This is a genomic window from Pseudomonas canadensis (genome assembly GCF_000503215.1).
GTDB lineage: Bacteria > Pseudomonadota > Gammaproteobacteria > Pseudomonadales > Pseudomonadaceae > Aquipseudomonas > Aquipseudomonas canadensis.
Map to the genome: position 1 here is coordinate 942675 of NZ_KI628539.1, position 115343 is coordinate 1058017.

Below are 115343 nucleotides of genomic sequence, written 5' to 3' on the forward strand. Positions count from 1 at the left end.
TGATTTGCTGCCGCCGCCGTGGTTGGCCGAGGTGCAGTTGAACGCGTCCACCGACCCGGCCTGGGCGCTGGCGACCCTGTGCCGCAGCGTGTACGACCCGCGCCGGGATGATGCGGACTTCCGGCGGAGCCTGGTAGGAACGGTGGAAGAACAGCGCAGGGCGTTTGACCTGCTGCGCAAGAACTACCCGGAGCGCCGTGAGATTGATGGCTTGAAGGTGCGCATCAACGGTGAATCGGCGGTGCTATCGAACATCGTCGGCGCATTGGGCGCTGTGAGCGTTTAGACCGCAGTAAAAAACCCGGCCACCTGGGCCGGGTTTGCAAGAGCGTCGGCGCTTCAGCCTTGCTGGGCAGGCTTGACCAGTTTTTCGTCCAGTTCGCGGCAGGCTTGCTGGATCATCTCTTCGGTAATCTGCACTTCGCGGCCTTTGGCGTCGATGTACGAGCAAGGCAACTGCTGCGGTTGGCGGATCACTTCAATCTTGGCATCGCTGCTGTTCTGCAAGGTCATGGCCTGTCTCCTCATCAGGTTGTTTACCTAGTTTGCTTCTTTACTCTAAGCCGCCCGAGTGACCACGCTGTTACAACTCCCTGCAAGATCACCGGTTCGAATACCCAGTCCACCAGAAACCGCCTCGGATTTCCAGCCAGGGGTTAGACCGATAGCCTCTAGGGATAGGTATCGGCGGGCATAATTAACCTGACTCATTGTTATTTGCCCAAGTTCCCCCAATGTTGAGGACAGGTTCCTCACTGGTGATGCCCTCCATGTTCTCAGTCCGTCAACGCCGCGCGATCCGCCTGGCCAGCCGCTTCATCGCGCCCTACCGCTGGCACGCGCTCGGCGCCCTGTTGGCGCTGATCGTCACGGCCGGTATCACCTTGTCCATGGGGCAGGGCATTCGCCTGCTGGTGGACCAGGGGTTCATGACTCAATCCCCACACTTGCTCAACCAGTCCATCGGCCTGTTCATGATCCTCGTACTGGGCCTGGCAGTGGGCACGTTTGCACGGTTCTACTTGGTGTCGTGGATCGGCGAGCGGGTGGTGGCGGACATCCGTCGGCAAGTGTTCAACCATCTGATCTACCTGCATCCGGGCTTCTATGAAAATAATCGCAGCTCGGAAATCCAGTCACGTTTGACCACTGATACCACCTTGTTGCAATCGGTGATCGGCTCGTCGTTGTCGCTGTTCCTGCGCAACGCGCTGATGGTCATCGGGGGCATCGTGTTGCTGTTTGTGACCAACCCCAAGCTCACCAGCATCGTGGTGGTGGCATTGCCGCTGGTGTTGGCGCCGATCCTCATCTTCGGCCGCCGGGTGCGCAGCTTGTCGCGGCAAAGCCAGGACCGTATCGCCGATGTGGGCAGCTATGTGTCCGAGACCCTCGGCCAGATCAAGACCGTGCAGGCCTACAACCATCAGGTGCAGGACGAGCAGCGCTTCGCCGTGACCGTGGAAGACGCCTTCACCACAGCGCGCAAACGCATCACCCAACGCGCCTGGCTGATTACCCTGGTGATCATGCTGGTGCTCGGCGCCGTGGGTGTGATGCTGTGGGTGGGCGGCATGGATGTGATCAGCGGGCGCATATCCGGCGGCGAGCTGGCGGCGTTCGTGTTCTACAGCCTGATTGTCGGCAGTGCGGTCGGCACCCTGAGCGAAGTACTCGGTGAGTTGCAACGCGCCGCCGGGGCCGCCGAGCGGATCGGCGAGTTGTTGCAGTCGAGCAACGAAATCCAGGCGCCCGCCGCCGGGACGGTGCAACTGCCTGAGCGGGTCAGTGGCCGCATGGAACTGCAAAACCTGCGGTTTTCCTACCCTTCACGGCCCGATAGCTATGCTGTCGACGGCCTGAACCTGACCATCAATCCCGGTGAAACCCTGGCGTTGGTGGGCCCATCCGGCGCGGGCAAATCGACGATTTTCGACCTGTTGCTGCGCTTCTACGATCCCCAGCAAGGCTGCATCCTGCTCGAAGGCCATCCGCTGACCGAACTCGACCCTATGGACCTGCGCCGCCACTTCGCCCTAGTGTCCCAGAGTCCGGCGCTGTTCTTCGGCAGCGTCGAAGACAACATCCGCTACGGCAACCCGACCGCCACTCGGGAACAGGTCGAAGCCGCCGCCCGCATTGCCCACGCCCATGACTTCATCCTGCAAATGCCCGACGGCTACCAGACTCACTTGGGCGACGGCGGCATGGGCCTCTCCGGCGGCCAACGCCAACGCCTGGCCATCGCCCGCGCGCTGCTGGTGGACGCGCCGATCCTGCTGCTCGACGAAGCTACCAGCGCCCTCGATGCCCAGAGTGAACACCTGATCCAGCAAGCGCTGCCGCAGTTGATGCAAGGGCGCACTACCCTGGTGATCGCCCATCGGCTGGCCACGGTGAAGAACGCTGATCGCATTGCGGTGATGGACCAGGGTAAGTTGGTGGCGATCGGGACGCATCAACAGTTGATTGCGAGCAATGCGTTGTATGCGCGATTGGCGGCGTTGCAGTTCAGTGATGGGGTGGAGGTCGCGAACAGCGAGGTCTAGGCAAGTTACCAAGCATTGTTGAGGGTTGCTGAGGGGGCTTCTGTGGTGAGCGGGCTTGCCCCGCGCTGGAGTGCGAAGCACTCCCAATTCAGTCGTCACGGTGTAGGTGTAGCCGAAAAATTTTGATATCCGGTTTTGGGGCTGCTACGCAGCCCAGCGCGGGACAAGCCCGCTCACCACAGAAAGCTAGCTGACCACCGCAGGCCCGCTTGCTATAGGGTTTTCAATCCCCTGGAGCAGGGGGACCTTCGGGCTAGGCCTTACTGATCATCAAAATACCGCTCATGCCAATCCACCAGCGGCTGGGGTGAATTGAGTTTCTGCCCGTAGATCACCGAATAAGACAGCACGTTCTGCACATACTGGCGGGTTTCGTCGAACGGGATGCTTTCAACCCACACATCGAAACTCAGGTGGTCTGCGCCGCGCAGCCACTGGCGTACACGGCCGGGGCCGGCGTTGTAGGCGGCGGAGGCGAGTACGCGGTTGCCGTTGAACTGGCTGTGCACCTGGCTCAGGTAGGCGGCGCCGAGCTGGATGTTCTTGTCCGGGTCCAGCACCTGGGCCGGGGAGGCCAGGGGGATGCTGAACTTGCGCGCGGTTTCCTTGGCGGTGCCGGGCATCAGTTGCATCAGGCCGCTGGCACCGACGCCGGAGCGGGCGTCGTCCATGAAGGCGCTTTCCTGGCGAGTGATGGCGAACACCCAGCTGGAATGCAGGCCGCGCACCTTGGCTTCACGCACCAAGGTGTCGCGGTGCGCCATTGGGAAGCGGATGTCCAGGTCGTCCCAGTATTGCGCCTGGCTGATGGTGCGGATCGCCGGGAAGTACCACTTCATGTCGTAGGCCAATCGGGCCTGGGCGACCATCTCGTCACGGTTGAAGTGACGGCTGACGTGGTACCACTCGCGACGGCCATCCACTACCTGGCCACGGGCATAGAATTCCAGCGCACGGCGCACGCCAGGGGTGTTGCGCACCTTGTTGACCAGTGCCTGGCTCATCAGCAGCGGCTTGTTCTTCAGCTGGTACGGGGCTTTGGAACGATCTGCCGCAAGGAAACCGTAGAAGTCACGCTCTTGCGCCAGGTTTTTGTATAGGACCAGCGCTTGCGGGTTCTTAGGTTCTGCCAGTTCCAAGCTGCGGGCCTGCCAGTAGCGCCAGCGGTTGGTGGTCGCCAAGTCCTGTGGGAGTTTGCGGGTCAACTGGTACGCATCTTCCCAGCGCGCCAGGCGCAGCAGCAAGCGCAGGCGCCATTCGGAGACGGTGTTGTCACGCAGTTCAGGGTCGTACTTGGTCATCACCTCTAGGGCGCGCGGGTCATAGCGCTTGGCCAGGGTGAGGCCGATTTCGCGGGCGATCGACACTTTTTCGTCACGCGAGAAGTGCATGCTGCTGGCGTAGCCGTCGAGCAGGGCCATGGCCTTGTCCGGATCCTGGCGTGCCAGGCGACGCAAGCCGAGGCCCACGGCGTCAGACATGGCCTCAGTGGCCGGCAGGAAGCGTGACGGGTCGCTGAGCATGTCGGGCTTCTGCGCCACGTCCACCATCAAGCGACCTTGGGCGCCGAGGGTGGGCAGGGTTTTCACCAGGCTGTTGGCCAGGGCGTAGTTGCGCGCTTCGGCGGCGAGCTTGGCGCGGTCCCAGATCTTCTGTTCGGTGAGTTGGCCGTCTGCCGCCCACTGGCCGAAGGTGACATCGCAGGCCGCCGGTTGGGACTTGCCAGTCATCCAGAGTTTTTCGGCGGTCTTATAGCCTTCCGCCTTCAAGTTGTGGGTGAGCTGGTACTGGCCATGCAGGCAGTCCAGCTCAACGAAATTAAGCTTGGCGTCGTAGTACTTTTCAAAGGTCTGCCAGTCACCACGCTCGGCCAGCCAGCGCAACCAGCGCAGTTTCATCCAGTTGGCCTGGGGCAGGTCGCCGTTTTTGGCGAGGAACTGCTCGATTTCCTGGTTGCTCGCGGTTTTCAGGCGTGCCGTCAGTTCGTCATAGGCCAGGTACGGTGTCAGCGGGTAATCGGCCAGGGCTTGGCTGTATTGCATGTACGGGCCGGTGTCGCCTTTGGCCAGGGCGCGTTTGGCTTCATCGTAATATTGACGTTGGGTGGTGAGGTCCACGGCCTGGGCGGATTGAACGGCGGTGGCGGAAAGAAGCAGACAAGATAAAAAGTTGAAAAGGCGACTGCGCATGAGACGTCCGTGCAGAGAAATCACGACTAGCATCGGCACCGCCGACACTGATTGCCCCTAGCTTAGCCTTTTGCCCGACGCAGACGAAAGCTTTGCCGGGCGGTTCGTTCAAGTTCGTAGCAAATGTCCTACAGAACGTGTCGGCAGCGAAAATGCCAGCCGCATCCCACCCCTAACTCAGGTAGAATGCGCGCCCAGTTTTTGGAGAAGCGTATGACCCTGCTCAAATTCAGCGATGTGTCCCTTGCTTTCGGCGCTATGCCGTTGTTGGACAAGGTGTCCTGGCAGATCGCCCGTGGTGAGCGGGTGTGCATCATCGGCCGCAACGGCACCGGCAAATCCAGCATGATGAAGCTGGTCAAAGGCGATCAGAAGCCTGATGACGGCTCTGTATGGCGCGCGCCGGGCCTCAAGATCGGCGAATTGCCGCAAGAATTGCCCGTGGCCGACGGACGGACTGTGTTCGACGTGGTTGCCGAAGGCCTCGACGGCGTCGGCGCACTGCTCGCCGAATATCATCACCTGGCGCAAAATTGCGTCACCGAAGACGACCTGAACAAACTGATGCACGTTCAGCAAGACCTCGAAGCCCGCGATGGCTGGCGCTTGCAGCAACTGGTCGACAGCACCTTGAGCCGCCTGCAACTGCCGGCCGACAAGACCCTCGCCGAGTTGTCCGGTGGCTGGCGTCGTCGCGTGCTGCTGGCCCAGGCCCTGGTGTCCGAGCCGGATCTGCTACTGCTCGACGAACCCACCAACCACTTGGACATCGGCGCGATTGCCTGGCTGGAAGAGGCCCTCAAGGAATTCCAGGGCGCCGTGCTGTTCATCACGCACGACCGTTCCTTCCTGCAAAACCTGGCGACCCGCATCCTTGAACTGGATCGTGGCGGCTTGATCGACTGGAACGGCGACTACGCCAGCTTCCTGGTGCACAAGGAAGCTGCGCTGGCCGCCGAAGAAACCGCCAACGCGCTGTTCGACAAGAAGCTGGCCCAGGAAGAAGTCTGGATCCGCCAGGGCATCAAGGCCCGCCGCACCCGTAACGAAGGCCGCGTACGCGCACTGAAAGCCCTGCGTGTCGAGCGCAGCGAACGCCGCGAGCGCACCGGCAAGGCGAATATCCAGCTGGACACCGCCGACAAGTCGGGCAAGCAAGTAATGGTGCTGGAGAACGTCAGCTTCCATCACCCGGACGGCCCGTTCCTGATCAAGGACTTCTCCATGGTCCTGCAGCGCGGCGACCGTATCGGCCTGCTGGGCGCCAACGGCACCGGCAAGACCACCTTGCTCAAGCTGATGCTCAGCGGCCTGCAGCCGACCAGCGGCACCGTGGAAGAGGGCACGCGCATCGACGTGGCTTACTTCGACCAGCTGCGCCACCAGTTGGACCTGGAAAAGACCGTGATCGACAACGTCGCCGAAGGCCGCGACTTTATCGACATCGATGGCCAGAGCCGCCACGTGCTCAGCTACCTGGGCGATTTCCTGTTCAGCCCGCAGCGTGCGCGTACGCCGGTGAAAGCCTTGTCCGGTGGCGAGCGTGCGCGCCTGCTGCTGGCCAAGCTGTTCAGCAAGCCGGCCAACCTGCTGGTGCTCGATGAACCGACCAACGACCTTGACGTAGAAACGCTCGAACTGCTGGAAGAAGTGCTGCTGACCTTCAACGGTACCGTGCTGATGGTGAGTCACGACCGGGCATTCCTCGACAACGTGGTCACCAGCACCCTGGTCTTCGAAGGTGAAGGCAAGGTGCGTGAATACGTCGGTGGTTACCAGGACTGGCTGCGCCAGGGCGGCTCGCCGCGCCTGCTGGGCGTGACCGAGAGCAAATCCGGCAAGGCCGACTTGAACTCGGCCGTGGTGGCTCCGGTGGCGGCTGCTGCGCCGGTTGCAGAGGCGGCGCCAGTGGGCAAGAAGAAGCTCAGCTATAAGCTGCAGCGTGAACTGGAAGCCTTGCCGGGTGATATCGAGGCCAAGGAACAGCAGATTAAGACGGTAGAAGCGGACATGGCTGACGCGGGTTTCTACCTGCGTCCGGCGGCGGAAACCGCCAAGGTGATTGCCTCCCTGGAGAAACTGAACCAGGAGTTGGAAGTGTTGGTTGAGCGTTGGGCTGAGCTGGATGCCTGAGTGATTCCAGTGCATTAAAAAACCCGGTGTTCATCTGATGAACACCGGGTTTTTTATAGGAACCAGTAGGAGCCGGCTTGCCGGCGATTGCATTCTGTCAGGCCATACATCTGGCGGCTGACAGTCCGCTATCGCTGGCAAGCCAGCTCCTACAAGGGGTTATGCGTTTTTGACCAGCTTCACGGCCAGCACATCGCACGGCGCACCGTGCAGCACATCATTGGCTGTAGAACCCAGCAACAACGCCAAGCCGTGACGACCATGGCTACCCACCACGATCAAGTCGCAAGACTTTTCCTTGGCCAGATGGTGGATTTCCTGGCGCGGTTGGCCGTACGTCAGGTGGCAGTCTTCCTTTTTCAGGTGCGGGTATTTGAGAATCAAACGGTCCAGACGCTCCTTGGCCTGGTCAAATTGCTGTTGCTGCAACTGGGAAAGGTCCATGGGCACGTCGCCACCAAAGGCCATGGCCATGGGCTCGACGATATGCACCAGCGACAGTATGGCGCCATTGGCCAATGCAGATTCCTGCGCGCGCTTGATCACCGGATCGCACTCTTCGGTCAGATCGACAGCGACCAGAATATGTTGGTAGGGCATGAGGCGTTCCTCCAAGGGACTGCAATATGTTCAGTATGGCTGCTTTCAAGCGGATGGGGTTGCGTCAGGTCAAATCCGCTCATCTAGAAATTCGGGAGTACACATATGACGGTCTGGATAGTGGTGTCAATCCTTGTGGTGGTTCTGAGCCCCCTGGCATGGTTGCGCCCGTCGCGCCATCAGAGCGGGCGCATGGCCCTGCGCATGGAGGCGCGCCGCATCGGCCTGGCCATGCAGTTGTCGCCCCAGGAATGGCCGCATTGGCTCAAGCAGGAGCCACCGAGCCCGTGCGCGCAATACTGCCGGCCACGGCGTGGCAGCACACCGGCCATTTGGAGTTACTGGCAGCTGGAGCCCGGAGTCTGGGTGAATCAGTGGCGTGAAGTGTGTGTTGATGAAAAGTTGTTGCCGCATTTTGCGACCTTGCCGGACAACGTCTACAAGGTCGAAGCCGACAAGCAGATGATCGCCCTGTATTGGGGCGAGAAGGGCGAGGCGAGCGTGTTGAAGGCTATCGATACGCTGCTCAAGGCCTTGGCCTGACACCGACCCTGGCGGCCTGCGACAACCCCCTGTAGGAAGCCCGGCTCCTACAAAGGGCGTGCAAATCATGGAAAACGGCAGGCAATAAAAAGCCCGACATCATCATCGGGCTGGAGTTGGCCAGGCAGGCCGGTAATTCTGTGTTCCCTGCGCCGGATGTTCATCCAGGCGCGTTACGGTTGTCGCTAGCCTAGCGGCATATCCCGTTCTGTACAGCCTTTTCCCTCATCTTTTCCATTATTGATTTCGTGAATATTTGAATATTGACGAGTCGCGGGATTATGGTCGGGGTTCTGAAATGACTGGAAAGTCGCGTTTTTCCTAGCCTTTCGAGCGATTGACAATTGCCCGGAATTGGATGAAGGTGGCGTACCCAAATCAAACGGGCGTATGAATTGAGCGTTTGTCTGTCAGACCGCTCATACAGAATCCCGACTATCGCATTGGCGGGTGTGCCTGGCGGATTGGCATGAGCATTGACGCAACTGTCAGTGTCCAGCCAGAGGCCAGCGTCCAATGTGTACTGTTCAGCTTCCATATCGTGGAGATCAGTTGATGATTTACGAAGGTAAAGCCATCACGGTTAAGGCTCTTGAAAGTGGCATCGTCGAACTGAAATTCGACCTCAAGGGTGAGTCCGTCAACAAGTTCAACCGTCTAACCCTGAATGAATTGCGTCAGGCCGTAGACACCATCAAAGCAGATGCTTCGGTCAAGGGCGTGATCGTTTCCAGCGGCAAGGACGTGTTCATCGTCGGCGCTGACATCACCGAATTCGTCGACAACTTCAAGCTGCCCGATGCCGAGCTAGTGGCTGGCAACCTCGAAGCCAACAAGATTTTCAGCGATTTTGAAGACCTCAACGTACCGACCGTCGCCGCGATCAACGGCATCGCGTTGGGCGGTGGCCTGGAAATGTGCCTGGCGGCAGACTTCCGCGTCATGTCGGCCACGGCCAAGATCGGCCTGCCTGAAGTCAAACTGGGCATCTACCCAGGTTTTGGCGGTACCGTGCGCCTGCCGCGCCTGATCGGTGCCGACAACGCCATCGAGTGGATTGCCGCCGGTAAGGAAAACCGTGCTGAAGACGCGCTGAAAGTCGGTGCTGTCGACGCTGTGGTTGCCCCGGACAAACTGGCCGAAGCCGCATTGAACCTGATCAAGGGCGCCATCAGCGGCGAATTTGACTACAAGGCCAAGCGTCAGCCGAAGCTGGAAAAACTCAAGCTCAACGCCATCGAACAAATGATGTCGTTCGAAACCGCCAAAGGTTTCGTGGCTGGCCAGGCCGGCCCGAACTACCCGGCACCGGTTGAAGCGATCAAGACCATCCAGAAAGCCGCGAACTTCGGTCGCGACAAAGCTCTGGAAGTGGAAGCGGCTGGCTTCGTCAAACTGGCGAAAACCTCCGCAGCCCAGAGCCTGATCGGCCTGTTCCTGAACGATCAGGAACTGAAGAAAAAGGCCAAGGCCTACGACGAAATCGCCAAGGACGTGAAACAGGCTGCCGTACTCGGCGCCGGTATCATGGGCGGCGGTATCGCCTATCAGTCGGCGTCCAAAGGCACGCCGATCCTGATGAAAGACATCAACGAGCACGGTATCGAGCAAGGCCTGGCAGAAGCCGCCAAGCTGCTGGTCGGTCGTGTGGACAAAGGTCGCATGACCGCTGCGAAAATGGCTGAAGTGCTTAACGGCATTCGTCCTACGCTGTCCTACGGCGATTTCGGCCATGTCGACCTGGTGGTCGAAGCCGTTGTCGAGAACCCGAAGGTCAAGCAAGCCGTGCTGGCCGAAGTGGAAGCTCAGGTTAAAGACGACACCATCCTGGCGTCCAATACCTCGACCATTTCCATCTCGCTGCTGGCCAAGGCCTTGAAGCGTCCGGAGAACTTCGTCGGCATGCACTTCTTCAACCCGGTGCACATGATGCCGCTGGTGGAAGTCATCCGTGGCGAGAAGTCCAGCGAGCTGGCCGTTGCCACCACCGTTGCCTACGCCAAGAAAATGGGCAAGAACCCGATCGTGGTCAACGACTGCCCGGGCTTCCTGGTCAACCGCGTGCTGTTCCCGTACTTCGGCGGTTTCGCCAAGTTGGTCAGCGCCGGCGTGGACTTCGTGCGCATCGACAAAGTCATGGAGAAATTCGGCTGGCCAATGGGCCCCGCGTACCTGATGGACGTGGTCGGCATCGACACCGGCCACCACGGTCGCGATGTGATGGCTGAAGGCTTCCCGGACCGCATGAAAGACGACCGCCGTTCGGCGATCGACGCGCTGTACGAGGCCAAGCGCCTGGGCCAGAAGAACGGCAAGGGTTTCTACGCCTACGAGGCGGACAAGAAGGGCAAGCAGAAGAAAGTGGCCGACCCGTCGGTGCACGAAGTGCTGGCTCCGGTCATCTACGAACAGCGTGAGGTGTCGGACGAAGACATCATCAACTGGATGATGATCGCCCTGTGCCTGGAAACCGTACGTTGCCTGGAAGACGGCATCGTCGAAACCGCCGCCGAAGCCGATATGGGCCTGGTGTACGGTATTGGTTTCCCTCCATTCCGTGGTGGTGCGCTGCGTTACATCGATTCGATCGGTGTGGCCGAGTTCGTTGCCCTGGCTGATCAATACGCTGATTTGGGCCCGCTGTACCACCCGACCGCGAAGCTGCGTGAAATGGCCAAGAACGGCCAGCGCTTCTTCGGTTAAGTGCCCAGACGACTAGAGCGAGAATATTTATGAGCTTGAATCCAAGAGACGTCGTGATCGTCGACTTCGGTCGTACGCCGATGGGCCGCTCCAAGGGCGGCATGCACCGCAACACCCGTGCCGAAGACATGTCGGCACACCTGATCAGCAAACTGCTGGAACGCAACGTCAAGGTCGACCCAAACGAAGTCGAGGACGTGATCTGGGGCTGCGTCAACCAGACCCTGGAGCAGGGCTGGAACATCGCGCGCATGGCGTCGCTGATGACCCAGATCCCGCACACCGCGGCCGGCCAGACCGTCAGCCGCCTGTGCGGTTCGTCGATGAGCGCGCTGCACACCGCCGCCCAGGCCATCATGACCGGCAACGGTGATGTGTTTGTGGTCGGTGGCGTGGAGCACATGGGCCACGTCAGCATGATGCACGGCGTCGATCCTAACCCGCACATGTCGCTGTACGCGGCAAAAGCCTCGGGCATGATGGGCCTGACTGCGGAAATGCTCGGCAAAATGCACGGCATTACCCGCGAAGCCCAGGACGCGTTCGGCCTGCGTTCCCACCAACTCGCCCACAAGGCGACTGTGGAAGGCAAGTTCAAGGATGAAATCATCCCGATGAACGGTTATGACGAGAACGGTTTCCTGAAACTGTTCGACTACGACGAAACGATTCGTCCGGATACCACCCTGGAAAGCCTGGCCGCGCTGAAGCCAGCGTTCAATCCAAAGGGCGGCACCGTGACAGCCGGTACTTCGTCGCAAATCACCGACGGTGCTTCGTGCATGATCGTGATGTCGGCGCAACGTGCCCAGGACCTGGGCATCCAACCGCTGGCCGTGATCCGTTCGATGGCTGTGGCAGGTGTGGACCCGGCAATCATGGGCTATGGTCCTGTACCGGCCACACAAAAAGCCTTGAAGCGCGCAGGCCTGACCATCAACGACATCGACTTCTTCGAGCTCAACGAAGCTTTCGCCGCACAGGCCCTGCCCGTGCTGAAAGATTTGAAAGTACTCGACAAGATGAATGAGAAGGTTAACCTGCACGGCGGCGCGATTGCCCTGGGCCACCCATTCGGTTGCTCCGGTGCGCGTATCTCCGGCACTTTGCTTAACGTGATGAAGCAAAATGGCGGCAACCTAGGGGTTGCAACCATGTGCATTGGTCTTGGCCAAGGCATTTCCACCGTCTTCGAACGCGTCTAAGCGTTGGGTTGACGGAAGCCGGGGCCCAGTGCCCCGGTTTTTGTTTTTGGGTGGTTTTGTATTTTTTTTTTAACAAATTTTGTAAGAGGGCCAGAGCATGAAAGTCGAACCAGGGCTCTACCAGCATTATAAAGGTCCGCAGTACCGTGTTTTCAGTGTGGCACGCCACTCCGAGACCGAAGAAGAAGTAGTGTTCTACCAAGCACTGTATGGCGATTACGGCTTTTGGGTACGCCCCTTGAGCATGTTTGTGGAGACCGTCGAGGTTGACGGCGAGCAGGTCCCGCGCTTTGCTTTGGTCCAGGCCGAACCCAGTCTTTTTTCAGGGCAATAACGGCAGGTCGCGCAGAATGCTGCGCTTGACCTCACCTTGTTGCCACTATATATAGCGTTGCCGCGACAGGCGCCAACTGCCTTTCACTTCTCGAATTCAGGAATTTTCCGATCCATGGGCAAATCGCTGGTCATTGTGGAATCCCCGGCTAAGGCCAAGACCATCAACAAGTACTTGGGCAACGAGTACGTGGTGAAGTCGAGTATCGGCCATATCCGAGACCTGCCCACCAGCGGTTCGGCTAGCGCCAGCAAGGAGCCTGCCGCCAAGCGCGGCAAGGCGGCTGCGGGCGAAGGTCCGGTGCTCACCCCTAAAGAGAAAGCGCGCAAGCAGCTGGTCTCGCGCATGGGTGTGGACCCGGATCATGGCTGGAAGGCCAAGTACGAAATCCTTCCAGGCAAGGAAAAGGTCATCGAAGAGCTGCGCCGGCTCGCCAAGGATGCTGACACCATCTATCTCGCGACGGACTTGGACCGCGAAGGGGAAGCCATTGCCTGGCACCTGCGGGAAGCCATCGGCGGTGATGACAGCCGCTACAAGCGTGTGGTGTTCAACGAAATCACCAAGAAAGCCATCCAGGAAGCCTTCTCCAAGCCAGGCGAACTGGACATCGACCGCGTCAACGCCCAGCAGGCCCGTCGCTTCCTCGACCGCGTCGTGGGTTATATGGTTTCGCCGCTGCTGTGGGCCAAGATCGCCCGTGGTCTGTCGGCCGGTCGTGTGCAATCGGTTGCGGTGAAGCTGGTGGTGGAGCGTGAGCGCGAGATCCGTGCGTTCATCCCCGAAGAGTACTGGGAAGTCCACGCCGACCTCGGCACTGCCAAGGGCGCCAACGTGCGCTTTGAAGTGGCCCGCGAGAAAGGCGAGGCCTTCAAGCCGCTGAACGAAGCCCAGGCCATGGCCGCGCTGGAAAAGCTCAAGTCTTCCAGCTACAGCATCGTCAAGCGTGAAGACAAACCGACCAGCAGCAAGCCATCGGCACCGTTCATCACATCCACCCTGCAACAGGCCGCGAGTAACCGCCTGGGCTTCGGTGTGAAGAAAACCATGATGATGGCCCAGCGCTTGTACGAAGCCGGCTACATCACTTACATGCGTACCGACTCCACCAACCTGTCGGTAGACGCGGTCGCGATGGCGCGTACCTATATTGAAGAAGAGTTCGGCAAGAAGTACCTGCCGGAGAAGCCGAACGTCTACAGCAGCAAGGAAGGCGCACAAGAGGCTCACGAAGCGATCCGTCCTTCCGACGCCAACACCACGCCTGCCAAGCTGAGCGGCATGGAGCGCGACGCTGAGCGCCTTTACGAGCTGATCTGGCGCCAGTTCCTGGCTTGCCAGATGCTGCCAGCGCAATACCTGTCCACCACTGTCACCGTGGCGGCCTCCGATTTTGAGCTGCGTGCCAAGGGCCGTATCCTCAAGTTCGACGGTTACACCCGTGTGATGCCGCAAATCGCCAAGCCTGGCGATGACGACGTGCTGCCGGACATGGCCCAGGGCGACACCCTCAAGCTGGTCCAGCTCGACCCGTCCCAGCACTTCACCAAGCCGCCGGCGCGTTATTCGGAAGCCAGCCTGGTAAAAGAGATGGAAAAACGCGGTATCGGTCGTCCGTCGACCTATGCAGCGATCATCTCCACCATTCAAGACCGTGGTTACGTTGCGCTGCACAACCGTCGTTTCTACTCGGAAAAGATGGGCGACATCGTGACCGAGCGCCTGTCCGAGAGCTTCTCCAACCTGATGGACTACGGCTTCACTGCCGGCATGGAAGAGAATCTCGACGACGTGGCCCAGGGCGAACGCGACTGGAAAAACGTGTTGGACGAGTTCTACGGCGACTTCAAGAAAAAACTCGAAGTAGCCGAAAGCCCTGAAAATGGCATGCGCGCCAACCAGCCGGTGATGACCGACATCCCGTGCCAGACCTGCGGTCGGCCGATGCAGATTCGTACGGCGTCCACTGGCGTGTTCCTCGGTTGCTCGGGCTACAGCCTGCCGCCGAAAGAGCGCTGCAAGGCCACTGTCAACCTGGTGCCGGGTGATGAAATCGCCGCCGACGACGAGGGTGAGTCCGAGTCTCTGGTACTGCGTGGCAAGCACCGTTGCCCGATCTGCAGCACGGCGATGGACGCCTACCTGCTGGACGAGAAGCACAAGCTGCACATTTGCGGTAACAACCCGGATTGCAACGGCTACGAGATTGAAGAAGGTACCTATCGCATCAAGGGCTACGAAGGTCCGAGCCTGGAATGCGACAAGTGCGGCAGCGAGATGCAGCTCAAGACCGGCCGTTTCGGCAAGTTCTTCGGTTGCACCAACCCGACCTGCAAGAACACCCGCAAACTGCTGAAAAGCGGTGACGCGGCGCCGCCGAAGATGGACCCGGTGAAGATGCCGGAGCTCAAGTGCGAGAAGGTCAACGACACCTACATCCTGCGTGACGGCGCTTCGGGGTTGTTCCTGGCGGCCAGCCAGTTCCCGAAGAACCGCGAGACCCGCGCGCCGTTGGTGCTGGAGATCGTGCCGCACAAGGATGAGATCGATCCTAAGTACCACTTCTTGTGTGAAGCGCCGAAGAAGGACCCGGATGGTCGTCCGGCCGTGATCCGCTACAGCCGCAAGACCAAGGAGCAGTACGTGCAGACCGAAGTTGACGGCAAGCCTACCGGCTGGAAAGCGTTCTACGACGGCGGCAAGTGGAAGGTCGAGGATAAGCGCCAGGGCGCTTGATCGGCTAATCTGCCAATGACAAAGGCCGCCTTCACAGGCGGCCTTTTGTTGCTGTAGAAGCGAGGGGGGCGCCTAGCCCTTGCTCGCGAAAATCGTAACGATAACGCGGGAAGCCAGGTACATAATGGCGTCCTTAGGTTTTTCGCGAGCAAGCTCGCTCCTACACAGCCAGCATTGCGCCTCTTTCGTTGTGGAGATTGCCGTCATGGCCAACGAACTCTATACCCGTACCAATCAGAAAATTTACTTCGCGGGTCTATCCCTGGAAGCCCTTGGCCGCGCCGAGGAAGGGAAAGAGATGAATGCCATCGCGCTGGTCCAGGCGGGGCGTGAAGCTGCGTTGTTTCACCTGTACGGCGCCTTGCTGGGTTTGTGTCATGAAATCGCTGGGTTTTACCGCCTGCCCCAGGCGGGTTCACCCCGTGCAGAAATGATCATGAATCGTGAAGTGCTGGATGCGATGGCCATTCCTGAGCTGGCAGAACTGGTTGAAATGGCTCAAAGCCCGGACAGTTGGGTGGCGCGTTTGCTCAAAGCGCATGCGGATATGTTCCAGCCACCGCGTATTCCGCATGTGCCCAAGGGCGATGTGACGCAGCCGCTGATCGTGGCGGTTGCGGTGGAAGAGGAAGAACCCAAGCCGTTGAGCCGTGAAGAGCTGGAGGGCTGGCGTCAGGAACTGAAAAAGATGGCGCTGCGCTTTCGCGAAGGCCTGAACGAATGCTGATCTCCGCGTAGGAGCCGGCTTGCCGGCGATGCAGGTATCTCGGAGTGTGAGGCGCAACGCGTTGTAGCCATCGAAGCCGGCGACCATTCATCAAGCTGTCAACAAACCTGTTCAGATCCTCTGCGGGGCTGGGTGGATGACTGATATAATCCCGGCCTTTCGTGGAGAACAGACTTTTATGCCAACGTCCTTTCTGGAAATTGTTGAGTTGCCTGACGGCCGAATCGAGCTGCGCCGGGCTGAGGACGAGGGTTCTCTGGTTATCTTGGATTTTTCCGAAGACGCCAAGCAGTTCCTGCAAGGCCAGCACGTGGAAGTGGCTAAAGCCATGTTGAGCGTGGGCGTGCAGATGGCCGGTCGCCTGGCTGAAGGCGAGCCGGAGAAAGACGAAGGGCCGCGGGTTCTTCACTAAGCCCTGTGGTTAGGGGTTCTGTGGTGTTAGGCAGGCTTCTGGAGTGAGCTAGCTTGCTTGTGGCGAGTGGGCTTGTTGTGGTGAGTGAGATTATTGTGGTGAGTGGGCTTGTTGTGGTCAGTGAGATTATTGTGGTGAGTGGGCTTGTTGAGGTGAGTGGGCTTGTTGTGGTGAGCGGGCTTGCCCCGCGCTGGGCTGCGCAGCAGCCCTAAATAGATTGACGCGGTACATCAGGTATTCCACGGTGCTTGGTTTTGGGGCCGCTTCGCAGCCCAGCGCGGGGCAAGCCCGCTCACCACAGAAGCCCGACCACAGAAGCCCGACCACAGAAGCCCGACCACAGAAGCCCGACCACAGAAGCCCGCATGTCACAGAAGCCCGTATGTCATAGGACTTCGGCCGATCAGGCACTCAGCCCAATCGAATATTCAAACTCTGCGCATCACCCGTACGAGCGGCGCTGATCAGTTGCTGCTTGGCGCTGACACTCAGTGGATTCAACCAGCTCACCACTGTATGGCTGCGGCCCAGGCGAAGTGCTTCGCAGGTCAACTGTTGGGCACTTTGCGCGCCGCGTGGCTGCAGCAACAGAATGCGCTCGCGGTTGAGGCCGGCATCCCGCAGCCAGGCCTGGGTCAGGCTGGCGGGTGGGGCGATCAGCGTCAGCCAGCGGGCATCCTGTTCCTCGCTCAGATCACGCAGGATCGGCGCCAGAAGGCTCAGGCAACTCCCCGCTGCACCGCGCAACGACAATTCACTGAACGCCTCAGGTTCGGCGCCCCAGGGCGCCTCGACCGTTTCCTTGAGGATAGGCGCAAGGGGTTGGGCCATGAAGGCCTCGAACAGCGACAGTTGAGTGTGTTGTGGGGTGTGGACGAGTTGCATGATGCCTCCTCTAGCGGCGAATGACGCCGACGCTCAAGCCTTCGATCACCAGGTCCTGATCTTTCAGGTTCACTTCAATCGGGGCGAACTCAGGGTTCTCGGCCAGGAGCCAGACCTTGCTGCCTTCGCGCTTGAAGCGTTTGACGGTGACTTCATCGCCGATACGGGCGACAACGATTTGGCCATTACGGGCTTCGCGGGTGGTGTGGACGGCCAGCAGGTCGCCATCGAAGATGCCCACGTCCTTCATGCTCATGCCATGGACGCGCAACAGGTAGTCGGCGCGAGGATGGAAGAAGGTCGGGTTGATGTTGCAGGATTCCTCGACGTGCTGCTGCGCCAGGATCGGCGCACCGGCGGCGACGCGGCCGATGATCGGCAGGGTCGATTCGTCGACCTTGGCTTCGAAGCCAGGGATGCGAATACCGCGCGAGGCACCGGGGGTCATCTCGATCGCGCCTTTGCGAGCGAGGGCCTTGAGGTGTTCTTCAGCGGCGTTGGGGGACTTGAACCCCAGTTCCAGCGCAATTTCCGCTCGTGTCGGCGGGTAGCCGTTGTCATCGAGGCAGCGCTTGATAAAAGCCAGAATCTCAGCTTGGCGTGGCGTCAGTTTTAGCATGTTGATCGCTCTGTCTTTTTATACAGTGACTGGGATTATATACAGTGAACTGCGCTTGGCAATCATCCTTTTCTGCCCCTCCGCTGGACGGTCATCGGGCAGGCTTCCCACAAGCCAGAGACAGCGCTGCCTACAGACCGGTATGGATGTGATTAAATAGCGATGAAATGTATGACTGCCCGGCCGGAAAGCGAACCCGCAGGCTTGACAAGACACACCCTGAAACGTATGTTTCAAACAAGTGTTTGTCAGGCGGAGTAGCCATGGCCCAGTCGGAAACCGTTGAACGCATTCTCGATGCTGCCGAGCAATTGTTCGCGGAAAAAGGATTTGCTGAAACCTCATTGCGGCTGATCACCAGCAAGGCTGGCGTCAACCTCGCTGCTGTGAACTACCATTTCGGCTCGAAAAAAGCCCTGATCCAAGCCGTGTTCTCGCGCTTCCTGGGGCCGTTCTGCGCCAGTCTTGACCGTGAGCTGGAGCGTCGCCAAGCCAAGGCTGACCATAAGCCGACCCTGGAAGAGTTGTTGGAAATCCTCGTCGAGCAAGCCCTGGTCGTTCAGCCCCGCAGCGGCAACGATTTGTCGATTTTCATGCGCTTGTTAGGCTTGGCGTTCAGCCAGAGCCAGGGTCACCTGCGCCGTTACCTGGAAGACATGTACGGCAAGGTTTTTCGTCGCTATATGTTGCTGGTTAACGAGGCTGCCCCGCGTATTCCGCCGATCGAGCTGTTCTGGCGCGTGCACTTCATGCTCGGTGCTGCCGCGTTCAGCATGTCCGGGATCAAGGCGTTGCGGGCCATCGCCGAGACCGATTTCGGTGTGAATACCTCAATCGAACAGGTCATGCGCCTGATGGTGCCGTTCCTGGCTGCCGGCATGCGTGCCGAAACCGGTGTGACCGACGCCGCCATGGCCGCTGCTCAATTGCGCCCACGCAGCAAGTCCGCGCCAATACCCGCCAAGGTTTGACCGCACCGGGTGGGCGCGACCGCTTGCATCCGCTAAGCTAGCGACCCATGCCGAATTCAGCTATTTACTCGCAACCCGTTGTGCTCACTGTGCCTGGTGAGGGCAACGGGTTGTGTGCGTTATTTAAGGAAGGTTTATGACTGCTGCCCTGCAAGGTTCTTTGATGGTCGACGTGGCTGGCACCTGGCTGACGGCCGAGGACCGCCATCTGCTGCGCCAGCCTGAAGTGGGCGGCCTGATCATTTTCGCGCGCAACATTGAGCATCCGCGCCAAGTGCGGGAATTGAGTGCAGCGATTCGCGCTGTGCGCCCGGACCTGCTGCTGGCCGTCGACCAGGAGGGCGGCCGCGTACAGCGCCTGCGCCAGGGTTTCGTGCGCTTGCCGGCCATGCGTGCCTTGGCGGATAACCCCAACGCCGAATACCTGGCCGAGCAGTGTGGCTGGATCATGGCGACTGAAGTGTTGGCCGTTGGCCTGGACCTGAGCTTCGCCCCGGTGCTGGACCTGGACTACCAGCGCAGCGCGGTGGTCGGCACCCGATCCTTCGAAGGCGACCCCGAGCGCGCCGCGGTGCTGGCTGGTGCATTCATCCGCGGCATGAACAGCGCCGGCATGGCCGCCACTGGCAAGCACTTTCCCGGTCACGGTTGGGCTGAGGCCGATTCCCACGTCGCCATTCCCAATGATGAACGCAGCCTGGAACAGATTCGCGCCAATGACCTGGTGCCTTTCGCACGCCTGAGCAAGCAACTCGCGGCCGTGATGCCCGCGCACGTGATCTACCCGCACGTCGACGCCCAGCCAGCTGGGTTCTCGCGCCGCTGGCTGCAGGACATCCTGCGCGGTGAGTTGCAGTTCGATGGGGTGATTTTCAGCGATGATCTGTCGATGGCGGGTGCCCATGTGGTCGGTGATGCGGCCAGCCGGATTGAAGCGGCGCTGACGGCGGGTTGCGACATGGGGCTGGTGTGCAACGATCGTGCGGCGGCTGAGTTGGCGTTGACTGCCGCTCAGCGGATGAAGGTCACGCCATCGCCACGCATTGCGCGGATGCGTGGGCAGGCAATTGCTTCGACGGAATACAAGCAGGATCCGCGTTGGCTGGCGGCGCTGACGGCGTTGCGGGATGCTCAACTGATTGGCTGAACACCGCGGCGCGGCCTTCGCGAGCGAGCCCGCTCCCACATTCGACCGAGTTCCAGCTTTGGAATGCAGTCAAGTGTGGGAGCGGGCTTGCTCGCGAAGGCAATCTAACATTCAGCGCTTTTCCTGTTTGTTGGGCAACGGCGCAAACAACGCCTCAATATCCTCATTGCCCAACTGCCAGTCTCCGGTGGTACGCCCATCCAGCACGCCCGCTGCCAAGTCGGATTTTTCCTTCTGCAGGTGCTGGATTTTCTCTTCCACCGTGCCCCGGGCAATCATCTTGTAGACGAACACCGGCTTCTCTTGCCCGATGCGATAGGCACGGTCGGTGGCCTGGTTCTCCGTGGCCGGGTTCCACCAAGGATCATAGTGGATCACCGTATCGGCCTCGGTCAGGTTCAGGCCAACACCGCCGGCCTTCAAGCTGATCAGAAAAATCTGCAGCTTGCCGCTCTGGAAGTCCTTCACCGGCGTGCGCCGATCCCGGGTCTGGCCGGTGAGCAGTGCGTAGGCCACGCCGCGTTTTTTCAGCTCGATTTCGATCAGGCTCAACATCGAGGTGAACTGGGAAAACAGCAGGATCCGCCGACCCTCCTCAAACAGCTCCTCAAGCATTTCCATCAAGCTATCGAGTTTGCCTGAGCTGCTGCCACGGGCGGGCAGGGTCGCGTCGTTGACCAGCCGCAAATCGCAACACACTTGGCGTAACTTCAGCAGCGCCTCAAGGATGATGATCTGGCTGCGCGCTACGCCTTTGCGGGTGATCTCGTCGCGGACTTTCTTGTCCATGGCCAGGCGCATGGTTTCGTACACGTCGCGCTGGGCTTCATTGAGGTCGACCCAGTGGATAATCTCGGTCTTGGGTGGCAACTCCGTCGCCACCTGTTCCTTGGTGCGGCGCAGCAGGAAAGGTTTTATCCGACCGTTGAGGTGTTGCAACCGCACATCACTGGCACGCTTTTCGATGGGCACGCGGTAATCGCGGTTGAAGCTTTTTACATCACCGAGCCAGCCAGGCAGCAGGAAGTGAAACAACGACCACAACTCGCCCAGGTGGTTTTCCAGCGGCGTGCCACTCAGGCACAGGCGTTGGCGTGCGTTCAGCTCGCGTGCCGCCTGGGCCGCCTTGCTGGACGGGTTCTTGATGTATTGGGCTTCGTCGAGGATCAGTACATGCAAGGGCAGGGCGGCGAGTTGTTCGATGTCCTTGGGCAGCAGCGCATAGGTGGTCAGCAGCAGGTCATAGTCCGGCAGGTTGGCGAAATGTTTCTTACGCCCTGCGCCATACAGCGCCAGCACCTTGAGTTGCGGTGTAAAGTGCGCCGCCTCATCCAGCCAGTTGGGAATCAGGCTGGTGGGCATCACCACCATGCACGGCCGATCCAGGCGACCGGCGATTTTCTCAGTCAGAATATGCGCCAGGGTCTGTAGGGTTTTGCCTAGGCCCATGTCATCTGCAAGTATGCCGCCGACATCCAGCTGACGCAGCGACTGCATCCAGCTCAAGCCTTCCAACTGGTAAGGGCGCAAGGTCGCGTTCAGCCCTTCAGGCGCTACACACGTGAAGTCCTTGATATCCCGCAGGCGCTGGGCAAAGTTGCGGATCTTCTCGCCACCTTCCCACTGCAGCGGCAGGTCTTCCAGCGGGTTAAGCCGGATTGCATCGGCCTTGGCCAAGCGTAACGTGGTGGTGCCGGCTTCCTGTAGGTAAAACTCACCGAGGGTCGCCAGCACCGGTTTCAATCGGCCGTAGGGCAGCGCCACTTGTATCGGGCCGTGACCATTTGGCAGGCCTGGGATGTTCACCAGAATCAGCTCATCATCACGGCGCCGCGCCAGCTTCTCCGGGTTGAGGATCTCGGTGTGGGAACGCATCAGGTTCAGCAGGATCGGCAACAGGCTCAGTCGCTCGCCGTTGACGATGATCCCCAACTCCAGATCGAACCAATCACGCTCCGGACCTTCGTCAACCGTGGCGTACCAGTCATCGACGGCGCTGAGGTCGAAGCCGAAATCATCATCGATCAGCAGCTCCCAACCCTCGGCTCGCAGTGTTGGCGTGGCATTGAGGGTGAAGGTCAGCCAGGCACTGTCATTGACCATCTCAAACAGCTCGCCGGCGCTTTCCGGCAGTGCCTTGCTCTGGCGCGTGGCGATCTTGAAGCCCAGCAGGCGCAGTTGTTCGCGATACGGTTGCTCAAGCTCCGGATGCCGCTTGATGCGCAGGCTCTGGGTGTCCTGGCGCACAATGATATCGGCGTTTTTCTGCCCGCTGACGTAGTTGCCCAAGTAGTTGAACGACAGCGCCGCCCGGTGCTGGATGTAGCGCTGCATCTTGCCGTTGCGCGGTTCAAAGGCGCTGAATTCGACACTGGCCATCCACAGGCGCGGCACCGGCACCACGTCTTCCATCACCACTTGCGGCAGCACCGCCCGGTTTTCCAGCACGGCCTGGAGTTTTTCCAGCAGCTCGGCATCCTGTGCGGCGGCGGGGTAGGCCAGGGTTTCCTGGACCTTGAGCAATACCGCGGCGATGTGTTTGCAGTTGGTGTGCACCGGGCAGGTACAGCGGCTGTCCACCAGGATCAAGGTGCCCTTGGCCGATTCACGCAACGAGATGGTCTGCCGATACACGTTGCCGCCGGAGCCTTCGCAACTGGCGACGATAGTGCTGTCGCCGCATTCGACGATGCGCACCCGGTTTTCCAGCGCATAACGTCGCCCGCGCTCAAGGCTCTGCTCTTTAAAGCGATTGGCCCAGGAAGGGGCCAGGGGTTTGGTCAGCGACGACGTGAGGGACATGGCGCTGGATCAGTCCTGAATGTCGGGCGGTGGCGCGCTGGGGGGCTTGGCGGTCAGCGATGTGATTTTGATCAGCAGCGCGAGGTGGCCACCGTCCAGGTAGTTGAGCTGGTTGTTCTTGGTGCGCACGTCGGTCTGGCTCAGTTGCTCGCTGGCGATCACGCTGCCGTTGGCGTCGAACTGGTTGATCCAGAAGTTCGCATCAATGTCGGTAAAACGGCCCAGTTGCAGGCTCAACACGCCCTCGATCGGAAACTGGCCGAATTGTTCCTGGCCGTCGGTGATCGCGACCTTGACCGGCTGCTCGCCCAGGTTCTGTTCCCACGCCTTATGCAGCAGCACCGTGTAGGTGGAGTCGGCACGCAGCTTGTCGACAATGTTGGACAGGCGCGGCGGGCTCAGTCTGTCGCCCAGGCGCACTGCCCCGGCATCCCAGTTTTCCGGGGCGGCGCGGCTGTTGATCACCGGTTCGGCGTTCTGGCGCACCAGGATCATTTCCACCTGGTACGGGCTGTCGGCGAACGCCGCAGGTGCCACGACCACCAACAACAGGCTCAACATGCGGAACAGGCGCATTGGGGCGTCCTTCAAGCAGATTTCGGGATGAGGCGCTCAAACAACGCCTCCAAGGTATTAAAGCGTTCTTCGGCACGTTCCATCGGCACCATGAACTTGAACAGCGTAGCCCCTTCGAACTTGTAGCGGTTGGGCTGGCCCTGGATCAGCTTGATCAATACCAGCGGGTCCACCGGCGTCTGCGCTTCGAATTCGATGCGCCCGCCTTGCGGCCCGGCGTCGACCTTCTTGATGCCGAGCTGCTCGGCCTGCAATTTCAGCAGGGTCAGGCGCACCAGGTTCTTGGTGGGTTCCGGCAACAGGCCGAAGCGGTCGATCATCTCCACCTGCAGGTCCTTGAGGCCTTCTTCGTCGGTAGCTGAGGCGATGCGCTTGTACAGGATCAGCCGCGCATGCACATCCGGCAGGTAGTCTTCAGGAATCAACGCGGGCAAGCGCAGGTTGATTTCCGGCCCGCCGCCCAACGGTTGATCCAGATTCGGCTGCTCGCCTTTGCGGATGGCTTTCACCGCGCGCTCAAGCATCTCCATATAGAGCGTGAAACCCACCGCCTGGATCTGCCCGCTCTGGCCGTCGCCCAGCAGTTCGCCGGCGCCACGGATTTCTAGGTCGTTGGTGGCCAATACAAAACCGGCGCCCAGGTCCTGGGTGTTGGCGATGGCTTCCAGGCGCTTTTCTGCGTCGGAGGTGATCTGCTGGCGCGGCGGCGTCAGCAGATACGCGTACGCCTGGTGGTGACTGCGCCCGACGCGACCGCGCAGTTGGTGCAACTGAGCCAGGCCGAACTTGTCGGCGCGCTCGATGATGATGGTGTTGGCGCTCGGCACGTCGATACCGGTCTCGATGATGGTCGAGGCGATCAGCACGTTGAAGCGCTTGTGGTAGAAGTCGCTCATGACCTGTTCGAGTTCGCGCTCGCGCATTTGCCCGTGGCCGATGGCGATACGTGCCTCCGGCACCAGCTCGGCGAGGTCGGCGGCGCATTTCTCGATGGTCTTCACGTCGTTGTGCAGGTAGTACACCTGCCCGCCGCGCAGCAATTCGCGCAGCAGTGCTTCCTTGACCGTGCTTTTGTTCTGCTCCATCACAAACGTGCGCACCGACAAACGACGTGCCGGCGGCGTGGCGATGATCGACAGGTCACGCATGCCCGACACCGCCATGTTCAGCGTGCGCGGAATCGGTGTGGCGGTGAGGGTGAGGATATCGACTTCACTGCGCAGGGCCTTGAGCTGTTCCTTCTGACGCACACCAAAGCGGTGTTCTTCGTCGATGATCACCAAGCCCAGGTTCTTGATCTTCACATCGTCCGACAGCAGCTTGTGGGTGCCGATCACAATGTCGATCTTGCCTTCGGCCAAATCGGCGATGGCGGCATTCACTTCCTTGGCGGACTTGAAGCGGCTCATCACTTCTACAGTCACCGGCCAATCGGCAAAGCGGTCGCGGAAGCTGTTGTAGTGCTGCTGGGCGAGCAGGGTGGTCGGCACCAGGATCGCGACTTGCTTGCCGCCGTGCACCGCAATAAAGGCGGCGCGCATGGCCACTTCGGTCTTGCCGAAGCCCACATCGCCGCAGACCAGGCGGTCCATCGGCTTGGGCGCGAGCATGTCGGCACGCACCGCTTCAATGGTGGTTTGCTGGTCCGGGGTTTCTTCGAAGGCGAAGCCGGCGCTGAAGGTGGCGTAGTCGGCTTTCGGGTCGGCGAACGCGTAGCCTTCGCGTGCGGCGCGACGTGCATAGATGTCGAGCAGTTCGGCAGCGACGTCGCGCACCTGCTCGGCGGCTTTGCGCTTGGCTTTCTGCCAGGTCTCGGAACCCAGGCGGTGCAACGGCGCCAGGGCGTCGTCGCTGCCGGTGTAGCGCGCGATCAGGTGCAGGCTGGCCACTGGCACATAGAGCTTGGCGCCCTCGGCGTATTCCATGGTGAGGAATTCGGCGGCCTGGTTGTCGATCTCCAGGGTCTGCAAGCCCAGGTAGCGGCCGACGCCGTGGTCGATGTGCACCACCGGCGCGCCTTCACGCAGTTCGGTGAGGTTTTTGATCACGGCATCGTTGTTGGCGTCTGCGCGTTTTTCGCGACGACGACGCTGCATCACGCGCTGACCGAACAACGGGCTTTCGGCGATCAGCGCCAGGGCCGGATCATCCAGCAACAGGCCTTCGTCGAGCGGTGCGATGGTGATCGCCAGGCGCTCTTTGCTTTTGACAAAGTCTGGCCAGCTGTCGACGGTTTTCGGGCGCAGTTTCAGGCGTTCGAGCAGTTCCAGCAGTACTTCGCGGCGGCCAGCGGATTCGGCGGTAAACAGCACGCGGCCGGGAAAGTCGCCGAGGAAGTTGGACAGCGCTTCCAGCGGTTGCGTGGCTTTGGCCTGGATTGCCAAGTCTGGCAGTGTCCCCGCCGGGAAGCGTTCGCGGCCGATACCGGTGTCGACATCCTGCTGGCTGGCGACCACGCGCGGCCAGCTTTTCAGGCGCGCGAAGCAGTCTTCCACCGGCAGGAACAGTTCGGCGGGCGGCAATAAAGGACGGGACGGGTCGACGCGACGCTCTTCATAGCGGTTGCGCACGTCGTTCCAGAAATTTTCCGCCGCCTGTTCGATGCCTGGCAGTGAGAACACCTGGGTGTCCTGGGGCAGGTAATCGAAGAGGGTGGAGGTTTCGTCGAAGAACAGCGGCAGGTAGTACTCGATACCGGCCGGTGTAATCCCGCTGCTCAGATCCTGAAAGATCGGGCAGCGGCGGAAGTCCACGTCGAAGCGTTCACGGAAGCGCGCCTTGAAGCGGGTCACCGCGTCTTTTTGCAGCGGGAATTCCCGCGCAGGCAGCAGCTTGACCGAGTCGACTTTGTCGATGGAGCGTTGGTTTTCCGGATCGAAGGTACGCAGGGTCTCGATTTCGTCATCGAACAGGTCGATGCGGTAGGGCAATTTGCTGCCCATTGGGAACAGGTCGATCAGCGCACCGCGCACCGCGAACTCACCGTGTTCGTACACCGTGTCGACGCAGCGGTAGCCACTGGCTTCCAGGCGCGTGCGCATCTGCTCCACATCGAGCTTCTGGCCGATATCCAGCACCAGGCTGCTGCCCAACAGGAACTTGGTCGGCGCCAGGCGATGCAAGGCCGTGGTGATCGGCACCACCAGCACGCCGTGGGCCAGTTCCGGCAAGCGGTACAGGCTGGCGATGCGCTGGGAGATAATGTCCTGGTGCGGCGAGAACAGGTCGTAGGGCAGGGTTTCCCAGTCGGGGAAATGCAGCACCGGCAAATCGGGGGCGAAGAAGCTCAGCTCCTGCTCCAACCGTTCGGCGCTTTGGCTGTCGGCGGTGAGCAGCAGGGTAAAGCGCTTGGCTGCGCTGGCAGCCTCGGCGATGGCCAGGCTCAGGGCGGCACCGGGCAGGTTGCCCCAGTGCTGTTTGCCTGCCGCAGCAGGGAGTAGCGGTAGACGCAGGACGGGCACGGAAGGTTGAGCTCCAAGCGTTGCGACAAAGTCGGTAATTGTAACGGTGCGGGGCGCCGTCTGTCAGTTGCTGACTGAGCCTATTACGGTTTGTAGGAAATGTAGTGGCTAAGACAAACAATGGCGGGTTTTGACTCATTATGTAGTGCCAAAATGTACGCGTTTTTCGGAGGGTTACGGACAAGTCGTTCCGCGTGCGCCATTGATGGCCTTCTGGAACCCGCGTATTTACTGGGCTGTAGCGGGGTGTCAATTTTCCGCAAGTGGTTTTTGTTGTCCGGGGCGCATTGCTCCGGGGACGGTCGGGCGGCATAATGTAGCCCCTTTTTTCTGCCCCTACATGTGGAAGGTTCCCGTGACTCAGAAGCCCGACCAGTGTCTTGGTGAATGGATCGACCGTGAAGCACTCGCTGAAGCGATGATTCCGCTTATCGGTCAGCTGTACCGCAATAACAATGTGGTGAGCTCGATCTATGGCCGCAGCCTGATCAACCAGTCTGTCATCGCGATTCTCAAAGCCCACCGCTTTGCGCGTCACCGTTCCGCCGACGACAGCGAACTCTCCGTCCACGAAACATTCCCACTGCTTAAAGCCATGAGCGAGCTCAAGCTCGGCGCGGCTTCGGTAGACCTGGGCAAGCTGGCCTACAAATTCCGCAAGGAAGGCGCCGGCCGTACCGCCGAGCAGTTCGTGCGTGAAGAAATGGCCGATGTGGTTGGCCAGCAAAACGCCGCTGCCCGCAAAGGCACCGACGTGGTGCTGTACGGCTTCGGTCGTATCGGCCGCCTGCTGGCACGCATCCTGATCGAAAAAACCGGTGGCGGCGACGGCCTGCGCCTGCGTGCCATCGTCGTGCGCAAAGGCGCCGAGAACGACCTCACCAAGCGCGCCAGCCTGCTGCGCCGCGATTCGGTACACGGTCCGTTCAATGGCACCATCGTCATCGACGAAGAAAACAACACCATCACCGCCAACGGTAACCTGATCCAGGTGATCTACGCGAAGAACCCGTCCGAGGTGGATTACACCCAGTACGGCATCAAGGACGCCCTGCTGGTGGACAACACCGGCGTATGGCGTGACGCCGAGGGCCTGGGCCAACACCTGGCCTGCCCGGGTGTTGACCGCGTTGTCCTGACCGCGCCTGGCAAAGGCAAGTTGAAGAACATCGTTCACGGCATCAACCACGGCGAAATCACCGCTGACGACAAGATCGTGTCCGCCGCTTCCTGCACCACCAACGCCATCGTGCCGGTGCTGAAGGCTGTGAACGACAAGTTCGGCATCGTCAACGGCCACGTCGAAACCGTTCACTCGTACACCAACGACCAGAACCTGATCGACAACTTCCACAAGGGCGATCGCCGTGGCCGTAGCGCTGCGTTGAACATGGTGATCACCGAGACCGGTGCTGCCACCGCTGCTGCCAAGGCCCTGCCTGAGCTGGCCGGCAAGCTGACCGGTAACGCGATCCGTGTTCCGACACCAAACGTGTCGATGGCCATCCTCAACCTGAACCTTGAGAAAGCCGCCACCCGTGAAGAGATGAACGAGTACCTGCGCTACATGGCGCTGCACTCCGATCTGCACAAGCAAATCGACTTCGTCAATTCCCAGGAAGTGGTTTCCACCGACTTCGTTGGCTCGCGCCACGCTGGTGTGGTGGACGCCGAAGCGACCATTACCCAGGACAACCGCGTTGTCCTGTACGTCTGGTACGACAACGAGTTCGGCTACAGCTGCCAGGTGGTTCGCGTGATGGAAGACATGGCCGGGGTCAACCCGCCTGCGTTTCCGCGCTAAGCATTAGCTGTAAATGAAAAAGCCCCGACTGGTTCGGGGCTTTTTTATGGTTGTGAGGGCCTCTTCGCGAGCAAGCCCGCTCCCACATTCGACCGGGTGTCTTCAGGGCGCGCGCGGTTAAATGTGGGAGCGGGCTTGCTCGCGAAGGCGGTCGTTCAGCCAGCGCAAATCTTCAATTGAGCAACTGGGTACGCAAGCGTTCGGACAGCCCATTGGGCGCCAGCCAGAGGCTCAGGTAGGCCCTGGCAAGCTCATCGTCGCGACTGCTGAACACCACCTGCCCATTGATCTCCAAATTCAAACCACGTCCCGGATGAAAATCCAGGGCATACCGATCGCCGCTGCGGATATCGCGAAAACTGGCGTGCAGTTTGTCTATCTCGGGCTTCAACTGGGCGCTGGCCTGCTGGCGCTGCAGCGTGGCAGTGGCGGCTTTGATCACATCATTGCGGTCGATGTCACGGAAGTAGTACAGCGTCAGGCGCAGCGCTTTTTGTTGCGCCCAAGCCTGCTTGGCGCTCAGGTCGGACGGGGCATACAGCGCAGCCGCGTAGACATCTGCCCAGAGGTAGGTGAGCACCGCCTGGTTTTTCAGGGTCAGTTGCTGTGACTGCGCCGGGAAATCGGCTTGTTTCAGACGATCCGCCTCATTGGCGTGCACCGTGATCGACAGCATCAGCAATAAACAGAAAGCGACATGTCGCATAATGACCAGTCCTGCAAAGGGGCTTGCTGGCAGTGTAATTGCAATTTCCTGATGGTGTAGTAAAGGCAAGACTGGCCTACGACGCGACCAAGGGTTAATGTTCGCGGCGTTGAGCCTTATATAGACTGTGCCCCGGTTCACACACTTGAGCCGAATTGTCCTTCATGACCGCTGGCCGCGGCATGATTTAGCCCGGCGTCCAACCGTACGCCTGGCCTGTTCTGAGGAGTACGCATGGCTGTCTACAACTACGACGTGGTGGTACTGGGTTCCGGCCCGGCTGGAGAAGGTGCGGCGATGAACGCCGCGAAAGCAGGGCGCAAGGTGGCGATGGTCGATAGCCGTCGCCAGGTCGGCGGTAACTGCACCCACCTGGGCACCATCCCGTCCAAGGCCTTGCGTCACTCGGTGCGCCAGATCATGCAGTTCAACACCAACCCGATGTTCCGGGCCATTGGTGAGCCGCGCTGGTTCTCGTTCCCGGACGTGCTCAAGAGCGCCGAGAAAGTCATCTCCAAGCAAGTCGCCTCGCGTACCGGCTACTACGCCCGCAACCGCGTCGACCTGTTCTTCGGTACCGGCAGCTTCGCCGACGAGCAAACCATCGAAGTGGTCTGCCCCAATGGCGTGGTCGAGAAGCTGGTGGCCAAGCACATCATCATCGCCACCGGTTCACGCCCGTATCGCCCCGCGGACATCGATTTCCACCACCCGCGTATCTACGATAGCGACACCATCCTGAGCCTGGGCCACACCCCGCGCAAACTGATCATCTACGGCGCTGGTGTGATCGGCTGTGAATACGCCTCGATCTTCAGTGGCCTGGGTGTACTGGTCGAGCTGGTGGACAACCGCGACCAGTTGCTGAGCTTCCTCGACTCGGAAATCTCCCAGGCGTTGAGCTACCACTTCAGCAACAACAACATCACCGTGCGCCACAACGAAGAGTACGAGCGGGTCGAAGGCCTGGACAATGGGGTGATCCTGCACCTCAAGTCCGGCAAGAAGATCAAGGCCGATGCGTTGCTGTGGTGCAACGGCCGTACCGGCAACACCGACAAGCTGGGCATGGAAAACATCGGGGTCAAGGTCAACAGCCGTGGCCAGATCGAGGTGGACGAGAACTACCGCACCTGCGTGACCAACATCTACGGTGCCGGTGACGTGATCGGCTGGCCGAGCCTGGCCAGTGCCGCTCATGACCAGGGCCGTTCGGCCGCTGGCAGCATCGTCGACAATGGCAGCTGGCGCTACGTGAACGACGTGCCGACCGGGATCTACACGATTCCCGAGATCAGCTCGATCGGCAAGAACGAACACGAACTGACCAAGGCCAAGGTGCCTTACGAAGTGGGCAAGGCATTCTTCAAGAGCATGGCGCGTGCGCAGATCGCCGGTGAGCCGCAAGGCATGCTGAAGATCCTGTTCCACCGTGAAACCCTGGAAGTCCTCGGCGTGCATTGCTTCGGCTATCAGGCCTCGGAGATCGTGCACATCGGCCAGGCGATCATGAACCAACCGGGTGAACTCAATACCCTGAAGTATTTCGTCAACACCACGTTCAACTACCCGACCATGGCAGAAGCCTATCGGGTAGCGGCCTACGACGGCCTCAACCGGCTTTTTTGAGCGGCTCCGGCCGGTGGCCTGAGCCGGCCGGGGAGACCGATTTCAGTAATTCCCGAGGGTGGCAGTGGCCAAACCGGGAAAGTCTGTAATCAGGCTATCTACGCCGAAGTCGGCGAGCCTGCGCATCAGCGCAGGTTCGTTGACGGTCCACACGGACACGTGCAAGCCCTGGCGCTGGGCTTTTTCCAGTCGCTCAGGGGTGCACAGCGTCCAGTTCAACGCCAGAATCTCACACCCGTAGTTTTGCGCGACCTTCAGCGGATCGAGCCAGGCGTATTCCGCCACCAGTCCGCGTGACAGGTCGGGAGTGAGTTCAACGGCGGCCTTCAGTACTTCCCGCGAACTTGAGGTCACGGTGACCTTGTCCATCAGCCCGAAACGCACGGCCATTTCACGAATCGCCAGCACGGTGGTGGCGGCGCGGGTGCGCGAGGCGCTTTTGACTTCCAGTTGCCAGTGATCGAAGTCGCACTTTTCGAACAGTTCTTCCAGACGCGGAATCGGGCACGGCTTGACCCAGCCCGGACCGCCTTTGCGTGCGTCCATCTTCACCAGGTCGGCCGCGGAATACTCGACGACTTTGCCGCGCCGGTCGGCGGTGCGCTTGAGGGTCGGGTCGTGGATGACCATGAGCTCGCCGTCCATGGACAAGTGCAAATCCAGTTCGCAACGGCGTACACCGTGCTTGAGGCACTCCTGGAAGCTGGTCAGGGTGTTTTCCGGTGCTTCGCCTTTGGCACCGCGGTGGCCGTAGATCAAGGTCACAGTTGCTCCTTCGCGCCAGGATAGCTGGCGTAGTGAATACGAATTCAGATGTCGTCGTTTTGTTCCCGTGCCAGGCGCCGTTCCTGGGCCTGTTTCTGCAGGATGTAGCGCGCCAGCAGTTGGCGTTGGGCGTCGGTCATGGCTTCGAATTCCGTGCCGACATCAAAGCCTGCGCCTTTGGGGTCGCAATGGGTGACCCGCGCGCGCAGCAGTAGGCCGAGCGCCTGGGGCATCAGCACCAGCTTGACCGCCAGGTGGGCGCCGGCCGGCAGGGGCGTGGGGTGTTGGAAGTCGATGCCACCTTCGGAAATGATCACCGGTTGCGGTGCGCCGACCTCATCCAGAAGGCCGCGCGCCATGATCTGGCTGAGCAGGTCCAGGCGTTTGTTCTGCACGCGCAGGAAGGCGGCGAGGGTGCGATCCTTCTCGCTGAGCTGGCGCAGCAGGTGCTGGGCTTCGAATTCACTCAGGTGCAATTCACTGAGTAAATTGAACAGCGGAGAATCATCCAGCAACACTTCCTTGCTCGCTGCCTCGGGGGCAGACAGGCTTTTGATTTGAAGTGCGATCATGTCGTCGATACGGTAGTATTCGCGGCGTTCTTCTTCATCTAATGTCGACATGGCGAACCCCAGCTAGCGGTAATGGTCAGAGTGTAAAGCTGCTTACCAGACCCCGCCACCGGGACGTCTTCTTTTCCTCCGAACAAGCCCCGACATGTTCAGACCTCTCTTCGTATTTATTGGCACGCGTTATACCCGTGCAAAGCGTCGCAATCATTTTGTGTCGTTCATTTCCCTGACCTCGATGATCGGGCTCGCCTTGGGCGTGGTCGTGATGATCGTGGTGTTGTCGGTGATGAACGGCTTCGATCATGAGATGCGCACCCGCGTGCTGGGCATGGTGCCCCACGCGACCATCGAGGGCGATGCGCCCATCAGTGACTGGCAAAGCCTGGCCGACAAGGTCAAGCAGAATCCCAAGGTGCTGGCCGTCGCGCCATTCACTCAGATGCAGGGGTTGCTGACCAATGACGGCAAGGTGCAGAAGATCCTGCTCAATGCCATCGACCCGGCCCAGGAACGTAACGTCTCGATCATCGAAAAGTTCATGCTACAGGGCAAACTTGACGACCTGACGCCCGGCAGCTTTGGCATCGTCATCGGCGACAAGGCCGCTGCCAAGCTCGGCGTGGGCATCGGCGACAAGCTGACCTTCGTCGCGCCGGAAGTCACCGTGACCCCGGCGGGCATGTTCCCGCGCATGAAGCGCTTTACCGTGGTCGGCACTTTCCATGTCGGCGCCGGCGAAATCGACGGCTACCTCGGCCTGACCAACCTCACCGACCTGGCGCGCCTGCATCGCTGGCAGCCGGACCAGGTGCAGGGCCTGCGCCTCAAGTTCGCCGACCTGTTCGATGCGCCGCGCGGCGCCTGGGAAATCGCCCAGCACCTGGGTGAAAGCCAGTACTATGCCCGCGACTGGACCCGTACCCACGGCAACCTGTACCAAGCCATCCGCATGGAAAAAGCCATGATCGGCCTGCTGTTGCTGCTGATCGTCGCCGTGGCTGCCTTCAACATCATCTCCACGCTAGTGATGGTGGTGAACGACAAGAAGGGCGATATCGCCATCCTGCGCACTCTCGGCGCCACGCCGGGGCAGATCATGGCGATCTTCATGGTGCAAGGCACCGTGATCGGTGTGGTCGGCACCTTGATCGGTACGGCGGTGGGCATTCTTGCCGCGCTGAACGTCAGTGCCGCCATCGCCGGCCTCGAAACCCTGATCGGCCACAAGTTTCTCAACGCTGACGTCTACTTCATCGACTACTTGCCGTCCCAGGTTCAGGCCCAGGACGTGTTGATGGTAGGCGGCGCTGCGTTGGTCCTGAGTTTCCTTGCCACCCTGTATCCAGCCTGGCGCGCGGCACGTACCCAGCCAGCACAGGCCTTACGTTATGAGTGAATCGGGCATGAGTGAAAAAGCAATCCTGAGCTGCCGCGACCTGGGCAAATCCTACGAGGAAGGCCCGGAGTCGGTGGTGGTGCTGTCCAACCTGCAACTTGAGCTGCACCCAGGCGAGCGCGTGGCGATCGTCGGCAGCTCCGGTTCCGGCAAAAGTACCTTGCTGAACCTGCTGGGCGGCCTTGATACGCCGTCCCAGGGCAGCGTGTGGCTGGCCGGTGAAGAGCTGTCGGCCCTCGGTGAAAAGGCTCGCGGTCAACTGCGTAACCGTTCGCTGGGTTTTGTATACCAGTTCCACCACCTGTTGCCGGAGTTCACCGCCCTGGAAAACGTGTGCATGCCGCTGCTGATCGGCAAGACCGCGATCCCGGAAGCCCGCCAGCGCGCTAAAGCACTGCTGGAGCGCGTCGGCCTCGGCCATCGCCTGGAGCATAAACCAGCTGAATTGTCCGGCGGCGAGCGCCAGCGTGTGGCCATCGCCCGCGCTTTGGTGAACAACCCAGGGCTGGTGATGCTCGATGAGCCGACCGGCAACCTCGACTCCCACACCGCCCAGGGCATCAAGGACTTGATGCTGGAACTGAGCACCCAGATGCGCACTGCGTTCCTCGTCGTGACCCATGACATGAGCATGGCCCGCCAGATGGACCGTGTGCTGCACCTGCAGGAAGGTCATCTGGTCGCCATCTGACCCGTTTCAAGCCCGGTGTTTCAAGCGCTGGGCTTTTTCATTTTTTCAACGGTGCCCGCGAATGTTCAGACCGTTATCGATTTTCATCGGCACGCGCTATACCCGCGCCAAGCGCCGCAACCGTTTTGTCTCGTTTATCTCGATGACCTCGATGATCGGCCTCGCCTTGGGCGTGTTGGCGATGATCGTGGTGTTGTCGGTGATGAACGGCTTCCAGCGCGAAATGAGCTCGCGCATCCTTGGCATGGTGCCTCACGCCACTATCGTCGGCGTGAACCCGATTGACGATTGGCAGCCGGTGGCTGCTGCCGCGATGAAGAATCCGGAAGTGACTGCCGCCGTACCTTTCACGCAGATGGACGGCATGTTCTCCTACAAAGGCGCGATGCAGCCGATTGAGATCAGCGGCATCGACCCGGCGCAGGAAGGCAAGGTGTCGATCGTGGCCCAGCACATCGTGCGCGGCAGTCTGGAAGACTTGAAGCCTGGCGAGTTTGGCGTGGTCATCGGCGACATCACCGCGCGCCGCTTTCGTCTGAATGTGGGCGATAAAGTGACCCTGATCGTGCCGGAAATCAGCACTGCACCGGGCGGTATCACCCCGCGCATGCAACGCTTGAACGTGGTGGGCATCTTCAAGGTCGGCGCCGAGCTGGATGGCTCCATGGCGATGATCCACATGGCCGACGCCGCAGAGATCCAGCATTGGCAGCCGAACCAGGTGCAAAGCGTGCGCCTGGCGGTGAAAGACCTGTACGCGGCCCCCAAGGTCTCGTCGGACGTCGCCGCCAGCCTGGGCACTGCCTACAAGCCTGACGACTGGACCCACACCCAGGGCAGCCTGTTCAGCGCGATGAAGATGGAAAAGACCATGATCGGCCTGTTGTTGCTGATGATCGTCGCCGTGGCCGCGTTCAACATCATCGCGACCTTGATCATGGTGGTGAACGACAAGGGCGCGGACATCGCTATTTTGCGCACCATCGGCGCGACGCCCCGGCAGATCATGGCGATCTTCATGGTGCAGGGCACAGTGATCGGTATCGTCGGCACCTTGATCGGCGGCGTATTGGGCGTGATTGCCGCGCTGAACGTGAGTGAGCTGGTGGGCTGGGTCGAGCGGGTCACCGGGCAGCATATCTTCAGTTCGGACGTGTACTTCGTCAGCAACCTGCCTTCGGAGCTGCAGGGTGGGGATGTGCTGCTGATCTGCACGGCCGGGTTTGTGTTGAGCTTTCTGGCGACGCTGTATCCGGCGTATCGGGCGGCGAAGATTGAGCCGGCGCATGCCCTGAGATATTCGTAAGCCTTTAGACCGCTATCGCCGGCAAGCCGGCTCCTACATTGGATTGCGTGTTACCTGTAGGAGCCGGCTTGCCGGCGATGGCGCCTATGCGGGCAACTCAATGACAAATCTTGTCCACCCCGCCTCAGATTCACCATAAATCCTCCCCCCATGCGCCCGCACAATCGACTGGGTAATCGCCAGTCCAAGCCCCGCATGCTCACTGCTGCCTTCATGGCGCGCCGGGTCCGCCCGGTAGAACCGGTCAAACAACCTCGGCAGCAACTCCGCTGCAATACCATCGCCGGTGTTTTCCACTGAAAGCCTCACCCCATCCTCTATCCGCACACGCACTTCGCCACCCGGCGGAGTAAACCGCAACGCGTTATCCAGCAAGTTTGACAAGGCCCGGCGCAACATCCCGCGATCACCCACCGTAATGGCCGCGCCCTCGCGAACCAGGCTGACCTGCCCGTCTTCCGCCAGCAGTGCAAAAAACTCCAGTAGCGCGTCCACTTCATCCGCCAGCACCAAGGTTTCGCGCTTGGGCATCAGCAGGCCGTGATCCGCCTTGGCCAGGTACAACATGTCATTGACCAGTTGTGCCATCCATTGCAGCTCTTCCAGGTTGCTGTGCAATGCCTCGCGGTAATCCTCCAACGGCCGCGGCTGGGTAAGGATGACCTGGGTCTGGGTCAGCAGGTTTGACAGGGGCGTGCGTAGTTCGTGGGCGATGTCGGCGGAAAACGCCGAAAGGCGCTGGAAGGCGTCGTCCAGTCGTCCGAGCATGGCGTTGAAGGCCTGGGCCAGGTCGGCCAGTTCCGTGGGCATTTCCTGTTGAGGCAAACGTTGGGTCAAGGAGTGGGCCGACACGCTCGCGGCCACTTCGCCCATGCGCCGCAGTGGCCGCAACCCGCTGCGGGCGGCCCAGGCGCCGAGCAGGGCGGTCGCCAGGGCTGACAGGCCCACGGTGAGCCAGATCAGGTGCTGCATGCGCTGCAAAAAGTGCTGATGGTGAGTAATGTCGAGCATCAAGCTCAGTTGCGGTGAGTCGGGTTGGCCTGCCCTCAACGGCGCGTTGTAGACCCGGTAGTCGGTGTCGGCGTTTTGCAGGCTGTGCAGGCCGGGCGCGTCGGGCAAGGTCACGCTTGGCGCATCGTCCAGCCAGCGTTGGCCGGCGGCGGTGATGCGCAGGGTAAGGTCGGGCTGGCGGCTGAGTTCGGTGCGCAATTGCGCTTCACGCCGGGCGAAGGCCTCCGGCGAGTCGACGCCCTGTAAGGTGCTGCGCAGCGCCACCAGCTTGCTGTCGAGTTGTTGCTGGTCCAGCTCAATGAAGTGCGCCTCGCTCGCGCGATTGAACAGCACACCGGCGATCAGCGACACCACCGCGGTGCAGGCGGCAAACAGCAGCGCCAGGCGGCTGGCCAGGGACAGGCGTTTGATCAATTGACGCGCTCCTCCAGCACATAACCCATGCCGCGTACGGTGTGGATCAGCTTGTTGGGGAAGTTGTCGTCGACTTTCAGACGCAGGCGGCGGATCGCCACTTCGATGATGTTGGTGTCGCTGTCGAAGTTCATGTCCCACACCTGGGAGGCGATCAGCGATTTGGGCAGCACTTCGCCTTGGCGGCGCAGCAGCAGTTCCAGCAGGGAAAACTCCTTGGCGGTCAGGTCGATGCGCTGGCCGTCCCGCTCGACACGGCGACGGATCAGGTCCAGGCGCAGATCGGCCAGTTGCAACGCGGTTTCCTGCGGTGTGCTGCTGCCACGGCGCAGTAGGGTGCGCACGCGGGCTAATAATTCGGAAAACGCGAAGGGCTTGACCAGATAATCGTCGGCGCCCAGCTCCAGGCCATGCACGCGGTCTTCCACGGCGTCGCGGGCGGTGAGGAACAGCACCGGAATGTCCATGCCGGCACTGCGCACGGCCTGGAGGATCTGCCAACCGTCGCGGCCCGGCAGCATCACGTCGAGGATCAACAGGTCGTAGTCGCCGGTCAAAGCGAGGTGCTGGCCGCTGGTGCCGTCGGCCACCAGTTCGGTGGTAAAGCCCGCCTCGGCCAGGCCCTGGCGCAGGTAGTGGCCGGTTTTGGGTTGGTCTTCGACGATCAGCAGTTTCATGGGCGGCTCTTGGCAACGGTGGACGACGGCTTTATACCTTGAGTGCCAGGGCGGGGGAGCAACCTGACAAAGTTGTAATCTAGCAGTCAGCTAGCTGGCAGCGGCGCAATCTTAGAGTGCTGCCCAAGCTGTTCCTATATTTCTGGAGAAGACCGATGGCGTTGCGTACACCCCTGTTGTTGGCGGGTTGCCTGTTGGCGTTGAGTTTTGATGCGATGGCCGATGCTGCCCACACCTATGCCTTTGGCGAGGCGGCGCCGGCGAGCAAAGCCACGCGTACCGTGGAAGTGACGTTGCAGGATATTTCCTTTTCGCCCAAGTCCCTGGACGTTAAGGCCGGTGAGACGGTGCGCTTTGTGCTGGTGAACAAGGGCCAATTGCTCCATGAGTTCAACTTGGGCGACGCGGCGATGCATGCCGAACACCAGAAGGAAATGCTGCAGATGCAGGCCAGCGGCATGCTCACTGCCACCGGTATGGGCAAGATGGACCACGCTGCCATGGGCCACGGTGCGATGAAACACGATGATCCCAATAGCGTATTGGTTGAGCCGGGCAAAACCGCCGAGCTGACCTGGACGTTCACTAAGGCCACGGGCCTGGAGTTTGCCTGCAACCTTCCGGGGCATTACCAGGCGGGCATGGTCGGCAAGCTCAACGTCGATTGATCCGCTGGCGTTTAGGCACGGGGGCAAAGGCTGGTAGACTGGCGCGGTTTATTTAGCCAGGTTTCCGCCATGCATCCCGCAGCCGAACATTCGCCGCTGGGCAAGTCCAGTGAATACATCTCCACCTACACACCGTCGTTGCTGTTCCCGATCCCACGTGCCGCCAAATGGGCCGAGCTGGGCCTGAGCGCCGAGACCCTGCCTTACAAGGGCGTGGATTTCTGGAACTGCTTCGAATTGTCCTGGCTGCTGCCGTCCGGCAAGCCGGTGGTGGCCATCGGCGAATTCAGCATCCCGGCCGACTCGCCGAACATCATCGAGTCCAAGTCGTTCAAGCTGTACCTCAATTCGCTGAACCAGACCGCTTATGCCGATGCGGCCAGCCTGGAAGCCACTTTGCGCGCCGACCTCAGCGCTGCCGCCGGTGCGCCTGTGAGCGTGCGTATCCGCAGCCTGGCCGAGATCGAGGCCGAAGGCGTGATGGCGCTGCCGGGCGTTTGCATCGATGATTTGGATATCAGCGTCAGCAACTACGAGCACCCGCGCCCGGAGCTGCTGCGTTGCGATAACTCGCGCGTTGTCGAGGAGAGCGTGCACAGCCACCTGCTCAAATCCAACTGCCCGGTGACCAGCCAGCCGGACTGGGGCAGTGTGGTGGTGCAATACCGTGGTCACGCGTTGGACCACGCCAGCCTGCTGGAGTACATCGTGAGCTTTCGCCAGCACTCGGACTTCCATGAACAGTGCGTGGAACGCATCTTCCTGGACTTGCAGCGCTTGCTGAAGCCGGAGACGTTGACGGTGTATGCGCGGTATGTGCGGCGGGGTGGGTTGGATATCAACCCGTATCGCAGCACTGAGGATGTGGCGTTCCAGAATGTGCGGCTGGCTCGCCAGTAGCTATGACGCAAATCAAATGTGGGAGCTGGCTTGCCTGCGATGGCGGTGTATCAGTCACTTGATGGATGACTTAATGATCGCTATCGCAGGCAAGCCAGCTCCCACATTTTGCTTCTGTGCTGGCCGGGGGACTGTATTAGATCCCCATGCTGCCCAGCGTGTTCATGATATTGCGCAATGTCCCGGAAATAACCGGGTGCTCAGCATCGAACTCGATGGCCGCTTGATTGACATCGTCGGAAATACTGGGTGTTTGAGTGGCCGGCTCAAGTTCGAGTTGTAATTCAAACTTGGCAATCAAGGCTTCCAGCGCTTTACGTTTTTCTTCCGACAGCGGCGGTTCCTGTTCCAACTGCCCGCGCAGGATTTCGACCTGTTCTTCCAGTTTTTTGCGATCAGGCATGACGTGTTTCCTTTTATCGATAGGCACTGGCATAGACCGCGGCACGCCGAGAAAGGTCTACGGGCTGACCTGTAGATTAATCCACTGGCGTCGACTGTGCATGATCCGTGTCAGGGCTTCTCGCCTTTGAGCTGGCGCAGGCTGATGTCGGCCAGGCAGGTTCCGAGTTCGCCCAGGTGATCGATCACCGAGTGCACGCCCAGCCCGTACAGCGCGAGGGTGGCCTTGCCGCGCTTGAGCTCGCGCTCCTGTTCGCTCAGCGCCTGCCATTGTTCGGGCGCCATGCCGCACAGCGAGCCGCAGGAGGCCAGCCCGATGGTCCACAAACCGGCATTGAGCCCGGACTGCAGCAGGCGCGGTTCCCCGCTGACCAAGACGCAGCCTTCCAGGCGTTCGATGTTGAGTTCCATCAAGGCTTGCCAGCAGGCGTGGGGCGCGGGCCAGCGAATGGAGGAGGGTGATGTCGCCTTGACCCACGCAGGCAGGGTGGCGGCCAGCGGGGTGGTGACGGCGGGGGGGAGTTCATCCAGCCAGGCGCAAGGGACGCCTTGGTCTTGGAGGCTGCGCAGGATTTTCAGCGCGCCCGGTGTGGCTTGGGAGTCCGGTGAGGGTGAGTCGGTGCGGGCACGGGAACCGAAGTCCACCAGGCAACCACTCAGGCCAAACAGAACGGCAGTCAACGCAGGAGCGCTGGCGATGGCTATCTCGGCGTGAGGCATGTCGACATCCCTGAAATAGCGCCAACGCTATCGGGTCAGGATGACAAGTCGATGACAGGATTGCTAATTGTAGGAATTTTGTCCATTTTTGGTCGGACGTTTGCTAGTTACTGCCTAATTGGCGACTTCCGTCATATACTGACGGCCTTATTCAGGGCATAGCGCCCATGACAGACCATTCAAGGAGCAAAAGCTATGCGCTGGAGCCACTACTTCGCTCAGCTGTCGGTGTGTGCCACTGTCCTGCTGGCGCCTTTCGTCGCACAGGCTGCATCGGAAGACGATCCATGGGAAAGCGTCAACCGCCCGATCTTCACCTTCAACGACACCGTTGATACCTATGCCCTCAAGCCACTGGCCCAGGGTTATCAGTTCGTGACCCCGCAATTCGTTCAGGATGGCGTTCACAACTTCTTCCGTAACATCGGTGATGTGGGCAACCTGGCCAACAATGTGCTGCAGCTCAAGCCCGAAAAGGCTGGTGTAGACACGGCCCGTTTGCTGGTCAACACCACGTTCGGCGTGCTGGGCTTTATCGATGTCGGCACCAAAATGGGGCTGCAGCGCAGCGATGAAGACTTTGGCCAGACCCTCGGCTACTGGGGCGTAGGCAGCGGTCCGTACGTAATGCTGCCTTTGCTGGGCCCGAGCACTTTGCGTGATGCGCCGTCCAAGTACGTGGACAGCTACACCCAACCGTACCGCTACATGAACGACATCGGCTGGCGCAACAGCACCTTCGGCCTGAATATCGTTGACACCCGTGCCAGCCTGCTCGACAGCGAGAAGCTGATCACTGGCGATAAGTACACCTTCATTCGTAACGCTTACCTGCAGAACCGCGAGTTCAAGGTCAAGGACGGCAAGGTCGTCGACGACTTTTAAGCTGTGACGTTTTGAAATGAAAAAGGCGACCCTTGCGGTCGCCTTTTTCGTGCGCGGTTTTCAGCGCATTTTCAGGATCTTGAGGCCTAGGTGCTGGTCGTCACCGCTGGTTTTGGTCCATACCACCTCTGTGTCCGCCTCCAGGCCCTTGAGCGCCGCGTGCTCCGAATCGATGCGCACCGTCAACCGGTCGCCAACGTTGAACTGGCGCGGCGCCTGCACTTGCATGCCGGAGCTGGAAAGGTCCACGCAAACCCCGGCAATCTCTTGCCCGGCATGGATCAGAGACACATCGGCATCCACACGCATGCGGATGAAATCGCGTTTTTCGGCGTAGTCGCGCTCGTGTTCGCTCATGGGCTCCATCCTTACTTTGTGTTGTGGTCGTGCCTGTTCTTATAACTCCCGGTGATTTGCGGTGTAAAGACGCCCGGCGACCATCGGCATGAGCTTGAAACCCCTGACGGATGGGAGTACCGTCTGCGCCTTAGAAGGGCACCTCTGCTTTACCGTTGTGCATGGGAAAAATCCCTATGCTTTGTAGGACAGAGAGGCTAGAAAGCGAATCCAGTAAGTGAGCCCGGCCATTGTCGCGCCACCTACGCCAACCTAATTCTGGCGCCGTTTGCCCACATGCAAAAAACCAGTGCCACGCTGCTGATAATCGATGACGACGAAGTAGTGCGCGCGAGCCTCGCGGCCTATTTGGAAGACAGTGGCTTCAGCGTCCTGCAGGCCAGCAATGGCCAACAGGGTCTCCAGGTATTCGAGCGCGACCAGCCCGACCTTGTGATCTGCGACCTGCGCATGCCCCAGATGGGCGGCCTGGAGCTGATTCGCCAGGTGACTGAACTCGCCCCGCAGACGCCGGTGATTGTCGTGTCGGGCGCCGGGGTGATGAACGATGCCGTCGAAGCGCTGCGCCTAGGTGCCGCCGACTATCTGATCAAACCCCTGGAAGACCTGGCGGTGCTGGAGCACTCGGTGCGCCGTGCCCTGGATCGTGCACGCCTGCTGGTGGAAAACCAGCGCTACCGTGAAAAGCTCGAAACCGCCAACCGCGAACTCGAAGCCAGCCTTAACCTGCTCCAGGAAGACCAGAACGCCGGTCGCCAGGTGCAGATGAACATGTTGCCGGTCAGCCCCTGGACCATCGACGACTTCCAGTTTGCCCACCAGATCATCCCGTCGCTGTACTTGTCGGGTGATTTTGTCGACTATTTCCGCGTGGATGAGCGACGTGTGGCGTTCTACCTGGCCGACGTCTCCGGCCACGGTGCTTCCTCTGCTTTTGTTACCGTGTTGTTGAAGTTCATGACCACACGGCTGCTGTTCGAATCCAAGCGCAATGGCACCTTGCCGGAGTTTACCCCCTCCGAGGTGCTGGGCCACATCAACCGGGGCCTGATCAGCTGCAAGCTGGGCAAGCACGTAACGATGGTCGGCGGCGTGATTGATGAAGAAACCGGTCTTTTGACCTACAGCATCGGCGGTCACCTGCCGATGCCGGTTTTATACACTCCAGAGAGTGTGCGTTACCTGGAAGGCCGTGGTCTGCCGGTGGGCTTGTTCAATGAAGCCACCTACGAAGACCATATCCTGGAGCTGCCGCCGACGTTCAGCCTCACGCTGATGTCAGACGGCATCCTGGACCTGCTTCCAGAGCCTACACTCAAAGAGAAAGAAGCCGCCTTGCCCCAAAAGGTCAAGTCGGCGGGCGGCAGCCTGGATGGCCTGCGGCAGGTTTTTGGATTGGCCACGCTAGGGGAGATGCCGGATGATATCGCCCTATTGGTGTTGAGCAGGAATCTTTGATGAGTACCGGAAGAATCCAATTCGCCGAGCAAGACGGGACCTTCGTCCTGAAATTTGTCGGTGAAGTGCGCCTGACCTTGTGTTCGGCGCTGGATGCGACGATTGAGCGGATCTTCACAGCGCTGAACTTCTCGGCGATCGTGATCGATCTGACCGAAACCCGCAGCATCGATAGCACCACCCTGGGCCTGTTGGCCAAGTTGTCCATTCTGTCTCGGCAGAAGGTTGGCCTGTTGCCGACTGTGGTCACCACCCACGAAGACATCACCCGTCTGTTGCAGTCCATGGGCTTCGACCAGGTGTTCAACATCGTTGATCGCCCGATTCCGTGCCCGGAATGCCTGACCGACCTGCCTTCGCAAGACCAGTCCGAAGAAGTCGTTCGGGTCAAGGTGCTGGAAGCGCACAAGATCCTGATGGGCCTCAACGAGTCCAACCGCGAAGCCTTCCACGACCTCGTCAACGCCCTCGAACGCCACTGACGAACCACTCCCCCTATGTAGAAGCTGGCTTGCCAGCGACGGCGTCAGTCCAGGCAGCATAAAAAAGGGCGGAGCCCTCACAGGTTCCGCCCTTTTTGCAGTCGCTGCCTTTTACAGCTTGGCTGTCAGCAACGCCTCCAGCTTCTCTTGGTCGCGAGCAAACTGACGAATCCCTTCCGCCAGCTTCTCAGTCGCCATCGCGTCCTCGTTGGACTCCCAGCGGAACTGCGCTTCAGTCAGGTGCACGCGGGCTTCACCGGCATGGCCTGGCGACAGCTTGCGCTCCAGCTTGCCTTCATCCGCTGCCAGCTTCTCCAGCAGGTCCGGGCTGATGGTCAGGCGATCACAGCCAGCCAGCTCTTCGATCTGGCTCAGGTTACGGAAGCTCGCCCCCATCACCACGGTCTTGTAGCCATTGGCCTTGTAGTAGTTGTAGATGCGCGTCACCGACTGCACGCCCGGATCTTCAGCACCGGTGTAGTCGTTGCCGTTGGCCTTCTTGTACCAATCGTAGATACGGCCCACGAACGGCGAGATCAGGAACACGCCAGCTTCTGCACAGGCCACAGCCTGGGCGAAGGAGAACAGCAAGGTCAGGTTGGTCTGGATACCTTCTTTTTCCAGCTTCTCGGCAGCGCGGATACCTTCCCAGGTGGAAGCGATCTTGATCAGCACGCGATCACGGCCAACGCCGGCTTTGTCGTACAGCTCGATCAGGCGGTGTGCGCGCTTGAGAATAGCGGCTTCGTCGAACGAAAGGCGGGCATCTACCTCGGTGGAGATACGGCCTGGCACCACTTTGAGAATCTCTTGACCCACCGCCACCGCAAAACGGTCGCTGGCCAGACCCACGTCACCGTTGCAGTCTTGCACGGCCTCATCCAGCAGCTTGGCATAGCCCGGAATCGACGCAGCCTTGAGCAGCAGGGAAGGGTTGGTGGTGGCGTCTTGTGGCTTGAGCTTGGCGAGGGTGGAAAAATCGCCGGTATCGGCAACGACAGTGGTGAATTGCTTGAGTTGTTCCAGCTTGGAAGTCATGGGCGTGCTCTGTCCTGTGGGTCTGATGACATTACCCGAGCGCTGGCAGGCGCTCAAGGGCGCAAATGCGTTCGATCGTTTGCGAGGGCAACAACCTGAAAACAGCCGTTTGAAAGACCGGCCGTACTGCTCAATAGGAGGGCAAAACGGCTGGCAGGTTCAACTCAACTGCTACTGGCGACTCTATCTACTGTAGGAGCTCGCTTGCCAGCGATGACGGCAGCCCGACCCCCCTATATCAACTGACCCTCATCGGCCCTCCAGCAAAGCCCCCGCCTGATCCAGCAATGCCAACGGATCACTCGCCTTATGAATATCCACCGACAACAACTGCCTGAACTTGCGCGCCCCCGGAAAACCGGTACCCAACCCCAGAATATGTCGAGTGATATGGTGCATCGAACCGCCGGTCGCCAAATGCTCAGCAATGTATGGCCGCAACTGCACCAACGCCTCCGCCCGACTGATCACCGGCGCTTCACTGCCAAACAACTGCTGATCCACCTCCGCCAGCAAATACGGATTGTGATAAGCCTCCCGCCCCAGCATCACCCCATCAAACGTCTGCAAATGCTCGTGGCACTGCTCCAGCGTCTTGATCCCGCCGTTGAGAATAAACTCCAGCTCAGGGAAATCCCGCTTCAACTGCGCCGCGACCTCATAACGCAACGGCGGAATGTCGCGGTTCTCCTTCGGCGACAACCCCTCCAGAATCGCAATCCGCGCGTGTACGGTGAAACTGGTGCAGCCTGCGTCCTTCACCGTCCCGACGAAATCACACAACTCGGCGTAGCTGTCCCGGCCATTGATGCCGATACGGTGCTTTACCGTTACCGGAATCGATACCGCGTCACGCATGGCCTTCACACAATCGGCAACCAGGGCTGGGTGCGCCATCAGGATTGCGCCGATCATGTTGTTTTGTACGCGGTCGCTTGGGCAGCCGACGTTCAGGTTTACTTCGTCGTAACCGGCGGTTTCGGCCATGCGAGCACAAGCCGCCAAATCAGCCGGAACACTACCGCCCAGCTGCAGTGCAAGTGGATGCTCGGCTTCGTTGTGACGCAGGAAACGGTCGTGGTCACCGTGGAGGATTGCGCCGGTGGTGACCATCTCGGTGTAGAGCAGGGCGTGTTTGGAGAGCAGGCGCAGGAAGAACCGGCAGTGGCGGTCGGTCCAATCCATCATCGGTGCGACGGAGAAGCGGCGGGAGAGTGGGGCGGTTTGTAGGGGCATTGGGGGATCTGAGTCAACGAGGCGAATGTCGAGCAGTTTATCAGGGAAGCATCTTGGCTGTCTGAGAGCTCTGTTTCATGCATTCACCACTTCGAACGTGGACGCTGCCGTGTATGGAATACGCCGAGGATTTGCAGGCGATCACCGCGTACCCGATACGGAATCAGATATGACCAATTGGGTACTGCCCATTCTCGGGTGTTTTTGACCCGGCCTCACGATTCATAGGGAGAAATTGAGCCAGTTTGTCGACGCTGGCGAAAATGGCATCGGAGAAGTCGTCAGCGGCCCTTGGATTTTCGAGAGCGATATAGTTCGCTTCGTCTTCCAGATGTTTGAGCGCTTTTTCAAGCCACTCAACCCGCATTCCGACTCCAGCGTCTAGCACGCATGGCTGCCACTTGGTCGTCGGTGGCAAATTTGCCTTGGTCGGCTTCTTTCACTGCCAACTCGATCTGAGCGGTCAGGGTTTTTTCATGCTCGATGTAGTCGCGAAGAACGTCCATCGCCAGGTAGGTCGCAGTCTGGCCGTTGCTTTTGGCCAAGTCGGCAAGAGAGTTGGGCAGGTCTTCCGGCAGGTTTAGGGAGATTCCAGTCATGGCGATCTCGGTGGTGGATGGTTGTGGGCATCTTACACTGTGGATCGTTGGCTTGAATCAGCAGGTCGTCGCGAGTTGTATCCAGAGCTATTAACCTCAATTCAGAGCATCGTGGTTTTATCGATTTGGTCTGAGGGCATTCGGGAAAAACTTCCTACTCTTCTTTCGGCTTGCCCCTCAGACCACCCATCGCTAACCTCCGCAAGCCGCTGTAAACCCGGCGGTCGGAGGTGGAAGTCCGTATTGCTAAGGCGTTTTGACTCCCAGAAATATTTGGAGCTTCGCCCATGCCTAACAAATCACACAATCCTTATGTCGATCAAAACAGTGCGCCCGCCGAACACCCAACCGGCAACTTGTTCCTGGTCAGCCCCAACATCGACACCGAAACCCTCCTGGCCAACGCCGCCGAAAACCTCGCATCCGCGAACCAAATGGCCGCCAATCTGGCCTTCGACCTCGAAGACCCGCACCGCGCCATTGTCCTGGGCATCCAACAACTCATCGATCTAAGTGCTCTACTCATCGACCGAGCCCAGGAACACGTCGCACCTGCCGCCTGCAAGGCCACCGCCTGACACCCAACCCCGCCGCCTTACCCCAAGGGGCAACCTGAACCCATCCTGTCACGCCGCAAAGTTTCATCATTCCCGGCGCTTTTGAGGTCTACGATCCTCTTCAAGAGAGGACCTCCGCGCCTCCATTCCACAGGGAACTGAAACCATGATTTCGAACCTCGTTAAAGTCGTGATGGTTGCTGGTACGTTGCTGTTGGGCGCGTGTTCGACAGGGTCGGCCGGCGTGAGCAGTGACCCTTGTTTTTCAGGCGGATGCCAGGCGTTTGGGGACCATAGCCCCAGCAAAGCCGCCAAGATGAATTTCGGCGGCAGTGGGCTGGGAAGTAGTTATGGGGAGTATGGGTCAGGGCTGTTGCATGATGATTGATGGGGTGGTGGGGCAGTCACTGGGGTGGTGACTGACCCATTGCTATCGGCGGCAAGCCCCTCCCACATTGGCACTGAGGTTGGGGCGGGAAATGTCAGTGGCCGCCCTTCATGCGGCGGGCGATCAGGTAGATGCCCAGGCCGACCAACGCGGTAGCGGCGCCAATGTAGCCGGTGCTCGTCCACCCATACCCCGCCGTAATCGCCATCCCACCCAACCACGGGCCCAGCGCATTTGCCAGGTTAAACGCCGCATGGTTGGAAGCCGCCGCCAAACTCGGCGCTTCATGGGCAATATCCATCAGGCGGATTTGCAGCGGCGCAGCCATGGCAATCATGGTGCCGACCAGGCCAATGCCCAGCAGCACGCTCCACAGTGAGCTGGCAGCGAAGGTGAAGAAGATCAGCACGGCCATCGACCACACCATAATCCAGCCAACCGCCCGAAATTGCAGGCGGTCAAACAGCTTGCCGCCCGCAATGTTGCCGATAATCCCGCCGACACCGAACGCCGCCAGACCAAACGGAATCCACTGCGGCGACACTTTGGTCACTTCCAGCATGGTCGGCGCCAAATAGCTGAACACGCAGAACATCCCGGCAAAGCCAATGGCGCCGATGGACAGCGCCATCCACACCTGCGGTTTGGTGAACGCACGCAATTCCTTGCGTGGGTCGCTGCGCGGTTCGTCGCGGCGATCCGGCACGAACTGCCAGACTAGGGCAATGGTGCACAGGGCAATCACGCTGACCAGTGCAAACGCCGAGCGCCAGCCCAGGTGTTGGCCGAGGAAGGTGGCGATGGGGTTGCCGAGCAGCATGGCCAGGGTCAGGCCCATCATCACGCGGGCTACGGCGCCGGCGCGTTTGTCGTTGGGCACCATGCTGGAGGCGACCACGGCGGCGATGCCGAAGTAGGCGCCGTGGGGCAGGCCGCTGATGAAGCGGAAGGCCACCAGTGAGCCGAAGGTCGGGGTGAAGGCGGTGGCCAGGTTGCCCAAGGCGTACAGGCCCATCAGCAGCAACAACATGTGTTTGCGTAGCAGCTTGGCGCCAAGAATGGCCAGCAGTGGCGCGCCCACCATCACGCCCAGGGCGTAGGCGCTGATGGCGTGGCCGACCTGAGGCTCACTGAGGTTCAGGTTCTGCGCGATGTCGGGCATCAGCCCCATGATGGCAAATTCGCCAGTACCGATTGCGAAGGCGCCCACGGCCATGGCCGCTTCCATTTTGGCGGCGCTGCGCGCAGGCAGCACGTGCCCGGGTGTTTGCTGGATAGTCATGGGTAACTCTATTGGGATGGATTGCACGAAGGAGAGCCGCCGATGCTACGCAAGCAGCGACAAAGGTGTCTAGAACAGCCTTTTGCGTGAGAGTTCCTGGCCTGTGACCCCACGTCGCGCCTGCCAGGCTTGACATCGACGTGTTAAAAGCCGCGATTTAGAGCTGTCAATTGGCCAAACGGCGCATAAACGCTGTTTGCCGTGATATTCTGCGCGCCGTCTTGGTCTAGTCTCTCTCTGGTGCGTACATCCGTATACGTCCCAGCGATTGGCTGTCGCCCAGGTAGCTGAAGCCAATAATGATAAGAAGTCAGCGCAGAAGGGACATAAAAGTGAGGTCGATACGTCGGCCTTGTGTGCCCACCCTGCGGTCCCCGAGTGAATGTGCAAACCCCGCGGTGCGTTGCCTGGCGCAGCGTGATGGAGGGTTGCCCATGATCAGGGGCGGTAGGGCGGATGGCGTTTTATCATAGGTGCTACTGATGTTTAAAAAAGTAAACACTGCCCTGCTGGGGCTGGCTTTGTCGCTGGGGATCAGCTCCGTTCACGCGGAAGAGGCAAAGAAAGTCGATGTGCTGCTGATTGGCGGCGGCATCATGAGTGCAACCCTGGGTGTCTGGCTCAATGAGCTGGAGCCGGGCTGGTCGATGGAGATGGTCGAGCGCCTCGATGGCGTGGCCGAAGAAAGCTCCAACGGCTGGAACAACGCCGGTACTGGTCACTCGGCCCTGGCCGAGCTGAACTACACCCCGGAAGACAAGAACGGCAACGTTGAGATCCCGAAAGCGGTCGAGATCAACGAAGCGTTCCAGATTTCCCGTCAGTTCTGGTCCTGGCAGGTCCGCCAGGGTGTGCTGAAGGACCCGCGTTCGTTCATCAACACCACACCGCACATGAGCTTCGTGTGGGGCGATGACAACATCAAGTTCCTGAAAAAACGCTACGAAGCCCTGAAGGCCAGCCCGCTGTTCGCTGGCATGCAGTACTCCGAAGACCCGGCGCAGATCGCCAAGTGGGTTCCGCTGATGATGGAAGGGCGTGACCCGAACCAGAAAATCGCGGCCACCTGGAGCCCGCTGGGGACCGACATGAACTTCGGCGAGATCACCCGCCAGTTCGTCGCTCACCTGCAGACCACGCCTAAGTTCGACCTGAAACTGTCGAGCGAAGTGCAGGACATCACCAAGAACGCCGACGGTTCGTGGCGTGTGAGCTACAAAAACCTGAAAGACGGCACCAAGACCGAAACCGACGCCAAGTTCGTGTTCATCGGCGCCGGCGGCGGTGCACTGCACCTGCTGCAGAAGTCGGGCATTCCTGAAGCCAAGGAATACGCTGGCTTCCCGGTAGGTGGTTCGTTCCTGGTGACCGATAACCCAACCGTTGCCGAGCAACACCTGGCCAAGGCCTACGGCAAGGCTTCGGTTGGCGCGCCACCGATGTCGGTTCCGCACCTGGACACCCGCGTGCTGGATGGTAAGCGCGTGATCCTGTTTGGCCCATTCGCGACCTTCTCGACCAAGTTCCTGAAAGAAGGCTCGTACCTGGACCTGCTGACCAGCACCACCACCCACAACATCTGGCCAATGACCAAAGTCGGTATTCGTGAATACCCACTGGTCGAGTACCTTGCCGGCCAACTGATGCTGTCGGACGACGACCGCTTCAAGGCGCTGCAAGAGTACTTCCCGAACGCCAAGCAATCCGACTGGCGCCTGTGGCAAGCCGGTCAGCGCGTGCAGATCATCAAGCGTGACGAGGAGCAGGGCGGTGTCCTGAAACTCGGCACTGAAGTGGTAAGCTCCGCCGACAACACCATCGCGGGCCTGTTGGGTGCATCGCCAGGCGCGTCCACCGCTGCCCCGATCATGCTGACCGTGCTGCAGAAAGTGTTCAAGGACAAGGTCGCGACCCCTGAGTGGCAGGCCAAGCTGCACCAGATCGTACCGAGCTACGGCACCAAGCTGAACGACAGCCCGGAAGCGGTTGCCAAGGAATGGGCCTACACCGCCGAAGTCCTGCAACTGCCTACGCCGCCTGTGATTCCGCAAATGGCTGCACCCAAGGCCACCGAGGCTGCCAAGCCCTCGGCTGAGCCGAGCAAGCCGGCGTCTGATCTGGCGCTGTAAGCCAGGCTGATGCACAAAGCCCGCTGAACCGGTAACGGTCAGCGGGCTTTTTTGTGGGGCGGTGTTTAAGCGCGGGTGTGCTCGCGGTCGACCGGCGGCAGTTCGACCGTACGCTCGGCCGCGGCCAGGGCCGCCTTCAGCCCGGGCTGGTCCAGCGGCACGCAATACGCGGGCTTGGCCCGCTCGAACCGCCAGCTTTCATCCAGGCTGCCGGCATCGACGGCGTCAAAGCCCAGCTCGTCGAGCAGGGTGATCACCTGCGCTTTGGCGACAGCGTCGTCGCCGGCCACCGGCAATGCGCGACGGTCAGGTGCGCCGTGGGGGCGAGCATGATCGGTAATGTCCGCGGCGAAAATCGCGTTGAACACTTTGATCACCTTTGAGTGGGTGAAGTGTTCGGCGAGCAGCCGGCTGGTGGTGGTTTCAAATCGATCCAGCGCGGGGAAATGACCGTCGCGCTCCGGGTAGTAGTTGTTGGCGTCGAGCAAGGTCTTGCCTGCCAGCCACTGCGCCGGGACTTTTCGGTAGTGTTCAAACGGAATCGCCACCAGCACCACGTCACCAAACTGTGCGGCATCTTCTGCGCTGCCCACTTTGACGCCGCGTATGCCACTTACCACGCTGCTCATGGTCTGCGGGCCGCGAGAGTTGCTCAACATCACTTCATGCCCGGCCGCCAGTGCCCGCTGTGCCACGGCGCGCCCGATAAAACCGGCTCCAATCACGCCAATCTTCATGGTCTTGCTCCTGATAAAGGGGGAAGCCGCTATGATGATTGGCAACCAAATGGCGATAAATAAGCACTATGGCGTGAGTGTTGTTACTGGGAGTAGGGAATGATGGACCGTCTATCGAGCATGAATGCCTTTGTGATCGCCGCCGAGTTGGGCTCCTACGCTCGCGCCGCCGAGCGTTTGCACATGTCGGCGCAAATGGTGGCCAAACACGTTGCCGCGCTGGAGCAGCGCCTCGGTGCGCGGTTACTCAATCGCACCACGCGCAGGCAGAGCCTCACGGAGTTGGGGAGCGCGTACTACGAACGTTGCAAACATATCCTTACGGAGGCCGAAGCTGCGGACTCGCTGGCGCAAATCATGAATGACACGCCGCGTGGCAAGCTGAAGATCACCGCGCCTGTGACCTTCGGTTCCTACAGCCTGATGCCACTGATTACTGCATTCCTGCGCGATAACCCGGACGTGGAAATCGACCTGCACCTGACGGATCGCTTCGTCGACCTGGTGGAAGAGGGCTATGAAGCAGCCTTCCGGATCGGTCCATTGGCGACCACCGGCCTGACAGCCCGGCCACTGGCGCCTTATCGCCTGGTGGTCTGTGCTTCGCCTGCGTACCTGGCTGCGCGGGGTACGCCGCAGGTGCCGGCAGACCTGGAACGTCACGAATGCCTGGGCTATGCCTTCTGGTCACGCCCGGCGGACCGCGAGTGGATATTTTATCAAGGCTCGACGCTGTACAGCGTACAGGTGACCAGTCGTCTGCAGATCAACGAAAGCCGGGCATTGATGTCGGCGGCGCTGGACGGTTTTGGCATGGTTCTCGGCCCCCAGGATTTTTTGCGTACGGCAATGGCCCGCGGTGAGTTGGTGCAGGTGCTGCCGGACTTTGAGGCACCGAGCCGGCCAATGCATCTGGTCTACACCGCAAATCGGCAGCGCACCGCCAAGTTGCGGCGATTTGTCGAGGCAGTGCTGGCGCGTTTCGGTCCGGTTTGAGCATTCAAGTACCCGACGAGCCTTTCGTCTACCTCATGAACGCAACGCCCTCAGGTTCAGCAACCTGACAGACGCCACCTGTTAACAATACTCCAGAGCCAAGCAGGAGCGAGGCTGCAACAAGGGGGCATTTTCTAGCGGTGCAGGTACTGGGCGTCAGCGTCCGAGGGTTTTTCTATGTGGCTACGTTATGGGGCATTGGCGGCCATGGTCGTCGCGGCATCCGGGTGTGTTCAAGAGCGCATCGTGCATGAGCGCAGGCCGGTGCAACATGAGTATGTGGAAGTCATCGCGCCGCAACCGCCGCCGATGCAAGTGATCGAAGTCGAGCCACCCGTACGCTACGGCTATATATGGTCGCGTGGTTATTGGCGCTGGGACGGCGGGCGATATGTGGCTGTACATGGTCACTGGGAGCCGGTACGCGAAGGCTATCGCTACGTGCATCCGCATTGGGTGCAGCGTAATGACGGGTATCACTGGCAGGGTGGTGGCTGGGTTCGCTGAGCCCAGGTTTCATTGGCAAGTAGCGTTAGGTCGGCTTGTGGGTACCCAGCAGCCGAACCTCTCGCAACAATGCGGCACCGAGTTGGTCGGTGCCCAGTTCCCGGTAGCCCACGGCCTTGACCTCGCCGTTCTCCTCCGCCTGGATGAGGATAACCGGGGTTTCCTTGCCGGTGGTTTCGTCGATGTGCAGCGCGTATTGGGGAATATCCAGCTTGATCGGCGTGCCCGCGGCCTGGCCTTTCACATTGATCAGGAAGGCGGCGCAACCGCTGTCGACATCCGCACTGGTGGCGGAGCGGCCGCTGACGAAGCAGGTTTTTGGCAGATCGGGCCAGGCGATGGCATCGGCCAGGGCGAGAGTGGGAGCCATAGCCAGGGCGGCGAGTAGAAACGTGCGCACGTCGGTCTTTCTCTCGATCAAGGTAAAAAACGGTTTGTATCAAAGCCCGTCCGCTGCCGCAATGCTGCGGTTCAGACCAGTCGCTTCATGCCTGTGGTCTTGATCGCATTGAGGTCGAAGGTTGCCGTGTACTCGCAACCGGCGGCATGGGCGCAGCGCTCGATCAGGCAGTCTGCAAAGTCAGCCTTGTTCGCCACAAACTTGCGCAGCGCCTGCCAGATGATCTCGGCATGTTCTACGGTCAATTCGCGGGTGCGCAGCAGGGTCTCCAGTACCATCACCACATCACTTTTGGCCGACTGGTAGCAGCTTTGCAGCACCCACACCAATTCCAGGATGGAGACCAGGCTGACAAAGCCCGGCGAGGCAGTGGTCAGCGATTCGATCAGTTCGGACGCCTTGGCAGATTGAACGGGATCATCCTGGGTGACGTAGCGCACCAGCACATTGGTATCCAGCCCGATCATCCGGCTTTTGCCCCCTGCGCTGCGATGGCTTGGTTCATCTCTTCGATGGAGACGGCCCTGGCGGAGCTGCGGATCAATCCTTTGAGGTCATGCACCGTTTTGCTCGCGGCAATGATGGAAAACTGCCCAGCTTCCATTTCTACGAATTCAACCCGATCCCCTGTTTCCAGGCCGAGGGCAGTCCTGACCTGGACAGGAATGGTGATTTGACCTTTTGAGGTGAGTGTAGCGATAGCCATGTTGAAGATCTCCATCGTGATATTCCTTACCTTAGGGTAAGGAATGACAGAGGACAATATCCGTCGGTCCATAGGGTGCTCATCTGGTGTGGGTTAGTCGGAACAGGTAAAACACTAGTCCCCACTGTGCCCGCCTGCCGGGCTTAAAGAGATACAAGCCATGACCGACCGCCAACTCATCATCCCTCGCGCCATGCACTCAATCGTCGAGCGCGCCGGCTACGTGCCCGCGGTCAAGGTGGGCAAGACGTTGTACTGCGCAGGGCAGGTCGGGCGTACGGCTGCATTGGCGGTGATCGAGGACCCCGAGGCGCAATTCGTCGCGGCCTGGGAGAATCTGCGGCAGGTGCTGGAAGAGGGTGGTTGCACCTTCGACGACGTGGTGGACATGACCACCTACCACGTCAACATGAGCCAGCACATGGCGGTTTTCCGTGACGTGAAAAACCGCCTGTTCCCACGCGGGCATTGCGCCTGGACCACCATTGGGGTGTCCGAACTGGCGCACCCCGGCCTGCTGGTGGAAATCAAATGCGTGGCGGTGCAGCGCTGACTTATTGCACCACGCGATAGCACGGCACATACGCCGCGCCGCCCGGCAACTTCATGCGGTGCTGGGCGACAAACGCCTGTAGCAGCTCGTCCAGCGGCTTCATGATGGCCGGATCACCGTGGATTTCGTACGGGCCGTTCTGCTCGATCAGGCGGATGCCTTTGTCCTTCACGTTACCCGCCACGATCCCGGAGAACGCACGGCGCAAGTTGGCGGCGAGTTCGTGGGGTGGCAGTGCGTGGCTCAGTTGCAGGCTGGCCATATTCTCGTGAGTCGGGTCGAACGGGCGCTGGAAGCCTTCGTCGATCTTCAGCAGCCAGTTGAAGTGGAAGGCGTCGTTGCGCTCGCGACGGAACTGCTTCACCGCCTTGAGGCCGGCGGTCATCTGGCGCGCCACTTCGGCGGGGTCGTCGATGATGATCTGGTAGTGCGCCTGCGCCGCTTCGCCTAGGGTGGCGCCGACGAATGCGTGCAACTGCTGCAGGTACGGCGCTGCGTGTTTCGGCCCGGTGAGGATGACCGGGAACGGCAGGTCGCGGTTGTCCGGGTGCATCAGGATGCCCAGCAGGTACAGGAACTCTTCGGCCGTGCCGGCGCCGCCTGGGAAGATGATGATGCCATGGCCTACACGCACGAAGGCTTCCAGGCGTTTTTCGATGTCCGGCAGGATCACCAGCTCATTGACGATCGGGTTCGGCGCTTCGGCAGCGATGATGCCCGGTTCGGTCAGGCCCAAGTAGCGCCCGCCGGTAATGCGTTGCTTGGCGTGGGAAATGGTCGCGCCCTTCATAGGACCTTTCATTACGCCAGGGCCGCAGCCCGTGCACACGTCGAGGCTGCGCAGCCCCAGTTCATGGCCGACTTTCTTGGTGTATTTGTATTCTTCGGTATTGATCGAGTGCCCGCCCCAACACACCACGATCTTCGGCTCGACACCCGGGCGCAGCGTACGGGCGTTGCGCAGCAGGTGGAACACGTAGTCGGTGATGCCCTGGGAGTTGCTCAGGTCGATGCGCTGGCTGTCCAGTTCGTTCTCGGTATAAACGATGTCGCGCAGGGCGCTGAACAGCATTTCACGGGTGCTGGCAATCATTTCGCCATCGACGAAGGCGTCGGCCGGGGCATTCAACAGTTCAAGGCGTACGCCACGGTCTTGCTGGTGGATGCGCACTTCAAAGTCTTTGTAGGCGTCGAGGATGGTCTTGGCGTTGTCGATGTGCGCGCCGGTGTTGAGGATCGCCAGGGCGCACTGGCGGAACAGGGTGTAGATGCTGCCGGTACCGGCTTCGCTCAGTTGCTGGACTTCACGCTGGGACAGGGTTTCGAGGCTGCCCTTGGGGCTGACGGAGGCATTGATGACTTGACGTTGGGGCATTCTGATTCCTTGAAAGCGCAGCCACCGCACCCGCGAGGGGCTGCGATGGCTTGAGAATGATGGGCGCCGAATTCGGTCGCACGAGACGGATATTTACCTCAGGCGCAGGGCCGAGCGCAAACACCGTCCAGCACCATCATGCCGCAGAACTCACTGAATCAGCTTCCAGTTTTTGTAGAAAACCCGACGCAGGGTAAAGGCCAGGCCGGCAAACCCAGCGATCACGGCGTTGAGAACCAGGGGCACAGGGGTCGGCCGCACGATATCGATAAACAGGCAGTAACGCTTGGCATCATTTTTGTTGAAAGACGCATGCATCAGCGTGTCATCGAAAATAAACAGCGGGTCGTCATGCCAGTAGTGCTTGTGCTTGCCCACCTGGATGTAGACGCCCTCGTGATGGGGCGCCGGAGCCATGTTGTAGAGCACGCGGAACATCATGCGCAGGGGGCCGAAGTGAAAGGAGGTGGAGCGGTTTTCATTGAATACCGACACACCGATGGTCTTCACGAACGGTAGTTTTTTGCGCAGCTGCGGGATGTCGAGCGTGGTCTCGATGGGTTGGCCATACCACTGGAAAAACAACATGCCGCGCTTCTTCTCGGCCATGCGTGCGTCCAGGTAACCGATGATTTCGTCCTTGTGGGCCATGGCGTCATTGAGCACCTGTTGCAGGTCTGCACGCCAGGCAGGCGGCAGGTCGTTCATCCTGTAAACGTGTCGGTTACGCGAACTCAACAGGTCGAACAGGGTGTTGAACGGTGCCAGCAGCCAGGTATTGCGGCCACTGCCAATAAAGTACTTCTTGGCGGTGGGCGCGTCATACAGACCATTACGCAGAAAGTCGTAAATGCCGCATATCACGACCAGTCCAAGAAATACCAAGGTGGTTTCGGGGAAGATATCCATAATCAGCAGCACGCCGAATACCCAGGCGACCGATACCGCTTTTTTACGCAAAGCAGGCTTATTCATGTAACTCAGCTCCAGCAGGACGCCATTCGACAGGTCCGGATCCCTGGCTGCGAGTGGTAGGGGTTTGAAACATATTGAAACAACTACGTCATGATAAGGCGTTCGGCGCTGGATAGGCGTTTTAAATATTGCGAAATTGTGAAGGCTTTACACAGTTTTTAACCCTTGTAGCGCTGAGTGGATTGGATTTTGTAAACAGAAGATTTGCGACTATCGTGACGCTTCGGTTTTTTGGACGTCATAGACCGGTACGATTGAAGTTGAATGGCCACCATTGGCCTTCGGCACCTTGGAAGAGGCAGAAATTTTATGATCATCAAACCGCGGGTTCGTGGCTTCATCTGTGTGACCGCTCACCCTGTTGGCTGTGAAGCGAACGTCAAAGAGCAGATCGACTACGTGACTCAACACGGCGTCATCGAAGGCGGCCCGAAAAAGGTACTGGTCCTCGGCGCTTCCACCGGCTACGGCCTGGCCGCGCGCATCAGTGCTGCCTTTGGCTGCGGCGCCGACACCCTGGGCGTGTTTTTTGAGAAAGAAGGCGAAGAAGGCAAGCTGAGCTCCGCCGGCTGGTACAACAGCGCCGCGTTCGAGAAGTTTGCCGTCGAGAAAGGCCTGTACGCCAAGAGCATCAACGGCGACGCGTTCTCCGACGAGATCAAGCGCCTGACCATCGAAACCATCAAGAAAGATCTGGGCAAGATCGACCTGGTCGTCTACAGCCTGGCCGCGCCACGCCGTACCGACCCACAAGGCGTGGTGCACAACTCCACCCTCAAGCCGATCGGCAAGGCCGTGACCCTGCGCGGTATCAACACCGACAAGGGCGTTGTGGTCGACACCACGCTGGAGCCTGCGACCCAGGAAGAAATCGACGGCACCGTCAAAGTGATGGGCGGCGAAGACTGGCAGCTGTGGATCGACGCCCTGCGTGACGCCGACGTGCTGGCCGAAGGCGCCAAGACTACGGCGTTCACCTACCTCGGTGAAAAGCTGACCCAGGATATCTACTGGAACGGCTCCATCGGCGAAGCCAAGAAGGACCTAGACAAGAAAGTCCTGACCCTGCGCGATAACCTCGCGGCACTCAAGGGCGACGCCCGTGTGTCGGTGCTCAAGGCTGTGGTCACCCAGGCCAGCTCGGCCATCCCGATCATGCCGCTGTACCTGTCGCTGCTGTTCAAAGTGATGAAAGAGCAGGGCACCCACGAAGGTTGCATCGAGCAGGTCTACGGTCTGTTCAAGGACAGCCTGTACGGCAGCCAGCCGAAACTCGACGCCGACGGCCGCCTGCGTGCCGACCTGGCCGAGCTGGAGCCGAAGGTCCAGGACGCCGTGGCAGCTCTGTGGAACCAGGTCACCGACGACAACGTCAATGAGATCAGTGATTTTGCCGGCTACAAGGCGGAGTTCCTGCGTTTGTTCGGTTTTGAAATCGACGGCGTGGACTATGACGCTGACGTGAACCCGACCGTGAAGATCAACGGCCTGATCCAGGCCTAAGCGATCCGGTTTGAGAAAACGGCCCTTCGGGGCCGTTTTTTATGGCCTGCAAAAAAGGCTGATCTCATAACCCTCCTACACATTTTTGATCAGCGCCTGATCCCTCCGATATGCCAGACTCCGTGCGCTATCAACGCGTACTAACGGAGGATCTAATGACGATTCGTGCAGTGGTTTTTGATTTCGGCGGTGTCCTGTTCGATTGGAGCCCGCAGCACCTGTACCGCAAGCTGATTGTCGACGATCACGAACGGCAACGGTTTCTCGACAACATCTGTACCCAGGCCTGGAACACCGAGCAAGACGCCGGTCGCTCCCTGGCCGACGGCACCCTCAGCCTGATCAAGCAGCACCCAGACCATGAACACTTGATCCAGGCCTATTACGACCGCTGGCACGAAATGCTGCGTGGTTCGCTACCGGAAGGCGTGGCGATTCTCGAGGCACTGCACCAGGCCGATATGCCGCTGTTCGGGCTCACCAACTGGTCCGCTGAGACCTTCCCCTACGCGCGGGCCAACTACCCCTTCCTTCAATATTTTCGCGACATTGTGGTGTCCGGCGAGCTGAAACTGATCAAGCCCGACGCTGCGATCTACAACGCCAGCCTAAACTAGGTTCGTGCGCACCTGTCGGATATCCAGCCGACGGAAGTGGTGTTTATCGATGATGTGGCCGGCAATATCGAAGCGGCCATCGCCCTTGGCTGGCAGGGGATTCACCATGTGTCGGCTGAACGCACCGCTGCGCGCCTGCGTGAGTTGGGCGTGGGCTTCTAGCGCGCCCACTTCTCTATGGCGAAATCCACGAAGGCGCGCAGTTTGGGCAGCCGATAACGGTCTTGGCCGTAGAGCAGGTGCATGGGGCGGCTGGGCAGTCGATAGGTGGTGAGTAAGGCCACCAGTTTGCCGCTCTCCAGATCCGGTTGTACCAGGGCATCGGCCAGCATGATGATGCCCATGCCGTTGACGGCCGCCTGGCGCAAGCCTTGCGAGCTGTTGATGGTCAATGAGCCGGAGACCGGTACCTCCACCTCGCCGCCCTCGCCGGTCATGCGCCACAGTTTGTCGGCGTCGCGCCAGTTGTCACTCGCTGGGTAGGCGAACGCCAGGCAGTCGTGCTGTTGCAGGTCATCGGGCGTTTGCGGCGTGCCCCGTCGCGCCAGGTATTCAGGTGAGGCGCAGAGGGTGAGGGTGTAGTCCTGCATTGGCCTGGCGATCAGGCTGGAGGCTTCCAGCTCGCCGAGACGGATCGCCACATCAAAGCCACTGTCGACCAGGTCCATCCGCTCATTGCTTAGTACCACGTACAGGTTGATCAGCGGGTAGCGTCGGGAAAATTCACTCAAGGCGGGTGTAAGGCGTTCGGTGCCGAACACGGGAGGCGCAGTGATGCGCAGATTTCCTTTGGGGACATCGCTGTGAACTTGCTCGGCGAGTTGCTCTGAATCGGCCACCAGCCCCAGCACTTCCAGGCAACGCTGGTAATACTGCCCGCCAAACTCCGTGAGGCTCTGTTTGCGCGTGGTGCGTTTGAGCAGGCTGACGCCGAGTCGCTGCTCCAAGGCACGCAGGTGATTGCCGACCATGGTGGTGGACATCCCGCAGGCATGAGCCGCGGCCGTCATGCTGCCAGTCTCGACCACCTTCACGTACACCGACATTGCCTGGAACAGATCCATTATCAAGCCTTGATTTAAAGTCATTGCAGGAATGCGCAGTTTATCCAGCTAAGGTGGCTAACGATACTGCAGCCATCACTACGATGCACTGGAGACCGCACCATGACCGCCGCCTGCCTGATGACCACGTACCAACCCATGGCCCTGAGCTTCACACGCGGCCTGGGCACGCGCTTGTGGGACCAGCAAGGGCGTGAATACCTGGACGCGGTTGCCGGTGTGGCGGTGACCAATGTCGGACACTCGCACCCCAGGCTGGTGACGGCGATCAGCGAACAGGCGGGCTTGCTGTTGCACACCTCCAACCTCTACAGCATCGACTGGCAACAGCGGTTGGCCCAGCGCCTCACTCAGCTGTCGGGCCTGGATCGCGCCTTCTTCAACAATTCCGGCGCCGAAGCCAACGAAACGGCGCTCAAGCTGGCGCGTCTGCATGGCTGGAAGAAGGGCATCGAAGAGCCGTTGGTGGTGGTGATGGAGAACGCCTTTCATGGCCGTACCCTCGGCACCATGGCCGCGAGCGATGGGCCCTCGGTGCGCTTGGGCTTCCAGCGGCTGCCGGGGGATTTTCTCAAGGTGCGCTTTGGTGATCTGGCGGCGTTGGAAGCGATTACCAAGGCATTTGGCCCGCGTATCGCCGCAGTGCTGCTGGAGCCCATCCAGGGAGAAAGTGGCGTATTGCTGGCGCCGCCGGGCTATCTGTTAGCCTTGCGCGATCACTGCACACGCCATGGCTGGCTGATGATGCTGGACGAGATCCAGACCGGCATCGGCCGCACCGGCACCTGGTTCGCCTTCCAGCATGAGGGCATTGTCCCGGACGTGATGACCCTGGCCAAAGGCCTGGGCAATGGCGTGCCGATCGGCGCCTGTGTGGCACGATCTGCCGTGGCCCAACTGTTCACGCCGGGCAGTCACGGCAGCACCTTCGGTGGCAACCCGCTGGCGTGTCGTGTGGGGTGCACTGTGCTGGACATCATCGAAGAACAAGGTTTGCTGCAGAACGCTGCGCAACAGGGCGAGCGCTTGCTGACGCGGTTGCGCGTGGAGTTGAGTGAGCATCCGCAGGTCCTGGCGGTTCGTGGCCAGGGGTTGATGATCGGTATCGAGCTGGCCAACCCGTATCGGGACCTGGCGCAGCGTGCCGCCCAGGAGCATGGGCTGTTGATCAACGTGACGCGGGGCAAGATCATTCGCCTACTGCCGCCGCTGACCCTGGATACCAAGGAGGTCGAGATGATCGTACGGGCCATTACTCGGTTGCTGGCGTAGGGCCGTTGAGCCACTCCTGATTCATTGTTTCGGTGTCGCCCAGGTATTCCAACAACCACGCCATGGCCGGTGAAAGCTTGTTCTGCGCCCAGGCCACACACGACGGGCTGGCCGGAAACGGCCGGCTCAATTGCAGTGCCACCAGTTCACCGCGCTCGATCCACGGCAACACCTGATGCGCTGGCGCCATGCCGACGCACAGACCGTCGCGCAGGCAGTCGAGGGCAGAAGCCCAATTGGGGACCACCAGGCGTCGCTGGTTATCCAATGTCCAAGTGTCGCGCTTGGGCAGGTTGCGCGAGGTGTCGGTCATGCACAGCGAGGCAAAGGGGCGCAGTTGATCGTCGCTCAACAACCCTTCGAGACTGGCTAGCGGGTGTCGCGCGCTGACCACGCACAGCCAGTTCAGCAAACCCATATCGCGGAAGGTGAAGTGACTGGCCACTGGTACTGCGCTGGTGGCGCCGATCACAATGTCGGTACGTTCATCTGCCAGGGCATCCCACACGCCGTTGTACACCTCGTACTCCAGCAGCAGCTCGACTTCGGGAAACTGTCGATAGAAATCCAGCACCAACTGCCGGCAGCGCTGGGGTTTGACGATGGAATCCACGGCTACTTTCAACTGGCCGCTCCAGCCATTGGCGACCTGCTGACACAGGCGTCGGGTGCCGAGCATTTTTTTCATCACGCCACGGGCTTCGTCGATGAACAGGCGGCCGGCGGGCGTCAGCTCCACATCCCGGTGGCGTCGCACGAACAATGGCACCGCCAACCATTCTTCCAGCTGGCGCACGGTATAACTGACGGCCGACGGCACGCGATGCAGTTCCTGAGCGGCGGCGCTGAAGCTACCATGGCGCGCCACGGCATCGACCACATCCAGGGAATATTCAGACCACATGGCGGCTGCCTTCAAATTTATTGATAAGAGTGTCCAATTATTATCGCTTCACAGAGAAACTGTCAGCCTCATAATGGGCGCCAGTCAGCAAATAGTTTGATGGCAAGATCAACAAGGCTTCAATGAAAAATTCTTTTGGTTTCACTTGGTATTTGGCGGGGCTGAGCATGCTCGGTTACCTCGCCATGGACATGTATCTGCCGGCGTTCGGCGCTATGGGCGAGCAGTTGCAGATTGGCGCAGGCGCGGTAGGCGCCAGCTTGAGTATTTTCCTCGCCGGATTTGCCGTGGGGCAGTTGTTGTGGGGGCCATTGTCCGACCGCCTGGGGCGTAAGCCCGTCCTGCTCGCCGGCCTGAGCCTGTTTGTACTGGGCTGTGCGGGGATGTTCTGGGTCGAGACCGCGCCGCAATTGCTGGCGCTGCGCTTCATCCAGGCGATCGGCGTGTGTTCCGCCGCCGTCAGTTGGCAGGCGCTGGTGATCGATCGCTACCCGGCAGATAAGGCTCATCGTGTGTTCGCCAGCATCATGCCGCTGATGTCGTTGTCGCCTGCGTTGGCGCCGCTGTTGGGCGCGATGGTGCTGAATCACTTTGGTTGGCAGGCGATCTTCGGTGTATTGCTGGGCGTCTCATTGCTGTTGCTGCTACCGACGTTGTTTTTGCGCACGGTGGCGAAACCTCCGTCAGAAAAGAGCGAGCGTTCGCGCCTCGGTTATGGGCAGTTACTGACGTCTCGCGTGTTTACCGGCAACGTCATGATCTTCGCCGCTTGCTCGGCCAGTTTCTTCGCCTGGCTGACGGCTTCGCCCTTCATCCTGGGCGACATGGGCTACAGCCCAAATGACATTGGCCTGAGTTACCTATTGCCGACATTGGCGTTTTTGGTCGGTGGCTACAGTTGCCGCAGCGCGTTGCAGCACTTCCAGGGCAAGACCTTGTTGCCCTGGTTGCTGCTGGCGTATTGCATCAGCATGGTGGCGTTGTATCTGGTTGCCACGCTGACGGTGCCGACCCTCACCACCTTGCTGATTCCGTTCTGCTTGATGGCGCTGGTCAACGGTGCCAGTTACCCCATCGTCGTGGCGAATGCGCTGATGCCGTTTGCGGAAAATTCCGGCAAGGCGGCGGCATTGCAAAACACCCTGCAACTGGGTCTGTGTTTCCTCAGCAGCCTGCTGGTGTCGTCGATGATCGAGCAACCGCTGCTGATTACCGTAATCGTGATGCTGGCGACCGCGCCACTGGCGGTGTTGGGTTACTGGCTGGCGAGGCCGAAAACCGATCGCTCCGAACTGGCTCGAATCTGAAGTGACAACGCGGTCAAAACTGTGGGAGCTGGGTTTCTGCAGTCAGAAGGTGATTTCCATATTCACCGTCGGCGTCGATGTGCGGCTACCCCGGCCGCCATCTACGCCGAACTTGTTATGCCAATACTCGTAACCCACCCCAAGGTAAAGGTTTGGCTTGACGCTTTTGCCCGGTCGCACCGCCACCATCAGCGCGGTGCGCATCAGGGCTTCCGGCGCAGTATTGCGGCCATGGTAGTCCTCGCCTTTTTCCCCGACGTAATTGATGAAACCCTGGAATTTCGCCGCATGGTTGGCGATTTCGAAGGGCCGCATCCACGTCAGGTTGAGCATGTAGGTGTCGTCAAACGTGTGGTTCGACTCCTTCGCGCCGGGGATGCCGGTGTGGTTTCTTTCCTTGTAGTACATCAGGCTAAGGTCAAGTACGCCGACGGTGTTGAACTTCAACGTCGGGCCGATGACCAGTGCGCGTTTCTTGGCTGAGGCGAAGTTGTTGTTACGGTTGGCGTCAAACCCCAGGGTCAGCGCGTAATCCTTGACCAGGCCGGTGCCCAGCGGCACATCGAATACCCGCGATGCATACAGCTGATGGCGATATACCGCGTACACCTCACTCCCACCATGATCGGTGCCCTTGCGTGGGTCGCGGCTGTCGGACAGGAACACATCGAGGTTGAGGAAATTGCTGCCGTACTGGTAGCCGCTGGCGTGGGTGAAGCTGTAGATACGCTTGCTGAATTCGTCGGGGTTATTCGGATTGGTGAACTGCTGGCCGTAGCGAAATCCTACGCTGTTATTCATCCATTCCAGCGCGACGGCCTCCCCGCCGCCGAGCAGGGTGAGTGCGACGGTTGCGCCCTGTAGTGCCTTTTTCATTGTTCTGGGTCCTTTGGCGTTCTGGCTCATCACGGCCGGATTGTTTTTGTAACGCCGATGGAGGGTAACTTGTTCGATTGATTGTATACAACTCTATGGACATCCAGACCAAACATTGCATACAGTGGCCGCACAACAAAAACAGAGAACCCCTCACCATGACTATCCCGAAGGCGTCACCGCAGCGGCCAGAAGATGAGAATCTCGGCGTCGCCGCCAACATGGCTTACGGCCTGCAGCATGTGCTCACGATGTATGGCGGCATTGTTGCGGTCCCCTTGATTGTCGGCCAGGCGGCCGGGTTGTCCCCGGCGGATATCGGCCTGCTGATCGCTGCGTCGCTGTTTGCCGGTGGCTTGGCCACGCTGTTGCAGACCTTGGGTCTACCGTTTTTTGGCTGTCAGTTGCCGCTGGTGCAGGGCGTGTCGTTTGCCGGTGTGGCAACCATGGTGGCGATTGTCGGCAGTGATGGCGCCGGCGGGGTACCGGCGATTCTCGGGGCGGTGATGGCCGCGTCGTTTATCGGGTTGCTGATAACCCCGGTGTTTTCACGGATCACCAAGTTTTTCCCGCCGCTGGTGACGGGCATTGTGATCACGACCATCGGCCTGACGCTGATGCCCGTTGCGGCGCGCTGGGCCATGGGTGGCAACAGTCGCGCGGCGGATTTCGGCAGCATGTCCAACATCGGCCTGGCTGCGCTGACCCTGGTGCTGGTGTTGCTGCTGAGCAAGATCGGCAGCGCAACCATCTCGCGACTGTCGATTTTGCTGGCGATGGTCATCGGCACGGTGATTGCGGTGTTCCTCGGCATGGCCGACTTCTCCGGCGTGACCCAGGGGCCAATGTTCGGTTTCCCCACGCCATTCCATTTCGGCATGCCAACCTTCCACGTTGCCGCGATCATCTCCATGTGCATCGTGGTGATGGTGACCCTGGTCGAGACCTCGGCGGACATCCTGGCCGTAGGCGAGATCATCGATACCAAGGTCGACTCCAAACGCCTGGGCAACGGCCTGCGCGCCGACATGCTGTCGAGCATGTTTGCGCCGATCTTCGGTTCATTCACCCAAAGCGCCTTTGCCCAAAACGTCGGCCTGGTGGCGGTTACCGGAGTAAAGAGCCGCTTCGTGGTGGCTACCGGTGGGTTGTTCCTAGTGATTCTCGGCTTGTTGCCTTTCATGGGCAGGGTGATCGCGGCAGTGCCGACCTCCGTGCTGGGCGGGGCCGGGATTGTGCTGTTTGGTACGGTGGCGGCCAGTGGCATTCGCACACTGTCGAAGGTGGATTACCGCAACAACATGAACCTGATCATCGTGGCCACTTCCATCGGTTTTGGCATGATCCCGATTGCCGCGCCAAGCTTCTACGATCACTTCCCGAGCTGGTTTGCGACCATCTTCCACTCGGGGATCAGTTCGTCGGCAATCATGGCGATTTTGCTGAACCTGGCATTCAACCATTTCACCGCCGGTAACTCGGACCAGCAGTCGGTGTTTGTGGCGGGGACCGAGCGCAGCCTGTGCTTCCGTGATGTGTCGGAGCTGCGTGATGGGGATTACTTCAAGGGCGGCAAGTTGTTTGATGCCGAAGGGAGGGAGATCCCGCTGGTGGCGGATGTCCCGAGGAAAACAACCAAGCCTGAGACCTCCGAAGTCTAACGCTACCCCTGTAGGAGCCGGCAAGCCGGCTCCTACATTGGGGTCAGCTGGCCTTGCGTTCCTTGTAATGCACGGAACACACCTCATCCAAAAACTTCACCACAGTCCCCATGCACGCCTGGCGTTCTTCCACATGGGGCATGTGGCTGGAGTCTTCAAACAGTGCCCAGCGCACATCAGCGATTTCATCCAGGAACGGCTTGACCACCAGCGGTGTCGCCTCGTCGTGCCGGCCGGAGATCACCAGCGTCGGCACGTTGATCGCCGACAGGCGCCCGGTGGATTTCCAGTCCTTCAAGCTACCAATCACATGGAATTCAGTCGGGCCGCTCATGGCGTGGTACACGGTTGGGTCTGAATCGACCTGGGCGAAGGTGCGCGCCACTTCTTCCGGCCACGGGATGACCCGGCACACGTGATGGTCATAGAACACCCGCGACGCGGCGAGGTATTCCGGGTCCTGATAGTTGCCGACGGCTTCGTGCTTGAGCAGGGTTTCATGCACACCTTCCGGCAACAATTTGCGCAGGCGGTTGGCTTCGCTGACCCAGGTGCGCATGCACGTCGGCGAGTTGGCGGGGATAAAGGCACGCAGGCCCTTGGGTTGCAGGATCGCGTGTTCACTGCCGAGCATGCCGCCCCAGGATTGGCCGAGGATAGCGTAGTTATCGCTGATCTCCAGATGGTCCAGCAGGTTGTTGAGTTCTTCGAGGAACAGGCCCACGGTCCAGAAGGACGGGTCTTTGTCGGGCAGATGGGTGGAGCGGCCGTTGCCCAACTGGTCGTAGTGGATCACGGCGTGACCGCTGGCGGCGACGTCCTTGAACGCGTCAACATAATCATGGGTGCATCCGGGGCCGCCGTGGATAACCACCAGGGGCGTGCGACCGCTCGACAAGTCACCGGTGACGCGGTACCAGGTTTGGTAGGCGCCAAACGCCGCATACCCTTCGCGGATTTTTTCGATGAATTCCATTTCGTACCCTGCTCTGAAAAAAGGATCAGGGACACGATAATGCGTGGCAGAAATTTAAGTAACTAGCAAAACAGCTAGGTTTTCCCGCCGGTCAGTCTTCGAGCAGGCGGTAATGGGTGGCGCGCACCACCGCCTGGACGCGGTTCTTGGCCCCCAGCTTGTGCATCGCCGAGGCCAGGTGCAGGGTGACCACGGCCAGTGAGCGGCTCAATTGCGTGGCGATTTCGGCGGCGGTCAGGCCGTCGGCGGCCCATTTGAGGCACTCGCGTTCACGTTTGGTCAGGTGAATATGCGGGTAAGTGCGTAGCTCTTTGCTGAACAGCGGGTAGGCCGCTTCCTGCAAGGCGTGGGAAATCAGGCTGAAGTCCGACAAGGTCTGCTGCGCATCCTGCAACACACTGCGGGCCTTGCCGGTACGCAGGCCGGTCAGCGAGGCGAAGCCACCGCGGGGCAGGTGGATCGGCACGCTGACGCCGCAGGTCAATTGCTGGTCGTGCAGGTAGGACGAAACCGGCGCATGGCAGGGATCGATGATCTTTTGCAGGGGAGTATCGGCCTTGACGTCGTAGGACCATACGAACGGTGACACCGTACTCAGGGCCAGGTGTTGCACCGGATCGATCTGGTAGAACCCTTCGCTGCACCACAAGGTGTGCCAGTCCGGCGGGGTGTTGCGCAGTTCCAGCACCGAAGGAGTGATCAATGCACCATCCTGGTCGATCGGCACCGGGGTGTAGTCATACACCAGTGCATCGAAGCCCAACTGTTGGGCGAGGACAAAGGTGTTATCCATCTGCTCGTCCAGGCTCCTGCCCGGCATCAGACGGTGATTTAAGGCAGTCAGCTTGGCCAGCATCCGTTCTGCTCCCGAATTCATTTGAATCTCGACTTGCTGCAAGTAGAATGCCACGCCCCGGCGAAGGACTGCCAGGCCAAACCTATAAGAAATGCTAGGTTATGGACGCGCGGCATCCTCGGTAGTGTTGGCCTGATCAGCGGCCCGCTACCTGCCAGGCCGACACTACACAAGGAATGTATGCATGTGGCGTGAAATTGCCCCCGACCAGCAGTACAACGTGCAAGTCGACGGCCATAACCTCGTGGTCTACAGCTTCGGCGAAGGCGATGAGGTGCTGCTGTGCCTCAACGGCGGGCCGGGCCTGCCGTGTGACTACTTGCGCGACGCCCATGGCTGGCTCAAGGACCATAACCTGCGAGTGGTTGCATTCGACCAGCTTGGCACGGGCGCATCAGCCAGACCCACCGATATTTCCCTGTGGGAAATCCGCCGTTATGTCGAAGAAGTCGAAACCGTGCGCCAGACCCTGGGCCTGGGCCGCGTGCATTTGCTCGGGCATTCCTGGGGCGGCTGGCTCGGCATCGAATACGCCATCCATTACCCCGACGCCCTGAAAAGCCTGATCCTCGAAAACACCGTGGGCGACATTCCGCACCTGTCCCAGGAGCTGGAGCGCCTGCGTGGCGCCCTCGGCAGCGAAACCGTGGCCATGATGCAGCGCCACGAGGCCATGGGCACCCTCGACCACCCGCAATACCAGGCCGCGATCACCTTGCTCAACTACCGCCACGTGTGCCGCCTCGACGAATGGCCCGAGCCGGTCAAGCGGTCCCTTGGCGACTGGAACATGGGCCCCTACGAGACCATGCAGGGCCCCAACGAATTCCTCTACATCGGCAACCTCAAGGACTGGAACCGCATCCCCGAGATGGCCGAGTTCAAGATGCCGATCCTGATCACCACCGGCCAGCACGACGAACTCACCCCCGCCTGCGCCATGCGCATGAAACTCGCGGCCCGGCACGCCGAACTGCACGTCTTCCCCAACAGCAGCCATATGCCGTTCTATGAAGAACCCCAGGCATATTTCCCGGTGCTGCTGGACTTTCTCGCTCGTCATCGAGGCTGACGGATGAACCTGGCGCGCTACCGTTTTGTGCTGTCCCGGCCGCTGCAATTGCTGCCGGTGCTGTTTGGCATCAGCCTGATCACCTTTGTGCTGGTGCGCTCGATTCCCGGCGACCCGGCGCGCGCGCTGCTGGGCTCGCGCAGCACGCCCGACGCCTTGCTGAAGATCCGCGCCCGGTACGGCCTCGACCAGCCGTTATGGCTGCAATATTTCTACTTCCTGAAGAACCTGCTCAAGGGCGACCTCGGCCAATCGCTGCTGTACAAGGTCGACGCCCTCAAGCTGATCGTCACGCGCATTGAACCCACGTTGGTCTTGGTGCTGGGCAGCGTGGTGCTGGCGCTGCTGATCGCGTTGCCGCTGGCGACGCTGGCCGCCCGCAACAAGGGCGGCTGGGCGGACAACCTGATCCGCGTGTTTACCACGGTTGGCCTGGGCATGCCGGCGTTCTGGCTGGGCTTGATGCTGATCCTGTTGCTGAGCGTGCAGTGGGGCTTGTTTCCCGTGTCCGGTTACGGCCGCACCTGGCTGGACAAGGCGCATCACATGGTGCTGCCATGCCTGACGATAGCCCTGGCGTTGTCGGCGGTGCTGGTGCGCAACCTGCGGGCGAGCATGTTGATGGAGTTGCAGGCTGACCATGTCACCGCCGCTCGCGCCCGTGGGCTGTCAGAAGCGGCGGTGTTTCGTCGCCATGTGTTGCCCAACTCCCTGGTGCCGGCGGTCAACCTGCTGGCGGTGAACATCGGCTGGCTGATCAGCGGCACCGTGGTGATCGAAAGCCTGTTCGCCATCCCCGGCATCGGCCAACTGCTGGTGCGCGGGATCTTTACCCGCGATTACATGGTGGTGCAGGGCGTGGCCATGGTGCTGGCCTGCGCGACGGTGATCGTCAACTTCATCGCTGACGTCGTGACGGTGGCCCTTGACCCCCGGGTGAAGATGCAATGAGCAGCCGTCCGTTGATTGCTCCTTGGCGTTTGCGCCTGCGCTTCGGCTTTCGCAATGGCCGGCTGACGGCTGCGTGGGGCTTGTTGATTCTGCTGGCGTGGCTGGTGCTTGCGCTGTTTGCGCCGTGGATCGCGCCTTATGACCCGATTGCGCAGAACACGGATTTCAGTTTGCTCGGGCCCAGCATGGCTCATCCATTTGGTACGGATAACTACGGAAGGGACATCCTTTCGAGGGTGATCTGGGGGGCGCGCATTGACCTGCAACTGGCCATCGTCGGGGTGATCTTCCCATTCATGATCGGCACGTTTATCGGTGCCGTCTCGGGCTACATTGGCGGTCGTTTCGACAGTGTCTGCATGCGCGTGATCGATGTGATCCTGGCATTCCCGTTCCTGGTGTTGATGCTGGCGATCATGGCCATCCTCGGGCCGGGCCTGAAGAGCTTCTACATCGCCATGGCGCTGGTGGGCTGGGTGTCATATGCGCGGCTGATCCGCTCGCAGATCCTGGTGCTCAAGGAAAGCGACTTTGCGTTGGCCGCCAAGAGCCTGGGCTTTGGCCATGGGCGGATTCTGTTCCGGCACCTGCTGCCCAATGCGATGTTCGGCTCCATCGTGTTTTCCATGTCGGACGCGGTGTTGGTGCTGCTCAATGGCGCCGCCGTGAGTTACCTGGGCCTGGGCGTGCAACCGCCGACCGCCGAGTGGGGCACGATGGTGGCCGAAGGGCAGGCCTTCATTACCACCGCTTGGTGGATCTGCACCTTTCCGGGCCTGGCCATCGTGACCTTGGCCATGGGTTTCAGCCTGCTCGCTGATGGCGTGGCGCAAGTGTTGGGGGATCGCTCATGAGCCTGTTGCAAGTGCGCGACCTCAGTGTGATCGCCAACAACACCGGGCGTGATGTGACCCTGGTCGATCGCGTGTCCTTCGATTTGGCCGAAGGCGAAATCCTCGGCCTGGTCGGTGAAAGCGGCTCGGGCAAGACCATGGCCTGTCGCGGCCTGATGCGTTTATTGCCTTCCCCCAATTTGCGGGTTCACGGCGGTGCCGTAAGGCTGGCTGGCCAGGATCTTTTGTCACTGGATGACGCCGGTATGCGTGCCGTGCGCGGCGGTCAGTTAGGCATGATCTTCCAGAACCCCAGCAGCCACCTCGACCCATTGATGCGCGTCGGTGAACAGATTGCTGAGGGTATTCGCCTGCACCAAGGCGCCTCGAAAAAAGACGCGCGGCTGCAAGCCATCGACGTGCTGCGCCAAGTGGGCATCCCTGATCCCCAGGCCCGAGTCGACAATTACCCTCACGAGTTTTCCGGCGGCATGCGCCAGCGCGCGATGATCGCCGTCGCCCTGGGCTGCAACCCGAAAGTGCTGATCGCCGACGAACCCACCACCGCCCTGGATGTGACGGTGCAGGCGCAGATCCTGCGGCTGTTGCTGGAATTGCGCGACCAGCGGGGTCTGTCGATCATCATGATTACCCACGACCTCGGCGTGGTCGCGCAAACCTGCGACGCCATCGCCGTGATGTACGCCGGGCGCCTGTGTGAGCACGGCAGCAAATATGAGCTGCTAGCCCACCCGCAACATCCCTACACCGCTGGCCTGATCGACTGCCAGCCCGCCCACAGCAGTGGCCACGCCTTGCTGCGCACGATTCCCGGACAACCGCCGTTGCTGGACGCATTGCCTGCCGGTTGCCGGTTCAACCCGCGTTGCCCGCAGGTAGGCGCCTTGTGCACCGAGGTGCTGCCGGAAGGCGCGCGAGTCGCCTGTCATTACCCGTTGGGAGTGCACCCATGAGTCTGTTGCAGATCAAGGACCTTGAGGTGAAGTTTGCCGCGTCCGGCACGGGTTTGTTCGGCTTGAACAAACAGTGGGTCAGGGCGGTGAACGGTGTGTCGCTGAACCTGGCGGCGGGTGAAACCCTGGGGTTGGTGGGCGAGTCCGGTAGCGGTAAAAGCACCTTGGGCCGCGCCATTTTGCACCTCAACCCGATCAGCGCCGGGCAGGTGTTGTTTGATGGCATCGACATGGCCCATGGCAGCACCATCGACATCACCCGCCTGCGCCATGAAACCGCAATGATCTTCCAGGACCCGTATGCCGCGCTGAACCCTCGCCACACTATCGGCGAAACCATTGCCGAAGTATTGCGGGTGCAGCGCAAGGTCACGCCGGAGCAGATCCCCGCGCGGGTGAATGAACTGCTCGACCTGGTCGGCCTGCGCCCCGAACTGGCCAGCCGCAAACCCGGCTCCCTCAGCGGCGGCCAGTGCCAGCGCGTTGGCATCGCCCGAGCGCTGGCGGTGGAGCCTCGGCTGATCATCGCCGATGAGTGTGTGGCGGCGCTGGACGTGTCGATCCAGGGCCAGATCATCAACCTGTTGCTGGAACTGCAACAGCGCATGAACCTGGCGATCCTGTTCATCGCCCATGACCTGGCCATCGTGCGCCGCCTGTGTGACCGTGTGGCGGTGATGTACCTGGGCAAGATCGTCGAGGAAGGCCCGGTAGAAGCGGTCTTTACGGCGCCACGTCACCCGTACACGGCGGCGTTGATCCAGGCGATTCCCGAGATCGATCCCCATCGGCCATTGCCTACCGAACCCTTGCCGGGTGAACCACCGAGCCCGCTGAATTTGCCTACAGGCTGTGCCTTTCACCCGCGTTGCCGGCATGCCCGAGCCTTGTGTTCCGTGGTGTTGCCGCCGACGCATTTCCTGCACGAGCATCGGTACAGTTGCGTGCTTGAAGAACCTTTGCTTTGACCCTTCCCTGCCATTCATGAACAAGGAGTTATGACATGCAATCGCGCCACTTGAAGTTGCTCGCCGCCGCCACATTGACCGCATGGTCCCTCACTGCCGGGTTGGCACACGCCGCCGGCGTCCTGACCATCGGCTGCCGTGAAGACAGCACCACGTTCGACCCGATCAAAAGCGCGCAAAACCGCGACACTTGGGTATTCGCCAACGTCTACGACACCCTGGTACGTGTCGACAACCTGGGCACCAAGATGGAGCCGGGCCTGGCCGAAAGCTGGGACATTTCCAAGGATGGCCTGACCTACACCTTCAAACTGCGTGATGCGAAGTTCTCTGATGGCTCGGCGATCACCGCTGACGATGCCGCGTTCAGCCTGTTGCGCATCCGCGACAACAAGGCTTCGCTGTGGGCTGATCCGTTCAACCTGATCAACACGGCCAAGGCGTCGGACCCGAAAACCCTGGTGGTCACGCTGAAGACCCCGGCGGTAGCCTTCCTCTCGCAGTTGGCGTCGCCGACGGTGTCGATCCTGTCGGAAAAAGCCATGACCAAAATGGGCGAAGACGCCTACTCGGAAAATCCGGTGACTTCCGGCGCGTTTACCGTGGACGAGTGGCGCAAGGGTGATCGGGTGATTCTGAAGAAGAACCCGAACTTCTGGCAGGCCAAGAACGTGAGCCTGGATGGCGTGGAGTGGGTCTCCGTGACCGACGACAACACGCGCATGCGCATGGTGCAGAACAATGAGCTGGACACGGCGATCTTCGTACCCTTCTCGCGGGTTGAAGAGCTGAAGAAAGACAAGAACGTGGTGATCCACGCCGACCCCTCCACCCGTGAAGATCACCTGCTGATCAACCACGATCACGGTCTGCTGGCCAAGCCGGAAGTGCGTCAGGCGCTGGACATGGCCATCGACAAACAATCGCTGGTGAAGACCGCCACTTACGGTCAAGGCACCGTGGCTTATTCCTACATTCCAAAGGGCTCGTTGTACCACTACGCCAACAACCTGCAACGTCCGTATGACCCGACCGCTGCGAAGAAGCTGCTGGAACAGGCCGGTGCCAAGGACTTGAAGCTCAACTACGTGGTCAACGCCGGCAACGAAGCCGACGAGCAGATTGCGGTGATCATCAAGGACCAATTGGCCAAGGTCGGCGTGACCGCCAACCTGCAAAAGGTCGACCCGACCCAGAGCTGGCAGATGCTGGTGGACGGTGAGTACGATATTTCGGTGATGTACTGGACCAACGACATCCTCGACCCGGACCAGAAGACCACCTTCGTGCTGGGCCATGACACCAACCAGAACTACATGACCCGTTACAAGAACGACAAGGTCAAGGCATTGGTGGCGCAAGCGCGCATCGAGGCGGACCCGGTCAAGCGTGAGCAGATGTATGTGGAACTGCAGAAGCTGGCGAAACAGGACGTAAACTGGATCGACTTGTACTACAGCCCGTACATCAACATCTCACGCAAGAACGTGAGCAACTTCCTGCAAAACCCGCTGGGCCGTTTCACCCTCGAAGAAGTGGTGAAAAACTAACCCTGCGCACCTGATGTGGGACGAGACCTGTGGTGAGCGGGCTTGCCCCGCGTTGGGCTGCGAAGCGGCCCCATAGAGTCACCGCGATCTAACAGAAAGACCGCGGTGTCAGATTTTAGGGCCGCTTCGCAGCCCAGCGCGGGGCAAGCCCGCTCACCACAAAAGCCCGCTTCCACAGTGGCTTCGCGGTGTTCAGGGCCTATTGCGCGTCGAACGCCTGGCCGTTGATGCCGGTACTGTCCGGCCCCATCAGGTACAGGTACACCGGCATGATCTCTTCCGGAGCAGGCCGCTCCATCGGGTTTTCCCCGGGATACGCCTGGGCGCGCATGCTGGTGCGCGTGCCACCTGGATTGATGCTGTTGGAGCGAACCGCTGCCACATCCTCAAGCTCATCGGCCAAGGTTTGCATCAAGCCTTCGGTCGCAAACTTCGACACGCCATAAGCGCCCCAGTAAGCCCGACCCTTGCGCCCGACACTGCTGGAGGTGAACACCACCGACGCATCCTGGGACAATTTGAGCAGCGGCAACAGCGTGCTGGTCAACATGAACATCGCGTTGACGTTCACGTGCATCACCCGCATGAAATTGTCACCGGACAACTGCTCGATCGGCGTGCGTGGGCCGATGATCGAGGCGTTGTGCAGCAGGCCGTCGAGGTGGCCGAATTCCTTTTCGATCATCGCGGCCAGCTCATCGTATTGATGGGGCAGGGCGGTCTCCAGGTTGAACGGAATCACCACCGGTTGCGGCTGGCCGGCTGCTTCGATTTCGTCATACACCTGGGCCAGGTTGGCTTCGGTCTTGCCCAGCAACAGCACGGTGGCGCCATGGGCGGCGTAGGTTTTCGCCGCCGCCGCGCCAATCCCGCGACCGGCGCCGGTCACCAGGATCACCCGGCCTTTGAGCAGTTCTGGACGTGCGGAGTAATCAAACATAAACAACCTCGACAGAATTCACAGAAAATCCAAGCACCCCTTGTAGGAGCGAGCTCGCTCGCGAAAAACGTCAACGATAACGCGGGGTATCTGGATCAACGCGGCGATCTCGGGTTCTTCGCGAGCAAGCTCGCTCCTACAGAGGGGAGCGAACCATCAGCAACTGCACAGTGCGTTATCCAGCACCTTGCGCAGTTCCAGCGGGTGATCCACCACCACATCGGCGCCCCAATGGCGCGGATTGTCGTCCGGGTGGATGTAGCCGTAGGTGACCGCTGCAGTGCGCGTGCCGGCGTCGCGGCCGGACTCGATATCGCGCAGGTCGTCGCCCACGAACAGCACGCTGGCCGGGTCCAGGTCGAGCATCTTGCACGCCAGGATCATCGGCTCCGGGTCCGGCTTGCTGTTCTTCACATGATCGGGGCAGATCAGCAGCGCCGAGCGCTCGGCCAGGCCCAGTTGCTGCATGATCGGTTCGGCAAAGCGCAGTGGCTTGTTGGTGACCACGCCCCAGACCAGCTTGGACTTCTCGATGTCCTCCAGCAGCTCGGCCATGCCGTCGAACAGTTTGCTGTGGACCGCGCACCCTTTGAGGTAGCGCTCGAGAAACTCTTGGCGCAGCTCCTCGAAGCCTGGGGATTCCGGGTCCATGGAAAAGGTCACGGCCACCATCGCCTTCGCACCGCCGGAAATTTCATCGCGGATGTGCTGGGGGTTGATCGGCCCCAGGCCGCGGTCGGCGCGCATGGCCTGGCAGATGGCGATAAAGTCTGGAGCGGTATCCAGCAGGGTACCGTCCATGTCGAAGAGAACCGCTCGCAACTTCACAGGCTCACTCCTCGCGCAGGGTTTGGATCATGTAGTTGACGTCAACGTCGTTGGCCAGCTTGTAGTGCTTGGTCAGCGGGTTGTAGGTCAGGCCGATGATGTCCTTGACGGTCAGCCCGGCCTGGCGGCTCCACGCGCCCAGCTCGGACGGGCGGATGAATTTCTTGAAGTCATGGGTGCCGCGCGGCAGCAGCTTCATGATGTATTCGGCGCCGATGATCGCGAACAGGTAGGCCTTGGGGTTGCGGTTGATGGTGGAGAAGAACACTTGGCCGCCGGGCTTGACCATGCGGAAGCACGCGCGGATCACCGAGGACGGGTCCGGTACGTGTTCGAGCATTTCCAGGCAGGTGACCACGTCAAACTGCTCGGGCATTTCTTCGGCCAGGGCTTCGGCGGTGATCTGGCGGTATTCCACGCTCACGCCGGATTCCAGTTGATGCAGTTGGGCCACGGCCAAGGGCGCTTCGCCCATGTCGATGCCCATCACGGTCGCGCCGCGCTGGGCCATGGCTTCGCTGAGGATGCCGCCGCCGCAACCCACGTCCAACACCTTCTTGCCGGCCAGGTTGACGCGCTCGTCAATCCAGTTGACCCGCAGCGGGTTGATATCGTGCAGCGGCTTGAATTCGCTCTCGCGGTCCCACCAGCGGTGGGCCAGGGCTTCAAACTTGGCGATTTCGGCGTGGTCGACGTTGCTCATGGTGAATCCTCTAAACCTGATAAATCGTTTGGTCAGTCCTGAACCCAGGGGTTCAAAACCTTCGTTATTCGTTGTGCCCGCTGATGCGTTGGCCCCAGGCGATGGCCGTGGCGGTCAACTGTTGTTCATCCATGCGGGTCAATTGCCGGTCGTCGAGCAACTGCTTGCCGGCGACCCAAAGGTGTTTCACACAATCGCGTCCGGTGGCATATATAAGCTGCGAGACCGGATCGTAGATCGGTTGTTGCGCCAGCCCCGACAGATCGAAGGCGACGATATCCGCCGCCTTGCCGACCTCCAGCGAGCCGATCTCGCTTTCCAGGCCCATGGCCCGTGCACCGTTGAGGGTGGCCATGCGCAGGGCGCGATGGGCATCCAGCGCGGTGGCCGAACCGGCGACAGCCTTGGCCAGCATCGCTGCGGTGCGGGTTTCGCCCAGCAGATCGAGGTCATTGTTGCTGGCGGCGCCATCGGTGCCGATGGCCACGTTCACGCCAGCCTGCCACAGCCGCTCCACCGGGCAAAAGCCGCTGGCCAGTTTCAGGTTGGATTCCGGGCAGTGAATGATGCTGGTGTTGCTTTCTACCAGCAAAGCCAGATCATCCTCGCTGATTTGGGTCATATGAACGGCCTGGAAGCGCGGGCCCAAGAGCCCGAGGCGACCCAGGCGCGCTAATGGCCGTTCGCCAGTCTGCTCGACCGCTTGCTGTACTTCAAAGGCGGTTTCGTGAACATGCATGTGGATCGCGGCGTCCAGCTCTTCGGCGATCACGCGGATTTTCTCCAGGTTGTCATCGCACACGGTGTAGGGCGCGTGGGGGCCGAAGGTAATCTTGATGCGCGGGTGGTGCTTAAGGTCGCCGAATAGCTCGACGCCCTGGCGAATCGCCTCGTCGGGCGTGCTGGCGCCGGGGATCGGAAAGTCTAGGATCGGGATCGCAATCTGCGCGCGCATGCCACTGTTGTGCACGCAGTCACTGGCGACCTTGGGGTAGAAATACATGTCGGAGAAGCAGGTGATGCCGCCCTTGAGCTGTTCGGCGATGGCAAGGTCGGTGCCGTCGCGTACGAAGGCTTCGTCGACCCACTTGGCCTCGGCGGGCCAGATATGTTTTTCCAGCCAGGTCATCAGCGGCAGGTCGTCGGCCAGGCCCCGGAACAGGCTCATTGCCGCGTGCCCGTGGGCGTTGATCAGGCCGGGGCTGAGCAGCATGCCGGGCAGTTCGCGCACTTCGTTGGCTGAAAGCTTCAGCGCTGCGGCCCGTGGGCCGATAAACGCAATGCGCCCGTCGCGGATGCCCAGACCGTGCTCCTTGAGCACCACGCCAGCGGGTTCGACCGGTACCAGCCAGGTTGGCAGCAACAATAAGTCGAGCGGGGCGGCAGTGGCAGTCATCGCAGGCTTCTTCCCAGGCAGCTATAAAAGAAGGGCGAAGTATACCCGAGCGTCCTGGCTGGCGGATCGCTATAATCGGCGGCTTTGTTTATGAGTGCGGAGTAAGGGATGCGCGATCGACTGTTGGCAGCCGAGAAAGTGAAGGCCATCGATTGGCGTGATGGCGCGCTGTACCTGCTCGATCAGCGTGCCTTGCCGTCCCGGGAAAGCTGGGTGGCCTGCGTGACGGTCGATGAAGTGGCGGCCGCCATTCGTTCGATGGTGGTGCGCGGTGCGCCGGCCATTGGCATCAGTGCCGCCTATGGCTTGGTGCTGGCCGCCCGTGAGCGCATCGCCGAGGGTGGTGACTGGCAGGCCGCATGGGAAGAAGACTATGCACTGCTGGCCGATACCCGACCCACCGCGTCGAATCTGTTCTGGGCGTTGAAACGCATGCGCGACCGCCTGGACCGCGTCAAAAAACACGCCGATCCGCTGGCGGTGCTGGAGGCGGAAGCGATTGCCATCCATGAAAGTGATCGCGAAGCCAACCTCACCATGGCGCAGTTGGGTGTCGAGCTGATCCGCAAGCACCAGGGCAATGCCCAGGCCATCCTCACTCACGGCAACGCAGGCGCCCTGGCGACCGGCGGTGTCGGTACGGCGCTCGGGGTGATTCGTGCGGCCTATCTGGAAGGCATGGTCGAGCAGGTCTACGCCAATGAAACCCGGCCCTGGCTGCAAGGTTCGCGGCTGACCGCCTGGGAGCTGGCGGGCGAGGGCATCCCGGTGACGGTGAATGCCGACTCGGCCGGCGCGCACATCCTCAAGACCAAAGGCGTGACCTGGGTGATCGTCGGCGCCGATTGCATTGCCGCCAATGGCGATGTGATCAGCAAGATCGGCACTTACCAGTTGGCCGTGTGTGCAATGCACCACGGCGTGCGCTTCATGGTGGTGGCGCCGAGTTCGACCTTGGACCTGATGATGGCCACTGGCGATGATGTCGCCCTGGAAGAGCGCGATACCGGCGAGTTGCTGGAAGTCGCCGGCCAGCGTTTCGCAGCCGATGTGAGCGCCTACAATCCGGTGTTTGACGTGACTCCGGCCGACCTGATCGACGTGATCGTGACCGAAAAAGGCGTGGTCGAGCGGCCGGACACCGCCAAGCTGGCCAAGTTGATGTGCCGTAAGCGCCTGCATTAAGCCAATTTGCCCCTGAAAACGGGCATGGATCCAGCTCTGAGCCCCTCTCGTCGCCCTCAAGCCTGTCACCCGTCAACTTACTATGCTCCATGCGCATCAGGGGGATAGGTGCGTGGCGGCGATTGTGATAACATCCGGCGGTTTCCAGGGTTGCCCCGAGGGGTGGCCTATAACGTGCAGATCCGTGTCATAACTCGTTGATTTGTCGTAAGTCGTTGTCAGGCACTCTGCCGGCAGCGGCGAGCTTCGTTCGTCCCATATGGATGTGACGAGGTTTCACCCGAAAAAGGAATCAGGCTTCTCATGGGCGAACTGGCCAAAGAAATCCTCCCGGTCAATATCGAAGACGAGCTGAAACAGTCCTACCTCGACTACGCGATGAGCGTAATTGTCGGTCGGGCACTGCCTGATGCGCGCGATGGCTTGAAGCCCGTGCACCGGCGTGTGCTGTTCGCGATGAGCGAGCTGGGTAACGACTGGAACAAGCCGTACAAGAAATCTGCCCGTGTTGTCGGTGACGTGATCGGTAAGTATCACCCCCACGGCGACACTGCGGTGTACGACACCATCGTTCGGATGGCCCAGCCGTTTTCCCTGCGCTACCTGCTGGTAGACGGCCAGGGTAACTTCGGTTCGGTCGACGGCGACAACGCCGCGGCCATGCGATACACCGAAGTGCGCATGACCAAGCTGGCGCACGAGCTGCTGGCCGACCTGCATAAAGAAACCGTGGACTGGGTGCCGAACTACGACGGCACCGAAATGATCCCGGCGGTCATGCCGACCAAGATCCCCAACCTGCTGGTCAACGGTTCCAGCGGTATCGCCGTGGGCATGGCGACCAATATCCCGCCGCACAACCTCGGTGAAGTCATCGACGGTTGCCTGGCGCTCATCGACAACCCCGAGCTGACCGTCGACGAGCTGATGCAATACATCCCGGGCCCGGACTTCCCGACCGCTGCGATCATCAACGGTCGCGCCGGCATCATCGAAGCCTACCGCACCGGTCGTGGCCGCATTTACATGCGCGCCCGCTCGATAATCGAAGACATCGACAAGGTCGGTGGCCGTCAGCAGATCGTCATCACCGAACTCCCGTACCAGTTGAACAAAGCGCGTCTGATCGAAAAGATCGCTGAGCTGGTTAAAGAGAAGAAGCTCGAAGGCATTACCGAGCTGCGCGACGAGTCCGACAAAGACGGTATGCGCGTGGTGATCGAGCTGCGTCGTGGCGAAGTGCCTGAGGTGATCCTCAACAACCTCTACGCCCAGACCCAGTTGCAAAGCGTGTTTGGTATCAACGTGGTTGCGCTGATCGACGGCCGCCCGCGCATCCTGAACCTCAAGGATCTGCTGGAAGCCTTCGTCCGTCACCGCCGCGAAGTGGTCACCCGCCGTACCGTGTTCGAACTGCGCAAGGCCCGCGAGCGTGGGCACATCCTGGAAGGTCAGGCTGTGGCGTTGTCGAATATCGACCCGGTTATCGCCTTGATCAAGGCTTCGCCAACCCCGTCGGAAGCCAAGGAAGCGCTGATCAGCACGCCTTGGGAATCCAGCGCCGTGGTGGCCATGGTTGAACGTGCCGGCGCCGATTCGTGCCGTCCAGAGACCCTGGACCCGCAATACGGTCTGCGCGAAGGCAAGTACTTCCTGTCGCCAGAGCAAGCCCAGGCCATCCTGGAGCTGCGCCTGCACCGCCTGACCGGCCTGGAGCACGAAAAGCTGCTGGCCGAGTACCAAGAGATTCTCAACCAGATCGGCGAGTTGATCCGCATCCTCAGCAGCGCCGTGCGCCTGATGGAAGTGATCCGCGAAGAACTGGAAGTGATCCGCGCCGAATACGGCGACGTGCGTCGCACCGAGATCCTTGATGCCCGCCTCGACCTGACCCTGGGTGACATGATCCCGGAAGAAGAGCGCGTGGTGACCATCTCCCACGGCGGTTATGCCAAGACCCAGCCATTGGCTGCGTACCAGGCCCAGCGCCGTGGCGGTAAAGGTAAATCGGCTACCGGCGTGAAGGACGAGGACTACATCGCTCACCTGCTGGTCGCCAACAGCCACACCACGCTCCTGCTGTTCTCCAGCAAGGGCAAGGTGTACTGGCTGAAAACCTACGAGATCCCGGAAGCGTCCCGCGCTGCCCGTGGTCGTCCGCTGGTCAACCTGCTGCCGCTGGACAGTGATGAGTACATCACCACCATGCTGCCGGTCGAGGAATACACCGAAGGTCACTTCATCTTCATGGCTACCGCCAAAGGCACCGTGAAGAAGACCCCGCTGGAATCCTTCAGCCGTCAGCGCAGTGTGGGCCTGATCGCCCTGGAGCTGGACGAGGGTGACGTACTGATCTCCGCTGCCATCACTGATGGCGAGCGTGAAGTCATGCTGTTCTCCGACGGCGGCAAGGTCACGCGCTTCAAGGAATCCGACGTTCGCGCCATGGGCCGTACCGCTCGCGGTGTGCGCGGCATGCGCCTGCCGGAAGGGCAGAAGCTGATTTCGATGCTGATCCCGGAAGAAGGCAGCCAGATCCTCACCGCTTCCGAGCGTGGTTATGGCAAGCGTACAGCCATCAGCGAGTTCCCGGAGTACAAGCGTGGCGGCCAGGGCGTGATCGCCATGGTCAGCAACGACCGCAATGGCCGTCTGGTCGGCGCGGTCCAGGTGCTCGACGGCGAGGAAATCATGCTGATTTCCGACCAGGGCACCCTGGTACGTACCCGTGTGGCCGAAGTGTCGAGCCTGGGCCGTAACACCCAGGGCGTGACCCTGATCAAGCTGGCCAAGGACGAGAAACTGGTCGGCCTGGAGCGTGTCCAGGAGCCGTCGGAAGTCGAAGGCGAGGAGCTGGAAGGTGAGGAGTTTGACGGCGAGGTGATCGCAGCCGGCGATGACAACGTCGACGAGCCCACCCTCGATGCTGCCGCAGACGAAGAAGAACCGCAGGAATAAGCGGACACACAGGGGGCGGATGAAGATTCGCCCCCTTGTTGTTTGTCCCCTTTGAAACATGTGGAAGCTGGCTTGCCTGCGATGGCATCACCACGGTATCACTGACGTACCGAGGCGCCTGTATCGCAGGCAAGCCAGCTCCCACAACGGTCCGCTCCGGAAACAGAGCGTTACCGAACATGATTGCAGCCCCACCAGATCAGAGTGAGATTGGATGTGAGCAAGAGAGCCTATAACTTCTGTGCCGGTCCCGCGGCGCTTCCTGAAGCAGTCCTGCAGCGTGCGCAGGGTGAACTCCTCGACTGGCATGGAAAAGGCCTCTCCGTGATGGAAATGAGCCATCGCAGCGATGAGTTCGTGTCCATCGCCACCAAGGCCGAGCAGGATCTGCGCGACTTGCTGGACATCCCATCCAACTACAAAGTGCTGTTCCTGCAGGGCGGCGCCAGCCAGCAGTTCGCCCAGATCCCGCTGAACCTGCTGCCGGAAGACGGCACGGCTGACTATATCGACACGGGCATCTGGGGCCAGAAGGCCATTGAAGAGGCTTCCCGTTACGGTCACGTGAACGTCGCGGGTACCGCCAAGCCTTACGACTACTTCGCCATTCCCGGTCAGAACGAGTGGAAGCTGTCGAAGGACGCTGCCTACGTTCACTACGTTGCCAACGAAACCATCGGCGGCCTGGAGTTTGACTGGGTGCCGGAAGTGGGTGACGTGCCGCTGGTGTGCGACATGTCCTCGGACATCCTCTCGCGTCCTATCGATGTGTCCAAATACGGCATGATCTACGCCGGCGCGCAGAAGAACATCGGTCCGAGCGGCATCCTGGTCAACATCATCCGTGAAGATCTGCTCGGTCGCGCCCGTTCGCTGTGCCCGACCATGCTCAACTACAAGGTCGCGGCCGATAACGGCTCGATGTACAACACCCCGCCGGCGTTCGCCTGGTACCTGTCCGGCCTGGTCTTCGAGTGGCTGAAGGAGCAGGGCGGCGTCGCCGCCATGGGCAAGCTGAATGAAGAGAAGAAGCGCACCCTGTACGACTTCATCGACGCCAGCGGCCTGTACAGCAACCCGATCAATCTGACGGACCGCTCGTGGATGAACGTGCCGTTCCGGCTGGCTGACGACCGTCTGGACAAGCCATTCCTGGCAGGTGCCGACGAGCGTGGGCTGCTGAACCTCAAGGGTCACCGTTCGGTCGGTGGCATGCGCGCGTCCATTTACAACGCCGTCGACATCCACGCGATCAACGCGCTGGTTGCCTACATGGCGGAGTTCGAAAAGGAACACGGCTAATGTCTGAGCAAGAACTCAAGGCGCTGCGCGTACGCATTGACAGCCTGGACGAGAAAGTCCTGGAACTGATCAGCGAGCGCGCGCGGTGCGCCCAGGAAGTGGCACGGGTCAAGATGGCGTCCCTGGCTGAAGGCGAAGTGCCGGTGTTCTACCGTCCGGAGCGTGAAGCCCAGGTGCTCAAGCGTGTCATGGAGCGCAATAAAGGCCCGCTGGGCAACGAAGAGATGGCGCGGTTGTTCCGTGAAATCATGTCTTCGTGCCTGGCCCTGGAGCAGCCGCTGAAAGTGGCTTACCTCGGTCCTGAGGGTACTTTTACCCAAGCGGCGGCCATGAAGCACTTCGGCCACGCGGTGATCAGCAAGCCAATGGCGGCGATCGACGAAGTGTTCCGTGAAGTGGCGGCCGGTGCGGTGAACTTTGGCGTGGTGCCGGTGGAAAACTCCACCGAAGGTGCGGTCAACCACACGCTGGACAGCTTCCTCGAACATGACATGGTGATCTGCGGCGAAGTCGAGCTGCGTATCCACCATCACCTGTTGGTGGGCGAGAACACCAAGACCGACAGCATCAGCCGTATCTACTCCCACGCCCAGTCCCTGGCCCAGTGCCGCAAGTGGCTGGACGCGCATTACCCGAATGTCGAGCGCGTAGCGGTCTCCAGCAATGCCGAGGCGGCCAAGCGGGTCAAGGGTGAGTGGAACTCGGCGGCCATCGCCGGTGATATGGCAGCGGGCCTGTATGGCCTGACGCGCCTGGCCGAGAAAATCGAGGATCGCCCGGACAACTCCACGCGTTTCCTGATGATCGGCAGCCAGGAAGTGCCGCCAACGGGCGACGACAAGACGTCCATCATCGTCTCCATGAGCAACAAGCCCGGCGCGCTGCATGAGCTGCTGGTGCCGTTCCACGACAACGGGATTGACCTGACGCGCATCGAGACTCGTCCTTCGCGCAGCGGTAAATGGACTTACGTGTTCTTTATCGACTTCATCGGCCACCACCGCGACCCGCTGGTCAAAGGTGTGCTGGAGAAAATCAGTCAGGAGGCCGTGGCACTCAAAGTGCTGGGCTCTTACCCGAAAGCGGTTTTGTGAGGCTTTAACATGAGTGGCAACTTCCTCGCCCTGGCTCAGCCGGGCGTGCAACAACTGTCGCCTTACGTTCCGGGCAAGCCTGTGGACGAGTTGGCGCGTGAGTTGAACCTGGATCCGGCGAACATCGTCAAGCTGGCCAGCAACGAAAACCCGCTGGGTCCGAGCCCTAAAGTGTTGGCGGCGATTCGTGAAGAGCTGGCTGAGCTGACCCGCTACCCCGATGGCAACGGTTTTGCCCTCAAGTCGCTGTTGGCGCAAAAGTGCCGGGTCGAGTTGAACCAGGTCACCTTGGGCAATGGCTCCAACGACATTCTTGAGCTGGTGGGTCGTGCGTACCTGGCCCCAGGCTTGAATGCGGTGTTCAGCGAGCACGCGTTTGCGGTCTATCCGATCGTGACCCAGGCGGTCGGTGCTGATGCGCGCGTTGTTCCTGCGAAGGATTGGGGTCACGACCTGCCAGCGATGCTGGCGGCGATCGACGCCCAGACCCGCGTGGTGTTTATCGCCAATCCGAACAACCCGACCGGCACCTGGTTCGACGCGCAAGCGCTGAATGACTTCCTGCAAGACGTGCCGGAACACGTGCTGGTTGTGCTGGACGAGGCCTACATCGAATACGCCGAAGGCAGTGATTTGCCGAACGGCCTGGATTACCTGGCGGCGTACCCGAACCTGCTGGTCTCGCGTACGTTCTCCAAGGCGTATGGCCTGGCGTCGCTGCGGGTCGGCTATGGCCTGTCCACCGCTGTAGTTGCCGATGTGCTGAACCGTGTGCGCCAGCCGTTCAACGTCAACAGCCTCGCCCTGGCGGCGGCCTGTGCGGCGGTGAAGGATGCCGAGTACCTGGAAGAAGGTCGTCGCATCAACGAAAGCGGCATGTTGCAACTGCAGGAAGGCTTCCGTGAGTTGGGCCTGGGTTGGATTCCGTCCAAGGGCAACTTCATTTGTGTCGACCTCGGCCAAGTAGCTGCGCCGGTGTTCCAGGGCCTGTTGCGCGAAGGCGTGATCGTGCGTCCGACCGCCAACTACGGCATGCCGAACCACCTGCGCATCACCATCGGCCTGCCGGCAGAAAACGCCCGCTTCCTGGAGGCGCTGGCCAAGGTTCTGGCCCGTGGTTGATGTCACTGCATTGCAACCTGCTGTGCCTATGATCGGTCGCCTGGTGGTGGTCGGTCTGGGATTGATCGGCGGCTCCTTTGCCAAAGGCCTGCGTGAAAGCGGGCTGTGTGGCGAAGTGGTCGGTGTGGACCTGGACCCACAATCGCGCAAGTTGGCGGTTGAGTTGGGCGTGGTGGATCGCTGTGAGGCGGACCTGGCGCTCGCGTGCCAAGGCGCAGACGTGATTCAGTTGGCCGTGCCGATCCTGGCCATGGAGAAATTGCTCGCCGTACTGGCGGGCATGGACCTGGGCCAGGCGATCCTGACGGACGTCGGCAGTGCCAAAGGCAATGTGGTGCGCGCGGCGCAACGGGCCTTTGGTGGTATGCCGGCGCGTTTTGTGCCCGGGCATCCGATTGCCGGCTCCGAGCAGAGCGGCGTGGAGGCGTCCAATGCGCAGCTGTTCCGTCGCCATAAAGTCATCCTGACGCCGCTGGAGCAAACCGATCCGGCTGCATTGGCGGTGGTGGATCGTTTGTGGCGTGAGTTGGGTGCGGATGTCGAGCATATGCAGGTCGAGCGTCATGACGAAGTGCTGGCCGCGACCAGTCATCTGCCGCATTTGCTCGCATTCGGCCTGGTGGACTCCTTGGCCAAACGCAACGAAAACCTCGAGATTTTCCGATACGCCGCCGGTGGCTTCCGTGATTTCACGCGTATTGCCGGCAGCGACCCGGTGATGTGGCACGACATCTTCCTCGCCAATCGCGAAGCGGTGTTGCGCACCCTGGACACCTTCCGCAGCGACCTCGACGCCTTGCGCGACGCGGTTGATGCCGGAGATGGCCATCAATTATTGGGTGTGTTCACCCGTGCGCGGGTGGCGCGTGAGCATTTCAGCAAGATCCTGGCGCGCCGGGCCTACATGGAAACCGCAGTGAACGCTGATGAGTTGACCTTCCTCGCCGAACCGGGTGGCCGCTTGAGCGGGCGTATTCGGGTGCCGGGCGACAAGTCAATCTCCCACCGTTCGATCATGCTGGGTTCGTTGGCTGAGGGTGTGACTGAGGTCGAAGGTTTCCTTGAAGGTGAAGATGCCCTGGCGACCTTGCAGGCATTTCGCGACATGGGCGTGGTGATTGAGGGCCCGCACCATGGGCGCGTGACCATTCATGGCGTAGGGCTGCATGGCCTGAGACCGGCGCCGGGGCCGATTTACCTGGGTAACTCCGGCACTTCCATGCGGCTGCTGTCGGGTTTGCTGGCCGCGCAGAGTTTCGACAGTGTGCTGACTGGCGATGCGTCCCTTTCCAAGCGCCCGATGAATCGCGTAGCCAAGCCCCTACGGGAAATGGGTGCAGTGATCGAGACCGGGCCAGAAGGGCGTCCGCCGCTGACCATTCGTGGTGGCCAGTCGTTGAAAGGCCTGGCTTACGCGATGCCGATGGCCAGTGCCCAGGTCAAATCCTGCCTGTTGCTGGCCGGGTTGTACGCTGAAGGCAAAACCGCGGTGACCGAGCCTGCGCCGACCCGCGACCATACCGAGCGCATGTTGCGTGGCTTTGGCTATCCGGTGGCGGTGGAGGGCGCGACGGCATCGCTGGAGTCCGGTCATGCGCTGACGGCTGCCCATATAGAAGTGCCGGGGGATATTTCTTCTTCGGCGTTCTTTCTGGTGGCAGCTTCGATTGCCGAGGGTTCTGAGTTGCTGCTGGAGCATGTGGGTGTCAATCCGACGCGTACCGGCGTGATCGATATCCTGCGGCTGATGGGCGCGGATATCACCTTGGAAAACCAGCGTGAGGTGGGTGGAGAGCCTGTCGCGGATCTGCGCGTAAGAGCGGCAGCGTTGAAGGGTATCGAGATTCCTGAAGCGTTGGTGCCGTTGGCGATCGATGAGTTTCCAGTGTTGTTCGTCGCCGCGGCCTGTGCCCAGGGACGAACGGTGTTGCGTGGCGCTTCAGAGCTGCGTGTGAAGGAGTCCGACCGTATCCAGGTCATGGCCGACGGTCTGTTGGCGCTGGGCGTTAAGTGTGAACCGACCCCTGATGGGATTATCATTGAGGGTGGCCTGATGGGCGGTGGTGAAGTGCATGCCCATGGTGATCACCGGATTGCCATGGCATTCAGCGTGGCTTCCCTACGGGCGGCGGCGCCGATTCGTATCCGTGACTGCGCCAATGTTGCTACGTCTTTTCCGAATTTTCTTACACTGTGTGCCCACGTCGGCATCCGTGTTGCCCAAGAGGCTCAATTGTGAATATCAAAGCACCGGTGATTACCATCGACGGGCCAAGCGGCTCGGGCAAAGGCACGATCGCCGGCATCCTGGCCAAGCGCCTGGGCTGGTGCCTGCTGGATTCTGGCGCGCTGTACCGCCTGCTGGCGTTCGCCGCGCGCAACCATGGCGTCGACCTGACCAACGAAGAATCCCTGAAGCTGCTGGCGGCGCATCTGGATGTGCAGTTTGTCGGCGCGACGGAAGGTCATCCCCAGCGCATCATCCTTGAAGGGGACGATGTGACGGATGACCTGCGCAACGAGCAGGTCGGCTCGTGGGCGTCCCAGGTTGCCGCGCTGCCGGCCGTGCGTGATGCGCTGCTGCAGCGTCAGCGGGCTTTTCAAGAGCCGCCGGGCCTGGTGGCTGATGGCCGTGATATGGGAACCGTAGTGTTTCCCGAGGCGCCATTGAAGATTTTCCTGACCGCCAGCGCCGAGGAACGGGCTCGCCGCCGCTACTTGCAGTTGAAGGGCAAAGTCGATGGTGTTAGTCTGTCGAGTCTGCTAGATGAGATCCGTGCACGCGATGAGCGTGATACCCAGCGCGCAGTAGCCCCGCTCAAACCGGCGGCTGATGCCATACAGCTGGATTCCACGGAGTTGTCCATCGAGCAGGTGCTGGAACGCATCTTGAGTGAAATCGCCATTCGCGATATCACCGGGTGATCAAGAAGGCCGCAGGGGACCAGTCATAGTCCTGCGGTGGCTTCTTTTAACTGAAACTGACCCACACCGTCTGGGGTGTGGAGATGGGCGTATTCTTCGCCCTTATCAACAGGAATTAAAATGAGCGAAAGCTTTGCGGAACTCTTTGAAGAAAGCCTAAAAACCCTGAACCTTCAGGCAGGCTCCATCATCACCGGTGTTATCGTTGATATCGATTACCAAGCTCGCTGGGTAACCGTTCACGCTGGTCTGAAGTCTGAAGCTCTGATCCCGCTGGAACAGTTCTACAACGATGCTGGTGATCTGACAATCAATGTCGGTGACGAAGTTCACGTTGCTCTGGACTCGGTTGAAGACGGTTTCGGTGAAACCAAGCTGTCCCGTGAAAAAGCCAAGCGCGCTGAATGCTGGATTGTTCTCGAAGCAGCCTTCGCAGCTGAAGAAGTGGTCAAGGGCGTTATCAACGGTAAGGTTAAAGGCGGCTTCACTGTCGACGTTAACGGCATCCGTGCGTTCCTGCCAGGTTCTTTGGTCGACGTTCGTCCTGTGCGCGACACCACGCACCTGGAAGGCAAAGAACTCGAATTCAAGGTCATCAAGCTCGACCAGAAGCGCAACAACGTTGTCGTTTCCCGTCGCAGCGTCCTGGAAGCAGAGAACTCCGCCGAGCGTGAAGCTCTGCTGGAATCCCTGCAGGAAGGCCAACAAGTCAAAGGTATCGTCAAAAACCTCACCGACTACGGCGCATTCGTCGACCTGGGTGGCGTGGATGGCCTGCTGCACATTACCGACATGGCTTGGAAGCGTATCAAGCATCCTTCCGAAATCGTCAACGTTGGCGACGAGATCGATGTCAAGGTTCTGAAATACGATCGCGAGCGCAACCGTGTTTCCCTGGGCCTGAAGCAACTGGGTGAAGATCCATGGGTTGCTATCAAAGCCCGTTACCCAGAAAGCACTCGCGTTACCGCGCGTGTTACCAACCTGACCGACTACGGCTGCTTCGCTGAGCTGGAAGAAGGCGTGGAAGGCCTGGTGCACGTTTCCGAAATGGACTGGACCAACAAAAACATCCACCCTTCGAAAGTCGTACAAGTCGGCGACGAAGTGGAAGTTATGGTTCTGGACATCGACGAAGAGCGTCGTCGTATCTCCCTGGGCATCAAGCAGTGCAAATCTAACCCATGGGAAGATTTCTCTGGCCAGTTCAACAAGGGCGATAAAATCTCCGGCACCATCAAGTCGATCACCGATTTCGGTATCTTCATTGGTCTGGACGGCGGCATCGACGGCCTGGTTCACCTGTCCGACATCTCCTGGAACGAAGTGGGCGAAGAAGCTGTTCGTCGTTTCAAGAAGGGCGACGAGCTGGACACCGTTATCCTGTCGGTTGACCCAGAGCGCGAGCGTATCTCCCTGGGTATCAAGCAACTGGAAAGCGATCCGTTCTCCGAGTACGTTCAAGAGAACGACAAAGGCGCAATCGTTAAAGGCACTGTGAAAGAAGTTGACGCCAAAGGCGCCATCATCGTTCTGGCCGACGATATCGAAGCGACTCTGAAAGCCTCCGAAATCAGCCGTGACCGCGTTGAAGATGCGCGTAACGTTCTGAAAGAAGGCCAGGAAGTAGAAGCCAAGATCATCAGCGTTGATCGCAAGAGCCGCGTAATCCAACTCTCCATCAAGTCGAAAGACGAAGTTGAAGAGAAAGAAGCTATTCAGAGCCTTAAATCTGCTCCGGAAGCTGCACAAGGCGAGACCACCATGGCCTCCCTGCTGCGCGAAGCAATGGCTAAGCAGAACTAAGTTCTGTAAAGCTGTAGAAAAAGGGCGACTTCGGTCGCCCTTTTTTGTGCTTGAAATTCGTTGAATCAACAACCTAGAACCAAGGCGTTCAGCTCAGTGTCAGAACTGGCTATAGTCTTAAGAAAAAAGCGGTTCCCGTGTTGTAGCTTCAGTAAGGATTTGAATGAACAGGCTTATCGTAGTACTCGCCGTGGTAATGCTCGCAGGCTGCTCCGCTACGAGCGCCAAGACCCATGCCAAGCGCGGCGTCAGTGGTATCGAGATCGACTGCTCAGGGCTTGGCAACAACTGGCAGAAGTGCGAGAAGCGCGCCACTCGAGAGTGCAAGATGCAAGGCTACAAGGTCATCACCAGGTCCAGTGATGCCCAGGATGAAGAGGGTGACTCTCTCTTTGGCTGGAACCCCGCCGGCGCAGTGACGCGGACGATGCTGGTGATCTGCAATTGAACGAATAGCACCTTCAATGCGGGGGTTTATTCAACCGGCAGATAAGTTTATGCATGGGCTGTTCAAATTCATCAAGTCATGCTAAAACCTTCGGAGCGCTTTTCCTAGCTGCTTGAAAAAGAAGGGAAAAATATGACGAAGTCGGAGTTGATCGAACGAATTGTCACCCATCAAGGGCTGCTCTCATCCAAGGATGTCGAGTTGGCTATCAAGACCATGCTTGAGCAAATGTCCCAATGCCTGGCGACCGGGGATCGCATTGAGATCCGTGGGTTTGGGAGCTTTTCCCTTCACTATCGCGCGCCGCGTGTGGGCCGTAACCCGAAAACCGGCCAGTCCGTCAGTCTTGACGGCAAGTTCGTACCTCACTTCAAGCCGGGTAAGGAATTGCGTGATCGTGTGAACGAAGACGAGGAAGAAGGCGTCTGATCGACTTTCAGGAGAATGTTATGTCTAGACTTGCGCGCTTTGCATCGATTGTATCTGTTTTGTTCTTCGCGCTCGTTGTCGTTTTTTTTGTGCTCGAGAATCAGCAAGGTGCGACACTGTCGTTTTTAGGCTGGTCCACGGTTGAGCTACCTGTTTCAGTTTTCACCTTGCTGGCGTTACTCGTGGGAATGATTGTTGGGCCTGCACTAGGTGTGGTGCTTGGCCGTAAGAGAATACGTCAGAAGGCCTGATCGATATGTGCTTTAGGGTTGCCGTAGTCTTATGCTCGAACCATGCGGCATTTTATCCTCTCGGCAAGCGAAGCCTGACATAAGGGCGAGCTAGTCCTCCTATTTTAAGGTGGGGCTTTTTACTGCTCTGACGAAGTCTTTAAGCGTTTATCTGTATGAAATCTTCCGTCATGTCACTTCAATAACCAGTCAGCGTTAATCTCCCTAGGGTGTCGAGTCTGGTGCCCATCCTCTCATTGCCGTTTGGGCATGTCCTCACGCATCCGTGTTCGCTTTTGACTTTAAGGATGCAGGCCTTAAAATAGCCACCAATTTCCATGCCCTTCATCTTTAACTGCACCACACCAAGCTTATTTTTCGGGCTGTTTGCTAACGAGCTTCGACGTTTTCCTTGAACCTCTTCACCGTTGAGCATTCCGGGGCGGCAGGTTGGCTTTGTTGGTCTGCAGGCATTGAGGTGAGTGGCCGACTAGAAGCTTGTCGTGATGTGCGCGTTGCTTTAGGACTTACTATGTTCAGCGGAAAAACGCTTCTAATCACCGGTGGCACCGGTTCATTCGGCAACGCCGTCCTCAAGCGTTTCCTCGACAGTGGTATCGCAGAAATCCGCATCTTCAGTCGCGACGAGAAGAAGCAGGACGACATGCGTAAGCGTTATGCCGACACCAAGCTGAAGTTTTACATAGGTGATGTGCGCGACTACCAGAGCGTTCTCAATGCCACGCGCGGCGTGGATTACATTTTTCACGCTGCTGCTCTGAAACAGGTGCCTTCCTGCGAGTTTCATCCCATGGAGGCGGTCAAGACCAACGTTATTGGCACTGAGAATGTCCTGGAAGCCGCTATCCAGAATTCGGTCAAACGAGTGGTTTGCCTGAGCACCGACAAGGCTGTCTACCCGATCAATGCCATGGGTATCTCCAAGGCAATGATGGAAAAAGTCATGGTTGCCAAATCCCGTAACGTGGATGATGCCAAGACGGTTATCTGCGGTACTCGCTACGGTAACGTCATGGCTTCACGAGGTTCTGTGATTCCTCTGTTCATCGAACAGATTCGTGCAGGTCAGGCATTGACGTTGACTGATCCGAGCATGACGCGCTTCATGATGACGCTGTCGGACGCCGTGGACTTGGTGTTGTATGCTTTCGAGCACGGCTGCAATGGTGATCTTTTTGTTCAGAAGGCACCAGCGGCGACAGTTGAAACCCTGGCCAAGGCTTTGACCGCAATGGTCGGTAAGCCTAAGCATCCTATCCAGGTCATCGGTACTCGTCATGGCGAAAAGCTGTTTGAAGCGCTGCTGAGCCGTGAAGAAATGGCTTGCGCTGAAGACAGGGGCGATTACTACCGCATTCCGCCCGACCTGCGTGACTTGAACTACTCAAAATTTGTAGAGCAGGGCGAAGAAAAAATCTCTCGCACAGAAGACTACAACTCTCATAACACTGAGCGGTTGGATGTGGCCGGCATGCAACGGCTGCTGCTCAAACTCGAGTTCATGAAGGCAATCCAGCGTGGCGAACTCGCTACGCCGGAGGAGTGAGTGATGAAGGTACTGATCACCGGCGCCAACGGGTTTGTCGGTAAGAACCTGATAGCGCATTTAAGTGAGCGCAGTGATATCGACGTGGTTGCCTTTACCCGTGATAACAACATCGCTCAATTGCCCGCGCTGGTTGCCGAAGTTGATTTTGTCTTCCACCTTGCGGGGGTTAATCGTCCGCAATCGTCCGAGGAGTTCAAGGTTGGCAACGCTGATTTGACCCTGGCTCTGTGCGACGCAATCAAGATGAGTGGCAAGCCCACTCCCGTGCTTTATACCTCCTCGACCCAGGCTGATCGCGATAATCCCTACGGCATCAGCAAACTGGCTGCTGAGCATGCATTGCATGATCTACAGGCGAGCCACGGTTCCAGGGTTCATGTTCTGCGCCTGCCCAACGTGTTCGGAAAATGGGCGCGGCCTGATTACAACTCGGCCGTGGCGACTTTCTGCCATAACATCACCCGAGGCCTGCCGATCCAAGTCAATGATCGACACGCGATGGTCAGCCTGGTTTACATCGACGATGTGGTCGACTATTTCACCCAGCTAATGGACACGGGCTCGCCTCACGATTCAGTTGATCAGGTGGCCCCGGTGTATAGCATTTCTGTGGGGGAGTTAGCGGATCAGCTGCATGCGTTTCGCGACAGTCGCGACACGCTGATCAGCGAGGCCGTTGGCACAGGCCTGGTGCGAGCACTTTATTCCACCTACGTCAGTTACCTGCCGGTCGAGCAATTTACCTACGACGTTCCGAAGTACGGTGATCCACGCGGCGTTTTTGTTGAAATGCTGAAGACCCGGGACAGTGGGCAGTTTTCCTATTTCACCGCCCACCCTGGCGTGACACGGGGCGGTCATTATCACCACTCCAAGACCGAGAAATTCCTGGTAATCAAAGGCAAGGCCTGCTTTCGCTTTCGCCATATAGTATCTGGGGAGTTTTATGAGCTGCTTACTGAGGGTGAGCAACCGCGGATAGTGGAAACGGTGCCTGGCTGGACTCACGACATTACCAATGTCGGGGAGGAAGAGATGATCGTCATGCTCTGGGCCAATGAGATCTTTGATCGTGAGCGCCCGGACACCTTTGCAATGCCGGTGGGTACTCAAGCCTGAGCATGGGCGCGTCAGGCAATGCATGGGGCGGACGGCTCCGATGCCAATGATTCTGGAAGAGTGTTGAAATGAAAAAAATGAAAGTTGTCACGGTTGTGGGGACGCGCCCTGAAATCATTCGCCTGTCGCGGGTGATAGCCAAGCTTGACGAGCACTGTGAACACATCCTGGTGCATACCGGGCAGAACTACGATTACGAATTGAACGAGATTTTTTTCCAGGATCTTGGCATTCGCAAGCCTGACCATTTTCTCAACGCTGCCGGCGCAAGTGGTGCGCAAACGATCGGCAACGTGATCATTGCGGTGGATCAGGTGCTGGAGGACGTGAAGCCCGAAGCCCTCCTGATCCTCGGTGACACCAACAGCTGCATGGCTGTGATTCCGGCCAAGCGCCGCAAGATCCCGACATTTCACATGGAAGCCGGCAATCGCTGTTTTGACATGCGCGTGCCTGAAGAAATCAATCGCCGCATCGTTGATCACACCGCTGACATCAACCTGACCTACAGCAGCATTGCGCGTGATTATCTGTTGAGCGAAGGGCTGCCGCCGGACAGGGTGATCAAGACGGGCAGTCCTATGTTTGAAGTGCTCAATTACTACCGCGATGGCATCGAGGCCTCGGATGTACTGGAGCGGCTTGGCCTGGAGGCCGGCAAGTTTTTCGTCGTGAGTGCGCATCGCGAAGAGAATATCGATTCCGACAAGAACTTCCTCAAGTTGGTCGAAGTGTTGAACACCGTCGCTGCCCATTACGACTTGCCGGTGATCGTAACCACTCACCCTCGTACGCAAAAGCGCGTCGATGCCATGGGTGTGAAGTTCCACAAGAATGTGCAATTGCTCAAGCCGTTGGGGTTCAAGGATTACAATAAGTTGCAACTGACAGCCAAAGCGGTGCTGTCGGACAGCGGCACCATCAACGAAGAGTCATCGATTCTCAATTTCCCCGCGCTGAATCTGCGAGAAGCCCATGAGCGGCCGGAAGGGATGGAAGAGGCGGCTGTCATGATGGTCGGCCTGGAGGTCGAGCGTGCCATGCAAGGCTTGCAGCTTCTGGAAAACCAGGCATCGGGGCAAGAGCGGACGCTACGGCTTGTCGCCGATTACAGCATGCCCAATGTCGCTGAAAAGGTCGTGCGGATTATCCATAGCTACCGTGACTACGTCATGCGCACCGTATGGAAGCAATATTGATTGGACAGGCTCTCCCAGGAAAAGCCACTCAAGATATTGGTGGTGACCCAATACTTTTGGCCCGAAAACATGCGCATCAACAACATGGTCGAAGGCTTTGTCGCCAAAGGCCATGAGGTGACGGTGCTCACCGGCTTGCCTAATTATCCGGAAGGGCAGGTCTTTGCTGATTTTCGGCGTGATCCCACGCAGTTCTCCAGTTATCGGGGGGCTCGCGTTATCCGAGTGCCGATGCTGGCGCGAGGCAAGGGCAACTTCACGCTGGCCATGAATTACCTCTCGTTTTTCAGCAGTGCCTCTATCGTTGGCAGTTACAAACTGCGCGGCCAGTCGTTCGATTCGATCTTTGTATATGGTGTGTCGCCAATCATGGGGGCAATCCCAGCCCTGGTGCTGGGTCGCTTGAAAAAGGCCCCGGTGTTCATCTGGGTACTGGACCTGTGGCCGGAAAGTCTCAGGGCGGTGGGGGTTATCGAAAGCCCTCGGCTGCTTAGACTGGTTGGCAAGGTGGTCTCCTGGATCTACAACCGTACCGATTACTTGCTGTTGCAGTCACGTTCGTTCGACGAGAACGTCAAGCAATACTGCACGCGTGCGATGGGCACAGATCGGTTGGTGTATTTCCCCAGCTGGGCCGAGGATGATTTTTCGGGGGAGGTGCAAGCGCCTTCTGAGCTGCTGCAGCGCGACGATACGGTGTTTACGATCCTCTTTGCCGGCAACATTGGTGACGCGCAGGATTTTCCAGCGATCATGGCGGCAGTCAATGCGGTCAAGGCGGACCTGCCTGTGCGCTGGGTGATTGTGGGGGATGGCCGGGCCAGTCAATGGCTGACCAAGCATGTGGCGGAGAACCGAATGGATAACGTCCTGCTGCTCGGAAGGCATCCGCTGGAAAAAATGCCGGCACTGTTCGCCGCTGCGGACGCTTTGTTGGTGTCGTTGAGGACTAATGACGTTTTCGAGAAAACCATCCCGGGTAAGGTCCAGGCTTATCTGGCATCGGGAAAACCCGTGATTGCCATGATTGACGGCGAGGCGGCCAACGTTGTTGCCGGGTCGGGAGCTGGCATGGTGTGTGGTTCTGGCGATGCCCTGGGACTCGCGAATATTGTGCGCACCATGGGGGCGTTGCCCAAGCCCGAGCTCGAGAGTATGGGCTTGTTGGGCAGACGTTATTATCTTGAGCATTTTTCCAAGGAGACCTTGTTCGACCGTCTTGAGGCGCTTTTCCGGAAGGCTACCCTGAGGCGCAACGAAAAATGACCGCAAGCCTTCATTCATCGATGCCGTTCCTGGCTGTGCTGCCTGAACGATGTCGAGTACCAGGCAGTGCCGACCAGTGATGAACGCTGAACCCTTTTGCCCGCATCTGTTTCAGGAACTGTTTCCTACATGACCATTTGGTTGGTGTTTTCCGCGGTGCTTTCAGCATCGCTTCTATTGACTTGGGTCCTACGCCGTTATGCCTTGTCGCGTAGTTTGATGGACATTCCCAATGGCCGCAGTTCGCACTCTGTACCGACGCCACGAGGTGGTGGTGTCGCAATCGTACTGACGTACCTGGTGACGTTGGTGCTGGTGGCGTTTGCTGGTTGGGTCAGTTGGAGTGCCGCATTGCCATTATTGGGGGCTGGGGCGTTGATCGCGGTCGTTGGTTTTCTCGACGATCATGGTCATATCGCAGCACGCTGGCGTCTATTGGCCCACTTTGGCGCAGCCCTCTGGGCGTTGCTCTGGATGGGAGGGCTTCCCACGATCAGCCTCGTCGGCGTTGAGGTGGACCTTGGCTGGTTGGGTCACGTACTGGCAGCCTTGTATCTGGTCTGGATGCTGAATTTGTACAACTTCATGGACGGTATTGACGGCATTGCTAGCATTGAGGCCGTGTGCGCTTGTGCTGGCGCATGCCTGGTGTACTGGCTGACAGGTCATGAAAACCTCATGATTGCACCGATGCTGTTAGCGGTCGCGGTGCTTGGGTTTTTATACTGGAACTTCCCTCCTGCCCGCATTTTCATGGGCGATGCTGGGAGTGGCTTCCTGGGGGTAGTGATTGGCATCCTGTCGCTTCAGGCTGCGTGGGCGGCACCTGAGATGCTTTGGGTCTGGTTGATTTTGCTGGGTGTATTCATCGTTGATGCGACCTTCACCCTGGGGCGACGCCTGTTGCGCGGAGACAAGGTGTATGAAGCGCATCGAAGTCATGCCTATCAATATGCATCACGCCTGGCGGGGCGTCATTTGCCGGTTACGCTGACGGTGATGGCTATCAATCTGTTGTGGTTGTTGCCCATCGCGCTCTTTGTCGGCCTAGGGTTTGACGGCGTTCTGGGCTTGATGGTGGCCTATATTCCATTGGTGTTGCTCGCGATTAAGTTTCATGCGGGTGAGCTTGAAAAAGCGTGATAATTGATGGGCAATGGAGATTCAAGGGGTTGTTGCACACTCACATGACTGTCATTTTTTTGCTGGCAGTGCTAGGGACTGAGGTATAAAAGGGTTTATGGATAGTTTACGTACCCGGTTGGTGGGCTTGCCGCGCAGGCATAAACGTTTCTTGCAAGTGGCGACCGACATCGTTCTGGTATGGACGGCGTTGTGGTTGGCATTTGTTGTGCGCCTGGGGTTTGATGACCTCAACAACCCCTTTGTAGTCCATTTGTGGCTGTTTCTCAGTGCGCCGGTGATTGCCATCCCGCTTTTTATCCACTTTGGCATGTACCGGGCAGTGATGCGTTATTTCGGCAATGATGCGCTGATTGCAATCATCAAGGCCGTCAGCCTCTCCGCATTGTTGCTGGCTCTGGTGGTGTATTTGTACAGCAATCATCAGACGGTGGTGCCCCGTTCAATCGTATTCAACTATTGGTGGCTGAGCATGGTCATCATTGGCGGCTTGCGCTTGGCGATGCGTCAATACTTTCAGGGGGACTGGTTTACCGCCGCGCAGCATGTGCCTTTCACCAGTCGTGATGATGGCCTTATCAAGGTGGCTATCTACGGGGCCGGGGCGGCGGGCAATCAATTGGTAGCGGCCTTGCGCATGGGCCGGGTGATGCGTCCGGTGGCTTTTATCGATGACGACAGCGGCATCTCGGATCGCATCATCTCAGGGCTGAAGGTCTACAAGCCTAAGCGCATCCAGCAGATGATCGATGAGACCGGTGCTGAAGAGCTGCTGCTGGCAATACCGTCATCCACACGATCTCGCCGTAGAGAAATACTGGGTTATCTGGAAGGATACCCGTTGCATGTGCGCAGTGTTCCCGGATTCATGGACCTGGCCAGTGGTCGAGTCAAAGTCGATGATATCCAGGAAGTGGACATCGCCGACCTGCTCGGTAGAGATCCCGTACCTGCGCAGCCTGAGTTGCTGGAGCGATGCATCAAGCACCGTGTAGTGCTGGTTTCCGGTGCGGGCGGTTCGATTGGATCGGAACTTTGTCGTCAGATCCTCACGCTGGAACCCACCAGCCTATTGTTGTTCGATCATAGTGAGTACAACCTTTATTGCATCCTGTCCGAACTTGAACAGCGTGTTGAATCAGAGTCGTTGAATGTAACGCTGCTGCCGATCCTTGGTTCGGTGCGACATCCCGGCAAGCTTTTGGAGGTTATGAATACCTGGTCAGTCGATACGGTTTACCATGCAGCAGCCTACAAGCACGTACCCATGGTGGAGCACAATATTGCCGAGGGTATTCTTAATAATGTGATCGGCACCCTCAATACCGCGCAGGCTGCACTGCAGGCAGGTGTCGAGAACTTCGTGCTCATTTCGACCGACAAGGCTGTGCGGCCAACCAACGTGATGGGCAGCACCAAGCGGCTGGCGGAGCTTGTATTACAAGCTTTGAGCAAGGAGTTGGCGCCGAGGTTGTTTGGTGATGCGTCAAATATCTCGCGGGTCAATAAAACCCGTTTCACCATGGTTCGATTTGGTAACGTGCTGGGCTCGTCAGGTTCGGTTATCCCGTTGTTCCATAAGCAGATCCAGGCGGGTGGGCCGCTGACGGTGACCCACCCGAAAATAACCCGCTATTTCATGACGATACCTGAAGCGGCGCAGTTGGTTATCCAGGCGGGTTCGATGGGGCAGGGGGGAGATGTCTTCGTGCTCGATATGGGCGAGCCTGTGAAAATCGTGGAGCTTGCCGAAAAGATGATTCACTTATCAGGCCTGAGTATCCGCTCCGAGAAAAACCCGCACGGAGATATCCTGATCAATTTCAGTGGGCTGCGTCCGGGTGAAAAGCTCTATGAAGAGTTGTTGATTGGCGACAACGTCGCTGCCACGAGTCATCCGATGATCATGCGAGCCAATGAGGAACTCTTGGACTGGGAAGTGCTCAAGGGCCGGTTGCAAGGCTTGTTGGCGGCTGTTGAGGAGGGGGATTTTTCGCTCGTCAGGCAGCTGTTGAAAGACACCGTCAGCGGCTACGCCCCAGAGGGTGAGATCGTTGACTGGGTGCACATTCAGCGACACCGCGAAGTCTGATCAGCGCATTGCCGCTCTGATGGACCTGTTTGCCGGTTCATCAGAGCTCGCAATAGGGCCTTGTATTAGAGCTTCCAGAGCTTCTTGTTCAGCCTGAAGCTCGAGAGGTAGACAAACAGTCTCGATATGTTCATGAACCGGTTGGGGCCTACAACGTAAAGAATCCCCTTTAGCACTGAGTTAATGATCTGGAGCTTTCCAGAGTGAGTTTGCGCATCACCAAACCCGGCCGGTTTGTATTGTCCGCCCGCCTCGAACAAGAAGTTCTTCCTGGCAAAAGTATAAACGGGGCCGCTGGCATCAAAAGGGTCATGGCCGGCAGGTAACTCATCCAGCACGCTGGCGTAGGCCCTTCTCAGCGTAGGCGATATGTATTTTCCATCGCTCATGTAATCAAATGCATAGGCGGCGCTGGAAGGGAAGGATGAGAAGTTGGAGAGTCGTTCCTTGTAATAGAAACTGACTTCCTGAAGGTCCTCACGTTGTTTCTCTCTTCCCGCAAATGCACGCTTGCTCAACAGTGCCGGGTTCTTCTCATCAAACGAACTGAAGTGGAAGAAAACCAATGGGCACTCCCCGTTTACCGTATAGCCACCCTGGCCGTCAGGCGAGAGGGTTCGCTCATGGCTATTCCAAAAAGCTACGTTGTAGCCAAGATTGAACGATACGTGCAGGGTCGGGAAGAAGCAGGGAGCAATACTGACCCATTTCTGATCAGTCGAAAGTCCGAATTGAGTTTCGAAATAGCAGTGCTCCAAGCAGCGCTCATTCCACCACTGAAGAAACCGTATGCCTTCTGAGGTATTGGAAACTGCGTAGAAGCCTAGGTTGAAGGAGCCGAAGCGCAGCATCCCGATATCACCTTCAACATGAGGCGTGACGTAGTGGGGCGTTAGAATGATGTCGCGCGTGTCGAGCTCGCCCCATAAACCATCGAGGCGGCTGAACACGCAGGTATCCGGGTCCAGGAACACCACCTTATCGTGCTGCTCAAGGAGCTTTAAGGTGATCCAGGGCTTGAGGCTGGTACTGAACTCGACGATGTCGTATTTGAAGGCGTAGTGCCGGACGTCAGCCAATCCGATCTCTTCAACCCAATAGAACTCTGCCAGGTCGGTCGGGAGGTCCATTTCGACCTTACGATCAAAAATATAGATCTTCAGTTTCGGCTGGTCGAATTTTACCAATGACTCGGCCAACACCAGCGCCTTTGATAAGTAAGCCAGGTTGCACACGGTAAAAATGGCTGAGCGCTCGCCGGTCATGCCTTTTTCATCAGTCACGTTTAAAAATTCCTAATGTAATGATTACCCTGACGAGGATCTGAGAGGCGCAATAGAGCGTCAGTAATCTTGTTATTCTGAGCGCGAAGCCAACCTGGCGGCTCTTGAGCGCAGAAAAAATAAGTTTGAGATTCGACGAAACAGTGTCTTTTATTCTAGAACCTGAATACGCCCGCATTGAATACGTACGACCCGCGATGCGATAGCGACTATCAGCCTGCTCCGTGACATGATCGAACCCCGGTGTGGCACCACAGGCGCCAATGCGATAGCCCTTATTTAACGAGTCCAAACACAGCTTATAATCCACACTGTCAACGAAATAGCTGCAGTCCATCCAGTCAAGGGCTTTGAGTTTGTCCAGGAAATAAAGGCTGCCACTGTTAATCAGTAAAGGCACATCCTGTACCTGAGCATTTCCGCCGGCTTTGAAGGCGATTGCGCTGAACTCGCTGTATGCGTCGCTGTTGTCGGCATAGTTATTCTCTATGTAAGACAGTGTTTCGCTGCTGAATCCGGTGTCCTGATCAAAAAACAGAAGTGCTGAGTGGCCCTGTTGATAGGCATTGGCACACACTGTTGAAATGCCGATGCCCAATCCCAGATTTTTGCCACAGGTAAAATAGTGGATGCGCGGGTCAAGCTCCGCGAGTTCTCGCACGTTGGTAACGTCAGGTGAGTTGTCGAATACGTAGACTTCAAATCCATCCGACGACGTTAATTCGAGCCTACGCAATAACTCAGCACCTGCGTGATAGACAACAATACCTACTGCAATCTTACGCGTCATGCCATGCCTTTGATGTGTGGAGCCGCCCATGCTGAGTCACGTTTAAACATTTAACCATTTGCTCTCTTTATCGCTCCAGACTTTCACTACCCTGGCAGGGCAGCCCACGGCAATGACGTTACTGGGGATATCTTTGGCGACAACGCTGTTGGCGCCGATGATCGCCCCATCGCCGATAGAGGTGTTCGGCAGTACGACGACATTGTCCCCGATCCATACATTATCGCCAATGGTCACGGGGCCGCTGCTGGCCAGTTTTCGTTCAAAAGGTGTTTCGTAGGGGCTGGATTGGTTTTCCCCCGAGTAGTCGCCGTGGGAGTGGTCGGTGATGTGAATCTTGCTGCCCATCAAGACATTGCGGCCAATCGTTATTCTGTTGCAGCACGCTATATGCAAATGGTCGCTGGCGGAAAAGTTCTCACCAATGTCGACCTGCGGCTGATACATGAACTTGAGGTATTGAGAGACCGCGTGCAGCCAGAGCCCTTCACCTACTCTGAAATTATTACCCAGCGTGATGTGTTCCAGGCCAAAGACCTTGGGCGCACGACCAAGATAGGCACGTTTCCCGGGGGCAGGGAGCGCTCTGAGGTGAATAAAGGCTCGCCATACAAACAGAAATTGCCCGATCACCATGGGGACGATGAAGACGTGATGTTGCTTAAGTTTTTTAAAAAAATAGGACACCGCGGTCTACTCGTGTTGGCGTGTGTAAACAGGTGGAAGCAAACTAGTGGTCTGCCACCGGTAGAGTGCGTGCGCGTTTGAGGTACAGGTTGACTGCCTTACTGAGCATCGATCTTGGAATGACTGATATCACCATGACGATCCAACTAGGGTAGCCCACGGACAGCCTGAGATCCGTTCGGTACGCTTTATAGACGCCGTAGTTTAACAACCCTCTGGCCCTCAGAGACAGCATGCCTTTGATCGTGAACGCGCCGGATACTTCGCCAAAACGGGTGCAGGCTTTAAGTTTTCCTTTCAGCGAATAGCTGACGGGTAACGAAAATATAAAGTTAACCCAGCAGGTCAGGCCGATCTTGAATATTTTGTCTGTGTGGGCCCAACTGGTTTTCGTGAGATGTGGGCTTTCAAGGGATGTGACGGATGCCTGGGGTAGCCAATGAATTTGAAAGGGGCGGTTCGCAATAGACTCGAAGAGGATGCCTGTTTGTATGAAGTTAGAATTGTGATAGCGGGAAAAGTCTGCATCATTTATCAGCGCTTTGCTATAGATCAAGCAGCTCATGCAGCTCATGAGCCCTGCGAGATCTTCCAGTAATGCATTGGCGTCTTGATAGGTGGCTTCCGGCGTTTCAATCTTGTTTACGAGGTTTACCAATACGGCGTCATAAGGGATGTTTGTTTTTAAAAGATTCAATACCTTGTCGAGATCGTCGGCACAGAATTGTGAAGTGTCGCCCAGTAGCCATGTGTATGCGGTGTCCGATAAAGACAGCGCTTTTTCAAAGTTTAAATCCGCGCCCAGATTTTCGTGGTTGCGCGAGTAGTGCAGCAGCGGGTATTCCGCTTTCCATTTTTCGACAATCTTGAAGGTTTCATCTGTCGAGGCATTGTCGGAAATGAAAATTTGAATGTTATGGCGCCTTAGTATCGGCAGGTGCGCCGCTAGCGAGCTGTCAAGGAAGTCTGCTCGATTGTAGGTAGGCAGTGCAATGGACAATACAGGATTAGGCTGAAAACTCATGATGAACGCCTTTTGAAAGATCTAAAAATCCAATAAACCCATGGTAAGACCAAGACGTACGCACTTGTAAAACCAGAAAAAAGGTATTCGAACGGAAGGTACTTCGCGGCCAGCAAAGTTGTGATCGCAACATACAGCCCATTGAGGACTGATACCACGACCAGTGGCTCTTTCTTATAAGCCCTCATATAGATCGCCATTGCATTGATGATCAGCTGCATCAGCCATCCTATGCTGACCATCAACAGAGGAAGGGTCGGCAGCAGGCGGTTCTCTATCAAGGGGTGGCCCTCCATCAGCCAGAGGCCGGTGAAGAGCGCTACCATGCCCGCGGCATAAGTGGCTATTGCCAGCGCTACGCCTTTTCTGAAGGCTTGATCGAGCGCAGTGGTATTACGATGGGCCGCATACATATTTATTTTTGGGGTGATAATGGTTATCCAAATGTTGGCGATACTGAACATTGCCATGCAAATGGCCATTGAGAAGCCAACTTGGCCTGCTTGTACGGCCCCGTGATAGCTGAAAGAGAGAGGGGTGAATATAGACAGTACAAAATAGCCGCTGACCCAACTCAATGCGAAACGCCAAAGGAGCGGCATTATTTCCTTGAACCAAGGGTAGCTGTTGAGTTGTGTCAGTTTATAAAGCTGTCCCAGCATGGCTTTGTAGCGATGAAGGATTATTGAGGTGCCTGCCAGTGCGCCGGCTAATAATGAAAAGGCCAGAGCATACAGATCTGCACCGCTGATCAGCAGGATAACGGTCACGCATACACTGATCACGCTGACATGGAAACGAATTTTCTGAATGTCACCCACGCTGTCGCATCCTTCTATGAAGGACAGTGCAATGCTATTGATGAATACAATGACGGATGCCACACCGTATACCAGCCACGGAAGTTGCCAGTTTATCTGGGACGTCTTGCCATTCAGTATGAAATACCCGATCAAGAGCACGGCCGGGAAAACAACGAGCGCCATGCCGCTGGCCCAGCGCATGGCGAAAGATAATAACGTCGCCAGTCGACTGATGTGCTCAGGTGCGCCGCAAAGTTCTTTCTGATTATTGAACTTGAGGTGTGCAAATTCATGCGAGGCGAACAATAGCAGCACGGCAGAAAACCCCATGTCTGCGAACACCGCGAGTGCGGCCATGCTGATGAAGGTGTACCAGTATCCTTGGGCTTCGGATGACAGGTAAAGGGGGACCAGGATGAGCAGGGCAGGTCCCGAGAGTAATCGCCATAACTGATTTATTGCAGTGTTGCGAAAGTCGTGATTGAATATTTTTCTATAATTCATTTAATGAATTGACATCTTTCGATTTCATGAGTCAATCCTTCAATGGAGTTGAAGTGTGGTGCGTAGCCCAATGTCGATGCCATTCTGTTTTCGGAATAATAGTGCTGTTTAGCACCGGTTGCATTGATGTGTTGAGTGGTTTTTTCGACGGTGAATTGTAGGCCGAAATTGTTCCGAAGATGATCGAGTATTGAAAACTTGTCGGTTGGGGCATTGGTATAGCAATCGACAGCTACGTTGAGGTCTCCGTTGAATGTCAATGCTTTTGATATAAGCGTGTAAAAGTCCAGGGGCGTTATGTAGTCACGAAACATGTTCGCGGGAGACGTCGTCAGTACGGTGTTGTCCTTGATGGCGCGGACAGCGTCGGTTATAAAATAACGTGCGCTCAAATCTTGTGTGTGACTGAAGTAGTTGAATACCCGGATATCCACGATGCTAAGACCCTGATGCGCTCGGTGCCTCGCCTCTGCGTAAAACTTTGCGGCAGCGTACCAATCCGTTGATTTCAAGTTGTTTATGTCAAACGTGGCGAGGGTCTGAGCCTGTGCGGGGGTTGCGAAATCACCGCCATAGGCAGCACCACTGCTCAGGAATATATAGCGGCACTCGGTGTTGGCTTTAAGGTATTCGAGTGCGAGCTTGTCATACTCATAGGTGATGTCGAAAATGGCAGATCCCATTCTCGATGCCATTGCGGGGTCGCCGACCCCTACAAAGTTGATGATTGCATCGAACGGAGTGTTTTGATCGAACTCGGCGTACTCAAAGATTTTGATACTTCGCTGTTCTGCGGATATCAATGCCGATATGTCGAGTTTGTTTTTGTCCCGCACAAACAGGCTCAGCTCGAATGTTCGAGCTGCGGCGAGTGAACGTGTCAGGTCTTGGGCAATTTGGCTGTTCGCGCCGAATATTGCGATGTGCATCAGCGTGATGTCCGCGTTTTTTCAGGCAACTGCTGATCAATCGAGCGACCAAATTCTAGCCGTGGACGGCATTCTCGGGCGTCAGGCATCATCAGTTCGATCAGCGCGGGACGGGGTGATTCAATGAACATTCTGACCTGCGTCGCAAATTCATCATGGGTGCTCACGACCGCGGAGTTGATGCCGTAGGCCTCACCAATGGCTTTGAACTGTGAGGTGTAGCCATTCCAGTAGGTCGAAGAGTTGCGTCCCTCGAAGTACATTTCCTGGAACCCGCGGACCATTCCCAGGGAGTGGTTGTTAAGCACAATGATCAAGACGGGCAGTTGGTCGCGGGCGATGATATCCAGTTCCTGGATATTGAGCTGAGCCCCGCCGTCACCCGTAATGACAATGACAGGCTTGTTGCCCGCGTTGCAGGCGCCAATGGCCGCCGGGATCGCGAACCCCATGGTGCCGAGACCGCCGGAATGGTGCATGGATTGACCCTGGCTCAATCGCAACGTATGCGCCGCCCACATCTGATTGTTGCCGACGTCGGCAACAAAATCGACAGCACGCCCTCTGGTCAAAGCACTCAGGGTTGAGCAGATGACGAAAGGGCTCACCGACCAATCAGTGTACTCATCGACGAAGCTCTGATCGAAATCAGCTCGTAAATCAGCAGCCCAGGTAGCCCATGCCGTATTTTCTTGCACTTTGGAAAGAGGGAACCGTGCGAAAAACGTGTTCAGTTCCATCACGTAGGAAGCATGCGCCTTAACGCGGTTGTTCAGTTGCCCCTCCATCAGGTCGATCTGGAAAACCTGGGCTTTGCGGGCAAAATCTTCGGGTTTGGCACCGGTTTGTCGAACATCCAGGCGGCTACCCAGCACCAGCAGGAAATCGCAATTCTGCACGGCATAGTTGGCGGTACGCGTTCCGTAGGCGCCGAGCATGCCCAGGTAGTTCGCGCTCGCCGGGACCTTTTCTGCTCCCTTCAGACTGGCGACGTAAGGTATGCCCGACGCTTCCAGTTGATCGAGCCACGGTGTGAAGTTACGTGCGTTGACAGCCCCTCCACCCAACAGAATCAAAGGATTTTGGGCAGATGCCAGCGCGTTTTTGATCGCTTCCAGGTCGGATTCCTGTAAGGAAGCCTCGACCCGCTCCGGCTGTGGTACCAAAAGCGCGTGTACGACTGCGTCATCAATGTCGCTTCGCTGGATATCCATAGGGATGTCCAGCAGAACCGGGCCTGGGCGTCCCTCTCTGGCAGTGTCGATCGCCTTTTGCAGGCACGGGAGCAACTCGTCCACGTGCCTGATCTGGTAGGCATATTTGGTAATACTGCTGACCAGCGCCACGCTATCAAGCTCTTGGAAGCCCTGTTGGCGGATATTCCTGTCGCCCTTGAGTTCGTAGGTATTCACCTGGCCCGTCAGGAAAAGGCAGGGATGGCTATCAAGCCAGCAGTCAGCAATACCGGTAATCAGGTTGGTTGCGCCAGGGCCGCTTGTGCCCAAGGCGACACCAAGTACCTCATGGTGTGTCGCGCGAGAAACCGCGGATGCAGCAAACGCTGCCCCTTGCTCATGGTGGACCGAGACTAGCTTGGTCTCACCCAACTGATTGATGCTGTCAACCAGGTGGGTGATCATCCCTCCGATCAACTCGTAGCCATACAACACCTTGTTCTGAGCAAGAACTAACGCAACCGCATCCGATGCTTTCATTGTTTAGAAACCAATCCCAAAGAATTCTTCCAGCTTCTCACCGACAAACTCAAAATGCTCCTGGCCTAGCGACGGCTGTACGCCGAGCCAGAAAGTCTGGTTCATGGTGCGGTCGGTATTCGTCAATTCACCCACTACACGGTACTCCAGGTTCTGGAAGTACGGTTGGCGAGTCAAATTGCCTGCAAATAGCAGGCGTGTGCCGATTTTGTGCTGGTCAAGGTACTTCAACAAATCAACACGGTTGACGCCACTGCTTTCCTTGAGTGTCACCGGGAAGCCGAACCACGATGGGTCACTGTTGGGAGTTGCTTCGGCGATTTCGAGGAACTCGGACAGGCTGGACAGTCGGTCCTTGAGCAGTTTGAAGTTGCGCTTGCGAGTATCGATGAAGTCTTGGGCTCGTTCGAGTTGGGCCAGGCCGCAGGCGGCTTGCATGTCGGTGATTTTCAGGTTGTAGCCCAAATGCGCGTATACGTACTTGTGGTCATAACCTTGAGGCAGGCTGCCATATTGCTGGCCGAAACGGTCGCCGCAAGTGTTGTCGCAACCGGGTGCGCAGTAGCAATCGCGGCCCCAGTCGCGGAACGACTCGGCAATCACCTTGAGCATCGGGTTGTTGGTGAACACTGCACCACCTTCACCCATGGTGATGTGGTGCGCAGGGTAGAAGCTGAGGGTGGCGATGTCGCCGAAAGTACCTACCAGCTTGCCGTCATACGTCGCACCGAGGGCGTCACAGCAGTCCTCCACCAGCCACAGGTTGTACTTTTCGCACAGCGCCTTGACCTTGCCCAGGTTGAACGGGTTGCCCAGGGTGTGGGCCAGCATGATCGCCTTGGTTTTCGGTGTGATGGCCGCTTCGATCAGGTCAGCGTTGATGTTGTGGGTAGCCATGTCAACGTCAACGAACACCGGGATCGCGCCAAATTGAACGATTGGGTTGACCGTGGTTGGGAAGCCCGCGGCCACGCCAATCACTTCATCGCCTTTCTTGATCGCGCGCTCACCGAGTTTGGGTGAGGTCAGCGTGCTGAAAGCAACCAGGTTGGCGGAAGAGCCGGAGTTGACCGACAGCAGGAATTTGACACCGAGGAATTCTGCCAGCTTTTTCTCGAATTCGGCATTGAAACGGCCAGTGGTCAGCCAGCCATCCAGGGAGGCTTCGACCATCAACTGCAACTCACGCGCACCGATCACTTTGCCGGACGGCGGGATAATGGTTTCGCCAGCCACGAACGGCTTGCTCGCCAATGCAACGTTGGCGTACTGCTCGACGAGCTTGCTGATTTCCTGGCGGAGCATATCGGGGGTCATGAAAAATCCTGCTAAAAAATAGAGTTAGTTGTTGCCGGCCTGCATGGCGAGCATGTAGGCATTGATTTCTTCCAGGCAATGGGCCTGCATGTCGTTGCCGCTCAACCAGGCGCGATGCCAGTTAACTATTCGGGCGAGCGTGGTCTCGAGGTTCCAGCTGGGTGCCCAGTGCAAGTGGGCGCGCGCCTTGGAAATATCCAGCTTGAGGTAGTTGGCCTCATGCGGTTGCGCGTCCTGATCCAGTTGCCAATGGGCGTCTGTACCCCAAGCCTGCACCATGTGGTCAAGGATCCACTCCACTGGGCGTGCGTCTTCATCCTTGGGGCCGAAGTTCCAGCCCTGGGCAAAACGATGCCCATGGGTCCAGAGATGTTCAGCCAACACAAGGTAACCACTCAGCGGTTCCAGCACGTGTTGCCATGGCCGGGTCGATTTTGGATTGCGTATTGTGACGGGTTGACCTTTCTCGAAGGCACTGAGGATATCAGGTATCAGCCGGTCCTCTGCCCAATCGCCTCCGCCAATCACGTTGCCGGCCCTGCCGGACGCCAGCGCGGCACCTTGCGGGTTGTTGAAAAACGATTTGCGGTAGGCGCTGGTGATCAGTTCCACGCACCCCTTGCTGTTGCTGTACGGGTCATGGCCGCCCATGGGTTCGTCTTCACGATAACCCCATTCCCATTCACGGTTTTCGTAGCATTTGTCGGTGGTGACGTTGACGATAGCCCGCAGGTTCGGGCATTGGCGGGCGGCTTCCAGCACATGCAGGGTGCCCATCACGTTGGTAGCGTAGGTCTCGACCGGTTCGCGGTAGGACAAACGGACCAACGGTTGCGCTGCCATATGGATCAGCACGTCGGGGTTAAAGCTCACCATGCTTTGGGCGATTACCGCGCGATCACGAATATCGCCTTGCTCCGACTCCATGCCTTGGGCCACCTTGGCCTCGACGAACAGGGCAGGGTGGGTCGGTGGTGCCAGGGAAAAACCTTTCACCTGTGCGCCCATGCTGGTCAGCCATAAAGACAGCCAACTGCCCTTGAATCCAGTGTGGCCGGTCAGGAAGACTTTTTTGCCTCGCCAAAAGGCTGGGGAAACGGTCGACGTCATGTTCAAGCCCAGGTTTTCCAAGGGGCTTTGCCGGACTGCCAAAGCTCTTCCAAGTAGTGTTTGTCGCGCAGCGTGTCCATCGGTTGCCAGAACCCTGGGTGTTCATAGGCCATCAGTTGGCCCTCTGCTGCCAGGTTCATCAGTGGTTCCTGTTCCCAGGTCGTACTGTCGTCCTTCAGGTACTGGAGTACTTCAGGCTTCAACACGAAAAAACCGCCGTTGATCAGTGCGCCATCACCTTTGGGTTTTTCCTTGAAATTCATCACTTGGCCCTGCTGGATATCCAAGGCACCGAAACGACCAGGCGGATAGGTTGCGGTAAGTGTCGCGGCCTTGCCATGTGACTTGTGGAAGTCCAGGGTGGCGCTGATATTGATGTCGCTGACGCCGTCACCATACGTGAAGCAAAAAGCTTCTTCGTCCTTGACATAGTCGGCGACACGACGCAGGCGACCACCGGTCATGGACTCGTCGCCGGTGTCGACCAGAGTGATGTTCCAGTCTTCAGCACGTTGGTCGTGCACCTTCATGGTGTTGTCGCGCATGTTGAAAGTGACGTCGGACATGTGGAGGAAGTAGTTGGCAAAGTACTCCTTGATCACATATCCCTTGTAGCCACAGCAGATAATGAAGTCATTGATGCCGTGTGCGGAGTACATCTTCATGATGTGCCAGAGGATAGGCTTGCCGCCGATTTCCACCATTGGTTTTGGGCGCAAACTGGTTTCTTCGCTGAGCCGTGTTCCCAGGCCACCGGCCAAAATAACTGCTTTCATGCTGTCTCCGGTTCAATTCGAGCTTACAAAGGCATCAGAATGGAAATGTTTGAGGGGCAGGCCAGCCTGTGTCAGCACTTCGCGCGCCGTATGAATCATGGCTTCAGAGCCACACGCGTAGACCGAGGTATCCGCGAGGTCAAGGTTTTCTGCAAGTACTGCTTGTTGGATGTAGCCCGTTGCACCTGACCACTGTGCATTCGCACGAGAAAGAGTGGGCCGGTAGATCAGGTCCAGTGTCGGGAAGTCGAGGTGCCAATACAGGTCTGCCTCCGTGCGACCGCCCCAATATACATAGATACGCTTATTGCTAATTGATTCAGGCGCGGCCGCCAATGCTTCGAGCATGGCCTTGACAGGTGCAATCCCCGTTCCGGTAGCCATGAACACCAGGTTCGTAGTCCGGGCATCGCGCAGGCAGAACGTTCCCAGAGGGCCTTCCAGCCGCAGTAGATCGTTGGCTTGGGCTTCGTCAAACCAATATTGACTCATGACCCCATTGGCGACTTGGCGAATATGCAGTTCGAGCTTGGCATCCTCACGGACGGCGTTGGCAATGGAGTAACTACGGCGTACGCCGTCCTTTCCAATGACATCGATGTATTGCCCGGGAAGGTAGAACAACGCACTTCTGGGCGGTGTTCTAAGCACTACTCGTACGACATCGTCTGCAAGGCGTTCCAAGGTGTCGAGGCGACAAGGCATGGTTTTGATCTGAATATCAGCCAATAACCCAAGGTCTTCGATATCCAGTTCAACGTCGGTGATCGCGGCTCGGCAGCATGTCAGGATGGTTCCCGAAGAACGCTCTTCTTCCGTCAGTGCCAGTTCGGGCTGAACCAGCTCAGTTTCGCCCTGGATAACGTTAGCCTTGCATACGCCGCATCGACCGTTACGGCAGCTATACTCGAGTACAGTCCCTTGGGACTTCGCACAATCCAGAAGGCTTTTTCCGGATTCCGCCGTAAATGTCTTGTGGTTCGAGAGCGTGACAATCGACATGTGTCAGACACCACGCTCGGGGAGGGCGTCATAAGAGATCCGTCCATCCCATTGGACGTAGGCTCTTGCACACAACTGCGACATACTTTTGATACCCATGTACGTTTACATCTCCTCTCGTCGTTGCGCTGAAAGTGCGAAGGCATAAGGCATTCAGCGCGCAGACTACATACCCAGGCCTAGGGCATTTTTGATATAGGTTAAGGCAGAAAACCAGGCTGCCCGGGAACGGTTGTTCCATGGCGGCATTTGGCCGTCAGTGTACTGTCCGACGGACGGTGTTTTTAATGTGCCTAGCGCCGGATATTCAAACGCCCGGCTGCCAGAAGTAATAGGTTTCAAGATCACCACGATCGCACAAGGGGGCAATCTTCATGTGCGTTCGAGCTGATTTTTCCGTAAGTAATCGCGATTCTACCTGCTTGGGGCCTTAACTGGAAATGCAGGCTCTACTGACTGCAGGGTCGGCAGAGTAATACCCAGTAATCTTCCCATTTTTGACTCGTCCCAAACATGACCTAACGTAGAAAGGCAGCTTCGGAAAAGCTGCTTTTCTCTTATCGATGTCATGGAGCGTCACCAATGCAAAACATCTATATTTCCTCCCTTATCTTTGCCTTTCTCACCAGCATCTCCGTAGCCACCACCGCAGCGCCGTCCATCAAGCCTGAAGCGCCAGCCCCCCTCTCCGCGCAAACGCGTCAGGCCGAGCAATCCGCCAAGGTCAACCTGAACGCCGCCGATGCTGAAACCCTGCGCCGTGATCTCTTCGGCATCGGGGCTGCCAAGGCCAAGGCGATCATCGCCTATCGCGAAAGCAACGGTCCGTTCACCGCGGTGGACGAGTTACTGGAAGTAAAAGGTATCGGCAAGGCTTTGCTGGAGAAGAACCGCGAAAGGATCGTGATCAAGTAAGGCAAGAAAGGAGGCCGGTCATTGATCGGCCTTTTCAACATTGTGCACTTGCGTCTTCAAGCTTTCCCGCACCACGTCCATGATGCGCGTCGCCAACTCTGTGCTTTTGACACTTCTAGCCAGCACCAATGCACCCACCAGCGTCGACATCATTACCAGGCTCTGCCGATCGGCATTCGGGTTTTCCAGCGCGGCTTCAATCTGATTCAGTCGGGCCTTAAGCACCGCATCCGTCGTCGGACTGTGCTGGCCCCTCAGGCCCAGTTCGGACGACATGGTCGGCAGCGGGCAGCCTTGGTCTGGAGACGTCAGGTGCCATTCCGAGAGGTAACTGTCAATAAATGCTTCCAGCGGCCGTTCCTGGCTGAACAGCATTTCGCAATAGGCATCCAGCTCTGCCGCAGCCGACTGCAGCGCCTTCTCCACCAACTCATCCTTGGATTTGAAATGCGCATAAAACCCACCATGAGTAAGGTTCAGCGCCTTCATCAGCGGCTGTAAGCCAGTCGCGCAAATACCGTCGCGACGAAAGCGGGCGGAGGCTTCTTTGATAATGCGTTGGTGAGTCTGGGCTTTGTGGTCGGATGAATAACGCATGGGGTGGCCTCGGTTACAGGCTGGCATCTTAACCAACTTGGGCCTTTTTTCATCCATGCACATTGGCATGAAACGTGATTACCTCTAACGCAGAAGATTGTTCAACAATCGCGAGGTGGTCATGACACTCAGCTTGTCTTTAGCCGACCAGATCGCCCTGGAGCTGCGTGCTGACATCATCGGTGGGCGGTTGCTGCCCGGCATGCCGTTGGTCGAAGTGGAGCTGGTGAAGGCCTACAACGCCTCACGCAACACCATCCGCGAGGCGTTGCACCGTTTGGGGCAAGAAGGGTTGACCCGCTATGTGCGCAACAAAGGGGTCATGGTCCGAAGACTGGAACGAGAGGAAGTGCGTGATTTGTTCGTAGTCCGTCGCACCTTGGAACTGCAGTCCATCGCCCAAAGCGGTCCTTTGACAGCGGCCCAATCCGAACACATGCAAAACGCCATCGACGCAACCACCCTGGCCCGTGAGCGCGAGGACTGGCGTGCGGTCGCCACTCACAGCCTGGTGTTTCACCAGCAGATTGTCGGGTTGATGCGCAGCCCTTTGTTCGATGAGTTTTTTGCCCAAGTCATCGCTCAACTGCGTCTGGTGTTTTGCGCCGCGCCTGATGAACAGCGTTTTCAATCACCGTGGTTGGAGCGCGATCGTGAAATTTTCACCTTATTGGCCCAGCAGGATAAACCGGCGGCAGGGGAGGCAATGAGCCTGTACCTGGATGATTCGGAACGCCTGTCGTTGGCCTTGTTTAACCGCCCCTGATTGAGGATCTGCACCATGTACAAAGACTATCCGGCCGCGTACCAAGTCAGTAAAGGTTCGGCGCTGCAGGTCGACACGGCGTTTTACGAGCGTATTCGTGATCGAAAACAGCAACGCACATTGATCGAGCAGTTCGAAGTGCCGATCCGTACGGGCAGGGCGTGGAAAGTGCCGGCCGGGCACGTGTTCCGCGTGACCACGCCGGTCGGCCCGCAGGTGGGTGATTTCAATGTGTGGAACGCCAACGACCCTCGCGAGCGATTGTGGGCTGCACGTACACGCCAATTGCAGGGCGCCCATGTCAGCACCCATGACCGGTTATGGTCGAACCTGCCATTTCTGCGGCCTTTGGTGACAATCACCGACGATAGCCTGGCCAGCTACGGTATAGACGAACATGGCGGGCGCTTGCACGACTTGCTGGGTACGCGTTGCGATCCCTATGTGAACCGCATGCTGACCGGCGAAGACTTCCACCACCATTGCCATTCGAACCTGACCCGCGCGGTTTTGCCCCACGGTCTGACCGAGTTCGACGTGCATGACGTATTGAATATTTTCCAGTGCACCGGCCTCAATCATGACGACATGTATTTCATGAAGGCTTGCCCGGCACAGAAGGGCGATTACCTTGAGTTCTTTGCCGAGATTGATTTGCTGTGTGCGTTGTCGACGTGCCCCGGCGGGGACCTGTCGCTGCCGATGTGGGGGCCGCAGGCACAGGATCCGCTGACGGTGTGCCGTCCGCTGGGGGTTGAGATATACAAGCTGGAGGATGAGTTGCTTAACGGCTGGAGCCAGCCGGAACGTGCCGCCTATAAGGGGCAGCACGGGTTGCATATTGCCAAGGCGGCTTGGGAGTAACCCAAGGTTCAGCGGTCCTGCGCGTCCTTGGCATCCGCCTGGGCGTTGCGCTCGGCCACGCGCTTGCGCTGTTCGTCGGTGAGTTCGACTTTGTTGGCGCTGTCTCGCAGCATCATCAGCCCACCGACGATCGATCCGATCGCAACTACCATAATCAACCACGCATACCACGGCATAAGGCTCTCCTTGAGGCAGATTGCCGTGGGAGA

At 58.9% G+C, this 115343-nt stretch carries 105 protein-coding genes and 3 pseudogenes (1 of these 108 only partly in view); 59 read left to right on the forward strand and 49 right to left on the reverse strand.

Annotation, left to right across the window (positions count from 1 at the left end; translation table 11 throughout):
• Positions 1–286, forward strand: partial view of a 4-phosphoerythronate dehydrogenase PdxB gene (gene pdxB / locus U367_RS0127345; protein WP_028619409.1) — the 3' end only. The gene continues 857 nt to the left of window position 1, outside the view; the window shows 286 of its 1143 coding nt (coding positions 858–1143); its start codon lies beyond the left edge, outside the window; the stop codon is at positions 284–286.
• 53 nt (positions 287–339) lie between these two features.
• Here the strand turns inward: pdxB and U367_RS1000000132120 are convergent, their stop codons facing one another.
• Positions 340–513 (reverse strand): PA1571 family protein, encoded by a 174-nt coding sequence (locus U367_RS1000000132120; RefSeq protein WP_028619410.1) that lies wholly within the window; start codon positions 511–513, stop codon positions 340–342.
• 248 nt (positions 514–761) lie between these two features.
• Here U367_RS1000000132120 and U367_RS0127355 point away from each other — a divergent pair, with 248 nt between their 5' ends.
• On the forward strand, positions 762–2549 hold the full coding sequence (locus U367_RS0127355; protein WP_161634134.1) for an ABC transporter transmembrane domain-containing protein: 1788 nt from the start codon (positions 762–764) through the stop codon (positions 2547–2549).
• Positions 2550–2809: 260 nt separating this feature from the next.
• Here the strand turns inward: U367_RS0127355 and U367_RS0127360 are convergent, their stop codons facing one another.
• Positions 2810–4738 (reverse strand): transglycosylase SLT domain-containing protein, encoded by a 1929-nt coding sequence (locus U367_RS0127360; RefSeq protein WP_028619412.1) that lies wholly within the window; start codon positions 4736–4738, stop codon positions 2810–2812.
• Positions 4739–4951: 213 nt separating this feature from the next.
• Here U367_RS0127360 and U367_RS0127365 point away from each other — a divergent pair, with 213 nt between their 5' ends.
• Entirely contained in the window at positions 4952–6871 is a 1920-nt protein-coding gene (locus tag U367_RS0127365; RefSeq protein WP_028619413.1) for an ATP-binding cassette domain-containing protein, read from the forward strand.
• Between the two features lie 159 nt (positions 6872–7030).
• On the opposite strand, the gene U367_RS0127370 is transcribed toward U367_RS0127365, so the two are convergent.
• Entirely contained in the window at positions 7031–7471 is a 441-nt protein-coding gene (locus U367_RS0127370) for a universal stress protein (protein ID WP_028619414.1), read from the reverse strand.
• 105 nt (positions 7472–7576) lie between these two features.
• Between U367_RS0127370 and U367_RS0127375 the strand changes: the two genes are divergently transcribed.
• From U367_RS0127375 to U367_RS0127415, 7 genes are all read left to right on the forward strand, one after another.
• Positions 7577–8014: a hypothetical protein gene (locus tag U367_RS0127375; RefSeq protein ID WP_028619415.1), complete on the forward strand. Its 438-nt coding sequence runs from the start codon at positions 7577–7579 to the stop codon at positions 8012–8014.
• A 555-nt stretch (positions 8015–8569) separates the two neighbouring features.
• Entirely contained in the window at positions 8570–10717 is a 2148-nt protein-coding gene (gene fadB, locus U367_RS0127385; protein WP_028619416.1) for a fatty acid oxidation complex subunit alpha FadB, read from the forward strand.
• A 29-nt stretch (positions 10718–10746) separates the two neighbouring features.
• Positions 10747–11922, forward strand: a complete 1176-nt coding sequence (gene fadA / locus U367_RS0127390; protein ID WP_016975260.1) for an acetyl-CoA C-acyltransferase FadA — start codon at positions 10747–10749, stop codon at positions 11920–11922.
• A gap of 97 nt (positions 11923–12019) precedes the next feature.
• Positions 12020–12256, forward strand: a complete 237-nt coding sequence (locus U367_RS0127395; RefSeq protein ID WP_028619417.1) for a DUF1653 domain-containing protein — start codon at positions 12020–12022, stop codon at positions 12254–12256.
• 114 nt (positions 12257–12370) lie between these two features.
• On the forward strand, positions 12371–14992 hold the full coding sequence (gene topA / locus U367_RS0127400) for a type I DNA topoisomerase (protein ID WP_028619418.1): 2622 nt from the start codon (positions 12371–12373) through the stop codon (positions 14990–14992).
• 205 nt (positions 14993–15197) lie between these two features.
• Positions 15198–15719, forward strand: coding sequence for a DUF6586 family protein (locus U367_RS0127410; RefSeq protein ID WP_016975263.1), 522 nt, complete (start codon positions 15198–15200; stop codon positions 15717–15719).
• A 178-nt stretch (positions 15720–15897) separates the two neighbouring features.
• Positions 15898–16131 carry a hypothetical protein gene (locus U367_RS0127415; protein ID WP_016975264.1) on the forward strand — a complete coding sequence of 78 codons (234 nt, stop codon included), beginning with the start codon at positions 15898–15900 and terminating at the stop codon, positions 16129–16131.
• Positions 16132–16542: 411 nt separating this feature from the next.
• Here U367_RS0127415 and sulA read toward each other — a convergent pair whose 3' ends face one another.
• Positions 16543–17016, reverse strand: a complete 474-nt coding sequence (sulA, locus tag U367_RS0127425) for an SOS-induced cell division inhibitor SulA (RefSeq protein ID WP_028619419.1) — start codon at positions 17014–17016, stop codon at positions 16543–16545.
• A gap of 10 nt (positions 17017–17026) precedes the next feature.
• A complete protein-coding gene (gene lexA, locus U367_RS0127430) occupies positions 17027–17635 on the reverse strand; it encodes a transcriptional repressor LexA (protein WP_028619420.1) in 609 nt (202 codons plus the stop codon).
• Positions 17636–17898: 263 nt separating this feature from the next.
• Between lexA and psrA the strand changes: the two genes are divergently transcribed.
• Positions 17899–18606 (forward strand): transcriptional regulator PsrA, encoded by a 708-nt coding sequence (gene psrA / locus U367_RS0127435; protein WP_016975266.1) that lies wholly within the window; start codon positions 17899–17901, stop codon positions 18604–18606.
• 136 nt (positions 18607–18742) lie between these two features.
• Complete coding sequence (nagZ, locus tag U367_RS0127440) at positions 18743–19753, forward strand: beta-N-acetylhexosaminidase (protein WP_028619421.1); 1011 nt, start codon at positions 18743–18745, stop codon at positions 19751–19753.
• 111 nt (positions 19754–19864) lie between these two features.
• On the opposite strand, the gene U367_RS0127445 is transcribed toward nagZ, so the two are convergent.
• From U367_RS0127445 to mfd, 3 genes are read right to left on the reverse strand one after another with little or no spacing between them, the layout of a single operon-like run.
• Entirely contained in the window at positions 19865–22555 is a 2691-nt protein-coding gene (locus U367_RS0127445; RefSeq protein ID WP_028619422.1) for a DEAD/DEAH box helicase, read from the reverse strand.
• A gap of 9 nt (positions 22556–22564) precedes the next feature.
• Positions 22565–23131 (reverse strand): CsiV family protein, encoded by a 567-nt coding sequence (locus U367_RS0127450; protein ID WP_028619423.1) that lies wholly within the window; start codon positions 23129–23131, stop codon positions 22565–22567.
• Between the two features lie 11 nt (positions 23132–23142).
• Complete coding sequence (gene mfd, locus U367_RS0127455) at positions 23143–26592, reverse strand: transcription-repair coupling factor (RefSeq protein WP_028619424.1); 3450 nt, start codon at positions 26590–26592, stop codon at positions 23143–23145.
• 340 nt (positions 26593–26932) lie between these two features.
• Here mfd and U367_RS0127460 point away from each other — a divergent pair, with 340 nt between their 5' ends.
• Positions 26933–28396 carry a glyceraldehyde-3-phosphate dehydrogenase gene (locus U367_RS0127460; RefSeq protein WP_028619425.1) on the forward strand — a complete coding sequence of 488 codons (1464 nt, stop codon included), beginning with the start codon at positions 26933–26935 and terminating at the stop codon, positions 28394–28396.
• A 172-nt stretch (positions 28397–28568) separates the two neighbouring features.
• On the opposite strand, the gene U367_RS0127465 is transcribed toward U367_RS0127460, so the two are convergent.
• A complete protein-coding gene (locus tag U367_RS0127465; RefSeq protein WP_028619426.1) occupies positions 28569–29102 on the reverse strand; it encodes a chalcone isomerase family protein in 534 nt (177 codons plus the stop codon).
• Between the two features lie 234 nt (positions 29103–29336).
• Between U367_RS0127465 and sthA the strand changes: the two genes are divergently transcribed.
• Complete coding sequence (gene sthA, locus U367_RS0127470) at positions 29337–30731, forward strand: Si-specific NAD(P)(+) transhydrogenase (RefSeq protein WP_010212052.1); 1395 nt, start codon at positions 29337–29339, stop codon at positions 30729–30731.
• 42 nt (positions 30732–30773) lie between these two features.
• On the opposite strand, the gene U367_RS0127475 is transcribed toward sthA, so the two are convergent.
• Together U367_RS0127475 and U367_RS0127480 are read right to left on the reverse strand one after the other, a co-directional pair.
• Complete coding sequence (locus U367_RS0127475) at positions 30774–31496, reverse strand: glycerophosphodiester phosphodiesterase (protein WP_016975274.1); 723 nt, start codon at positions 31494–31496, stop codon at positions 30774–30776.
• A 44-nt stretch (positions 31497–31540) separates the two neighbouring features.
• Positions 31541–32119, reverse strand: a complete 579-nt coding sequence (locus U367_RS0127480; RefSeq protein ID WP_016975275.1) for a PilZ domain-containing protein — start codon at positions 32117–32119, stop codon at positions 31541–31543.
• A gap of 94 nt (positions 32120–32213) precedes the next feature.
• Between U367_RS0127480 and U367_RS0127485 the strand changes: the two genes are divergently transcribed.
• The 3 genes from U367_RS0127485 to U367_RS0127495 all read left to right on the forward strand — a co-directional run bounded on the left by U367_RS0127485 (position 32214) and on the right by U367_RS0127495 (position 35461).
• On the forward strand, positions 32214–33464 hold the full coding sequence (locus U367_RS0127485; protein WP_028619427.1) for a lipoprotein-releasing ABC transporter permease subunit: 1251 nt from the start codon (positions 32214–32216) through the stop codon (positions 33462–33464).
• Between the two features lie 7 nt (positions 33465–33471).
• Complete coding sequence (gene lolD / locus U367_RS0127490) at positions 33472–34155, forward strand: lipoprotein-releasing ABC transporter ATP-binding protein LolD (RefSeq protein WP_020372622.1); 684 nt, start codon at positions 33472–33474, stop codon at positions 34153–34155.
• A 61-nt stretch (positions 34156–34216) separates the two neighbouring features.
• Positions 34217–35461, forward strand: coding sequence for a lipoprotein-releasing ABC transporter permease subunit (locus tag U367_RS0127495; protein WP_028619428.1), 1245 nt, complete (start codon positions 34217–34219; stop codon positions 35459–35461).
• Positions 35462–35545: 84 nt separating this feature from the next.
• Here the strand turns inward: U367_RS0127495 and U367_RS0127500 are convergent, their stop codons facing one another.
• Together U367_RS0127500 and U367_RS0127505 are read right to left on the reverse strand one after the other, a co-directional pair.
• Positions 35546–36886 carry a heavy metal sensor histidine kinase gene (locus U367_RS0127500; protein WP_028619429.1) on the reverse strand — a complete coding sequence of 447 codons (1341 nt, stop codon included), beginning with the start codon at positions 36884–36886 and terminating at the stop codon, positions 35546–35548.
• The gene (locus U367_RS0127505) at positions 36883–37563 is read right to left on the reverse strand and encodes a heavy metal response regulator transcription factor (protein WP_028619430.1); all 681 of its coding nucleotides are present in this window, start codon (positions 37561–37563) and stop codon (positions 36883–36885) included. Before U367_RS0127505 ends, U367_RS0127500 begins: the two co-directional genes overlap by 4 nt.
• A gap of 155 nt (positions 37564–37718) precedes the next feature.
• Here U367_RS0127505 and copI point away from each other — a divergent pair, with 155 nt between their 5' ends.
• Together copI and queF are read left to right on the forward strand one after the other, a co-directional pair.
• Entirely contained in the window at positions 37719–38231 is a 513-nt protein-coding gene (gene copI / locus U367_RS0127510; protein ID WP_028619431.1) for a copper-resistant cuproprotein CopI, read from the forward strand.
• 69 nt (positions 38232–38300) lie between these two features.
• Positions 38301–39131: an NADPH-dependent 7-cyano-7-deazaguanine reductase QueF gene (gene queF / locus U367_RS0127515; RefSeq protein ID WP_028619432.1), complete on the forward strand. Its 831-nt coding sequence runs from the start codon at positions 38301–38303 to the stop codon at positions 39129–39131.
• Between the two features lie 136 nt (positions 39132–39267).
• On the opposite strand, the gene U367_RS0127520 is transcribed toward queF, so the two are convergent.
• Both U367_RS0127520 and U367_RS0127525 read right to left on the reverse strand, forming a co-directional pair.
• Complete coding sequence (locus tag U367_RS0127520; RefSeq protein WP_028619433.1) at positions 39268–39534, reverse strand: DUF4404 family protein; 267 nt, start codon at positions 39532–39534, stop codon at positions 39268–39270.
• 110 nt (positions 39535–39644) lie between these two features.
• Positions 39645–40253 carry a hypothetical protein gene (locus U367_RS0127525; protein ID WP_028619434.1) on the reverse strand — a complete coding sequence of 203 codons (609 nt, stop codon included), beginning with the start codon at positions 40251–40253 and terminating at the stop codon, positions 39645–39647.
• 195 nt (positions 40254–40448) lie between these two features.
• On the opposite strand from U367_RS0127525, the gene U367_RS0127530 reads away from it, so the two are divergent.
• Positions 40449–41138, forward strand: a complete 690-nt coding sequence (locus U367_RS0127530; protein WP_028619435.1) for an MlaA family lipoprotein — start codon at positions 40449–40451, stop codon at positions 41136–41138.
• Positions 41139–41198: 60 nt separating this feature from the next.
• Here U367_RS0127530 and U367_RS0127535 read toward each other — a convergent pair whose 3' ends face one another.
• Entirely contained in the window at positions 41199–41495 is a 297-nt protein-coding gene (locus U367_RS0127535) for a PilZ domain-containing protein (RefSeq protein WP_028619436.1), read from the reverse strand.
• A 276-nt stretch (positions 41496–41771) separates the two neighbouring features.
• On the opposite strand from U367_RS0127535, the gene rssB reads away from it, so the two are divergent.
• Together rssB and rssC are read left to right on the forward strand one after the other, a co-directional pair.
• Positions 41772–42953 carry a two-component system response regulator RssB gene (rssB, locus tag U367_RS0127540; RefSeq protein WP_028619437.1) on the forward strand — a complete coding sequence of 394 codons (1182 nt, stop codon included), beginning with the start codon at positions 41772–41774 and terminating at the stop codon, positions 42951–42953.
• Entirely contained in the window at positions 42953–43435 is a 483-nt protein-coding gene (gene rssC, locus U367_RS0127545; RefSeq protein WP_003172602.1) for an anti-sigma factor antagonist RssC, read from the forward strand. Before rssB ends, rssC begins: the two co-directional genes overlap by 1 nt.
• A gap of 111 nt (positions 43436–43546) precedes the next feature.
• Here the strand turns inward: rssC and tal are convergent, their stop codons facing one another.
• From tal to U367_RS0127565, 4 genes and pseudogenes are all read right to left on the reverse strand, one after another.
• On the reverse strand, positions 43547–44473 hold the full coding sequence (gene tal, locus U367_RS0127550; protein WP_016975287.1) for a transaldolase: 927 nt from the start codon (positions 44471–44473) through the stop codon (positions 43547–43549).
• 249 nt (positions 44474–44722) lie between these two features.
• Positions 44723–45709 carry a tRNA dihydrouridine(20/20a) synthase DusA gene (gene dusA, locus U367_RS0127555; RefSeq protein ID WP_028619438.1) on the reverse strand — a complete coding sequence of 329 codons (987 nt, stop codon included), beginning with the start codon at positions 45707–45709 and terminating at the stop codon, positions 44723–44725.
• Between the two features lie 83 nt (positions 45710–45792).
• A pseudogene (locus U367_RS01000000130345) lies at positions 45793–46076 on the reverse strand (type II toxin-antitoxin system RelE/ParE family toxin).
• Positions 46066–46308: a CopG family ribbon-helix-helix protein gene (locus U367_RS0127565; protein ID WP_028619439.1), complete on the reverse strand. Its 243-nt coding sequence runs from the start codon at positions 46306–46308 to the stop codon at positions 46066–46068. The pseudogene U367_RS01000000130345 and the gene U367_RS0127565 overlap by 11 nt, the downstream one beginning before the upstream one ends.
• A gap of 287 nt (positions 46309–46595) precedes the next feature.
• Here U367_RS0127565 and U367_RS0127570 point away from each other — a divergent pair, with 287 nt between their 5' ends.
• Both U367_RS0127570 and U367_RS1000000132495 read left to right on the forward strand, forming a co-directional pair.
• Entirely contained in the window at positions 46596–46886 is a 291-nt protein-coding gene (locus tag U367_RS0127570) for a DUF6124 family protein (RefSeq protein WP_028619440.1), read from the forward strand.
• A 145-nt stretch (positions 46887–47031) separates the two neighbouring features.
• Positions 47032–47253: a hypothetical protein gene (locus tag U367_RS1000000132495; protein WP_058424535.1), complete on the forward strand. Its 222-nt coding sequence runs from the start codon at positions 47032–47034 to the stop codon at positions 47251–47253.
• Between the two features lie 94 nt (positions 47254–47347).
• On the opposite strand, the gene U367_RS0127575 is transcribed toward U367_RS1000000132495, so the two are convergent.
• The gene (locus U367_RS0127575) at positions 47348–48535 is read right to left on the reverse strand and encodes an MFS transporter (RefSeq protein WP_028619441.1); all 1188 of its coding nucleotides are present in this window, start codon (positions 48533–48535) and stop codon (positions 47348–47350) included.
• Positions 48536–49017: 482 nt separating this feature from the next.
• Between U367_RS0127575 and mqo the strand changes: the two genes are divergently transcribed.
• The gene (gene mqo, locus U367_RS0127580) at positions 49018–50664 is read left to right on the forward strand and encodes a malate dehydrogenase (quinone) (RefSeq protein ID WP_028619442.1); all 1647 of its coding nucleotides are present in this window, start codon (positions 49018–49020) and stop codon (positions 50662–50664) included.
• 65 nt (positions 50665–50729) lie between these two features.
• Here the strand turns inward: mqo and U367_RS0127585 are convergent, their stop codons facing one another.
• The gene (locus U367_RS0127585) at positions 50730–51401 is read right to left on the reverse strand and encodes an NADPH-dependent F420 reductase (protein ID WP_028619443.1); all 672 of its coding nucleotides are present in this window, start codon (positions 51399–51401) and stop codon (positions 50730–50732) included.
• Positions 51402–51500: 99 nt separating this feature from the next.
• Here U367_RS0127585 and U367_RS0127590 point away from each other — a divergent pair, with 99 nt between their 5' ends.
• Both U367_RS0127590 and U367_RS0127595 read left to right on the forward strand, forming a co-directional pair.
• Positions 51501–52397 (forward strand): LysR family transcriptional regulator, encoded by an 897-nt coding sequence (locus U367_RS0127590; protein ID WP_032864540.1) that lies wholly within the window; start codon positions 51501–51503, stop codon positions 52395–52397.
• 177 nt (positions 52398–52574) lie between these two features.
• Complete coding sequence (locus U367_RS0127595) at positions 52575–52904, forward strand: YXWGXW repeat-containing protein (protein WP_028619445.1); 330 nt, start codon at positions 52575–52577, stop codon at positions 52902–52904.
• A 25-nt stretch (positions 52905–52929) separates the two neighbouring features.
• Here U367_RS0127595 and U367_RS0127600 read toward each other — a convergent pair whose 3' ends face one another.
• From U367_RS0127600 to U367_RS0127610, 3 genes are all read right to left on the reverse strand, one after another.
• Positions 52930–53274, reverse strand: coding sequence for a hypothetical protein (locus U367_RS0127600; RefSeq protein ID WP_032864541.1), 345 nt, complete (start codon positions 53272–53274; stop codon positions 52930–52932).
• Positions 53275–53375: 101 nt separating this feature from the next.
• On the reverse strand, positions 53376–53771 hold the full coding sequence (locus tag U367_RS0127605; protein ID WP_028619447.1) for a PIN domain-containing protein: 396 nt from the start codon (positions 53769–53771) through the stop codon (positions 53376–53378).
• Positions 53768–54025 (reverse strand): AbrB/MazE/SpoVT family DNA-binding domain-containing protein, encoded by a 258-nt coding sequence (locus U367_RS0127610; RefSeq protein ID WP_028619448.1) that lies wholly within the window; start codon positions 54023–54025, stop codon positions 53768–53770. Before U367_RS0127610 ends, U367_RS0127605 begins: the two co-directional genes overlap by 4 nt.
• A gap of 145 nt (positions 54026–54170) precedes the next feature.
• Here U367_RS0127610 and U367_RS0127615 point away from each other — a divergent pair, with 145 nt between their 5' ends.
• The gene (locus tag U367_RS0127615) at positions 54171–54563 is read left to right on the forward strand and encodes a RidA family protein (RefSeq protein ID WP_028619449.1); all 393 of its coding nucleotides are present in this window, start codon (positions 54171–54173) and stop codon (positions 54561–54563) included.
• 1 nt (position 54564) lies between these two features.
• Here the strand turns inward: U367_RS0127615 and ppnN are convergent, their stop codons facing one another.
• The gene (gene ppnN, locus U367_RS0127620) at positions 54565–55938 is read right to left on the reverse strand and encodes a nucleotide 5'-monophosphate nucleosidase PpnN (protein ID WP_025856956.1); all 1374 of its coding nucleotides are present in this window, start codon (positions 55936–55938) and stop codon (positions 54565–54567) included.
• A gap of 150 nt (positions 55939–56088) precedes the next feature.
• Positions 56089–56913 carry an aspartyl/asparaginyl beta-hydroxylase domain-containing protein gene (locus U367_RS0127625; RefSeq protein WP_028619450.1) on the reverse strand — a complete coding sequence of 275 codons (825 nt, stop codon included), beginning with the start codon at positions 56911–56913 and terminating at the stop codon, positions 56089–56091.
• 309 nt (positions 56914–57222) lie between these two features.
• Between U367_RS0127625 and fabV the strand changes: the two genes are divergently transcribed.
• A complete protein-coding gene (gene fabV / locus U367_RS0127630; protein WP_016975302.1) occupies positions 57223–58416 on the forward strand; it encodes an enoyl-ACP reductase FabV in 1194 nt (397 codons plus the stop codon).
• A gap of 155 nt (positions 58417–58571) precedes the next feature.
• Positions 58572–59195: pseudogene (locus U367_RS01000000130350) on the forward strand (HAD family hydrolase).
• Here the strand turns inward: U367_RS01000000130350 and U367_RS0127640 are convergent.
• Positions 59192–60097 (reverse strand): LysR family transcriptional regulator, encoded by a 906-nt coding sequence (locus tag U367_RS0127640; protein WP_028619451.1) that lies wholly within the window; start codon positions 60095–60097, stop codon positions 59192–59194. The pseudogene U367_RS01000000130350 and the gene U367_RS0127640 sit on opposite strands and share 4 nt — an antisense overlap.
• A 102-nt stretch (positions 60098–60199) precedes the next feature.
• Between U367_RS0127640 and U367_RS0127645 the strand changes: the two genes are divergently transcribed.
• Positions 60200–61369 carry an aspartate aminotransferase family protein gene (locus U367_RS0127645; RefSeq protein ID WP_028619452.1) on the forward strand — a complete coding sequence of 390 codons (1170 nt, stop codon included), beginning with the start codon at positions 60200–60202 and terminating at the stop codon, positions 61367–61369.
• On the opposite strand, the gene punR is transcribed toward U367_RS0127645, so the two are convergent.
• The gene (punR, locus tag U367_RS0127650; protein ID WP_028619453.1) at positions 61350–62273 is read right to left on the reverse strand and encodes a DNA-binding transcriptional activator PunR; all 924 of its coding nucleotides are present in this window, start codon (positions 62271–62273) and stop codon (positions 61350–61352) included. The two genes, U367_RS0127645 and punR, sit on opposite strands and share 20 nt — an antisense overlap.
• A gap of 167 nt (positions 62274–62440) precedes the next feature.
• Between punR and punC the strand changes: the two are divergent.
• Positions 62441–63481 (forward strand): annotated as a pseudogene (gene punC / locus U367_RS0127655) (purine nucleoside transporter PunC); the annotation flags it as partial.
• A 141-nt stretch (positions 63482–63622) separates the two neighbouring features.
• Here punC and U367_RS0127660 read toward each other — a convergent pair.
• Positions 63623–64456 carry a hypothetical protein gene (locus U367_RS0127660; protein WP_028619455.1) on the reverse strand — a complete coding sequence of 278 codons (834 nt, stop codon included), beginning with the start codon at positions 64454–64456 and terminating at the stop codon, positions 63623–63625.
• A 158-nt stretch (positions 64457–64614) separates the two neighbouring features.
• On the opposite strand from U367_RS0127660, the gene U367_RS0127665 reads away from it, so the two are divergent.
• Positions 64615–66117 (forward strand): nucleobase:cation symporter-2 family protein, encoded by a 1503-nt coding sequence (locus U367_RS0127665; protein WP_028619456.1) that lies wholly within the window; start codon positions 64615–64617, stop codon positions 66115–66117.
• Positions 66118–66160: 43 nt separating this feature from the next.
• Here the strand turns inward: U367_RS0127665 and U367_RS0127670 are convergent, their stop codons facing one another.
• A complete protein-coding gene (locus U367_RS0127670) occupies positions 66161–67093 on the reverse strand; it encodes a proline iminopeptidase-family hydrolase (RefSeq protein WP_028619457.1) in 933 nt (310 codons plus the stop codon).
• 91 nt (positions 67094–67184) lie between these two features.
• Positions 67185–67949, reverse strand: coding sequence for a LuxR family transcriptional regulator (locus tag U367_RS0127675; RefSeq protein WP_028619458.1), 765 nt, complete (start codon positions 67947–67949; stop codon positions 67185–67187).
• Between the two features lie 184 nt (positions 67950–68133).
• Between U367_RS0127675 and U367_RS0127680 the strand changes: the two genes are divergently transcribed.
• Genes U367_RS0127680 through U367_RS0127705 form a run of 6 tightly spaced genes read left to right on the forward strand, consistent with a single transcriptional unit; the run spans position 68134 to position 74297 of the window.
• Positions 68134–69021 (forward strand): proline iminopeptidase-family hydrolase, encoded by an 888-nt coding sequence (locus U367_RS0127680; protein ID WP_028619459.1) that lies wholly within the window; start codon positions 68134–68136, stop codon positions 69019–69021.
• Positions 69022–69024: 3 nt separating this feature from the next.
• Positions 69025–69972 carry an ABC transporter permease gene (locus tag U367_RS0127685; RefSeq protein WP_028619460.1) on the forward strand — a complete coding sequence of 316 codons (948 nt, stop codon included), beginning with the start codon at positions 69025–69027 and terminating at the stop codon, positions 69970–69972.
• Positions 69969–70826, forward strand: coding sequence for an ABC transporter permease (locus U367_RS0127690; RefSeq protein WP_028619461.1), 858 nt, complete (start codon positions 69969–69971; stop codon positions 70824–70826). The genes U367_RS0127685 and U367_RS0127690 overlap by 4 nt, the downstream gene beginning before the upstream one ends.
• Entirely contained in the window at positions 70823–71779 is a 957-nt protein-coding gene (locus U367_RS0127695; protein WP_028619462.1) for an ABC transporter ATP-binding protein, read from the forward strand. Before U367_RS0127690 ends, U367_RS0127695 begins: the two co-directional genes overlap by 4 nt.
• Positions 71776–72747 (forward strand): ABC transporter ATP-binding protein, encoded by a 972-nt coding sequence (locus U367_RS0127700; protein ID WP_028619463.1) that lies wholly within the window; start codon positions 71776–71778, stop codon positions 72745–72747. Before U367_RS0127695 ends, U367_RS0127700 begins: the two co-directional genes overlap by 4 nt.
• Positions 72748–72782: 35 nt before the next feature.
• Complete coding sequence (locus U367_RS0127705; RefSeq protein ID WP_028619464.1) at positions 72783–74297, forward strand: ABC transporter substrate-binding protein; 1515 nt, start codon at positions 72783–72785, stop codon at positions 74295–74297.
• 199 nt (positions 74298–74496) lie between these two features.
• Here the strand turns inward: U367_RS0127705 and U367_RS0127710 are convergent, their stop codons facing one another.
• From U367_RS0127710 to U367_RS0127725, 4 genes are all read right to left on the reverse strand, one after another.
• Positions 74497–75237 (reverse strand): YciK family oxidoreductase, encoded by a 741-nt coding sequence (locus U367_RS0127710; protein WP_028619465.1) that lies wholly within the window; start codon positions 75235–75237, stop codon positions 74497–74499.
• Positions 75238–75393: 156 nt separating this feature from the next.
• Positions 75394–76065, reverse strand: a complete 672-nt coding sequence (mupP, locus tag U367_RS0127715; RefSeq protein WP_028619466.1) for an N-acetylmuramic acid 6-phosphate phosphatase MupP — start codon at positions 76063–76065, stop codon at positions 75394–75396.
• 4 nt (positions 76066–76069) lie between these two features.
• Positions 76070–76768 carry a bifunctional 2-polyprenyl-6-hydroxyphenol methylase/3-demethylubiquinol 3-O-methyltransferase UbiG gene (gene ubiG, locus U367_RS0127720; RefSeq protein WP_003189760.1) on the reverse strand — a complete coding sequence of 233 codons (699 nt, stop codon included), beginning with the start codon at positions 76766–76768 and terminating at the stop codon, positions 76070–76072.
• Between the two features lie 64 nt (positions 76769–76832).
• Positions 76833–78164 (reverse strand): TRZ/ATZ family hydrolase, encoded by a 1332-nt coding sequence (locus U367_RS0127725; protein ID WP_028619467.1) that lies wholly within the window; start codon positions 78162–78164, stop codon positions 76833–76835.
• 108 nt (positions 78165–78272) lie between these two features.
• On the opposite strand from U367_RS0127725, the gene mtnA reads away from it, so the two are divergent.
• The 17 genes from mtnA to U367_RS0127810 all read left to right on the forward strand — a co-directional run bounded on the left by mtnA (position 78273) and on the right by U367_RS0127810 (position 100052).
• A complete protein-coding gene (gene mtnA / locus U367_RS0127730) occupies positions 78273–79349 on the forward strand; it encodes an S-methyl-5-thioribose-1-phosphate isomerase (protein ID WP_028619468.1) in 1077 nt (358 codons plus the stop codon).
• Between the two features lie 303 nt (positions 79350–79652).
• The gene (gene gyrA / locus U367_RS0127735; RefSeq protein WP_028619469.1) at positions 79653–82307 is read left to right on the forward strand and encodes a DNA gyrase subunit A; all 2655 of its coding nucleotides are present in this window, start codon (positions 79653–79655) and stop codon (positions 82305–82307) included.
• 216 nt (positions 82308–82523) lie between these two features.
• Entirely contained in the window at positions 82524–83609 is a 1086-nt protein-coding gene (gene serC / locus U367_RS0127740; RefSeq protein WP_028619470.1) for a 3-phosphoserine/phosphohydroxythreonine transaminase, read from the forward strand.
• Positions 83609–84703 (forward strand): prephenate dehydratase, encoded by a 1095-nt coding sequence (gene pheA / locus U367_RS0127745; protein WP_003172650.1) that lies wholly within the window; start codon positions 83609–83611, stop codon positions 84701–84703. The genes serC and pheA overlap by 1 nt, the downstream gene beginning before the upstream one ends.
• 9 nt (positions 84704–84712) lie before the next feature.
• Positions 84713–85825 carry a histidinol-phosphate transaminase gene (gene hisC, locus U367_RS0127750; protein ID WP_028619471.1) on the forward strand — a complete coding sequence of 371 codons (1113 nt, stop codon included), beginning with the start codon at positions 84713–84715 and terminating at the stop codon, positions 85823–85825.
• Between the two features lie 28 nt (positions 85826–85853).
• Positions 85854–88064: a bifunctional prephenate dehydrogenase/3-phosphoshikimate 1-carboxyvinyltransferase gene (locus U367_RS0127755; RefSeq protein WP_028619472.1), complete on the forward strand. Its 2211-nt coding sequence runs from the start codon at positions 85854–85856 to the stop codon at positions 88062–88064.
• Complete coding sequence (gene cmk, locus U367_RS0127760) at positions 88061–88750, forward strand: (d)CMP kinase (RefSeq protein ID WP_028619473.1); 690 nt, start codon at positions 88061–88063, stop codon at positions 88748–88750. Before U367_RS0127755 ends, cmk begins: the two co-directional genes overlap by 4 nt.
• A gap of 120 nt (positions 88751–88870) precedes the next feature.
• Positions 88871–90556 (forward strand): 30S ribosomal protein S1, encoded by a 1686-nt coding sequence (gene rpsA, locus U367_RS0127765; RefSeq protein ID WP_016975322.1) that lies wholly within the window; start codon positions 88871–88873, stop codon positions 90554–90556.
• Between the two features lie 163 nt (positions 90557–90719).
• A complete protein-coding gene (locus tag U367_RS0127770; RefSeq protein ID WP_028619474.1) occupies positions 90720–91004 on the forward strand; it encodes a hypothetical protein in 285 nt (94 codons plus the stop codon).
• Between the two features lie 132 nt (positions 91005–91136).
• On the forward strand, positions 91137–91433 hold the full coding sequence (gene ihfB, locus U367_RS0127775) for an integration host factor subunit beta (RefSeq protein WP_003218804.1): 297 nt from the start codon (positions 91137–91139) through the stop codon (positions 91431–91433).
• A gap of 20 nt (positions 91434–91453) precedes the next feature.
• Positions 91454–91684, forward strand: coding sequence for a lipopolysaccharide assembly protein LapA domain-containing protein (locus U367_RS0127780; RefSeq protein WP_028619475.1), 231 nt, complete (start codon positions 91454–91456; stop codon positions 91682–91684).
• A gap of 511 nt (positions 91685–92195) precedes the next feature.
• Positions 92196–93230, forward strand: coding sequence for a polysaccharide biosynthesis protein (locus U367_RS0127785; protein WP_028619476.1), 1035 nt, complete (start codon positions 92196–92198; stop codon positions 93228–93230).
• A gap of 3 nt (positions 93231–93233) precedes the next feature.
• Complete coding sequence (wbjC, locus tag U367_RS0127790; protein ID WP_028619477.1) at positions 93234–94352, forward strand: UDP-2-acetamido-2,6-beta-L-arabino-hexul-4-ose reductase; 1119 nt, start codon at positions 93234–93236, stop codon at positions 94350–94352.
• A gap of 68 nt (positions 94353–94420) precedes the next feature.
• Positions 94421–95551 (forward strand): non-hydrolyzing UDP-N-acetylglucosamine 2-epimerase, encoded by a 1131-nt coding sequence (wecB, locus tag U367_RS0127795; RefSeq protein WP_028619478.1) that lies wholly within the window; start codon positions 94421–94423, stop codon positions 95549–95551.
• Positions 95552–96817, forward strand: coding sequence for a glycosyltransferase family 4 protein (locus U367_RS0127800; RefSeq protein ID WP_028619479.1), 1266 nt, complete (start codon positions 95552–95554; stop codon positions 96815–96817).
• Positions 96818–96946: 129 nt separating this feature from the next.
• Complete coding sequence (locus U367_RS0127805) at positions 96947–97960, forward strand: MraY family glycosyltransferase (RefSeq protein WP_028619480.1); 1014 nt, start codon at positions 96947–96949, stop codon at positions 97958–97960.
• A 97-nt stretch (positions 97961–98057) separates the two neighbouring features.
• The gene (locus tag U367_RS0127810; protein ID WP_028619481.1) at positions 98058–100052 is read left to right on the forward strand and encodes a polysaccharide biosynthesis protein; all 1995 of its coding nucleotides are present in this window, start codon (positions 98058–98060) and stop codon (positions 100050–100052) included.
• Between the two features lie 65 nt (positions 100053–100117).
• Here U367_RS0127810 and U367_RS0127815 read toward each other — a convergent pair whose 3' ends face one another.
• The 11 genes from U367_RS0127815 to U367_RS0127865 are packed head-to-tail and all read right to left on the reverse strand — an operon-like array spanning position 100118 to position 111992.
• Positions 100118–101335 carry a glycosyltransferase family protein gene (locus tag U367_RS0127815; RefSeq protein WP_028619482.1) on the reverse strand — a complete coding sequence of 406 codons (1218 nt, stop codon included), beginning with the start codon at positions 101333–101335 and terminating at the stop codon, positions 100118–100120.
• A complete protein-coding gene (locus U367_RS0127820; RefSeq protein WP_028619483.1) occupies positions 101328–102125 on the reverse strand; it encodes a glycosyltransferase in 798 nt (265 codons plus the stop codon). The genes U367_RS0127815 and U367_RS0127820 overlap by 8 nt, the downstream gene beginning before the upstream one ends.
• Before the next feature lie 42 nt (positions 102126–102167).
• Entirely contained in the window at positions 102168–102812 is a 645-nt protein-coding gene (locus tag U367_RS0127825; RefSeq protein WP_028619484.1) for a DapH/DapD/GlmU-related protein, read from the reverse strand.
• A 43-nt stretch (positions 102813–102855) separates the two neighbouring features.
• Positions 102856–103836 (reverse strand): glycosyltransferase family 2 protein, encoded by a 981-nt coding sequence (locus U367_RS0127830; RefSeq protein WP_028619485.1) that lies wholly within the window; start codon positions 103834–103836, stop codon positions 102856–102858.
• Complete coding sequence (locus U367_RS0127835; RefSeq protein ID WP_028619486.1) at positions 103833–105143, reverse strand: hypothetical protein; 1311 nt, start codon at positions 105141–105143, stop codon at positions 103833–103835. The genes U367_RS0127830 and U367_RS0127835 overlap by 4 nt, the downstream gene beginning before the upstream one ends.
• Entirely contained in the window at positions 105140–106072 is a 933-nt protein-coding gene (locus U367_RS0127840; protein WP_028619487.1) for an NAD-dependent epimerase/dehydratase family protein, read from the reverse strand. The genes U367_RS0127835 and U367_RS0127840 overlap by 4 nt, the downstream gene beginning before the upstream one ends.
• Positions 106072–107787 carry a thiamine pyrophosphate-binding protein gene (locus tag U367_RS0127845; protein WP_028619488.1) on the reverse strand — a complete coding sequence of 572 codons (1716 nt, stop codon included), beginning with the start codon at positions 107785–107787 and terminating at the stop codon, positions 106072–106074. The genes U367_RS0127840 and U367_RS0127845 overlap by 1 nt, the downstream gene beginning before the upstream one ends.
• Before the next feature lie 3 nt (positions 107788–107790).
• On the reverse strand, positions 107791–109104 hold the full coding sequence (gene rfbH, locus U367_RS0127850) for a lipopolysaccharide biosynthesis protein RfbH (RefSeq protein ID WP_028619489.1): 1314 nt from the start codon (positions 109102–109104) through the stop codon (positions 107791–107793).
• Positions 109105–109128: 24 nt separating this feature from the next.
• Positions 109129–110214, reverse strand: coding sequence for a CDP-glucose 4,6-dehydratase (gene rfbG, locus U367_RS0127855; RefSeq protein ID WP_028619490.1), 1086 nt, complete (start codon positions 110212–110214; stop codon positions 109129–109131).
• Between the two features lie 2 nt (positions 110215–110216).
• On the reverse strand, positions 110217–110990 hold the full coding sequence (gene rfbF, locus U367_RS0127860; protein ID WP_028619491.1) for a glucose-1-phosphate cytidylyltransferase: 774 nt from the start codon (positions 110988–110990) through the stop codon (positions 110217–110219).
• Between the two features lie 12 nt (positions 110991–111002).
• Positions 111003–111992, reverse strand: coding sequence for an FAD-binding oxidoreductase (locus U367_RS0127865; protein ID WP_028619492.1), 990 nt, complete (start codon positions 111990–111992; stop codon positions 111003–111005).
• A 582-nt stretch (positions 111993–112574) separates the two neighbouring features.
• Here U367_RS0127865 and U367_RS0127870 point away from each other — a divergent pair.
• Positions 112575–112907, forward strand: coding sequence for a ComEA family DNA-binding protein (locus U367_RS0127870; RefSeq protein WP_028619493.1), 333 nt, complete (start codon positions 112575–112577; stop codon positions 112905–112907).
• 18 nt (positions 112908–112925) lie between these two features.
• On the opposite strand, the gene U367_RS0127875 is transcribed toward U367_RS0127870, so the two are convergent.
• Positions 112926–113504 carry a TetR/AcrR family transcriptional regulator gene (locus tag U367_RS0127875; RefSeq protein WP_028619494.1) on the reverse strand — a complete coding sequence of 193 codons (579 nt, stop codon included), beginning with the start codon at positions 113502–113504 and terminating at the stop codon, positions 112926–112928.
• Between the two features lie 121 nt (positions 113505–113625).
• Between U367_RS0127875 and U367_RS0127880 the strand changes: the two genes are divergently transcribed.
• Both U367_RS0127880 and U367_RS0127885 read left to right on the forward strand, forming a co-directional pair.
• A complete protein-coding gene (locus tag U367_RS0127880) occupies positions 113626–114270 on the forward strand; it encodes a GntR family transcriptional regulator (protein WP_028619495.1) in 645 nt (214 codons plus the stop codon).
• A gap of 15 nt (positions 114271–114285) precedes the next feature.
• On the forward strand, positions 114286–115134 hold the full coding sequence (locus U367_RS0127885) for an urea carboxylase-associated family protein (protein WP_028619496.1): 849 nt from the start codon (positions 114286–114288) through the stop codon (positions 115132–115134).
• 8 nt (positions 115135–115142) lie between these two features.
• On the opposite strand, the gene U367_RS1000000131230 is transcribed toward U367_RS0127885, so the two are convergent.
• A complete protein-coding gene (locus U367_RS1000000131230) occupies positions 115143–115310 on the reverse strand; it encodes a DUF2897 family protein (protein WP_003172675.1) in 168 nt (55 codons plus the stop codon).
• Positions 115311–115343 lie beyond the last annotated feature (33 nt).

Coding starts and splice junctions, on each gene's coding strand:
- U367_RS1000000132495 (WP_058424535.1), top strand. CDS start 47,032: ATGATTTCGAACCTCGTTAAAGTCGTGATGGTTGCTGGTACGTTGCTG.
- U367_RS0127865 (WP_028619492.1), bottom strand. CDS start 111,992: ATGTCGATTGTCACGCTCTCGAACCACAAGACATTTACGGCGGAATCC.
- U367_RS0127530 (WP_028619435.1), top strand. CDS start 40,449: ATGCGCTGGAGCCACTACTTCGCTCAGCTGTCGGTGTGTGCCACTGTC.
- fadB (WP_028619416.1), top strand. CDS start 8,570: ATGATTTACGAAGGTAAAGCCATCACGGTTAAGGCTCTTGAAAGTGGC.
- U367_RS0127625 (WP_028619450.1), bottom strand. CDS start 56,913: ATGAATAAGCCTGCTTTGCGTAAAAAAGCGGTATCGGTCGCCTGGGTA.
- sulA (WP_028619419.1), bottom strand. CDS start 17,016: ATGCAACTCGTCCACACCCCACAACACACTCAACTGTCGCTGTTCGAG.
- nagZ (WP_028619421.1), top strand. CDS start 18,743: ATGACTGCTGCCCTGCAAGGTTCTTTGATGGTCGACGTGGCTGGCACC.
- rssB (WP_028619437.1), top strand. CDS start 41,772: ATGCAAAAAACCAGTGCCACGCTGCTGATAATCGATGACGACGAAGTA.
- tal (WP_016975287.1), bottom strand. CDS start 44,473: ATGACTTCCAAGCTGGAACAACTCAAGCAATTCACCACTGTCGTTGCC.
- fadA (WP_016975260.1), top strand. CDS start 10,747: ATGAGCTTGAATCCAAGAGACGTCGTGATCGTCGACTTCGGTCGTACG.
- U367_RS0127645 (WP_028619452.1), top strand. CDS start 60,200: ATGACCGCCGCCTGCCTGATGACCACGTACCAACCCATGGCCCTGAGC.
- queF (WP_028619432.1), top strand. CDS start 38,301: ATGCATCCCGCAGCCGAACATTCGCCGCTGGGCAAGTCCAGTGAATAC.
- U367_RS0127600 (WP_032864541.1), bottom strand. CDS start 53,274: ATGGCTCCCACTCTCGCCCTGGCCGATGCCATCGCCTGGCCCGATCTG.
- U367_RS0127570 (WP_028619440.1), top strand. CDS start 46,596: ATGCCTAACAAATCACACAATCCTTATGTCGATCAAAACAGTGCGCCC.
- gyrA (WP_028619469.1), top strand. CDS start 79,653: ATGGGCGAACTGGCCAAAGAAATCCTCCCGGTCAATATCGAAGACGAG.
- U367_RS0127685 (WP_028619460.1), top strand. CDS start 69,025: ATGAACCTGGCGCGCTACCGTTTTGTGCTGTCCCGGCCGCTGCAATTG.
- topA (WP_028619418.1), top strand. CDS start 12,371: ATGGGCAAATCGCTGGTCATTGTGGAATCCCCGGCTAAGGCCAAGACC.
- U367_RS0127375 (WP_028619415.1), top strand. CDS start 7,577: ATGACGGTCTGGATAGTGGTGTCAATCCTTGTGGTGGTTCTGAGCCCC.
- U367_RS0127785 (WP_028619476.1), top strand. CDS start 92,196: ATGTTCAGCGGAAAAACGCTTCTAATCACCGGTGGCACCGGTTCATTC.
- hisC (WP_028619471.1), top strand. CDS start 84,713: ATGAGTGGCAACTTCCTCGCCCTGGCTCAGCCGGGCGTGCAACAACTG.
- U367_RS0127395 (WP_028619417.1), top strand. CDS start 12,020: ATGAAAGTCGAACCAGGGCTCTACCAGCATTATAAAGGTCCGCAGTAC.
- U367_RS0127370 (WP_028619414.1), bottom strand. CDS start 7,471: ATGCCCTACCAACATATTCTGGTCGCTGTCGATCTGACCGAAGAGTGC.
- sthA (WP_010212052.1), top strand. CDS start 29,337: ATGGCTGTCTACAACTACGACGTGGTGGTACTGGGTTCCGGCCCGGCT.
- U367_RS0127870 (WP_028619493.1), top strand. CDS start 112,575: ATGCAAAACATCTATATTTCCTCCCTTATCTTTGCCTTTCTCACCAGC.
- U367_RS0127830 (WP_028619485.1), bottom strand. CDS start 103,836: ATGAGTTTTCAGCCTAATCCTGTATTGTCCATTGCACTGCCTACCTAC.
- U367_RS0127585 (WP_028619443.1), bottom strand. CDS start 51,401: ATGAAGATTGGCGTGATTGGAGCCGGTTTTATCGGGCGCGCCGTGGCA.
- U367_RS0127505 (WP_028619430.1), bottom strand. CDS start 37,563: ATGAAACTGCTGATCGTCGAAGACCAACCCAAAACCGGCCACTACCTG.
- U367_RS0127465 (WP_028619426.1), bottom strand. CDS start 29,102: ATGCGACATGTCGCTTTCTGTTTATTGCTGATGCTGTCGATCACGGTG.
- U367_RS0127810 (WP_028619481.1), top strand. CDS start 98,058: ATGGATAGTTTACGTACCCGGTTGGTGGGCTTGCCGCGCAGGCATAAA.
- ubiG (WP_003189760.1), bottom strand. CDS start 76,768: ATGAGCAACGTCGACCACGCCGAAATCGCCAAGTTTGAAGCCCTGGCC.
- lolD (WP_020372622.1), top strand. CDS start 33,472: ATGAGTGAAAAAGCAATCCTGAGCTGCCGCGACCTGGGCAAATCCTAC.
- U367_RS0127495 (WP_028619428.1), top strand. CDS start 34,217: ATGTTCAGACCGTTATCGATTTTCATCGGCACGCGCTATACCCGCGCC.
- U367_RS0127840 (WP_028619487.1), bottom strand. CDS start 106,072: ATGCACATCGCAATATTCGGCGCGAACAGCCAAATTGCCCAAGACCTG.
- U367_RS0127670 (WP_028619457.1), bottom strand. CDS start 67,093: ATGGAATTCATCGAAAAAATCCGCGAAGGGTATGCGGCGTTTGGCGCC.
- U367_RS0127725 (WP_028619467.1), bottom strand. CDS start 78,164: ATGACTGCCACTGCCGCCCCGCTCGACTTATTGTTGCTGCCAACCTGG.
- U367_RS0127365 (WP_028619413.1), top strand. CDS start 4,952: ATGACCCTGCTCAAATTCAGCGATGTGTCCCTTGCTTTCGGCGCTATG.
- copI (WP_028619431.1), top strand. CDS start 37,719: ATGGCGTTGCGTACACCCCTGTTGTTGGCGGGTTGCCTGTTGGCGTTG.
- U367_RS0127360 (WP_028619412.1), bottom strand. CDS start 4,738: ATGCGCAGTCGCCTTTTCAACTTTTTATCTTGTCTGCTTCTTTCCGCC.
- wbjC (WP_028619477.1), top strand. CDS start 93,234: ATGAAGGTACTGATCACCGGCGCCAACGGGTTTGTCGGTAAGAACCTG.
- U367_RS0127565 (WP_028619439.1), bottom strand. CDS start 46,308: ATGACTGGAATCTCCCTAAACCTGCCGGAAGACCTGCCCAACTCTCTT.
- U367_RS0127845 (WP_028619488.1), bottom strand. CDS start 107,787: ATGAAAGCATCGGATGCGGTTGCGTTAGTTCTTGCTCAGAACAAGGTG.
- U367_RS0127575 (WP_028619441.1), bottom strand. CDS start 48,535: ATGACTATCCAGCAAACACCCGGGCACGTGCTGCCTGCGCGCAGCGCC.
- U367_RS0127640 (WP_028619451.1), bottom strand. CDS start 60,097: ATGGATCTGTTCCAGGCAATGTCGGTGTACGTGAAGGTGGTCGAGACT.
- U367_RS0127680 (WP_028619459.1), top strand. CDS start 68,134: ATGTGGCGTGAAATTGCCCCCGACCAGCAGTACAACGTGCAAGTCGAC.
- U367_RS0127450 (WP_028619423.1), bottom strand. CDS start 23,131: ATGCGCCTGTTCCGCATGTTGAGCCTGTTGTTGGTGGTCGTGGCACCT.
- rpsA (WP_016975322.1), top strand. CDS start 88,871: ATGAGCGAAAGCTTTGCGGAACTCTTTGAAGAAAGCCTAAAAACCCTG.
- U367_RS0127885 (WP_028619496.1), top strand. CDS start 114,286: ATGTACAAAGACTATCCGGCCGCGTACCAAGTCAGTAAAGGTTCGGCG.
- U367_RS0127590 (WP_032864540.1), top strand. CDS start 51,501: ATGATGGACCGTCTATCGAGCATGAATGCCTTTGTGATCGCCGCCGAG.
- mtnA (WP_028619468.1), top strand. CDS start 78,273: ATGCGCGATCGACTGTTGGCAGCCGAGAAAGTGAAGGCCATCGATTGG.
- mqo (WP_028619442.1), top strand. CDS start 49,018: ATGTTTAAAAAAGTAAACACTGCCCTGCTGGGGCTGGCTTTGTCGCTG.
- U367_RS0127605 (WP_028619447.1), bottom strand. CDS start 53,771: ATGATCGGGCTGGATACCAATGTGCTGGTGCGCTACGTCACCCAGGAT.
- rssC (WP_003172602.1), top strand. CDS start 42,953: ATGAGTACCGGAAGAATCCAATTCGCCGAGCAAGACGGGACCTTCGTC.
- U367_RS0127595 (WP_028619445.1), top strand. CDS start 52,575: ATGTGGCTACGTTATGGGGCATTGGCGGCCATGGTCGTCGCGGCATCC.
- U367_RS0127705 (WP_028619464.1), top strand. CDS start 72,783: ATGCAATCGCGCCACTTGAAGTTGCTCGCCGCCGCCACATTGACCGCA.
- U367_RS0127710 (WP_028619465.1), bottom strand. CDS start 75,237: ATGTTTGATTACTCCGCACGTCCAGAACTGCTCAAAGGCCGGGTGATC.
- U367_RS0127480 (WP_016975275.1), bottom strand. CDS start 32,119: ATGTCGACATTAGATGAAGAAGAACGCCGCGAATACTACCGTATCGAC.
- U367_RS0127820 (WP_028619483.1), bottom strand. CDS start 102,125: ATGACGCGTAAGATTGCAGTAGGTATTGTTGTCTATCACGCAGGTGCT.
- U367_RS0127880 (WP_028619495.1), top strand. CDS start 113,626: ATGACACTCAGCTTGTCTTTAGCCGACCAGATCGCCCTGGAGCTGCGT.
- ihfB (WP_003218804.1), top strand. CDS start 91,137: ATGACGAAGTCGGAGTTGATCGAACGAATTGTCACCCATCAAGGGCTG.
- pheA (WP_003172650.1), top strand. CDS start 83,609: ATGTCTGAGCAAGAACTCAAGGCGCTGCGCGTACGCATTGACAGCCTG.
- U367_RS0127805 (WP_028619480.1), top strand. CDS start 96,947: ATGACCATTTGGTTGGTGTTTTCCGCGGTGCTTTCAGCATCGCTTCTA.
- U367_RS0127610 (WP_028619448.1), bottom strand. CDS start 54,025: ATGGAGATCTTCAACATGGCTATCGCTACACTCACCTCAAAAGGTCAA.
- U367_RS0127660 (WP_028619455.1), bottom strand. CDS start 64,456: ATGAAAAAGGCACTACAGGGCGCAACCGTCGCACTCACCCTGCTCGGC.
- U367_RS0127355 (WP_161634134.1), top strand. CDS start 762: ATGCCCTCCATGTTCTCAGTCCGTCAACGCCGCGCGATCCGCCTGGCC.
- U367_RS0127415 (WP_016975264.1), top strand. CDS start 15,898: ATGCCAACGTCCTTTCTGGAAATTGTTGAGTTGCCTGACGGCCGAATC.
- U367_RS0127875 (WP_028619494.1), bottom strand. CDS start 113,504: ATGCGTTATTCATCCGACCACAAAGCCCAGACTCACCAACGCATTATC.
- psrA (WP_016975266.1), top strand. CDS start 17,899: ATGGCCCAGTCGGAAACCGTTGAACGCATTCTCGATGCTGCCGAGCAA.
- U367_RS0127445 (WP_028619422.1), bottom strand. CDS start 22,555: ATGTCCCTCACGTCGTCGCTGACCAAACCCCTGGCCCCTTCCTGGGCC.
- U367_RS0127485 (WP_028619427.1), top strand. CDS start 32,214: ATGTTCAGACCTCTCTTCGTATTTATTGGCACGCGTTATACCCGTGCA.
- U367_RS0127700 (WP_028619463.1), top strand. CDS start 71,776: ATGAGTCTGTTGCAGATCAAGGACCTTGAGGTGAAGTTTGCCGCGTCC.
- U367_RS0127460 (WP_028619425.1), top strand. CDS start 26,933: ATGTGGAAGGTTCCCGTGACTCAGAAGCCCGACCAGTGTCTTGGTGAA.
- fabV (WP_016975302.1), top strand. CDS start 57,223: ATGATCATCAAACCGCGGGTTCGTGGCTTCATCTGTGTGACCGCTCAC.
- punR (WP_028619453.1), bottom strand. CDS start 62,273: ATGTGGTCTGAATATTCCCTGGATGTGGTCGATGCCGTGGCGCGCCAT.
- U367_RS0127770 (WP_028619474.1), top strand. CDS start 90,720: ATGAACAGGCTTATCGTAGTACTCGCCGTGGTAATGCTCGCAGGCTGC.
- U367_RS0127665 (WP_028619456.1), top strand. CDS start 64,615: ATGACTATCCCGAAGGCGTCACCGCAGCGGCCAGAAGATGAGAATCTC.
- rfbG (WP_028619490.1), bottom strand. CDS start 110,214: ATGACGTCGACCGTTTCCCCAGCCTTTTGGCGAGGCAAAAAAGTCTTC.
- U367_RS0127690 (WP_028619461.1), top strand. CDS start 69,969: ATGAGCAGCCGTCCGTTGATTGCTCCTTGGCGTTTGCGCCTGCGCTTC.
- ppnN (WP_025856956.1), bottom strand. CDS start 55,938: ATGCCCCAACGTCAAGTCATCAATGCCTCCGTCAGCCCCAAGGGCAGC.
- lexA (WP_028619420.1), bottom strand. CDS start 17,635: ATGCTAAAACTGACGCCACGCCAAGCTGAGATTCTGGCTTTTATCAAG.
- U367_RS0127755 (WP_028619472.1), top strand. CDS start 85,854: ATGATCGGTCGCCTGGTGGTGGTCGGTCTGGGATTGATCGGCGGCTCC.
- U367_RS0127520 (WP_028619433.1), bottom strand. CDS start 39,534: ATGCCTGATCGCAAAAAACTGGAAGAACAGGTCGAAATCCTGCGCGGG.
- U367_RS0127525 (WP_028619434.1), bottom strand. CDS start 40,253: ATGCCTCACGCCGAGATAGCCATCGCCAGCGCTCCTGCGTTGACTGCC.
- U367_RS0127835 (WP_028619486.1), bottom strand. CDS start 105,143: ATGAATTATAGAAAAATATTCAATCACGACTTTCGCAACACTGCAATA.
- U367_RS0127780 (WP_028619475.1), top strand. CDS start 91,454: ATGTCTAGACTTGCGCGCTTTGCATCGATTGTATCTGTTTTGTTCTTC.
- U367_RS0127535 (WP_028619436.1), bottom strand. CDS start 41,495: ATGAGCGAACACGAGCGCGACTACGCCGAAAAACGCGATTTCATCCGC.
- U367_RS0127675 (WP_028619458.1), bottom strand. CDS start 67,949: ATGCTGGCCAAGCTGACTGCCTTAAATCACCGTCTGATGCCGGGCAGG.
- U367_RS0127615 (WP_028619449.1), top strand. CDS start 54,171: ATGACCGACCGCCAACTCATCATCCCTCGCGCCATGCACTCAATCGTC.
- U367_RS0127410 (WP_016975263.1), top strand. CDS start 15,198: ATGGCCAACGAACTCTATACCCGTACCAATCAGAAAATTTACTTCGCG.
- U367_RS1000000132120 (WP_028619410.1), bottom strand. CDS start 513: ATGACCTTGCAGAACAGCAGCGATGCCAAGATTGAAGTGATCCGCCAA.
- U367_RS1000000131230 (WP_003172675.1), bottom strand. CDS start 115,310: ATGCCGTGGTATGCGTGGTTGATTATGGTAGTTGCGATCGGATCGATC.
- rfbH (WP_028619489.1), bottom strand. CDS start 109,104: ATGACCCCCGATATGCTCCGCCAGGAAATCAGCAAGCTCGTCGAGCAG.
- wecB (WP_028619478.1), top strand. CDS start 94,421: ATGAAAAAAATGAAAGTTGTCACGGTTGTGGGGACGCGCCCTGAAATC.
- U367_RS0127695 (WP_028619462.1), top strand. CDS start 70,823: ATGAGCCTGTTGCAAGTGCGCGACCTCAGTGTGATCGCCAACAACACC.
- rfbF (WP_028619491.1), bottom strand. CDS start 110,990: ATGAAAGCAGTTATTTTGGCCGGTGGCCTGGGAACACGGCTCAGCGAA.
- dusA (WP_028619438.1), bottom strand. CDS start 45,709: ATGCCCCTACAAACCGCCCCACTCTCCCGCCGCTTCTCCGTCGCACCG.